General features: G+C 64.0%; 111 protein-coding genes, 4 tRNA genes and 5 pseudogenes (1 of these 120 cut by a window edge). 54 read left to right on the plus strand and 66 right to left on the minus strand.

All coding sequences use genetic code 11. From position 1 onward, the window contains the following. Positions 1-175 precede the first annotated feature (175 nt). A pseudogene (locus AB4Y34_RS28155) lies at positions 176-331 on the plus strand (alpha/beta fold hydrolase); the annotation flags it as partial. On the opposite strand, the pseudogene AB4Y34_RS28160 reads toward AB4Y34_RS28155, so the two are convergent. After that, positions 328-848: pseudogene (locus tag AB4Y34_RS28160) on the minus strand (transposase zinc-binding domain-containing protein); the annotation flags it as partial. The pseudogenes AB4Y34_RS28155 and AB4Y34_RS28160 sit on opposite strands and share 4 nt — an antisense overlap. Before the next feature lie 119 nt (positions 849-967). Here AB4Y34_RS28160 and AB4Y34_RS28165 point away from each other — a divergent pair. Then, a pseudogene (locus AB4Y34_RS28165) lies at positions 968-1,048 on the plus strand (integrase); the annotation flags it as partial. 608 nt (positions 1,049-1,656) lie between these two features. Here AB4Y34_RS28165 and AB4Y34_RS28170 read toward each other — a convergent pair. The 4 genes from AB4Y34_RS28170 to AB4Y34_RS28185 form a co-directional block, all read right to left on the minus strand. Beyond that, the gene (locus AB4Y34_RS28170; RefSeq protein ID WP_368717874.1) at positions 1,657-2,829 is read right to left on the minus strand and encodes an epoxide hydrolase family protein; all 1,173 of its coding nucleotides are present in this window, start codon (positions 2,827-2,829) and stop codon (positions 1,657-1,659) included. Positions 2,830-3,032: 203 nt separating this feature from the next. Next, positions 3,033-3,821, minus strand: a complete 789-nt coding sequence (locus AB4Y34_RS28175; RefSeq protein ID WP_368717875.1) for a 3-ketoacyl-ACP reductase — start codon at positions 3,819-3,821, stop codon at positions 3,033-3,035. A 90-nt stretch (positions 3,822-3,911) separates the two neighbouring features. Beyond that, positions 3,912-5,333 carry an MFS transporter gene (locus tag AB4Y34_RS28180; protein WP_368717876.1) on the minus strand — a complete coding sequence of 474 codons (1,422 nt, stop codon included), beginning with the start codon at positions 5,331-5,333 and terminating at the stop codon, positions 3,912-3,914. A 52-nt stretch (positions 5,334-5,385) separates the two neighbouring features. Beyond that, on the minus strand, positions 5,386-6,261 hold the full coding sequence (locus AB4Y34_RS28185; RefSeq protein ID WP_368717877.1) for an alpha/beta fold hydrolase: 876 nt from the start codon (positions 6,259-6,261) through the stop codon (positions 5,386-5,388). A 220-nt stretch (positions 6,262-6,481) separates the two neighbouring features. Here AB4Y34_RS28185 and AB4Y34_RS28190 point away from each other — a divergent pair, with 220 nt between their 5' ends. Next, complete coding sequence (locus tag AB4Y34_RS28190) at positions 6,482-7,261, plus strand: IclR family transcriptional regulator (protein ID WP_368717878.1); 780 nt, start codon at positions 6,482-6,484, stop codon at positions 7,259-7,261. A 5-nt stretch (positions 7,262-7,266) separates the two neighbouring features. Here the strand turns inward: AB4Y34_RS28190 and AB4Y34_RS28195 are convergent, their stop codons facing one another. The 10 genes and pseudogenes from AB4Y34_RS28195 to AB4Y34_RS28240 form a co-directional block, all read right to left on the minus strand. Continuing rightward, complete coding sequence (locus AB4Y34_RS28195) at positions 7,267-8,064, minus strand: sugar phosphate isomerase/epimerase family protein (protein ID WP_368717879.1); 798 nt, start codon at positions 8,062-8,064, stop codon at positions 7,267-7,269. Between the two features lie 18 nt (positions 8,065-8,082). After that, positions 8,083-8,949 (minus strand): dioxygenase, encoded by an 867-nt coding sequence (locus AB4Y34_RS28200; RefSeq protein WP_368593368.1) that lies wholly within the window; start codon positions 8,947-8,949, stop codon positions 8,083-8,085. Between the two features lie 9 nt (positions 8,950-8,958). Then, entirely contained in the window at positions 8,959-9,120 is a 162-nt protein-coding gene (locus AB4Y34_RS28205) for a hypothetical protein (protein WP_368717880.1), read from the minus strand. Further along, positions 9,117-9,719, minus strand: a complete 603-nt coding sequence (locus tag AB4Y34_RS28210; protein ID WP_368717881.1) for a nuclear transport factor 2 family protein — start codon at positions 9,717-9,719, stop codon at positions 9,117-9,119. Before AB4Y34_RS28210 ends, AB4Y34_RS28205 begins: the two co-directional genes overlap by 4 nt. 286 nt (positions 9,720-10,005) lie before the next feature. Next, the gene (locus AB4Y34_RS28215) at positions 10,006-10,158 is read right to left on the minus strand and encodes a hypothetical protein (protein WP_368717882.1); all 153 of its coding nucleotides are present in this window, start codon (positions 10,156-10,158) and stop codon (positions 10,006-10,008) included. Between the two features lie 33 nt (positions 10,159-10,191). Beyond that, a pseudogene (locus AB4Y34_RS28220) lies at positions 10,192-10,242 on the minus strand (hypothetical protein); the annotation flags it as partial. Beyond that, positions 10,232-10,450 carry a hypothetical protein gene (locus AB4Y34_RS28225; RefSeq protein ID WP_368717883.1) on the minus strand — a complete coding sequence of 73 codons (219 nt, stop codon included), beginning with the start codon at positions 10,448-10,450 and terminating at the stop codon, positions 10,232-10,234. The gene AB4Y34_RS28225 and the pseudogene AB4Y34_RS28220, both read right to left, overlap by 11 nt. Positions 10,451-11,412: 962 nt before the next feature. After that, a complete protein-coding gene (locus AB4Y34_RS28230) occupies positions 11,413-12,639 on the minus strand; it encodes a tyrosine-type recombinase/integrase (RefSeq protein WP_368717884.1) in 1,227 nt (408 codons plus the stop codon). A 155-nt stretch (positions 12,640-12,794) separates the two neighbouring features. After that, positions 12,795-12,881 (minus strand) — tRNA-Leu (locus tag AB4Y34_RS28235). Between the two features lie 227 nt (positions 12,882-13,108). Beyond that, positions 13,109-13,195 (minus strand) — tRNA-Leu (locus tag AB4Y34_RS28240). Positions 13,196-13,617: 422 nt separating this feature from the next. Here AB4Y34_RS28240 and rnr point away from each other — a divergent pair. Next, positions 13,618-16,113: a ribonuclease R gene (gene rnr, locus AB4Y34_RS28245; protein ID WP_368717885.1), complete on the plus strand. Its 2,496-nt coding sequence runs from the start codon at positions 13,618-13,620 to the stop codon at positions 16,111-16,113. 132 nt (positions 16,114-16,245) lie between these two features. Next, positions 16,246-16,989: a 23S rRNA (guanosine(2251)-2'-O)-methyltransferase RlmB gene (gene rlmB / locus AB4Y34_RS28250; protein WP_368717886.1), complete on the plus strand. Its 744-nt coding sequence runs from the start codon at positions 16,246-16,248 to the stop codon at positions 16,987-16,989. A gap of 108 nt (positions 16,990-17,097) precedes the next feature. Here rlmB and AB4Y34_RS28255 read toward each other — a convergent pair whose 3' ends face one another. Together AB4Y34_RS28255 and AB4Y34_RS28260 are read right to left on the minus strand one after the other, a co-directional pair. Next, on the minus strand, positions 17,098-17,391 hold the full coding sequence (locus tag AB4Y34_RS28255) for a contact-dependent growth inhibition system immunity protein (protein ID WP_368717887.1): 294 nt from the start codon (positions 17,389-17,391) through the stop codon (positions 17,098-17,100). Further along, positions 17,388-18,221 (minus strand): RNase A-like domain-containing protein, encoded by an 834-nt coding sequence (locus tag AB4Y34_RS28260; protein WP_368717888.1) that lies wholly within the window; start codon positions 18,219-18,221, stop codon positions 17,388-17,390. Before AB4Y34_RS28260 ends, AB4Y34_RS28255 begins: the two co-directional genes overlap by 4 nt. A gap of 206 nt (positions 18,222-18,427) precedes the next feature. On the opposite strand from AB4Y34_RS28260, the gene rpiA reads away from it, so the two are divergent. From rpiA to AB4Y34_RS28275, 3 genes are all read left to right on the plus strand, one after another. Next, on the plus strand, positions 18,428-19,123 hold the full coding sequence (gene rpiA, locus AB4Y34_RS28265) for a ribose-5-phosphate isomerase RpiA (protein WP_176377933.1): 696 nt from the start codon (positions 18,428-18,430) through the stop codon (positions 19,121-19,123). A gap of 433 nt (positions 19,124-19,556) precedes the next feature. Continuing rightward, the gene (locus AB4Y34_RS28270; RefSeq protein ID WP_368717889.1) at positions 19,557-20,786 is read left to right on the plus strand and encodes a glycosyltransferase family 4 protein; all 1,230 of its coding nucleotides are present in this window, start codon (positions 19,557-19,559) and stop codon (positions 20,784-20,786) included. A 495-nt stretch (positions 20,787-21,281) separates the two neighbouring features. After that, positions 21,282-21,704, plus strand: a complete 423-nt coding sequence (locus AB4Y34_RS28275; protein ID WP_176377931.1) for a type II toxin-antitoxin system HigA family antitoxin — start codon at positions 21,282-21,284, stop codon at positions 21,702-21,704. 173 nt (positions 21,705-21,877) lie between these two features. On the opposite strand, the gene AB4Y34_RS28280 is transcribed toward AB4Y34_RS28275, so the two are convergent. From AB4Y34_RS28280 to AB4Y34_RS28310, 7 genes are all read right to left on the minus strand, one after another. Continuing rightward, positions 21,878-23,263: an undecaprenyl-phosphate glucose phosphotransferase gene (locus AB4Y34_RS28280; protein ID WP_176377930.1), complete on the minus strand. Its 1,386-nt coding sequence runs from the start codon at positions 23,261-23,263 to the stop codon at positions 21,878-21,880. A gap of 36 nt (positions 23,264-23,299) precedes the next feature. Continuing rightward, positions 23,300-24,034 carry a Crp/Fnr family transcriptional regulator gene (locus AB4Y34_RS28285; protein ID WP_006048767.1) on the minus strand — a complete coding sequence of 245 codons (735 nt, stop codon included), beginning with the start codon at positions 24,032-24,034 and terminating at the stop codon, positions 23,300-23,302. A gap of 629 nt (positions 24,035-24,663) precedes the next feature. Beyond that, complete coding sequence (locus AB4Y34_RS28290; protein ID WP_368717890.1) at positions 24,664-27,270, minus strand: glycoside hydrolase family 2 protein; 2,607 nt, start codon at positions 27,268-27,270, stop codon at positions 24,664-24,666. Between the two features lie 56 nt (positions 27,271-27,326). After that, entirely contained in the window at positions 27,327-28,400 is a 1,074-nt protein-coding gene (locus AB4Y34_RS28295; protein ID WP_368717891.1) for a DUF1839 family protein, read from the minus strand. Beyond that, entirely contained in the window at positions 28,397-29,470 is a 1,074-nt protein-coding gene (locus AB4Y34_RS28300) for an amino acid--[acyl-carrier-protein] ligase (RefSeq protein ID WP_368717892.1), read from the minus strand. Before AB4Y34_RS28300 ends, AB4Y34_RS28295 begins: the two co-directional genes overlap by 4 nt. After that, positions 29,471-30,778 carry an acyl-CoA dehydrogenase family protein gene (locus tag AB4Y34_RS28305; protein ID WP_368717893.1) on the minus strand — a complete coding sequence of 436 codons (1,308 nt, stop codon included), beginning with the start codon at positions 30,776-30,778 and terminating at the stop codon, positions 29,471-29,473. Beyond that, positions 30,775-31,026 (minus strand): acyl carrier protein, encoded by a 252-nt coding sequence (locus AB4Y34_RS28310; RefSeq protein WP_176119958.1) that lies wholly within the window; start codon positions 31,024-31,026, stop codon positions 30,775-30,777. Before AB4Y34_RS28310 ends, AB4Y34_RS28305 begins: the two co-directional genes overlap by 4 nt. 358 nt (positions 31,027-31,384) lie before the next feature. Between AB4Y34_RS28310 and AB4Y34_RS28315 the strand changes: the two genes are divergently transcribed. Next, the gene (locus AB4Y34_RS28315) at positions 31,385-31,918 is read left to right on the plus strand and encodes a GNAT family N-acetyltransferase (RefSeq protein WP_176108731.1); all 534 of its coding nucleotides are present in this window, start codon (positions 31,385-31,387) and stop codon (positions 31,916-31,918) included. A gap of 9 nt (positions 31,919-31,927) precedes the next feature. On the opposite strand, the gene AB4Y34_RS28320 is transcribed toward AB4Y34_RS28315, so the two are convergent. Continuing rightward, a complete protein-coding gene (locus AB4Y34_RS28320) occupies positions 31,928-33,397 on the minus strand; it encodes an oligosaccharide flippase family protein (RefSeq protein ID WP_368717894.1) in 1,470 nt (489 codons plus the stop codon). 454 nt (positions 33,398-33,851) lie between these two features. Between AB4Y34_RS28320 and AB4Y34_RS28325 the strand changes: the two genes are divergently transcribed. The 5 genes and pseudogenes from AB4Y34_RS28325 to AB4Y34_RS28345 all read left to right on the plus strand — a co-directional run bounded on the left by AB4Y34_RS28325 (position 33,852) and on the right by AB4Y34_RS28345 (position 39,645). Then, positions 33,852-35,714, plus strand: a complete 1,863-nt coding sequence (locus AB4Y34_RS28325; RefSeq protein WP_368717895.1) for an alpha/beta fold hydrolase — start codon at positions 33,852-33,854, stop codon at positions 35,712-35,714. Between the two features lie 117 nt (positions 35,715-35,831). Beyond that, a pseudogene (locus AB4Y34_RS28330) lies at positions 35,832-36,773 on the plus strand (sugar phosphate nucleotidyltransferase); the annotation flags it as partial. Between the two features lie 15 nt (positions 36,774-36,788). After that, positions 36,789-37,352: a flavin reductase family protein gene (locus tag AB4Y34_RS28335; RefSeq protein ID WP_255208664.1), complete on the plus strand. Its 564-nt coding sequence runs from the start codon at positions 36,789-36,791 to the stop codon at positions 37,350-37,352. Positions 37,353-37,689: 337 nt separating this feature from the next. Continuing rightward, a complete protein-coding gene (locus AB4Y34_RS28340; protein ID WP_368597323.1) occupies positions 37,690-38,409 on the plus strand; it encodes a FadR/GntR family transcriptional regulator in 720 nt (239 codons plus the stop codon). 189 nt (positions 38,410-38,598) lie between these two features. After that, entirely contained in the window at positions 38,599-39,645 is a 1,047-nt protein-coding gene (locus AB4Y34_RS28345; protein WP_368717896.1) for a Gfo/Idh/MocA family protein, read from the plus strand. Between the two features lie 34 nt (positions 39,646-39,679). Here the strand turns inward: AB4Y34_RS28345 and AB4Y34_RS28350 are convergent, their stop codons facing one another. The 7 genes from AB4Y34_RS28350 to AB4Y34_RS28380 form a co-directional block, all read right to left on the minus strand. Further along, entirely contained in the window at positions 39,680-40,339 is a 660-nt protein-coding gene (locus tag AB4Y34_RS28350) for an amino acid ABC transporter permease (RefSeq protein ID WP_176108727.1), read from the minus strand. A 185-nt stretch (positions 40,340-40,524) separates the two neighbouring features. Beyond that, positions 40,525-41,319 (minus strand): cystine ABC transporter substrate-binding protein, encoded by a 795-nt coding sequence (locus AB4Y34_RS28355; protein WP_176377920.1) that lies wholly within the window; start codon positions 41,317-41,319, stop codon positions 40,525-40,527. A 109-nt stretch (positions 41,320-41,428) separates the two neighbouring features. Beyond that, positions 41,429-42,451: a quinone-dependent dihydroorotate dehydrogenase gene (locus AB4Y34_RS28360; protein WP_176108725.1), complete on the minus strand. Its 1,023-nt coding sequence runs from the start codon at positions 42,449-42,451 to the stop codon at positions 41,429-41,431. Positions 42,452-42,577: 126 nt separating this feature from the next. After that, positions 42,578-43,423 carry an arginyltransferase gene (locus AB4Y34_RS28365; protein ID WP_176377919.1) on the minus strand — a complete coding sequence of 282 codons (846 nt, stop codon included), beginning with the start codon at positions 43,421-43,423 and terminating at the stop codon, positions 42,578-42,580. A gap of 102 nt (positions 43,424-43,525) precedes the next feature. Continuing rightward, the gene (aat, locus tag AB4Y34_RS28370; RefSeq protein WP_176119951.1) at positions 43,526-44,263 is read right to left on the minus strand and encodes a leucyl/phenylalanyl-tRNA--protein transferase; all 738 of its coding nucleotides are present in this window, start codon (positions 44,261-44,263) and stop codon (positions 43,526-43,528) included. A 7-nt stretch (positions 44,264-44,270) separates the two neighbouring features. Next, entirely contained in the window at positions 44,271-44,816 is a 546-nt protein-coding gene (locus AB4Y34_RS28375) for an NUDIX hydrolase (RefSeq protein WP_176377918.1), read from the minus strand. A 217-nt stretch (positions 44,817-45,033) separates the two neighbouring features. After that, positions 45,034-45,110: transfer RNA gene (locus tag AB4Y34_RS28380), tRNA-Met, on the minus strand. A 223-nt stretch (positions 45,111-45,333) separates the two neighbouring features. Between AB4Y34_RS28380 and AB4Y34_RS28385 the strand changes: the two genes are divergently transcribed. Further along, entirely contained in the window at positions 45,334-45,831 is a 498-nt protein-coding gene (locus tag AB4Y34_RS28385) for a heme-degrading domain-containing protein (protein WP_368582814.1), read from the plus strand. 4 nt (positions 45,832-45,835) lie between these two features. After that, the gene (locus tag AB4Y34_RS28390; RefSeq protein WP_184068636.1) at positions 45,836-46,174 is read left to right on the plus strand and encodes a multidrug efflux SMR transporter; all 339 of its coding nucleotides are present in this window, start codon (positions 45,836-45,838) and stop codon (positions 46,172-46,174) included. A gap of 47 nt (positions 46,175-46,221) precedes the next feature. Here AB4Y34_RS28390 and AB4Y34_RS28395 read toward each other — a convergent pair whose 3' ends face one another. After that, positions 46,222-46,611, minus strand: a complete 390-nt coding sequence (locus tag AB4Y34_RS28395) for a hypothetical protein (protein WP_176377916.1) — start codon at positions 46,609-46,611, stop codon at positions 46,222-46,224. Positions 46,612-46,693: 82 nt separating this feature from the next. Beyond that, a complete protein-coding gene (locus AB4Y34_RS28400; RefSeq protein ID WP_176377915.1) occupies positions 46,694-46,885 on the minus strand; it encodes a hypothetical protein in 192 nt (63 codons plus the stop codon). 289 nt (positions 46,886-47,174) lie between these two features. Between AB4Y34_RS28400 and AB4Y34_RS28405 the strand changes: the two genes are divergently transcribed. Next, entirely contained in the window at positions 47,175-47,462 is a 288-nt protein-coding gene (locus AB4Y34_RS28405; protein WP_176377914.1) for a hypothetical protein, read from the plus strand. A 162-nt stretch (positions 47,463-47,624) separates the two neighbouring features. After that, positions 47,625-47,909: a DUF1488 domain-containing protein gene (locus AB4Y34_RS28410; RefSeq protein ID WP_013089272.1), complete on the plus strand. Its 285-nt coding sequence runs from the start codon at positions 47,625-47,627 to the stop codon at positions 47,907-47,909. Between the two features lie 42 nt (positions 47,910-47,951). Here AB4Y34_RS28410 and AB4Y34_RS28415 read toward each other — a convergent pair whose 3' ends face one another. After that, complete coding sequence (locus AB4Y34_RS28415) at positions 47,952-48,926, minus strand: NAD-dependent epimerase/dehydratase family protein (RefSeq protein ID WP_368717897.1); 975 nt, start codon at positions 48,924-48,926, stop codon at positions 47,952-47,954. Between the two features lie 146 nt (positions 48,927-49,072). On the opposite strand from AB4Y34_RS28415, the gene AB4Y34_RS28420 reads away from it, so the two are divergent. Then, a complete protein-coding gene (locus AB4Y34_RS28420; protein ID WP_176377912.1) occupies positions 49,073-49,909 on the plus strand; it encodes a TetR/AcrR family transcriptional regulator in 837 nt (278 codons plus the stop codon). A 46-nt stretch (positions 49,910-49,955) separates the two neighbouring features. Continuing rightward, entirely contained in the window at positions 49,956-51,092 is a 1,137-nt protein-coding gene (locus tag AB4Y34_RS28425) for an enoyl-CoA hydratase/isomerase family protein (RefSeq protein WP_368717898.1), read from the plus strand. A gap of 97 nt (positions 51,093-51,189) precedes the next feature. Here the strand turns inward: AB4Y34_RS28425 and AB4Y34_RS28430 are convergent, their stop codons facing one another. After that, positions 51,190-51,615, minus strand: a complete 426-nt coding sequence (locus tag AB4Y34_RS28430) for a hypothetical protein (RefSeq protein ID WP_176108714.1) — start codon at positions 51,613-51,615, stop codon at positions 51,190-51,192. 162 nt (positions 51,616-51,777) lie between these two features. Continuing rightward, the gene (locus AB4Y34_RS28435) at positions 51,778-51,924 is read right to left on the minus strand and encodes a hypothetical protein (RefSeq protein ID WP_176119944.1); all 147 of its coding nucleotides are present in this window, start codon (positions 51,922-51,924) and stop codon (positions 51,778-51,780) included. A 215-nt stretch (positions 51,925-52,139) separates the two neighbouring features. On the opposite strand from AB4Y34_RS28435, the gene ssuD reads away from it, so the two are divergent. The 4 genes from ssuD to AB4Y34_RS28455 all read left to right on the plus strand — a co-directional run bounded on the left by ssuD (position 52,140) and on the right by AB4Y34_RS28455 (position 55,454). Further along, a complete protein-coding gene (gene ssuD / locus AB4Y34_RS28440; RefSeq protein ID WP_176377910.1) occupies positions 52,140-53,300 on the plus strand; it encodes an FMNH2-dependent alkanesulfonate monooxygenase in 1,161 nt (386 codons plus the stop codon). Between the two features lie 25 nt (positions 53,301-53,325). Then, positions 53,326-54,174, plus strand: a complete 849-nt coding sequence (gene ssuC, locus AB4Y34_RS28445; protein ID WP_368717899.1) for an aliphatic sulfonate ABC transporter permease SsuC — start codon at positions 53,326-53,328, stop codon at positions 54,172-54,174. Further along, a complete protein-coding gene (locus AB4Y34_RS28450; RefSeq protein WP_368717900.1) occupies positions 54,171-55,172 on the plus strand; it encodes an ATP-binding cassette domain-containing protein in 1,002 nt (333 codons plus the stop codon). The genes ssuC and AB4Y34_RS28450 overlap by 4 nt, the downstream gene beginning before the upstream one ends. A 66-nt stretch (positions 55,173-55,238) precedes the next feature. Further along, positions 55,239-55,454 (plus strand): molybdopterin-binding protein, encoded by a 216-nt coding sequence (locus AB4Y34_RS28455; RefSeq protein WP_008922916.1) that lies wholly within the window; start codon positions 55,239-55,241, stop codon positions 55,452-55,454. A 35-nt stretch (positions 55,455-55,489) separates the two neighbouring features. On the opposite strand, the gene AB4Y34_RS28460 is transcribed toward AB4Y34_RS28455, so the two are convergent. Beyond that, positions 55,490-55,750 (minus strand): hypothetical protein, encoded by a 261-nt coding sequence (locus AB4Y34_RS28460; RefSeq protein ID WP_176119940.1) that lies wholly within the window; start codon positions 55,748-55,750, stop codon positions 55,490-55,492. A 157-nt stretch (positions 55,751-55,907) separates the two neighbouring features. Between AB4Y34_RS28460 and AB4Y34_RS28465 the strand changes: the two genes are divergently transcribed. Then, entirely contained in the window at positions 55,908-56,105 is a 198-nt protein-coding gene (locus tag AB4Y34_RS28465; RefSeq protein WP_368717901.1) for a hypothetical protein, read from the plus strand. A gap of 110 nt (positions 56,106-56,215) precedes the next feature. Beyond that, the gene (locus AB4Y34_RS28470) at positions 56,216-56,458 is read left to right on the plus strand and encodes a DUF6566 family protein (protein ID WP_368717902.1); all 243 of its coding nucleotides are present in this window, start codon (positions 56,216-56,218) and stop codon (positions 56,456-56,458) included. Positions 56,459-56,612: 154 nt separating this feature from the next. Here the strand turns inward: AB4Y34_RS28470 and AB4Y34_RS28475 are convergent, their stop codons facing one another. The 6 genes from AB4Y34_RS28475 to AB4Y34_RS28500 form a co-directional block, all read right to left on the minus strand. After that, positions 56,613-56,882, minus strand: a complete 270-nt coding sequence (locus tag AB4Y34_RS28475; RefSeq protein WP_176377905.1) for a hypothetical protein — start codon at positions 56,880-56,882, stop codon at positions 56,613-56,615. Between the two features lie 350 nt (positions 56,883-57,232). Further along, positions 57,233-57,308 (minus strand) — tRNA-His (locus AB4Y34_RS28480). Between the two features lie 89 nt (positions 57,309-57,397). Further along, the gene (gene dusA / locus AB4Y34_RS28485) at positions 57,398-58,399 is read right to left on the minus strand and encodes a tRNA dihydrouridine(20/20a) synthase DusA (RefSeq protein WP_176377904.1); all 1,002 of its coding nucleotides are present in this window, start codon (positions 58,397-58,399) and stop codon (positions 57,398-57,400) included. A 141-nt stretch (positions 58,400-58,540) separates the two neighbouring features. Beyond that, on the minus strand, positions 58,541-58,969 hold the full coding sequence (locus AB4Y34_RS28490) for a hypothetical protein (RefSeq protein WP_368717929.1): 429 nt from the start codon (positions 58,967-58,969) through the stop codon (positions 58,541-58,543). A 681-nt stretch (positions 58,970-59,650) separates the two neighbouring features. Further along, positions 59,651-59,896, minus strand: coding sequence for a hypothetical protein (locus AB4Y34_RS28495; protein WP_176367880.1), 246 nt, complete (start codon positions 59,894-59,896; stop codon positions 59,651-59,653). Positions 59,897-60,144: 248 nt separating this feature from the next. Beyond that, the gene (locus AB4Y34_RS28500; RefSeq protein ID WP_176377902.1) at positions 60,145-60,372 is read right to left on the minus strand and encodes a DUF3820 family protein; all 228 of its coding nucleotides are present in this window, start codon (positions 60,370-60,372) and stop codon (positions 60,145-60,147) included. A gap of 167 nt (positions 60,373-60,539) precedes the next feature. Between AB4Y34_RS28500 and AB4Y34_RS28505 the strand changes: the two genes are divergently transcribed. Next, positions 60,540-61,592 carry an NADP(H)-dependent aldo-keto reductase gene (locus AB4Y34_RS28505; RefSeq protein ID WP_176377901.1) on the plus strand — a complete coding sequence of 351 codons (1,053 nt, stop codon included), beginning with the start codon at positions 60,540-60,542 and terminating at the stop codon, positions 61,590-61,592. Between the two features lie 101 nt (positions 61,593-61,693). Here the strand turns inward: AB4Y34_RS28505 and AB4Y34_RS28510 are convergent, their stop codons facing one another. Continuing rightward, the gene (locus tag AB4Y34_RS28510; RefSeq protein WP_368717903.1) at positions 61,694-63,118 is read right to left on the minus strand and encodes a M20 family metallopeptidase; all 1,425 of its coding nucleotides are present in this window, start codon (positions 63,116-63,118) and stop codon (positions 61,694-61,696) included. A gap of 207 nt (positions 63,119-63,325) precedes the next feature. Here AB4Y34_RS28510 and AB4Y34_RS28515 point away from each other — a divergent pair, with 207 nt between their 5' ends. After that, a complete protein-coding gene (locus AB4Y34_RS28515; RefSeq protein WP_368717904.1) occupies positions 63,326-64,309 on the plus strand; it encodes a LysR family transcriptional regulator in 984 nt (327 codons plus the stop codon). Positions 64,310-64,593: 284 nt separating this feature from the next. After that, positions 64,594-65,016 (plus strand): hypothetical protein, encoded by a 423-nt coding sequence (locus AB4Y34_RS28520; protein WP_013089291.1) that lies wholly within the window; start codon positions 64,594-64,596, stop codon positions 65,014-65,016. Between the two features lie 47 nt (positions 65,017-65,063). On the opposite strand, the gene AB4Y34_RS28525 is transcribed toward AB4Y34_RS28520, so the two are convergent. Both AB4Y34_RS28525 and nodI read right to left on the minus strand, forming a co-directional pair. Further along, on the minus strand, positions 65,064-65,891 hold the full coding sequence (locus tag AB4Y34_RS28525) for an ABC transporter permease (RefSeq protein ID WP_368620557.1): 828 nt from the start codon (positions 65,889-65,891) through the stop codon (positions 65,064-65,066). A 19-nt stretch (positions 65,892-65,910) separates the two neighbouring features. Continuing rightward, on the minus strand, positions 65,911-66,825 hold the full coding sequence (gene nodI / locus AB4Y34_RS28530) for a nodulation factor ABC transporter ATP-binding protein NodI (protein ID WP_368717905.1): 915 nt from the start codon (positions 66,823-66,825) through the stop codon (positions 65,911-65,913). A 339-nt stretch (positions 66,826-67,164) separates the two neighbouring features. Here nodI and AB4Y34_RS28535 point away from each other — a divergent pair, with 339 nt between their 5' ends. Next, entirely contained in the window at positions 67,165-67,632 is a 468-nt protein-coding gene (locus tag AB4Y34_RS28535; RefSeq protein ID WP_013089294.1) for a universal stress protein, read from the plus strand. A 72-nt stretch (positions 67,633-67,704) separates the two neighbouring features. Here AB4Y34_RS28535 and AB4Y34_RS28540 read toward each other — a convergent pair whose 3' ends face one another. The 3 genes from AB4Y34_RS28540 to lexA form a co-directional block, all read right to left on the minus strand. Next, on the minus strand, positions 67,705-68,322 hold the full coding sequence (locus AB4Y34_RS28540; protein ID WP_368717906.1) for a DUF2939 domain-containing protein: 618 nt from the start codon (positions 68,320-68,322) through the stop codon (positions 67,705-67,707). Positions 68,323-68,441: 119 nt separating this feature from the next. Continuing rightward, positions 68,442-68,786, minus strand: a complete 345-nt coding sequence (locus AB4Y34_RS28545; RefSeq protein WP_176367783.1) for a hypothetical protein — start codon at positions 68,784-68,786, stop codon at positions 68,442-68,444. A gap of 122 nt (positions 68,787-68,908) precedes the next feature. Continuing rightward, on the minus strand, positions 68,909-69,559 hold the full coding sequence (gene lexA, locus AB4Y34_RS28550; protein ID WP_008922406.1) for a transcriptional repressor LexA: 651 nt from the start codon (positions 69,557-69,559) through the stop codon (positions 68,909-68,911). Between the two features lie 310 nt (positions 69,560-69,869). Here lexA and AB4Y34_RS28555 point away from each other — a divergent pair, with 310 nt between their 5' ends. The 6 genes from AB4Y34_RS28555 to AB4Y34_RS28580 all read left to right on the plus strand — a co-directional run bounded on the left by AB4Y34_RS28555 (position 69,870) and on the right by AB4Y34_RS28580 (position 76,182). Further along, positions 69,870-70,916 carry a sulfate ABC transporter substrate-binding protein gene (locus AB4Y34_RS28555; protein ID WP_176377895.1) on the plus strand — a complete coding sequence of 349 codons (1,047 nt, stop codon included), beginning with the start codon at positions 69,870-69,872 and terminating at the stop codon, positions 70,914-70,916. 161 nt (positions 70,917-71,077) lie between these two features. After that, the gene (gene cysT, locus AB4Y34_RS28560) at positions 71,078-71,974 is read left to right on the plus strand and encodes a sulfate ABC transporter permease subunit CysT (RefSeq protein ID WP_176119925.1); all 897 of its coding nucleotides are present in this window, start codon (positions 71,078-71,080) and stop codon (positions 71,972-71,974) included. Beyond that, the gene (gene cysW / locus AB4Y34_RS28565) at positions 71,971-72,975 is read left to right on the plus strand and encodes a sulfate ABC transporter permease subunit CysW (RefSeq protein WP_368717907.1); all 1,005 of its coding nucleotides are present in this window, start codon (positions 71,971-71,973) and stop codon (positions 72,973-72,975) included. Before cysT ends, cysW begins: the two co-directional genes overlap by 4 nt. Next, positions 72,976-74,034: a sulfate/molybdate ABC transporter ATP-binding protein gene (locus AB4Y34_RS28570; RefSeq protein WP_368717908.1), complete on the plus strand. Its 1,059-nt coding sequence runs from the start codon at positions 72,976-72,978 to the stop codon at positions 74,032-74,034. A 121-nt stretch (positions 74,035-74,155) separates the two neighbouring features. Then, complete coding sequence (locus tag AB4Y34_RS28575; RefSeq protein WP_013089301.1) at positions 74,156-75,082, plus strand: CysB family HTH-type transcriptional regulator; 927 nt, start codon at positions 74,156-74,158, stop codon at positions 75,080-75,082. Between the two features lie 53 nt (positions 75,083-75,135). Beyond that, entirely contained in the window at positions 75,136-76,182 is a 1,047-nt protein-coding gene (locus AB4Y34_RS28580; RefSeq protein WP_368717909.1) for an asparaginase, read from the plus strand. 263 nt (positions 76,183-76,445) lie between these two features. On the opposite strand, the gene AB4Y34_RS28585 is transcribed toward AB4Y34_RS28580, so the two are convergent. The 3 genes from AB4Y34_RS28585 to gcl all read right to left on the minus strand — a co-directional run bounded on the left by AB4Y34_RS28585 (position 76,446) and on the right by gcl (position 80,119). Then, positions 76,446-77,357, minus strand: a complete 912-nt coding sequence (locus tag AB4Y34_RS28585) for a 2-hydroxy-3-oxopropionate reductase (protein WP_368717910.1) — start codon at positions 77,355-77,357, stop codon at positions 76,446-76,448. A 49-nt stretch (positions 77,358-77,406) separates the two neighbouring features. Then, positions 77,407-78,216, minus strand: a complete 810-nt coding sequence (gene hyi / locus AB4Y34_RS28590; RefSeq protein WP_368717911.1) for a hydroxypyruvate isomerase — start codon at positions 78,214-78,216, stop codon at positions 77,407-77,409. Between the two features lie 127 nt (positions 78,217-78,343). Continuing rightward, complete coding sequence (gcl, locus tag AB4Y34_RS28595) at positions 78,344-80,119, minus strand: glyoxylate carboligase (protein WP_368717912.1); 1,776 nt, start codon at positions 80,117-80,119, stop codon at positions 78,344-78,346. 171 nt (positions 80,120-80,290) lie between these two features. Here gcl and AB4Y34_RS28600 point away from each other — a divergent pair, with 171 nt between their 5' ends. The 10 genes from AB4Y34_RS28600 (at position 80,291) to AB4Y34_RS28645 (ending at position 88,206) form a co-directional block, all read left to right on the plus strand. Then, the gene (locus AB4Y34_RS28600) at positions 80,291-81,205 is read left to right on the plus strand and encodes a LysR family transcriptional regulator (RefSeq protein ID WP_176377890.1); all 915 of its coding nucleotides are present in this window, start codon (positions 80,291-80,293) and stop codon (positions 81,203-81,205) included. 183 nt (positions 81,206-81,388) lie between these two features. Beyond that, on the plus strand, positions 81,389-82,279 hold the full coding sequence (locus tag AB4Y34_RS28605; protein ID WP_368717913.1) for an RNA polymerase sigma factor: 891 nt from the start codon (positions 81,389-81,391) through the stop codon (positions 82,277-82,279). Next, entirely contained in the window at positions 82,269-83,216 is a 948-nt protein-coding gene (locus tag AB4Y34_RS28610) for an anti-sigma factor (protein WP_368717914.1), read from the plus strand. Before AB4Y34_RS28605 ends, AB4Y34_RS28610 begins: the two co-directional genes overlap by 11 nt. Positions 83,217-83,398: 182 nt before the next feature. Next, positions 83,399-83,773, plus strand: a complete 375-nt coding sequence (gene rpsF, locus AB4Y34_RS28615) for a 30S ribosomal protein S6 (RefSeq protein ID WP_013089311.1) — start codon at positions 83,399-83,401, stop codon at positions 83,771-83,773. Between the two features lie 68 nt (positions 83,774-83,841). Continuing rightward, complete coding sequence (priB, locus tag AB4Y34_RS28620; RefSeq protein ID WP_176108684.1) at positions 83,842-84,141, plus strand: primosomal replication protein N; 300 nt, start codon at positions 83,842-83,844, stop codon at positions 84,139-84,141. A 2-nt stretch (positions 84,142-84,143) separates the two neighbouring features. Beyond that, the gene (gene rpsR / locus AB4Y34_RS28625) at positions 84,144-84,419 is read left to right on the plus strand and encodes a 30S ribosomal protein S18 (protein WP_008922421.1); all 276 of its coding nucleotides are present in this window, start codon (positions 84,144-84,146) and stop codon (positions 84,417-84,419) included. Between the two features lie 27 nt (positions 84,420-84,446). Continuing rightward, entirely contained in the window at positions 84,447-84,899 is a 453-nt protein-coding gene (rplI, locus tag AB4Y34_RS28630; protein WP_368717915.1) for a 50S ribosomal protein L9, read from the plus strand. Positions 84,900-85,065: 166 nt separating this feature from the next. Further along, entirely contained in the window at positions 85,066-86,454 is a 1,389-nt protein-coding gene (locus AB4Y34_RS28635; RefSeq protein ID WP_176108683.1) for a replicative DNA helicase, read from the plus strand. 115 nt (positions 86,455-86,569) lie between these two features. Continuing rightward, positions 86,570-87,196, plus strand: coding sequence for a DUF47 domain-containing protein (locus tag AB4Y34_RS28640; RefSeq protein ID WP_013089315.1), 627 nt, complete (start codon positions 86,570-86,572; stop codon positions 87,194-87,196). Continuing rightward, positions 87,196-88,206, plus strand: a complete 1,011-nt coding sequence (locus AB4Y34_RS28645; RefSeq protein ID WP_176377886.1) for an inorganic phosphate transporter — start codon at positions 87,196-87,198, stop codon at positions 88,204-88,206. Before AB4Y34_RS28640 ends, AB4Y34_RS28645 begins: the two co-directional genes overlap by 1 nt. A 166-nt stretch (positions 88,207-88,372) precedes the next feature. On the opposite strand, the gene AB4Y34_RS28650 is transcribed toward AB4Y34_RS28645, so the two are convergent. From AB4Y34_RS28650 to AB4Y34_RS28705, 12 genes are all read right to left on the minus strand, one after another. Further along, the gene (locus tag AB4Y34_RS28650) at positions 88,373-89,179 is read right to left on the minus strand and encodes an SDR family NAD(P)-dependent oxidoreductase (RefSeq protein ID WP_176377885.1); all 807 of its coding nucleotides are present in this window, start codon (positions 89,177-89,179) and stop codon (positions 88,373-88,375) included. A gap of 51 nt (positions 89,180-89,230) precedes the next feature. Further along, complete coding sequence (locus tag AB4Y34_RS28655; RefSeq protein WP_368717916.1) at positions 89,231-90,316, minus strand: NlpC/P60 family protein; 1,086 nt, start codon at positions 90,314-90,316, stop codon at positions 89,231-89,233. Between the two features lie 212 nt (positions 90,317-90,528). Beyond that, a complete protein-coding gene (locus AB4Y34_RS28660) occupies positions 90,529-92,367 on the minus strand; it encodes a PhoH family protein (protein ID WP_176377883.1) in 1,839 nt (612 codons plus the stop codon). A gap of 355 nt (positions 92,368-92,722) precedes the next feature. Continuing rightward, on the minus strand, positions 92,723-93,184 hold the full coding sequence (locus AB4Y34_RS28665; RefSeq protein WP_368589002.1) for a peroxiredoxin: 462 nt from the start codon (positions 93,182-93,184) through the stop codon (positions 92,723-92,725). Between the two features lie 205 nt (positions 93,185-93,389). Next, positions 93,390-94,283: a polysaccharide deacetylase family protein gene (locus AB4Y34_RS28670; RefSeq protein WP_176377881.1), complete on the minus strand. Its 894-nt coding sequence runs from the start codon at positions 94,281-94,283 to the stop codon at positions 93,390-93,392. Positions 94,284-94,293: 10 nt separating this feature from the next. Next, a complete protein-coding gene (locus tag AB4Y34_RS28675; protein ID WP_176108676.1) occupies positions 94,294-95,340 on the minus strand; it encodes a bifunctional UDP-4-keto-pentose/UDP-xylose synthase in 1,047 nt (348 codons plus the stop codon). Continuing rightward, positions 95,337-96,266 (minus strand): formyltransferase, encoded by a 930-nt coding sequence (locus AB4Y34_RS28680; RefSeq protein WP_176108675.1) that lies wholly within the window; start codon positions 96,264-96,266, stop codon positions 95,337-95,339. The genes AB4Y34_RS28675 and AB4Y34_RS28680 overlap by 4 nt, the downstream gene beginning before the upstream one ends. Next, entirely contained in the window at positions 96,263-97,306 is a 1,044-nt protein-coding gene (locus AB4Y34_RS28685; RefSeq protein ID WP_176377880.1) for a glycosyltransferase, read from the minus strand. Before AB4Y34_RS28685 ends, AB4Y34_RS28680 begins: the two co-directional genes overlap by 4 nt. 6 nt (positions 97,307-97,312) lie before the next feature. Then, a complete protein-coding gene (locus tag AB4Y34_RS28690; protein WP_368717917.1) occupies positions 97,313-98,464 on the minus strand; it encodes a DegT/DnrJ/EryC1/StrS family aminotransferase in 1,152 nt (383 codons plus the stop codon). Between the two features lie 176 nt (positions 98,465-98,640). Continuing rightward, entirely contained in the window at positions 98,641-99,012 is a 372-nt protein-coding gene (locus AB4Y34_RS28695) for an SMR family transporter (RefSeq protein ID WP_013089326.1), read from the minus strand. A 24-nt stretch (positions 99,013-99,036) separates the two neighbouring features. Then, positions 99,037-100,791, minus strand: a complete 1,755-nt coding sequence (locus tag AB4Y34_RS28700) for a glycosyltransferase family 39 protein (RefSeq protein ID WP_368717918.1) — start codon at positions 100,789-100,791, stop codon at positions 99,037-99,039. 112 nt (positions 100,792-100,903) lie between these two features. Continuing rightward, a complete protein-coding gene (locus AB4Y34_RS28705; RefSeq protein ID WP_368597363.1) occupies positions 100,904-101,278 on the minus strand; it encodes an Mth938-like domain-containing protein in 375 nt (124 codons plus the stop codon). A gap of 457 nt (positions 101,279-101,735) precedes the next feature. Between AB4Y34_RS28705 and AB4Y34_RS28710 the strand changes: the two genes are divergently transcribed. The 6 genes from AB4Y34_RS28710 to AB4Y34_RS28735 all read left to right on the plus strand — a co-directional run bounded on the left by AB4Y34_RS28710 (position 101,736) and on the right by AB4Y34_RS28735 (position 108,174). Continuing rightward, a complete protein-coding gene (locus AB4Y34_RS28710) occupies positions 101,736-102,983 on the plus strand; it encodes a pyridoxal phosphate-dependent aminotransferase (protein ID WP_309235140.1) in 1,248 nt (415 codons plus the stop codon). Positions 102,984-103,085: 102 nt separating this feature from the next. Continuing rightward, a complete protein-coding gene (locus AB4Y34_RS28715; protein ID WP_368717919.1) occupies positions 103,086-104,417 on the plus strand; it encodes a homoserine dehydrogenase in 1,332 nt (443 codons plus the stop codon). Positions 104,418-104,425: 8 nt separating this feature from the next. Further along, positions 104,426-105,877: a threonine synthase gene (gene thrC, locus AB4Y34_RS28720; RefSeq protein ID WP_368717920.1), complete on the plus strand. Its 1,452-nt coding sequence runs from the start codon at positions 104,426-104,428 to the stop codon at positions 105,875-105,877. Between the two features lie 237 nt (positions 105,878-106,114). After that, a complete protein-coding gene (gene glp / locus AB4Y34_RS28725) occupies positions 106,115-107,326 on the plus strand; it encodes a gephyrin-like molybdotransferase Glp (protein WP_176378130.1) in 1,212 nt (403 codons plus the stop codon). Positions 107,327-107,380: 54 nt separating this feature from the next. Further along, positions 107,381-107,638, plus strand: a complete 258-nt coding sequence (gene moaD / locus AB4Y34_RS28730) for a molybdopterin converting factor subunit 1 (RefSeq protein WP_368717921.1) — start codon at positions 107,381-107,383, stop codon at positions 107,636-107,638. 59 nt (positions 107,639-107,697) lie between these two features. After that, the gene (locus tag AB4Y34_RS28735; RefSeq protein WP_176377874.1) at positions 107,698-108,174 is read left to right on the plus strand and encodes a molybdenum cofactor biosynthesis protein MoaE; all 477 of its coding nucleotides are present in this window, start codon (positions 107,698-107,700) and stop codon (positions 108,172-108,174) included. A 74-nt stretch (positions 108,175-108,248) separates the two neighbouring features. On the opposite strand, the gene AB4Y34_RS28740 is transcribed toward AB4Y34_RS28735, so the two are convergent. Continuing rightward, entirely contained in the window at positions 108,249-108,797 is a 549-nt protein-coding gene (locus tag AB4Y34_RS28740) for a group III truncated hemoglobin (protein ID WP_368717922.1), read from the minus strand. 252 nt (positions 108,798-109,049) lie between these two features. Here AB4Y34_RS28740 and AB4Y34_RS28745 point away from each other — a divergent pair, with 252 nt between their 5' ends. Together AB4Y34_RS28745 and clpB are read left to right on the plus strand one after the other, a co-directional pair. Beyond that, complete coding sequence (locus tag AB4Y34_RS28745) at positions 109,050-109,580, plus strand: Rrf2 family transcriptional regulator (protein ID WP_176377872.1); 531 nt, start codon at positions 109,050-109,052, stop codon at positions 109,578-109,580. 170 nt (positions 109,581-109,750) lie between these two features. Continuing rightward, a protein-coding gene (gene clpB, locus AB4Y34_RS28750) for an ATP-dependent chaperone ClpB (RefSeq protein ID WP_018432081.1) crosses the window boundary here: on the plus strand, positions 109,751-110,113 show its 5' end (the start). Its footprint extends 2,235 nt past the window's final position; the window shows 363 of its 2,598 coding nt (coding positions 1-363); the start codon lies at positions 109,751-109,753; its stop codon lies off the right edge, out of view.

Below are 110,113 nucleotides of genomic sequence, written 5' to 3' on the forward strand. Positions count from 1 at the left end.
CCGGGACGAAGTCCTCGAGCTTGACCGTCGTGAACAGGGGTTCCTGCATCTCATCCATTCCGCGCATCGCATCCGCTGCCAAAGATCATGAACACGATATCCATAACGCCCGTCCCTCAAACCCCGTTTACACGGGACCCAAATTCAACAGCCTGCTAGGTGATCTCGCCAGCTCGCGAGCCGCCTGCTAGATGCGCTCGCCATTCAAAAATGCGCCGTCGTTGGCCTGTCTATCGGCGGCATGTGGGGCGCGGGGCTTGCGCTGCGCAATCCGTCGCGAGTCCGTACGCTGGTCATGACGGATACTGACCTCGGGGCAGAGCCTCACGCAATCCACCGCTCGCCGTCGGGCGACAGGCCGCCACCGGGAACGATACCGTGCACATGGGGATGATGCGTGAGCGCCGAGCCCCAGATATGCAGCACGAGCGTGGCGCCGATCCGGGCGCCGAGGTGCCTGGGATCGGCGCCGATGGTCTGCAGTGTATGGGCGGCGATGTCGAACAGCGGTCCGTAGATGACCTGCTTGTTGTACCACGCGATGGTGCTGGCCGGCGCGGGTTGCGTGAAGGCGACGTGGTAGTACCAGACCGGCAGCAGGTCCGTCTGGCGTGCCTCGAGCCAGCGGCGTGCGGCACTGCCCTGGCACCTGAGGCAATGGCGGTTGCGGCACGGTTGAAGGACACCTCTGTCCTTGCGCAGCCTGAACAGCGCAGCACATGTCCGCCCAGCGCCGCCGCGCGGCACCGTTCGATGGCCGACATGACCTTCAGCTGTCCCAGGCTCAGGCGTGTCGTGGCTCGCCAGGCTGGTTCGTGGTCGCGGAAGATGTCCGCGACCGTCAGCATGGGGTACTGCGCCGTGTTACTCGGAGGTCAGACGCTCCAGCGGACTGATGGCCTCGCGCAGGAGATCGGTGGCGACCGGCACGTACAGCGCGGTGGTCTCGAGCCTATTGACTGCAGTCAATAGGCTCGAAAGCACGATCAGGTACCTCGGTATCGAAGTCGATGAGGCGCTTGAGATTTCCGAGCAGACTGAAATCTAGCGCGACCGGCGCCGGCCGCACGAGACGATGCCACGTTAAGGTTCGCGCGGATGCGCTCCGTCGTAGCTCTCTTCGCGCGAGACCGGCCGGACGTTCCCCCATCCTGCAAAGCCGTGAGCCGAATGGCTGGTTCTCTTTCGAGACCTGCCTCGTAGGCTGTGAGCAGAGTTCGGCCGAAGCCGACATTCGGGCTTCGGCCTTCGTGAGACACCTTCATGCTTCTTTCCTGTCGTTCGACGCTTCGCGCCTGCGAACGTCGGGTTCACTGTCAACGGCTGCGTACTCTCGTTAAGGGTTGTCCAGCGCCTGCCCGCATACGTGCTCGTGCACGCATGACGCAGCAGACAAGGGCAGGCGCCGGACGACCCGTAACGAGAAGACTCTATCGACTCTCGCGTGAGCGGTCATTCGTTGCACCTCGATTGGCTTCGATGTCGAACGGACAGATTGACCGACTCTGATATAAGGTTGAACGTGCTGAAGCTAATCCCGGTCCTCTACAGCTGTTTTTGGGAGAAACCATAAAACTTCCGCTTGGAAGCTTTATGGTGGAACAAACTCCGCAAGTTGTAACACGCACGACTGCAATCGATGCGCCCCCGGAATAGTTAGCTATAGTTATCCCGTAGCAATCGATCGAACTTCACGATATCTGCGATGTACCCGGACGGTCCCTCATAGAAAGGGAAATGACCTCCCGTTTGAAATTCAGTCCACTGGACCACGTTGTGGCTCCTTTCGACGAATTCACGTGGTGGGATAGGAGAGATCGGGTCAGGATAGCGCGCTACGGCGACCGGTACCTCGATACGTTGATCCTGACGCAGGAAATCGTCTGAGCGCGCGGTACCGGCATAGATCCATGTGGACGTATCGAACGTGCCAGTCATCTGGTAGATCATGATTTCGGTGAGCAGTTCGTCAAGCGTGAAGACCTGCTCGAAAGGCCTTTCGCGAAGGTCCGACCAACCGTGGAACTTGTCGAGCATCCACGCGGCGGTTCCGACGGGGCTGTCCATCATTCCAAAGGCGAGCGCTTGCGGGCGGGTCCCCTGCTGGAAGGCATACCCGTATTTTTTTGTGAAGGTCGCCTTTTCCTCCGCGACGAAACGACGTACCGCCTCCGTTTCGACGCCACCGGTGTTGCCGCTGCCGCGCAACGCACTTTCGGGCCGCACGCTGATGATGCTGGTGTGTATGCCCTCGACATGCCCGGGATAGTCCAGTCCCATCCATTCTGCAATATGACCACCCCAGTCGCCACCTGCCGCGATGTAGCGCGGATAGCCGAGCACCTTGGTCATCAGCTTGTCCATCAGCGATCCCATCTCTCGACACGGCAGCGGGGCGGGCGGCTTGGCTGAAAATCCAAATCCCGGCAAGGACGGGCACACGACGTTGAAGGCTTGTTCCGGATCGCCGCCGAATTGCTCCGGACGAGCAAGCTGCTCGACGATGGCAAGGAAACTCGCGAAGCTGTATGGCCAACCGTGCATGAGAAGCAACGTCCGTGCATTGGGAACCGATGCCTTCACATGGAGAAAATGGAGCAGATGGCCGTCAACACTGGCGTGGAATTGCTCGAAGCGGTTAATCCGTCGCTCCTGGGCGCGCCAGTCGAAGTCGCTCACCCAATAAGCAACGAGCCGCCGGACAAACGCTTCGTCCGGCCCCAGTTCCCACCTGCTGCTGGTAGCGGCCGACGGCCATCGTGTTTCATTCAGGCGGCGCCTCAGTGCGTCCAATTCCTGCTGAGGGATAGCTACCTCAAATCGCTGCATTTCGTTTCTACCTCCGATGATGCTTCGCGAACTTGCGGACGCCGCGCCATTCGCAGCGGGTGGATTCCGTGCCCGCTGTGGCTCAAGCGCCCAGGAACTCGAGGACTTTGCGGCGATGAGCGCTGCGGAGCCCACCATGACGAACCTTCGACGTGAACTATTGACAGGCATGGGTCGAGTAGCCTCCGCGCTGGCGCAAGGTATCAGTAGTATTGAATATGCATGCCGCCATCGATCTCTATTGATGCGCCAGTCATGAAGGGCAAATCTCCAGAGGCCATCGTTGCCACCGCCCGACCGACGTCGTCCGGCATGCCCCAGCGGTTGAAAGGGGTAAAGCCCGCCGCGAGCAGCTTTTCGAAGCGTTCATGCGCGACCCCGCTCATCGGCGTCTTGATGAGGCCAGGACGCACCTCATACACCGCGATTCCGTGTTCTGCGAGCCTGAGGGCATAGAGCTTGGCCATCATCGCAACGGCTGCTTTGGACATCGCGTACTCACCGCGCTCCGGTGCTGCGATCGCAGCATTCGACGAGGAGACGAAAATGATTGAGCGTGCGCTCTCTACGCCTTTCGGTTCTTCTACAATCATGCGTCGGCACACCGCCTGAGTGAGAAAGAACGCGCCGCGAGTATTGACTCCAAAGTTCAGGTCGTAACTCTCTGGAGAGACGTCCAGCAGATCGCCACGCGAGAGGACCGAAACGCCTGCGTTGTTGACTAGCACATCGATGCGACCGAACGCGTCAAACGCCGCTGCCACGAAGCGAGGATGATCGGCAAGGTCGGAGAGGTCACCTTTGACGAATGCGAGACGCGCCGTAGCGGGTACTTCTGAACGCAGCGCGCTCACACGCGCCTCGTCGATCAGGCGGTCGGCAACGACGATGTCGAAGCCGCGATTCGCGAGCGCAATCGTGATGCCACCGCCGATGCCGCCCATTCCCCCTGTTACAAGCGCCACGCGAGGATGCGAGGTTGATGTGTTCATGAGTCTGATCCTATAAAAACCGTATGGATTTCATGGCTGACAGCCCGCTCGGCGACGTCATACCAAGCACTTCGCCCACCTGGCGTTGCTTCACTCAATTGCTGTGGAATTTATCGCGTCATCAATCGATTTCTGGCGCGCTTGCGAATATTCGTGCCTGTTGATGGGTGTCGCATTGGGGTCGCCTAGCGCATGCATCGGAATACGATACGTTTCTCGTGCGCTCCACGCGGCAAGTGCCGCGATGATGGTCACGCCAAACGTGAGCGCCCCAATGGTAAGTGGGATATTCGTCGCGCCCGGGGGCGCAACGGCGGCGAAGAGCGCGGGAAGCAGCGCCGTGATGGCTACCCCGAGGTTCTGACCGATCGCCATAGCCGATACCCGAAAACGCACCGGGAAGAGTTCTGGCATGAAGCTGGGGAATACAGCGTTGTAGCCTTGATAGACAATTCCCCACATAAGAATAGAGAGGGCAATGGCTACCGGTACGTTCCGGACGCTGATGGCATAGAGATAAGCGAACGACAAGAGGCCGGAACTGAGCGAGCCGAAGACGATCGGCCATCGGCGCCCGATCTTGTCTGACAGATTGCCAACGAATGGAATGACTACTGCCGCCACGCAATTGCCGATTACCGGAATCCAAAGAAAGATGCTCTCGTGCAGACCGATGCCATAGGACGGCTGGACCGCATATGCCGCGCCGAAAATCGTCGTGACTACTGCAATTACATTGGTGAGGGATATGCCGGCAACACGGATCATATCCTTCCATCCAAGCCTTAACGCTTCCACAATCGGCGACATCGGGATTGCCCCGCGGTCCTCTTCCCGGGCGAAAACGGGTGACTCGTCAACCCCTCGTCGAATCAGGTATCCCGCCAGCAGGACGAACGCGCTAAGAAGAAAGGGGATCCGCCACCCCCACGAGATAAGAGAATCTTCGCGCATGAAATACGCAAGCGGCAAAAACACGGCAGCCGCAGAAAGTTGACCAACCTGTACGCCCTGCAGGGCGAAACTCGCATAGAAACCGCGTCGGCCAAATGGCGCATGCTCCAATATCATCGAACTGGAGCCCGATATCTCTCCCGCAACGGCGAAGCCCTGGACGAGACGCAAGACCACCAGAAGTGTTGGGGCTAGCACCCCGACCTGTTGATACGTCGGCAAAAGACCGACGGCCATTGTCGATAGGCCTGTGAAAAACAGGCAAATAAGCAGTACGTTTTTGCGGCCGTGGATGTCGCCCCACCGACCCAGAAAGAAGGCGCCGATCGGCCTCGCTATGTATCCCACCCCATAGGTAGCGAGTGAGGCCACAATCGCGATTTTAGGATTGCCTGCAGGAAAGAACAGCTGCGGAAAGATAAGCGACGCGGCCTGAGCATAAATAAAGAAGTCGTAGTATTCCAGCGCCGAACCGATCCAGCCGCTCGCGGTTGCTTTCTTCGTTTGACGAGCGCCTCCCGATCGTCGAGCTTCGTTGCTTACCAATATGGTATCCATAATGTCGTCTCCGTAGCATCGATTAGCAGGCTTGCTGGATCTGAACACATCGTTACGAGAAGAAGCGCAGCAGTCTCTCCGCGGTTTCAACCGGCGCTTCTTCCGGCAGAAAATGCCCACACCGGATGGCGTAACCCTCGACGACCTTCGCCCAGCGGCGCCATTTTTCCAATGGCGAATTTGCCGCCGGCGTTTCTTGCCCCCAAAGAACGAGGACAGGCGCCTCAATGGTCCGGACGCCAAGGTCAGATTCATCCAGTTCGCGGTCAAAGGTCCATGCCGCCCGATAGTCTTCGCACATGGCATGTATGGCAGCAGGGTCGCCGTTCGTCTTCAGATAGTCGGCGACGTTCGACGGATCGAAGCGAAAGCCTTTGGATGCATGTGCGCGCAACATGGTCTCGATGTAGAGGCTCGGATCGTTGCCGATCATGCGCTCAGGAAACGGCTCGTCGAGTGCCTGGAACGCCCAGTGCCAGAAGCGCAGGGCTGAATGCCGGTCGAATGCCTCCATTGCATCACTCGTCGGTACGATATCCAGCGCGGCAAGACGGTCGATACGGTCTGGATGGTCCAACGCGAGACGATAAGCGACACGCCCTCCGCGATCGTGTCCGGCCACGCTGAAGCACCCGAATCCGAGAGCGTCCATCGTCGCTATCTGGTCTAGCGCCAACTCGCGCTTCGAGTAGGCCGAGTGATCGCCACCGCCGCGGGGTTTGTCACTTCGGCCGTAGCCGCGAAGGTCGGGTACGACCACCGTGAAATGTCCCAGCACCGGCGCAACCGCGCTCCAGCAGACCCGTGTCTGTGGCGCGCCGTGCAATAAGAGAAGTGGCGGGCCTGAACCTCCAACGAGTGAATCGATCGTGACACCGTGACCGGGAACCCGGAGTGATTCGAATCCTTGGATGTGACCTGTTTCCATATAACCTCATCGCTGATCTCATCGAACTGCACGGTTCAAATGCGTCGAGCGGTCGAATGCCCAGCCCATAGATCTCATTGTGAACCAGTTCACCTAACGGAACAAGTATTTTTTTGGCGTTTGCACCCCGGAGAGAGGCGGCACGCGCACCGCCCGCCTTCTTGACATTTACCCGACGCGAGATACCATGTTCCCCTATATGAACAAGGACCCGATAACCATGCGCGCGAACGAAGTCGAGACGGCGAGTACCGTGAAGTCGGCTGACCGTACCCTCGACCTGCTTGAACTGTTGGCCCAGTGGGGCCGTGAGATGTCGCACGCGGAAATAGCTGAGGCGCTCGACATTCCAAAGAGCAGCTTGACGAAGCTGATTCGCAATCTCACGGACCGTGGCTACTTGCGCTTCGTGGCCGAGACCAAGGGCTACCGGCTCGGCGACGCTATTCTCAAGCTCGCACAACAGTCGAACCAGGTGCGCAGCCTGATCGCCTGCGCAGAACCCGTTTTGCGCGATATCACGCAGCAGACCGCGGAATCGTGTGCGCTCAACCAATTGAAGGGCGATCAGGTTGAAGTCGTCGCCACGGTCACCAGCCAGCAGCGCTTGCAATCGCACATGCGGCTCGGCGATCTGGCGCCGCTCTATGCCGTGTCCGGCGGCAAGGTGATACTTGCATATCTTCCTGACGTGATGCGCGAAGAATACATGCGCTCGGTCACCTTCGAGCGCTTCACGAAGAACACGATCTCCACCAGGAAAGCCTTGCTCGCCACGCTTGAAGACGTGCGCAGGAATGGCTTCGCGCGTTCCATGGAAGAGTACACGCCGGGCATCGTGGGTGTCGGTGTACCCATCTTGTCGGCGAGCGGCTTTCCGCTCGGCTCGTTGAATCTCGCGATTCCGGCCGTGCGTTATTCGAAAGAGGTCGACGAACGGGCAATCGCAATTCTTACGACATCGGCGGCACGGATCCAGCGTCAGTACTTTGCGGAGTGACGCGCTCAGGCGAGAAAGCGTTGCATTCTTTCCATGATCGTGCGGGCCTGCTGATTGAATGGCTGGCCGCGCAATTCCCGGGTCGGTGCTTCGACTGCAAGCGTCAGATCCACGGGCAGTTTCGCCAATAGTTCGCGCAAGGGTAGCTCGCCTTCGCCCGGCAGCAGGCGCGCGGTGCGCGCTTCCGTTCGCCGCTCGTCCACCGAAGCAGGCGAAGCGCGCGGACCGTCGCATATCTGAATGTATTCGATGAGGCGCGCTTGAACGTTACCAATATCTTTCACACTGGCGCCGGAGCGAAACACTTGCAGCGTGTCTATCAGGATGCGCGCGTTCGGCTGACGGCTTGCACTGATCAGCGAAAGCGCGTCGTCTAGCGTGCCGACAGGACAATAAGTGATCAGTTCGAGGCCGACGGTCATCTCGAAGCATGCGGCGGCTTCGCACAGTGCGCTGAAGTTGTCGATGAGGCGAGTTCGATCGTCGTCGTATCCCACGGCCAGCACATGCTTCGCGCCAAGGCGATGCCCAGCCTCCAGCGCCGGCAACAAGTCTTCGATACGCGTGCTGGCTTGTAACCAGATCGCCTCGATATCGAGCAGTCGCACACCGGTTGCATCCATTCGCGCTGCGAGTTCCCGCATGAGAACGTCATTGTGTGCCACGTCGACGATGGTATCCGCCACGGTCGGCGCGACGACGCGCAATCCGTAGTAGTCGAATCCGCCGGCATGCGCGGCGTCGACGAGCTGCAGCGGGTGTGCGTCGAGCATGGTCAGGTGATGCAGGGAAAGCTTGTGCATGTGGTTCTTCCGCTAGCTTCAGGGTTTCTCGGGAAGCACAAACCGGTACGTAAGCAGCGAGGTGCCTGGGGCGACTTCGTGTCCGCCGGGGCTCACCTGTCCGTCTATCGTTAAGAGCTTCGTGATCAGCGCATCCTTCACACCGAAGACGACATCCGAGTCCAGATACGGATCGCCATCTATGAACACATGCGTGACAACGGTCTCGAAACCCGGTGCGCCCAGTTTGAAATGTACATGTGCGGGACGAAACGGGTGACGCCCTTGAGCGTCCAGCATCTTTCCCACGGGGCCATCGTTCGGGATGGGGTAGGCAGCGGGCACGACGGATCGATACCAGAAGCGTCCCTTCTCATCCGTGTGAAAGCGTGCGCGCATGTCGAGCGCCGACTTGCCGGTGTCGCGCTGAACATCGTAGAAACCGCGATCGTCGGCGTGCCAGGTCTCGATCAACGCGCCTGCTATCGGCTTGCCGCGCGTATCTTCAATCGTACCTTCGACGATCAACGCCGGCCCATCGGACTCGCGGGAGATCTGCGCACCGAGCGGAAAGTCGCGCGCTTGCTCCACATAGAACGGGCCGAGCACCGTGGTTTGAGTGACGTCTTCATCGAAGCGATGATTGATCGCATCCACGAGCATGGAGACGCCCAGGGTGTCCGAGAGCAGGATGAACTCCTGCCGCGTATCCGAGCACATCTGACCGGTGCTGGTGAGAAATGCTATGGCACTCGCCCATTCCGCTTCGCTGGGTTCTATCTCTTTCACGAATGCATGCAGATGACGCACGAGCGCCTCGCTGATCTCGCGCGTGCGCGGGGTCGCGCAGCCACTCAGCCTGTCCAGCACGGCCTGCGTGATGTTGTCTTCGTCGAAGTTTCGCATGAGGCATCCTCATTCCATCGGCTCGGGCGGCAGACCTTTCCACGCCTGCTGGAGCATGTGGCCAAGCGCGCGAACGTCGGGCACACGCGGGTTCGAGTAAGAGTTCTGCCTGACCAGGTCCACTGCACGATCGATGCCCGCCTTCGGCATGCGCCGCGCTTCGACTCTCATGACAGCGTTCCCGTATCGAGCCACGCGCGGCCGCGCGCGTAGAGCGCCTCGACGGCGGGCCCGGTGAGTCCGGGCATATCGCGTTTGACGTCGTAGCCGATCTTCGTCTGAATATAGGCGAGGTGACGATAGCCCTCGGGGAAGCGGCGGAGCATCGCGGCATCGAGATCCACCTTCACGCCGATTTCGATGGGGTCCAGACGGTCCTTCTCATAGATCGGTTGACGCAGGCGCAGCAGCCATTCGCCATCCATCTTTTCATAGAAGTCGTAGAAGCGCCCGGTACACACAACGTCGCAGATATGACCCTCCACGTCACCGCGTTGGGAGATCGTCATTTTGGTCTGCGCGATCGCACGCGGACCCGTGAGTTCGATGGACGTGCCACCGAGGAAATGCAGGATGCTGACGCCGCGTGCCCAACCTTCTCGCGTCACGCGAATGAACTCAGGTCCGCTGCCCTGAAACCAGGTGGCCATCATCACCCCCTCGGGATGCCACAGTTCCGCGAAGCGTTTCCAGTCTCCGGCATCCCGCCAGACGACCCAGTTTTCGATTGCTTCGCGAATCGCCAGACGGTCAAGCAGTTCTGTGTTCATAGATGTTCGGTTGTTCTCATATGGAAATATGTTTACATGGTGAGTTTAAGAACCAGTGAAGTCAAGCGAATTTTTGACGACTTCGGGAGAAAGCCTTGTTTGTTCACATCACATAGAGGAACGTGAGAGGAAAATCGATCGTTGACATCCCGTTTGTCGAATATGGCGCCGGAGCGCCCGCGTTTTTTGGCGGATTCATGTTGCGTCCTTTAACGAGGTTAACTGCCGGCCGTTCTCAGGCCGACGGCGTTTATCTGACATGTCAGATATATGGGTAAAAAATGACTCATTCATCCAGCAGCGTGCCGAGCAGACGGCACAACGTCGCGAACTCGCCCGGGGTGAAGCGGGACAAGCGTCGGTTCATCACTGCCGGCACGATCGCCTCGATCCGCGCGGCGGCATCCTGTCCCACTTCAGTCAGCGTCAGATCGACCACCCGCCGGTCCTGGCAGTTGCGAGCCCGGTGCAGGAGACCCTGCCGTTCCAGCCGGTCGACGACCCGTGTGATGTTAGCCCGGATCGGCGGCGAGCCGCTTGGATAGTTCCACCGGCGAGTGCGCGATCCCCCGCGACAGCAACAACAGCGTGCCGACCTGAGAACTGGTGACGCCCGTGCCTGTGCCCGCGAGCGCCAGGTCCATATCCGCGGTGAGCTGGCTGCGTGCCCTGCTCAGCGCACAGCCGATGTTCTGGCCCGGTAAGAGACTGTCTTCGAAGTGGTGACACATAGCTGATATATCCGTTACTGATGCAGAATCTCTCTGACATTGCAGATATATGCAAAGATTTTTTCGAAGTCAGCACTACCCAGTTGCCGCGTGCCGTTCATATGTAGAACGGTTAAAGGCAAAAGGTAACGACGCTCAACTGACAGAGTACCCAGGGGCCAATCATGTCTTCGACTCGGCGGTTCTCAAGCAGCCGATTCCGCTTCCGTAGGCGCAAACGACTTGAAATTGCAGGACCATCGAGCAGGAGAACGGGTTGCTGGTCAACGCTCGGACAAGGGAACGATTTACGTACGATAACCCTTGTGTCGAGCGCAGAGCGACGACGGCATACGACGAACAGGCCGCAAGGGAGGCAAAGCAAGCTGTTCGCGAGATAGTGATGACGGTGTTAAAGCCCACCGTTGCGGCATCAACAACCCACCCGAGATCATCGGGCCGCCCCGGCGGGAGGATGCAGCGACCGATGCTGATAACGAGATGACTGTTGTACAGCTGAAAGCGGTCGCACAGATAGCGCAGGGTTCTACGTACGTAGAGGGTCGATTTCACCCATTCGTCTGCATGGTCGCTGCCGTTCGATTCGGGCTTTTGACAGATGACCGGTTTGGATCGTTGACCGGCCGTCTGAGCGGCGTTCGTTCAACGTCAGCATTGGCCGAGCAGCTGCCGGCCGTCTCAGTTAGGCAGTTGTGACCCGACGGTATCAACTTCCGAAGTCATCTCGAGATGCATCGCTTAGACGATTTTTCTTAAGCAGGCGGCGCTGATTTTCCGATGCGGCCCACCAAAGGCCGTTGAGTGCCGGGCGGGAATGCCGGTATCGCTGACGGTATCTGCGGGCGCTATGGGACCCGAGTCAGGCCCAGCATTGAGATTGCGGCAGGTGGTTGTCAATTGAGTGGGGATTCGCGGCCATCGGTGTGCGGATTCGTGAGCGACATAGCGTGCGAACCGCGGTGTCAATCGACTGCGCCACCTGCCGGCGTTGTTCTGCATAGCCCGTCGATATAGTCCGCCCACTCTTGCATCACGCGGCGACGATCATCATCGAAAGTTGTTCTGTCATAGGCCTTCTGTACGTCGCCTCGTTTTGCATGTGCGAGTTGCGCTTCGAGGACGTCGATGTCGATGCCGAGTCGCTCCCGGCCAACGGTCCGCAGCATACCCCGGAATCCGTGCGTAGCGTGCTTTCCTTTGAATCCCATCTCGCGCAGAGCCTTGCTTAACGCGTCTCGATGCAAATGCGGCGTTTTCTGGCGAGCCGGAGATGGAAACACATAGTGTCCGCGGCCCGTGAGCGACTGCAACTCGCCGAGCAACGTAACCGCTTGCTTAGGTAAGGGCACAATATGGTCGTGGCGCATCTTCATCCGCACGGCCAGAACATGCCATTCGCCCGCTTTCAGGTCAATTTCGTCCCACGGTGCGGCTGCGATCACTCCGGGGCGTAAGCCCGTGAGCATGGTCAGTTTCAGTGCGGCCCTGGTGATCGGTGACTTATAGGTATTGATGGCTTGCACCAGCGGGACGATATCCGTGGGTTTCGTAATCGCCGGGATGTGGCCTTTCTCGTGTCGCGGGATGACGCCGCGCAGCGACAATGGAACACCGTCCTCCCGCAGGCTATGGTGGATCGCGTATGTCACGATGCCACCCACGTATTGGCGTGCCTTGGTTGCGAGGTTGGGGGCATGCTCCGCTATTGCTTCCAACACCGGTTTGACTTCCGATGTCGCGAGCGTCGAAATGGACTTGTTGCGTAGTGGCGGGATCAGGTATTGCCGAACTACGAACTCCGCTTTGCGGTAAGTCTCGTCGGCCCACTCCTTGCGCTTGAACGCGAGCCAGTTCTCTGCGACGAGATGGAACGCTCCTTCAGCGGCGCGTTTGCGTGCAGCGGCTTCGGCTCTGCGGTGCTCAACCGGATCAGTACCATCACGCACGAGACTCCGCGTGACCGCAGCGGACTTGCGCGCGTCGACGAGTGCAACTTCGGGATAGGGACCAAGACTGAGAAAGTTCTCCTTCCCGGTACTTGGGCGGCGATAACGGAGCAGCCACGTTTTGCTTCCGTCCGGCCAGATGCGTAAGGCAAGCCCGTTCCCATCTGAGAGCAGGTAAGGGCGCTCGCGCGGTTTGGCGACGCGAAATCCGACTTCGGACTTCGCTTCGGCGCGTTTGGGCATCGCTCGGCACTTGGATTCCGTGTATACGCAAGAGTATACGCAAAAATCGCTGATGCCACCGGTATATGACGGCTGCCCGCGAAAACAAAAAACCCCGTAAGACTTTGATCTTACGGGGTTTCTCGGACTTCACCGGCTTTCGCCGGAACAACTGTTGGTGCCCAGGAGAGGACTCGAACCTCCACGGTGTTGCCACCGCTAGGACCTGAACCTAGTGCGTCTACCAATTCCGCCACCTGGGCACGTCTTCAAGCTAGACCGCTATTTTAGCAAGATGATTAAGTTTGTCAATCTCTGCTTCAAACAAACTTGCTTTTCTCATCCGCCCGGTTGAACGCGCAGCGAAGTGATGCAACCGCTACCGAACCACCGTCCTGCTGATCCGGCAATCGAAACAGGAACAGCGATTTCGACTACCAGGCCTTACACAAAAAAGAGAGCCGCCAGAAGGCGGCTCTACTTTCGAATCTGGTGCCCAAGAGAGGACTCGAACCTCCACAGTGTTGCCACCGCTAGGACCTGAACCTAGTGCGTCTACCAATTTCGCCACCTGGGCAGGTGATGAACTGCAAAGACCGCAATTATAGCGACCGATTCCGACCTGTCAAGCGATTTGCCGAACGCGTTTGAACCTCGCGGCGAGCCGGCGCACGACGCGTCCGAACCACCGGCGCAGGCCCGCGTAGCGCCCGACACGGGTGTTAGAATGCCTCGCAGTAGTTCGTTGGCACGATGCACATCCGGTGTCGCGACGCGAGTGTCGACATGCGATCAGCCGGACGCGCGTCGGCCTCGCGTTGAACGAGCCGAACCCAGGCAGTTTCCTGTGCTAATCGCAGTAGAGCAGTCGAGCAGAAGAGCAGCAAGCAGCAGGTGTAATGACCGAGGCAGCGCAGCCGCCTTACAGATGCAGCCGAGCGCAACTGCGCGCATTAAGCAAACGCCTTCCAGGCCGGACCACATCGCCGACCGACGTCCATGCAACGAGAAAAAATCATCGACAAGCCCTTGAGCAAATTTCCGTATCCGATTCCAAGCCGCGAAGAAATCCTCGGCGTGCTGCGCACGAGTGAAACGCCGCTTGCCGCGAACGACATCGCCGAAGCCCTGTCGATCAAGCGCCAGGAGCGCGAAGGATTTTTCAAGCGTCTCGGCGCGATGGAGCGCGACGGCCAGATCCGGCTCGATCAGCGCAATCTCTATCAACTGACTCATCCGTCGAACTTCGTCGCGGGCCGCGTGCAGGGCCATCGCGACGGCTACGGTTTCCTGATTCGCGACGACGGCCAGGACGACCTGTTCCTGCCCAACGGCGAGATGCAGAAGGTCATGCACAACGACCGCGTGCTCGCGCGCATCGTCGGCTATGATCGGCGTGGGCGGCCCGAAGGGCACATCGTCGAGGTCACGGACCGCGCGAACAAGCGCGTGATCGGGCGTCTGCTCAACGAGAACGGCGCGCTGATCGTCGCGCCCGAAGACAAGCGCATCGGCCACGACATCCTGATCACGCAGAACACCCGCAAGGCGAAGGTCGGCCAGGTCGTGGTGGTCGAGCTGACCGATTTCCCGAGCCGTCATTCGCAGCCGCTCGGCCGCGTGGTCGAAGTGCTTGGCGATATCGACGACCCCGGCATGGAAATCGAAATCGCGGTGCGCAAGTACGGCGTGCCGCACGAATTCAGCGAGGCCGCGCTCGGCGAAGCGGCCAAGCTGCCCGACGAAGTGCGCCCGGCCGACATCCGCCATCGCGTCGATCTGCGCGACGTGCCGCTCGTCACGATCGACGGCGAGGACGCGCGCGACTTCGACGACGCCGTCTATTGCGAGCCGGTCAAGGTGGGCCGCGGCGACGGCTTCCGCCTGATCGTCGCGATCGCGGACGTGTCGCATTACGTGCTGCCGCAAAGCGGGCTCGACACCGACGCAATCGAGCGCAGCACGTCGGTGTATTTCCCGCGCCGCGTGATCCCGATGCTGCCTGAGAAGCTGTCGAACGGACTGTGCTCTCTGAATCCGCAAGTCGACCGCTGCGTGCTCGTGTGCGACATGATCGTCACCGCGCGTGGCGACGTGAAGGCGTATCAGTTCTATCCGGGCGTCATGCATTCGGCCGCGCGGCTCACGTACACCGAAGTCGCCGCGGTGCTGACAAACACCAAGGGTCCGGAAGCGACCCGCCGCGCCGCATTGCTGCCGCAACTGCAGAATCTGTATGGCGTCTACAAGGCGCTGTTCACGGCGCGCCAGAAGCGCGGCGCGATCGACTTCGATACGACGGAGACGTACATCGTCTGCAACGCGCAGGGCAAGATCGAGCAGATCGTGCCGCGCACGCGCAACGACGCGCACAAGCTGATCGAGGAATGCATGCTGGCCGCGAACGTGTGCGCGGCGGATTTCCTGAAGCGCAACAAACACCCGGGCCTGTTCCGCGTGCATGCGGGCCCGAGCGCGGAAAAGCTCGAGAACCTGCGCACGTTCCTGCGCGGCATGGGCCTGACGCTCGGCGGCGGCGACACGCCGCACGCGAGCGACTACGCCGCACTGATGGCGCAGATCCGCGACCGGCCCGACGCGTCGATGCTGCAGACGATGCTGCTGCGCTCGATGCAGCAGGCGGTCTATAGCCCCGACAACATCGGCCACTTCGGTCTCGCCTACGAAGCCTACGCTCACTTCACGAGCCCGATTCGTCGCTATCCGGACCTGCTCACGCATCGCGCGATCTACGCGATCCTGCAAGGCCGCAAGTATCAGCCGCAGCCGCCGCACGGCGTCGAGCTCAATACCGCGCTGTCGCCGCGCGCCCGCGCAATGCAGCAGGCCGACGAGGAAAAGCGCGGTGCCCGCGCTCGCACGAACAACGTGGCGATCTGGGAAGAGCTCGGGCTGCACTGCTCGGCCAACGAGCGCCGCGCGGACGAAGCATCGCGCGACGTCGAAGCGTGGCTCAAGTGCTATTTCATGCGCGACAAGCTCGGCGAAGAGTATGGCGGCATGGTCAACGGCGTCACGTCGTTTGGCATTTTCGTGCAGCTCGATTCGCTGTTCATCGAAGGTCTCGTGCATGTGACCGAACTCGGCTCGGACTACTTCCAGTACGACGAGATCAGGAACGAGCTGCGCGGCGAGCGCACCGGCATTCGCTATCGGCTGTCGGATCGTGTGCGCGTGCAGGTGAGCCGCGTCGATCTCGACGCGCGCAAGATCGACTTCCGTCTCGTGCGCGATACGCCGATCAAGCCGCCTGCGGCGCGCGGTATGGCGGCGGACAAGGGTGAAGGCGCTGGCCCGCGAGTGCGCGTGTTGCCGTCGGCGGAAAGCGCCGCGTCGGTGCCGGGGCCGCGGCGCAAGAAAGCCGCGCCCGCGCAGAGCGTGGCGGTCAAGGAAGCGCGCGCCGCGCGCGGCGCGGCGAGGAAGCATGGCGTCGCGAGCAAGGCGGCGTCGAAGCAGGCACGCAAGAAGCGCTGAGGCTTTCACAGCGCCGGGACCGCGCGCAGCGGGCACGCGAACGCGTGCCGGTTGCGCGCGGTCTGCCTTTTGGTTTCATCTTCATCACAGTGGCGCGCGTTGAATGCGCGTCCAATCAAAGGTTGTTCAGTCATGGCACGTCATAAGGTTTTATACGGTTTCCACGCAGTGACCGCGCGTATCCGGCACGATGCGTCGACGGTCGAGGATGTCTATTACGACGCGACGCGCAAGGACCGTCGTATGACCGAATTCCTGCAGGCCGCGAAGGACGCGGGCGTGCGTCTGATCGCCGCCGACGAAACCCGTCTGTGGGGTCTCGCGCGCACCGAGCGCCATCAAGGCGTGGTCGCGCGCGCGGGCGATCTGCCGCTCGCGCAGAACCTCGCCGAACTGCTCGACGGCATCAGTGGCGCTCCGCTGATTCTCGTGCTCGACGGCGTGACCGATCCGCACAATCTCGGCGCCTGCCTGCGCGTCGCCGACGCGGCCGGCGCGCATGCGGTGATCGCGCCGCGCGATCGCGCGGTGGGACTGAACGCGACTGCCGCGAAGGTCGCGAGCGGCGCGGCCGACACGGTGCCGTACATCACGGTCACGAATCTGGCGCGCGCGCTGCGCGAACTGAAGGACGCGGGCGTCTGGGTGGTCGGCACGGCCGGCGACGCGGAGAAGAGCGTCTACGAAACGGAACTCGACGGGCCGGTGGCGCTCGTGATGGGCGCGGAAGGCGAGGGCATGCGGCGTCTGACGCGTGAAACCTGCGACGTCGTCATGCAAATTCCGATGGCGGGGACGGTGGAGAGTTTGAATGTGTCCGTGGCCAGCGGGGTGTGTCTGTTTGAAGCGGTGCGGCAGCGGGCGGTGAAGAAGTAGTTTTTCTGTCGTCTTGCTTGTTGCTGGTCGATTGATGGCGCCCGGAACGCGGTGGTGGTTTCGGGCGCTTTGTTTTGCGTGCAAGGGATTGGCTATTCACGCAACAGGTTACGTAGTGAGAATTCTCGCTAATTCATCAAAGAAGGTGCTGGTTGTATATCCCCATAAAACGGGATCGAAATCATATCCACACGCCTCATCGAATTTTTCATCCAGTTTTTCACCTGCCTCCTGCCTGAATTTCTCTATTTCGGCCAACGTATCCCGGATCTCTTCGGGCGAACTGTCTCTCTTGAAGCAAGAGACTATCTCCTCCAGAGTCTCTCCCCAAAGGTCCGAGTCCTGATTGAGATAGCCGCCAAACAATGCATAGAACTGTGGGTACGATGTTTCGTCGATCATTTCAGTAAGTACGATGTGAGAATGTAATAGGGCATTCCGTTGTATTCTTCAAATTTAATAGAAACTCGAACAGTACTCATTTCTTTAAGTTCCCCCGTTGCCCGGACGACTCCATAGCCCACCTTGCTCCCTACGTCCTGATAGAGAATCAAAAGACGCCTTGGGTTTGACTGAGCCCAATTCGTGATCTTCGACGTGTTGGACTCCATCACCTTCGAGATAGCCCATTCCGCGGCCGCCAAGTCCCGAAACGACGATACTACTCTTCTCTCCGATTCCAATCGCAGCCGCTCCCGCAACTGCGCCTCAGTCCTCCCCACATGCTTCAGTATCGTATGCCCGCCGATCCGGCTACCGGCTTTGGCCACATGCGCATCCAGACTAATCCGCCCCATCGTAATCCGCGCAACGCGCGCGGCTCTGATCGAGCCGATGAGTCCGAACGGCACCGCGATATCGAGCGACACGCCAATCTGATTAGCCAGGTCCGGGCGGGCTTTCAGCGTCTCGGCGAGCTTCGTTGCGCTTTGCTGTGTCAGCGTAGCCGTGTCCTCGCCCGTCAGCATCTGACGCAGACCAGCCGCCGCCGTGTCCGAGCCGTGTACGCCGAACATCACGCAACCAGCCTTGCTTGCCATCGTCGGTTCAGGCAGCACGCATAGTGCTGCCGCTCCGACCATCTCCGCTACCCCTGCGGCGACCTGCAGGCCGCCCCAGAGCCGGTTGCTCAGCATCTCCGTCTGGCTGATCGATCCACGCGTCAATATGGCGGCCAGCTGCGGCGCGCTGAGCACGAAGCGCACGCCATCTCCATCGTATTCCTGCGACATTCCAAAATCCTCTGTGGTCTTGCGGGCCTAAAAACTAGCAAGCACCACAGCGGTTTGATATGGGCGATGGATGATCCTTATGACTCAATGTGTGAAAAGCTGTCCGGCAAATCAGCGGGCTGCACGGCACAAAGCGCGCCCAAACCGAACCCTCCCCCCGCCACTCCGGTAAACTATCGGTTTTTCACGCTTTTCCCGCCTCTCCCATGACTCAAGACGAACTCAAGCAACTGGTCGGCCAGGCCGCCGCCGATTACGTGAACGCCAGCGTGCCACAAGGCTCGGTGATCGGCGTCGGCACGGGCTCCACCGCGAACTGCTTCATCGACGCGCTGGCCGCCACCAAATCCCGCTATCTCGGCGCGGTGTCGAGTTCGCTCGCCACCACCGCGCGTCTGCAATCGCACGGCTTCAAGGTGCTCGACCTGAACGAGATCGACTCGCTGCCGGTGTACGTCGACGGCGCCGACGAAATCGATCGCAGCGGTGCAATGATCAAGGGCGGCGGCGGCGCGCTGACGCGCGAGAAGATCGTCGCGTCGGTGTCGGAAGTATTCGTCTGCATCGCGGATGCGAGCAAGGTCGTCGAGACGCTCGGCAAGTTCCCGCTGCCGATCGAAGTCGTGCCGATGGCGCGTACCGCGATAGGCCGTCGCGTGACAGCGCTCGGCGGCGTGCCCGTCGTGCGCGTGACGAAAGAGGGCGCGCCGTTCATCACCGACAACGGCAACGAGATCATCGACGTGAAGGGCTTGAGCATCAGCGACCCCCGCACGCTCGAGGCGCATATCAACGCATGGCCCGGCGTCGTCACGGTCGGCCTGTTCGCGGGCCGCGGCGCGAATCTGTGCCTGCTCGGCACCGACACCGGCGTGCAAACGATCACGTACGGCCAGAATTAAGCGGCTGCATTTCTGTTCGCTCTGACGCGTGTGAACCGCTCCAGCGGTTCACACGCGTTTTTTATTGCGCTCGCCCGCCGCAGCGGCAATCGCGCGCACCTGGCGGAAAATGCCTGAACCCGCGCGCAGACCATTCGCCGTCGATGCTAGCCGCGCGCGATGCCCGCCACGTCAGGTGCCATTCGCCCGCGCAGCGCCCCGATCGCAACGCGTGGCCAGGACTAGCGAGAAGAGGTGACGACGAAAACGTCAGCCGTGGTGCACGGACGAAACCTCAGCAATCAAGCCGTGATTTTGCAGACGCAAACGGACTCTGCGAATTACTCGCGAACTGTCGCACGTCGAATGTGTGCACGCGCACGCACAGTCAGAAACGTGGCACATACACTCTTCTTTAAGGCCAGGTGGCGTTTCGTGACAGATAGGGCGGAATATGAAAGTGGCGATCGTGCACGATTGGCTGGTCGCTCCCGGCGGCGCCGAGAAAGTGCTCGAGCAGATCATCGAGTGCTTTCCCGACGCCGATGTTTTCAGCGTCGTCGATTTTCTCGAAGATCGCACGCCGCTAGCCGGTAAGCCGGTCACCACGTCATTCATACAACGCCTGCCGTTTGCGCGCACCCGGTATCGCGCCTATTTGCCGTTGATGCCGCTTGCCGTCGAACGGTTCGATCTGTCGAACTATGACCTGATCATAAGCAGTTCTTGCGCGGTCGCCAAGGGCGTACTGGTCGGCCCACATCAGACGCACATCAGCTACGTGCATTCGTTGATGCGTTATGCGTGGGATCTGCAGCATCAGTATCTGCGCGACGCGAATCTGCTGCGCGGACCGAAGTCGTGGGCCGCGCGGATGTTGCTGCATTATCTGCGCGGCTGGGACGCGCAGTCGACGAATGGTGTCGATCGTCTGATCGCGAATTCACAATCGGTCGCGCGGCGCATGCTGAAAACCTATCGGCGCGATGCCGCAGTGATTCCGCCGCCGGTCGACGTGAACGAATTCGAACTGCGCGCCGAGAAAGACGATTTCTATCTGAGCGTGTCGCGGATGGTGCCGCATCAACGCATCGATCTGATCGTCGAGACGTTCAACGCGACGCCGCAGCGCAAGCTAATCGTGATCGGCGATGGGCCGCAGATGGCGTCGATTCGCACGAAAGCCGGACCGAACGTGACGGTCCTCGGTTATCAGCCATTTGGCGTACTGAAGGATTATCTGGCGCGCGCGCGAGCCTTCGTGTTCGCCGCCGAGGAAGATTTCGGCATCGTGCCGCTCGAAGCGCAGGCCTGCGGCACGCCGGTCATTGCGTTCGCCAAGGGCGGGGCGCTCGAAACGGTCGTGCCGGTCGGCGACCCGCATCCGACCGGCGTTTTCTTCGCGCGTCAAACAGCGGTGTCGGTGCTCGACGCGGTCAACCGCTTCGAGCGGCTGAGCGCGTACATCACGCCGGCGGCCTGTCGCGCGAATGCCGAACGGTTTTCGGCCCAGGTGTTCCGGCGGGCGTTCATGGCCGAGGTTACGCGCACGATTGCGGCGGTCGCTCAGGGTCTGCCGGCGGCGGAACTGGGGGAGCAGGTGACGTGGGCAGAGTCCGATCTCGCGACCCGGGAACTCGGCATCGCCAGCGACACGGCGCCGAAAAGCAGATGGAGGCAATGAGGTGAGGGTCTTTCGCTGTTCTTGCCTCGTGGAGTTTTCGATAGGAGAGGGAAGGGTTTTTGTCGTCATGCAGTGATTTCGCAACAGGCAGTAACGAGCCGTTCTGACCAACGCGTCCGGGCGGCTATTGGTGTGGGCGCGTCCGCTTCGCGCTTTGTGTCGGCAGTGCGTATCGCGTATCGCGCGAAACGCACCGCGCGTGCAAGGCGAGCCGCGGCCGGCCATTGTCAAGCAGGCAGGACTGGACTTCAAAAAAACGACATCGGGGTGCGCGCCACGCGCTACGGGCGAGATATTCGCTGGCGCGGCATGCCTCGCGTGGCCATAACGACCTGAAGCAGACGTTCGCTATCGTGACCGCTGAATGACCTCACTGCGAAGTTCGCAGTGCTGGCAATTCGGCGTGCCACGGCGATTCACTACAACAGGCAGTCGTCATTCGCGCGTCATCGATTAACGCGCCGACGGCTTTTGGACGAGGACGAATTTAAACTCATGAATGCCGATCGCCTTCCGGGACCTTTTCCCGACATTGCCGCAACCTGGGCTGCGCTTAAGAGCCAGTTGCCGATCACGCCGATTCGCACCGAAGAGGATTATCACCAGATGGTGCGCATCGCAAACTCGCTGTCCGATCATCTAAGTGGTGACGAAAACGATCCGCTCGCGGATCTGCACGCGATCGTGAAGGAACTGGTCGGTCATTGGCAAGCGCGCAACCTGGCGATTCCAAAAGCGGAGCCGCGCGAGGTCCTGCGCCATTTGCTGACCACGCATGGTCTCAAGCAGAAGGATCTGGCCGGCATCGCGTCGCCGACCGTGGTCAGCGATATTCTCGCGGGGCGCCGCGCGATCAGCAAGAAAGTCGCCAAGGCGCTCGCGGTACGGTTTCAGACCGACGTCAGCCAGTTCCTGTAGCGGCGGTGTCGCGCGGCGGGTCCGTCAATGACGGAGTCCGTCGCGGCTCTTTGTCTTGCGTCAACGATGGCGGCTGTCGATCGGGCCGCCGGAGTTGGCGTTTCCATTTGCAGCGCGCCGCGGCGCCGGCACGATGGCCGCCACCGTCGGAAGCGATCCGCTCGATCGCATGATCAGAACGCGTTGCGGCCGACGAAGCCCTTGAAAATCGTGATGAAGACGATCTTCATGTCGAACCAGAACGACCAGTTCTGAATATAGAAGAGATCGAATTTGACGCGCGCTTCCATCTTCTCGACCTTGGCGGTCGCGCCGCGATAGCCGTTGACCTGGGCCCACCCGGTGATGCCGGGCTTGATGCGGTAGCGGTGCATGTAGCCGTGCACCTGGTCTTTGTACAGATCATCGTGTTCGATCGCATGCGGGCGCGGACCCACCACCGACATCTGACCGAGCAGCACGTTCAGAAACTGCGGCAGCTCGTCGAGACTCGTGCGGCGCATGAAGCTGCCGAGCTTCGTCACGCGCGAGTCATTGCGGGTCGCCTGCGTGATCTGGCCTTGCTCTTCCCGGTGCACGGTCATCGAGCGGAACTTGTAGATGCAGAACGGCTGACCATCGACGCCCTTGCGGATCTGCCGGAAAAACACGGGTCCCGGCGACGTGAGCTTGATGCCGATCGCGAGCACGACGAACATCGGCGCGAGTGCGAACAGCGCTAGCGCGGCGAACAGGCGGTCGAACATCAGCTTGGGCCACATCTGCGGCGGCGAGAACGGCGTCGCGCTCAGATTCAGCGTCGGCAAACCGATGACATCGACGATCGCATGATTGAACAGCGACAGACCGCGCACGTCGGGAATGAAGCGCAGATTGACGAAGTCGTGTCTGAAGGTGCGCGTGAAGCGGTAGATCGTGTGTTCCTCGCGAAGTGGCAACGCGAGCCACACTTCGTGGACGCGTTCGTCGCGCACCTTCGTCGCGAACGCTTCCAGATCGGTCAGCACGGGCAGGCGGGCCAGACGCGCGCCAGAGGCGTCGCGGCCTTCTAGGCTAGTGTCGAACACGCACACCGGTTTGAAGCCCGCTTGCGGCGCATGCTCGAGATGCGCGAGCAGCGTGCGCGCAAAGCCCGGTGCGCCGACTATCGCGACGGTGCGCGCGTTCATCCCGCGGCGGCGCACGAAGCGCAGCACCACGTGCATGATGCAGCGGGTCGCAATGATCAGCGCGCCGGAGATCAGCGTCGAATATCCGAACCATAGGCGCGACACCGCATCCATCCGATGCAGCGTGAACGCGAGCACGAGCGAGGTCGCGACGACCACGACCCACGCGGCGGCGATTCTCGCGAGCACTGGCGCGATCGCCTTGCCGCGCCACGTCTCATAGGTGCCGAAGCCCGGAAACAGCAGCAGAACCAGCACACAGTTGAACGCAATCAGAAGGCGCTCGGTATCGCCTAACGCGATTGGCGCGGGAAAGCGGATCCAGTGGGCTAGCAGACCACCTGCAATCACGAAGAGCACGTCGAGACATCGAGAAGTAGCCCTAAACATAGGCAAAGCGACCCCGGTCATCGAACGGCGTCCCGCTCATTCGACGGTCTCCGCCTGGCGCAGGCGCGGCAGCAGACGATCGAATTCGCGTTTCACGAGGCCGTAGCATTCGCACGCGCGGGCTTCGAGGCCCTTGCGGTCGAGCACCTTGATATGACCGCGGCTATGATGGATCAGGCCTTCGTCGTGCAGCTTGCCGGCCGCTTCGGTGATCCCTTCGCGGCGCACGCCCAGCATGTCGGCGATCAGCTGCTGCGTGACGGTCAGATCGTTCGACGCGACGCGATCCACTTCGATCAGCAGCCAGCGGCACAGTTGCTTGTTGAGCGCGTGATGGCGGTTGCACGCGGCGGTCTGCGCGACCTGGGTCAGAAGCGCGTGCATATACAGCAGCATCAGGCGGCGCAGAAAGTCGGACCGCGCGAACTGCTGCTTGAGCGCCTGCGCGCTCATCCGGTAGGCGAAGCCCGCGCATTGCACCTGCACGCGGTTGGGCATGGTTTCGCCGCCCGTCAGGACCGGCACGCCGGTCATGCCTTCGCGGCCGACCGCGGCGATCTCGACGGAGCTGCCGTCTTCCATCGTCGAGAGCATCGAGATGATCGCGGTGGTGGGGAAGTAAACATGATGGATCCGTTGACCCGAGTCGCACAGCAGTTGCTCGGTGCGCAGATGAACCAATTCCAGGTGGGGGGCCAGCGCTTGCCATTCGTGCGAAGGCAATGCGCCCAGCAGATGGTTACCGTGCAAATCGGATTGCAGTGTCAACATGATCGGTCCTCGCATGAAAGCCGCGCCGCGCGCGACTCTCTCCGTTTATTTGATCCGATGCCCGCATCCTCGGGACAGGGCTGCCCGGCGGGCAGCTAGGATGACCAGCACCGGCCCCGTTATAGGCCTGTCTGCCGCCGCCTCTGTTGTTGCGCTCGTGTGCGGTGGCACTCTGTTGCGTGAAGGTAATAGCGAGGACCGTGCCAACATCAGGGAAAACGTGTGCTGATGCGGCGCAGCGAACAAAACTGCAGTGCGACGGGAGGGGAAAAGCGGCTTTTTGTTTCAGTTCTGCACACCCCCTCCGGATGGGGAATGCATCGTATGAAAGCTTGGGGTTTCGGGGAATCCCTTGATATCAAAGGCTTCACGGCCAAAAACAGCAGGGCTGTCGAAGCTGTCTCAGATTTGAACCTGGCGCCGCATGCACGTTTTGAAGCGCTCGACCTAAAGTGTCGGAAATGATTCAGAAGTGTTAAATGAAGTGCGTACGCTGTCGCACGCGAAGCCTTTCAGAGCCGCTAACAGTCGCGTTCGAGCCAACAGTGGCTGCGCGGAGCAGACAGTTCGAGAGGTGCGAAGCGGGCTTTGGCGCGCCTCGCGGGCCTGCGACTAGTTCGGAACCACCACTAACCGTAAAAGATGGCGGAAAGCGCATTGATCGCGCGGACTTCCCCTTGTGGCGCCGCGCTTGTTTCATCCACTTTAAAGGCCGCGTTTGATGCAGGAGCAACGACTTCTTGCGGCGACGCGGCGAACGCGGTCGGCAACAGCGGTTCGAGCGGAAGCAGCGGCACGATACAGCGCCGGTTCGGCGCGAGATGGAACCAGTCGCGCGTCGCGCGATAGTGCGGATCAGTGATATGAACGAAGCGCGCAAAGCGCTTCGTTTCGATCGCGAGCTGCCAGCCGTTGCCGTCGCCACGACGTTCGACCTGAACGGTCATACCGAGGTCATCTCGCGCGTGCACGCTACGCTCGGGCAGATGAAACGCCTCGGACACGATCTCGCCGGTCGCGGCATCGTATAGCGTTGCAATCGTGACATCGTGCGCACGCGGGCCGAAGCGGTACGCATGCGTCAGATCGAAGAACTGGCCGAGCAGCGCGGCCGCGCTGATGCGTTGCAGGCTGCGCGGCGCAAGCGTCAGCGCGCTGCGCGCGGACGTGACCTTCACGCTGCCGTCGCGCAGACAGACCAGTTCGATTTCGCCGCTAAACGTTTGCGCGCGCTCGTTGATCAGATGGATATCGAGGCCGTTCAGGCCTTCGTCGGTCAGCGTGACCTGCAACGGCTGCAGTGTCTGCGCGAAGCCGTGCAGCGCGCTTTTCGGCCGTCCCGTCGCGTCGATCACGCCCCAGCCCGCGCCCGCGCGCAGATCCTGCAACTGCCACACGAGGCCGCCGCCGCACGGTGAGCCCGCGCGCCGCCACTCGGCGAACACGTCGCTGATCAGATCGGCAACCACCGCGCGCGACAGATCCAGATAGCGCGCCGTGTCTTCATAGCGCAAGCGCGCCGGCTCGACGCCGTAAAGCGCCTGCAGATAGTGATCGCGCACGTCGTCGAAATCCCAGCCCGCGCCAGCATCGCGCGGCACGGCGGCTTTCCAGCGCGGGTCGTGCGTGTGGATCGTGCCGAGCGCGCCGCGCAGCGTCGCGTCGTCGGGGACGTTGGCGAATGCCAGGCATTCGGCGGCGAAGCGCACCTGTGCGCGCCGCACGTCGGCGAGCGGCCGCTGATACGCGCCGACGCCGTAGTAGTGCGTGACGCCCTCGTTAGTCGAAAACGGCCACGCGCCACCCGATGGCGAATTGCTGACATAGGGCACGTCCGCGCGTTCGCGCGCGACGAGTGCGGGCAGCAGCTCGGTAAACAACGGTTGCGCGCGCCGCGCCGCGGGCAGTCCGAACATCGCCGCCTGCTGGTCGACCTCGCTGCCCCCGCACAGCACCGCGAGCGACGCGAAGCGACGCGTGCGGATCAGGAACTGGCTCGCTTCGCGCTCGATCAGTGCGCTGAATGCGGCATCGTTCGGGTAGTCGAAATTCGCCAGCGCGAAGTCCTGCCAGATCAGCAGGCCGTACTCATCGGCGAGCGCATAAAACAGATCTGATTCATAGAGCATCGTGCCGCCGACGCGCAGCATGTTCATGCCGGCGGCGCGCGCGAGCTCGAAGGTATGGCGCAACTGCGCTTCGGTGCCTGCTAGCGTGACGAGATCGGCGCTGGTCCAGCACGCGCCGCGACAGAACACGGGCACCTCATTCACGCGCAAGGTAAAGCCCGCAGCATCGGCGCCGCGATCCACTTCGATAAGACGAAAGCCGATCGAGCCTAGAGACTGGCTGATCACGTTGCCGTCGGCGAGTTGCAACGTCAGAGGATATAAAGCAGGCTGTCCGTGCGTGTGCGGCCACCAGCGTTTCGCATCGGGCACGCGCACGTCGCCGGTGAGTGTATATGCATCGTGCCATTGCAAACACGAAACATGGTTGCCGCACGCAAGTGTCGCGCGGCAGGCGGCGTCGTGGGGGTGTACGAAACGTAACGTCAACGAAACGACCCCATCGTCGTGCTCGAGCCGGCTGGTCAGATCAATCGTGTCGAATGCGTGCGGCGCGTCGCCGAGCATCTCGACTGGACGCCACGGCCCGACCGCCTGGATCGACGGACACCAGCCGGGCATGTGGCCGAGCAGCGTGGTGCGCACGTTGCGAAGCGTCGGCGGCGACACGAGGCGTGGCCGCCAGCGCGCACGCGAGCGTTTGGCCGCCAGCGCCGGCGTCAGTGAGCGAAAGCACAGCACGAGCGTCGCACGGCCATTCAGTTCGATATCCACATCATGGGCGATGAACATCGATGCGCAATCGAGCCGCTTCACATCGTCGAGCCACACTTGCGCGAGCGTCGCGAGTCCATGAAAGCGGAGGCGGCGCCGACCGGTGCCGATCAGCGTGACGCGATACCAGTGATCGTCGAACGCGAGCGGTGGCGGGTGATCGACATCGAGCAGACCGGCGGCGCGCCGCGCGCTCGCGACGGTGCCGGGCACGGGCGCGGCGAGCCAGCCTTGCGCGGGCAGATCGGCCGGTGACGCATAGGCGTTGGGTGGGGTGCTCAGACAAGCCCAGCCGGTGTCGAGCCGTTGCGGCCATAGGGAGAGCGCGCCGTCCGCGCGCGGACGGCCGGCGCCGCTCTCGTCAGCCGCCGGATCGAGTGTCGATACATCCACGGTCAATTCCCGGAAAACCGCGCGGCGGGAGGCACGCGCATCAACGCATCAACGCATTAGCGCACCAGAGCGGCTAGCGGCGGCAGCGTTTGTTCATAGGCGCTTTCAAGCACGTCGAAGCAGTCTTCGCAGCTATCGCGGCGACCCCGCGCGAGCGCGCGAATCAGCCGGAACTGCATCACCATCGATTCCGACGCGATGCGCTGCGCGGCGGCCGGTATCGTCGGCGGCATCTCGAAGCCCTGCGCGCACAGCCACTGCAGATACTTCGACAGAAACTCGAAGTTCGCACCGAGCTGCCGCATCAGATAGAACGAGTACAAATGGAAGTACGCCTCGTCGCGCCCGAACAGCGTATCGAGATGCGCGGGAAACGCGGCACGCCATTGCGAAATCGGATTGCTCAATGGACGCCGCTCCAGATGCGCGCACAGCAGTTCCGCCGACGCCTCCGCGAGCGCGGTGCCTTCGAGCGCGGGCCGCGCCTGCTTGGCGAACTCAACGTACGGAAACAGCAGATCGGGCTGGCCGGTGAAATGCGGCAGCTTGCGAAACACGCCGTCGTAGTCGTCGCCTTCGAGCTGGTGGTAGCCGGTGTTGTGGAAATAGCCGAGGCGGCGCGCGGCGGTATCGACGAAGTCGATGCCGATCGTGGTCTTCGGATGCTCGCTGCGATACGAGGTCGCGCGCGTATCGGGCAGGTAGTAGCCGTCGACTTCGACCAGCACGGTGTGGCCGCGCAATGTCTGCGTGAGCACGCGTTCTTCGAGCGAATCGTAGATCGCGAGCTCCTGCACCTGGGTGCCATACAGCCGTTCGAGATCATCCAGCGGAAACTTGAAGAACGTGAACTGATCGCCTTCGAAATCCTGCGTGACCGTGAACGCGAGCGCCGCGCGCGGATCGAGCCCGAAGCCGTGCAGCAGTTCTATCCACAGATCGACGTAGCAGTTGGTCTCCTGCCACACGCGTTCGCCCTGATGCAATGCGTGCGCTACGTGCTCGCGCGGCCGCGTGCCGGCACGGGGCGCCGCGTGGGTCTCCTGATGCGTCGGCGGATCGCCTGCGCGTCGCGGCAGCGACGAGTCGGCGAGCGAGCCGGCAAGCGCCCAAGTCGGCGATGAGTTCATGCGCGCTCTCCGGCGACGGCTGCGGTTTGCATAGATTGCGCCGCCTGCAGCGCATCCGCGACGCGGCTCCCGGTATCGCCCCACAGCAGCGCGCGCACGTCGTCGGGCCACGCGTCGACGTCGAGCCCATGATGACGGAACAGCGCGAGCGTGATGCGTTCCATGCCGAAGCCGACACAACCAGTATGCGCGGTCGTGCCGTTGTCGCAGGCGATCTTCCAGATCGCGCCGAAGTGGTCCATGTGATAGTTGAACGACAGGCAGGCCGTCTTGCCGCGCGGATCGGCGACCGCGATCAGCAACTCGAACTTGAGCGCCTGCGCGCGCTGGCTATCGGCGACGATCTTGCCGCCGCGGCCGAAGAACGGATCGTTCGCAAGATCGACTTCGACGGGCAAGCGCAGCAGCTTCACGAGCAACGAGCCGCGCTCGATCCACATCTGCCGGAACGCCATCACCTGCTCGGGGCTGCCGAGACGCACGTATTCGCGTTGACGGAACATTTGCATCCGGCCCGGATCGAGCGACGGCTCATGGCGAAAGCAGTACGACAGCACGTCGATCGTGCGGCCGCCGGCGGGCAGGGGGCCGCGCCGCGCCATCACCGGATAGATCGGATAGCAGGCGGCCGGCGTCAGCACGACGCGCGTCGGTTTCTGTTGCGCTAGCCACGCGTCGCCGCGGTCGTCGTCGCCGTCGGCCATCGCCTCGTCGAGCGCGCGCAGCAGACGGTGATGGCCCATGTCGTCGCCGCAGAACGCATGGATGGTGCCCGCGAGATTCGGAAAGCTCTTCAGGTACTCGCTGTCCTCGAAGTCGGTGCGGCGCATCGCGGGCGGAAAACGCAGCACTTCGGCTTGCTGATCTTTGCCGAGATGCGTAATCGCCACGTTCAATCGATCGATCACGTCCTCGAAAATCTGGCTGCGGCCATACAGTCCGTTTTCGCCGGTGTCGATCAGCAGGCCGGCTGCCAGCATCTCGTCGCGCAGCGTGAGCGAAGGCCCCACGTCGGTGGCGGGGGCCGCCGCGGCAGTGGCAGCAGCGGCGGTATCGGTCATCAGCTTCATTCAGGGTCTCCCCGGCGCGGCAGGACGTTGCGCGAGCAGCAGACTCGCGGTGTTCTGCGCGATACGGTCGTTATTGATCATCAAGGGCGCCGAGTGCAGGTCGCGCAGATGGCGGCCGACGCTATAGGGCGTGCCGTTCTTGTAGCCCGCCATGCCGCAGATCATCAGCACTTCCTGTACCACCTGCAGCGCGGTGCTCGAAATGCTGGTCTTCAGCGTGTTCATGTCCGACGCGAAACCGAGCATCGCCGCGAGCGGGGCGTCCGCCTCGATCGCGCCCTCGCGCGCCTGATGCGCGGCGCGCGCGGCCTCCAGTGCAACCGACAGACGCGCCTGCATCATCTGCAGCAGCCCGACGGCTTCGGCAAGCCGCAGGCCCGCCGGCGGCATGGTGCCGGGCTTCGCGCGCGCCTGCGCGCGGAAGAACGCTTTTGCGCGATTGACCGCATCGATCGCGATGCCGGTCCACACCGACGCCCACAGCGTGTGCGACACGGGCAGCATGGTCTGATCGGCGATGTCGGCGAACGGCGTCGCAAGAATCTGTTCGGCGAGTCCCGTCGCGACGAGCCGGAAGCCCTCGCTGCAGGTGCCGCGCATGCCCATCGCGTCCCAGCCGCCGCGTCGCTCGAGCTGCGTTTCGGCGCGCAGCGCGACGATCAGCACCTGGTCGGACGCGGACGCTTCGGCGGTGCGCCGCGCGGTCACGAGGATGCCGTCGGCGTGCGCGCCGTACGAGATCGTCGGTGCTAGCTTCTCGATCCGGAAACGCGCGCCATCGAGCTCGACCGAGCACGCGCTGGTACGCATGTTGCCGCCGATCGTCTCTTCAGATGTCGCCGACGCGAGCAGCCATTGCTGCTCGGCCAGTTGCGCGAGCAGGCTCGCTTGCCAGGCCGAATTGCCGCGATGAGAGTCGATGCACGCGACCTGAATCTGATGCATCGCATAGATCATCGCCGTCGATGCACAGCCCTGGGCGAGCGTTTCGCAGATCGCGCCGATATCGGCAAGCGACAGGCCCGCGCCACCGTAGGCGGTCGGCACCATGGCCGATAGCAAACGCTCGGCCTTCAGCGCGTCGAACGCCTCGACCGGAAAGCGCGCGTCACGGTCGACAGCGTCCGCGTATTGCGCGGCGATCGCCGCGCACCGATGCGCTGCAGCACGCCATTCGGGACCGCTGTCGAGCGCGGTCAGCGCCCCGGTTGCGGGGCTCTCGCCAGCACCGGTCCGTGCGTCGGTAGTCGAGTTCCCGGCCGCCCCGCAGGCCGCCGCGGCGGCCTGATCCAGCAGCGGCGCGCTCATGCTGCCGCCTTGGCCTGCAGCAACTCCGTCATCGCGGCGGCCATCGAGTCGATGCTCGAGAACAGGCGGCGTGTCAGCATACGGTCAGGAATTTCGACGTTGAATTCGTCTTCCATGGCAAGCATCAGATGCACGGTCGCGAGCGATGAGAGTCCGGCAGCATAGAGGTCGGCGTCGTCGGCGAGGTTTTCCACCGGGACATCCAGGCGTGCGGATTCTGAAAGGATGCGTCTCAATGCTGTTTTCATGCAGTTCTCCCCCTTATGGTCAAAGGTCGGGTGCCGGGATCGAATGATCGTGGGCGCCTGATTTTCGTAGGTAGGTTCGTGCGGTGCGAAGACCGCAGTGTGTGTGCGCGATGGTGCGGTGCGGTGATGCAGGCGGGCTGTGTGAAGCCATCTGCGATACCGGGCACGTGGTGAGACTGCGCTTCATTGGCTCGTATTTAAGAATCGGCAACCCCGAGCGTCAGTGCGATGGCGCACGGAAGCACGTCTTTCGCGCAGGCTACCGTGTAGTCGATGATGAGGGACCGTCATGGATCGGCCGGCCGTCGCACGGCAGGCATCGCCGGTTTCGCCAGGTATTTTGACCGCCGGGGGCGTGATGAACTGGAAAACGCTGGAGTTCGATCAGCTATCTGCACGTGAGTTGTATGTCGTGCTGCGTGCGCGCAGTGCGGTATTCGTCGTCGAGCAGTCACATGTGTGCCTCGACGCGGACGGTCGCGACGAGCACGCTTTGCATGTGTTCGCGGTCGACGACATGGCACGTCCAATGCCGGTGCTCGCCTATGCGCGGGTGCAGCCCGGCGATTCGGAAGATCCGGAAGTGACGATCGACAAGGTGCTGACGAGTCCGCTGCGGCGCGGCGACGGTACCGCCGAGATGCTGATCGAGCGCGTGCTCGAAGCGGTCGCCGAACGCTGGCCGGGCCGCGCCACGCGCGTGAGTGCGCCGCTTGGCTTGCGCGGGTTCTACGAGCAGTTCGGCTTTCGCAAAACGGAGGGGCCGTACCTCGAACACGGAATGCCCTACATCGGTCTCACGCGTCAGGTGCGCGGCGCTCAGGCGCGCTTCGGGCAGCGGCGGCGCGAGCGCGCCGGCGCATCGTTCGCCAACACGTTCGAACTGTTGTGATGCCGGGGCTCAGCCTCGTGCCCGTCCGGACGACGGCACGAGACGCAGCCAGAGCCGGTAAAGCGCGGCGCGCAATTCGCTGGACCCGCGCAGCGATATGCCGAAGTTCGCTGCGCTCAACGCGAGCGCAGCGACGATCGCCAGCAGCAGCGTGTTGATCGAATCCGCGAGCGCGAGCGCGACTAGCAGAAACGCCAGATGCGCGAGCATGTTGCGCACGATCGTCCACGCATGCAGCCGTGAGAAGGCGAGCAACACCGAGTAATCGAACAGCGCCTTCAGCACGACGACGACCGCCGCGCCCATGATGCCGAACCAGTGGATGCCGCACCACAACGCGCCGGTGAAGAACGGCAACTGAAGCCAGCTGACGCTTGCTACCGCCGCGGGATGGGTCTGCGCCTGCAACAGGCTGCCGAGGATGCTCGACTGGCCGCTCAGCCACACGCCGACGATCAGCACGCTCGCGACCGGCGCCGAGGCGGCAAGCTGGGGACCGAGCCACAGCAGCAGGAACGGCTTCAAGGCGAACAGCGCGACGATCACGCACGGCGTAAAAGCGCCATTGAGAAACGCGAGCGCATGGTGCGCGAGCGCGTCCGCATCCTCGCGCGACGCGGCCGACAGACGCGGAAAGAGCGTGCGCACCATCGCGAGCGGCAGCAGGTTCAATCGATTGATCAGGTTTTGCGGCGTCGCGTAGTAGGTGACGAAGCGCGCGCCAAGCAGTCCGCCGACGAACACGCGGTCGAGGGTCGAGGCAATCATGTTGGCGCCGGAAAACATCAGCAGCCAACGGCCGTAGCGGAACAGCCCGATCATCACGCGCCATTGCGGCAGCCGCATCCGGCGAATGCCGAGCGCGCGAATGGCGGCCACGCCGAGCATCAGGCCGGCGATGAAGCGCGCGATCACCGCGGCCGGAATCACGAACGCCAGCGACGGCGAAAAGCAGAAGATCGCCGCGATCGGCAGCAACTGGAACAGCGCGGTGCCGAGCATCTGGTTGATGTTGTAGCTCGCGAAGCATTCGACGCCGGTAATCGCGCCCGCGAATACCCACGTGACGTTCGTGATCGGCACCGCGACCGCGATCCACGGCAGGCTCGCCATCACTTCATGCTGGAACGCCGGCTCGATTTTTACGCCGTAGGTGATGTAGACGATGGTGCCGCCATAAATCAGCGCCCCGCCGATGATGCCGGTGCCGAGATTCATGAACCACGCACTCCAGAAAATCGGTTCGATCGAATCGTCGTTGGTCGCGCGCGCCTTGGCGATCTGGTTTTCCGTCGCGAGGCTGGTGCCCAGATCGAGGACGCTGAAGTAGCCGATCAGCGCCCACACCAGATTGATCACCCCATAGCGCTCGGCGCCCAGCAGATGAATGTAGGCCGGCACGGTCACGAGGGACACGAAGGTCGGCGCGACGGCTCCGGCGAAGTTGATGAAGATGTTCCTGACGATGCTTCGTTCCATGGTCCCTTGTCCGGCCGGTGACGGGCGAGCCTATCGTATGAGTTTCCCGTCGGCGCCGTCGCAGGTCTTGCATCTTGCCCCCAGGCGCCGCGTGGCTGTGTGGGTGGCCGTACAGATGGCCGCGATCGGAGGGAGTTAAATGGCAATGGTCATAGGGTCGCGTGGTGGTTGGCCACGAGCCTTGGCGTCGCGCACGGGCGCGCCCGCACCTTCTCCTTCACCTGATGCTCGGGGCACGCGCACCGCAGCCGCCGGCATTCAATACAGCTCATGAACGACGCGATCAGCCGCGTTTCGGTCCATGCGCGGGGCATGCTGCACTGCACAGCATGCTCATCGACACACGCGAGCCCAGCTCGATTCGGAGCCCAAACCAATGTGGAGGGACGCACATATGGGCGACAGCGCCTTTGTTGTAATCACATGAAAAGGAAGAAAACGTAAGGAGCGGACAGTGAGACCCATCGTCTTCGACGGCAACTTCGGCTGGTTGCATGCAGCCCACGGCCCGGATGGCGTTGTGATGTGTTCCCCGTTTGGCTATGACACGCTGTGCACGTATCGCGGCATGCGCCGGCTCGCCGAGCGCCTCGCCGCCCGCGGCATACCGGTGCTGCGCTTCGACTACCCGGCGAGCGGCGATTCGGCCGGCGATCCGACCGACGCCGGCCTGTGGCGCGCGTGGATCGACAGCGTCAAACAGGCGGTCGCGCAGCTGCGCGCGGCGACCGGTGTCGAGCGGGTCAGCTTGTGCGGTCTGCGTCTTGGCGGCATGCTGGCCGCGCTTGCCGCGCAGGAACTCGGCGATGTGCACGGTCTCGTGCTGATGTCGCCGGTGCTGTCGGGCAAGACTTATCAGCGCGAATTGCGCGCGCATTACCGGCAGTGGCTGAACGATCCGGCCGCGATGGATTGCGTGGTCGAACCCGATACCGACGAGTTCGTCGAAGCGTACGGCTTCCGCATGTATCGCGACACGCTGGAGAGCCTCTACACGGCGGATCTGTATCGCGCGACGAGCCGGCCGGCCGCGCGCGTGCTGCTGCTCGATTCACTGAACCCTGTGCGCACCGGTGCGCTCGCCGCGCATTACAGTGAACATGGCGTCGAGCTCGAGCGTCACCCGTTCGACGAATACAGCAGCTTCATGATGGAGCCGCTCGAAAGCGAAATACCGCACGCCGCGTTCGAGACCATCGAGAACTGGCTGCTCGCGGGCAGCACGCGAACCGGCCACGCGGTAGCGCGCGTGCCCGAGCGAGGCGAAGAGCCGGCGGGCGGCCATTATGTCGCGCCGACGCTGCACGAGACGCCGGTATGGCTGAACGACGGCAAGGTGTTCGGCATCTACTGCCGGCCCGACGGCGCCGCGGCGGCGCACGCGCCGGCGGTGCTGCTGCTCAATACCGGCGCGGTGTCGCGGGTCGGCAACGGGCGTTTCGGCGTACATTTCGCGCGGCGTCTTGCCCGCCAGGGGATTGCTTCGCTGCGCATCGACGTCGGCGGTGTCGGCGACAGCATGCCGTCGTGCGACACGCTGAGCCTCGACGCGCTGTACTCGCAATCGAGCGCCGCCGACGCCGCATGCGCATCGCGCTGGCTCGTCGCGCGCGGTCATGCGGGCGCGGTGCCGGTCGGCATCTGCTCGGGCGCCTATACCGGCCTGCATGCCGCGATGCGCGAACCCGCGGTGGTGGGCGCGGTGATCGTCAACGTACAGAAGTTCAGATGGCACAACGTCTGCGACGAACACGGCAAGCCGATGATCCCGGTGTCCGCGTTCGGGTCGACGCGCAACTACATGCGCTCGATGAAGCAGCCGGGCAAATGGCTGCGCGTGCTCAAGGGCAAGACGGGCGGCTGGGGCCTCGTGCGCGAGCTGGTGGTACGGCAGCTCGCGAAGACCGGCGAAACGCTGGCCGACCGGATCGAGCGGTTGTGCGGCCTCGAACTCGGCGCGCGGGATGAGCGGCATCTGTTCGCCAACCTCGATGCGCGGGGCGTCGACACGCACCTGGTGTTCGGTGTGCTCGACGAAGGCGTCGAGGAGCTCGAGCGCTACTTCGGTGCGCGCGGCACGCGGCTCGCGCGCTTCACGCGCATTCACGTGGCCTTTTGCAAGCACACCGATCACGCGGTCCTGTCGTCGGTGGCGCAGGAAAACATCATGTCTTACGTCGAGAACGTCTATCGCGGCGGCTTCACGAAGCTGCGTCAGCCCGACAGCGCCGCGCTCGACGGCGAACTGCACAGGCAGCACCCGGAACACGGTGAGCATCGCGGCCCGGGGGCGTTGCGTCCGTTCGGAGAAGCATAGGGGAACACGCGGCGGACAGAGGGGCACGCGCGTACGACCAGAAACGATTGCGACCACGAGGCACCTGCTGGCGTCATGCCGGCCGGTGAACAGGAGTTGGATTCGAGAGGATCGCAAATGAACCGAATAGTAGAGCCAGGTAATCCGCTGGCGCCGGGGGCTCGAGCCGCAGCCGCGCTTCACGAACTGACCGTGCAACCGGTGATTCTCGTGGGCGACTCCGGTACGAGGCCGTGGCCGCTGTCGCGCGAACGCAATTCGAAGCGGCTGGCCGGTCCGATGGACGACCGCTCGCTGCTCGAAGCGACGCTGCGTTGGGCCGACGATGCATTCGACTCGGCCGCGCACGACGCGGCCCGTACCAGGCCGTCCGCCGCGCCGCTGGTGGTCTGCCGCGACGAGCCGCGGCTGCCTGCGCTAGAGCGAGTCGAGCGGCGGTACCGCAAGCCTGCGCGCTTGCTGCTCGAACCGATGGCGCGCAACACCGCGCCGGCGCTGAGCGTCGCGGCGCTCGCCGCGCGCGCGTCGGCTGTGGCTGGCGACGATCCGATCCTGGTCGTGCTGCCCACCGATCATCCGAGCGCCGATCACACTGCATTCGGTGCGGCGCTCAACGAGGCGCTCGCGCATGCGTCGCGCGGCGCGATCGTCGCGTTTGGGGTGCCACCGCAGCGCGCGGCGATCGGCTACAGCTATATCCGCACCGACGCGCCCTTGGGCAACCGGGGCGCGCGGACGATCGGACGCTTTGTCGAGAAGCCCGATGTCGAGCTTGCCGAGCGCTACTTCGCCGCGGGCGAGTACTGGTGGAACTGCGGTATGTTCGTGGTGCGCGCGTCGGTATGGCTCGACGCGATCGGCTTGTGCCGTCCGCTGATCGCGTCGGCCTGCAAGGACGCATTCGCGGGCGCGAGCATCGACGATGCCGGCGCGGTGCATCTCGCGCGCGACGCGTTCGCCGCCTGTCCGTCCGACTCGGTCGGCCATGCGGTGATGGAGCGCATCGGTACCGACGCGCGTCTTCTCGGCGTGACGGTACCGCTCGGCGCGGGCTGGCCGGACGTCGGCGCGCCCATGCGCGTCAATGCAGGTCAAGCCGATAAGCCAGCCGATGACGCGCGGTCGCCGTCATTCGACGAGCGGCGCTTTCGTCATGCGCTCGGGCGCTTCGCAACCGGCGTGGTGGTGATCTCGACCGGCAGCGGCGACAGCCTTCACGCGATGACCGCCAACGCGTTCATGTCGGGGTCGCTGAAGCCGCCGCTGATCGTCGTGTCGGTCGGACATCGTGCGCGCATGCATGCGCGGCTGATGGATGCCGAGCTATTTGGCGTCAGTGTGCTGTCGGAGGCGCAGGAGTCCCACAGCCGCCATTTCGCGGGCGAGGCGCAAAGCCGCCTCACGCCGACTTGCGCACCGCGCTTCGCGGCGGTCGACGGCCTTGCCGGCGTCGTGCTGCTCGAGCACGCGGCCGCGCGCTTCGCCGCGCGCGTGGTGGACCGCCATCCGTGCGGCGACCATACGCTGTTCGTCGGCGAAGTGCTGGTGTTCTCGCTCGACGAGCACGCGCCGCTGCTGTTTTTCGGCGGCCGCTATGCGTCGGTGGCGGCGAGCGCGTCGAACGAGGATTCGGCGTGATGCGATTGCTATCGCATGTTTGTTCGCCCGAGCACGCAATCGCCGGACCACGTCCGTGCAAATCAGACAATTTCGTCACGCCAACGTGCGAATGCGCACTAATTAAACCGGGTAACGCAGGCACGCTTTGACGGGCGAGCTTTGAGCCTGGCGGAACAGATTGCGTTACACGAACGAAACAAATCTTCAGAGGGATAACCCTGTCAGGAAGTGTCCCAACTGGCGCATCCGTTTCGAAGCTAGCAACGTATCGAAAACGATCCCATTTGCATAACAGATACGTACGGGCCCTTCATCAACAGGCCACGCGGGGTCAACACCGCTTCGGGGATATGTCATGGAACACGCAAACAAGGATCGCTCGCTGGTGAGCAAAGTGATGGACGGGCTCGTCAGCGGCATCGTCGAGGAAAAGTACGGCGCGATTCTGCCGCCGCAGGATGTGCTGTCGAAGGAATTCGACGTGAGCCGCACCGTGATGCGCGAGGCGCTATCGATGCTGCTCGCGCGCGACATGCTCGACGTGCGCCCGAAGATCGGCACGCGCATCCGGCCGATGAGCGACTGGCGCATGATCGACGAGGACGTCGTCAACTGGCGTTTTCGCGCGAAGCCCGATCCGATGTTTCTGCGTGACGTGATCGAGTTTCGCATCCTGATCGAACCGCGCGCTGCGGCGCAGGCGGCCGCACGCGGCAGTGCCGCGGATGTCGCGGCAATTCGCGAGGCGTTCGAGGCGTTTCGCGTGATCCGTCCGGGCGAGCCCGCCTATCAGGAAGCCGACGAGCTGTTTCACACGCGTATCGTGATCGCGAGCGGCAACCAGTTCTTCAAGCAGATGGCCGCGATCATTCGCGGCGCGCTGTCGACCGTCGCCCCGATCGTGCATGACCGGACCGGGGTGTGGGAGAGCGCGATCGCGTCGCATCAGCGCGTCGTCGAAGCGATCGAGCGGCGCGATCCGAAGGAGGCCGAGATCGCCTCGCTGGCGATGATCGATTATGCGGCCGAGGAGATCGGCGGCCGGTTTTCCGCGGAGCCGCCGGCGCGGGTTTGAGACTCGGTGTGAGCGTCGGTTTGAGCCTGGTTGCTTGAGTGCCTGGCCGCGACAGCGGCGGCGCGGGTGTCGAAGGTCGGTGCGCGGCTGCGATGTCGCATGGTTCGGATTGGCCGGGTTCGCCGCATTCTCAAACGGCATCGGCGACAATAGCGGCTGTTCCGAACCGCATGGACCCTCGCACACACGATGACAGACACGACAGCGGCACCGCAGGCAGCCACCGCCCAACCGACCAATCGGGCAACGCAGGACACCACTTCATCGCGTGAAATCCGTTGGGGGATCGTCGGCACTGGCCGGATTGCGCGCCGCTTTGCGCAAGGTCTCGCCTTCGTGCCGCGGGCGCGGCTCGCCGCGCTGTGGTCGCGTCGCGTGGAACCGGCTCAGGCGTTCGCCGATGAATTCGGCGGTACCGTTTGCGACAGTTTCGATACGCTGCTCGCGAGCGGCATCGACGCGCTCTATATCGCGACGCTGCAGGACAGCCACGCCGACTATGCGATCGCCGCGTTGCAAGCCGGGCTGCACGTGCTGTGCGAGAAACCCGCGTGTATCAATCGTGCGCAGCTCGAGCGCGTGCTCGAGACCGCGCGCGCTTCGCAACGGCTCTTCATGGAAGCGATGAAGCCGCCGTTCTATCCGCTTTACAGAAGGTTGCGCGAGCACCTCGCGGCCGATCCGATCGGCGAGGTCGGCCTCGTGCGCGCGGGCTGCTCGGTGCCGGGCGTGCCGGCCGATCATCCGTCGCTGTCGTTCGAGCATGCGGGCGGCGCGTTGCTCGATATCGGCATCTACGAAATGTTTCTTGCGGTGGATTGGCTCGGCGCGCCACGCGACGTGCAGACCTTCGGCCGGCTCGGCGCGACCGGCGTCGACACGTTCGCGAGTCTGAACAGCCAGCACGAGCGCGGCGGCATCGCGCAGCTATTCTGCGGGCTCGATCTGCATGGCAAGGGCGATGCGCTGCTGATGGCCAAAGGCGGTCACGTGACGCTGCACGAGCCGTGGTGGAACCCGTCGCGCGCGAGCATCCGTTACGCGGACGGCCGCGTCGTCGAACTCGACGAACCGTTCGAAGGCGGTGGTTTGAACTACGAGACCGCGCATTTTTGCGAGCTGATTCGCGCGGATGTGCTGGAGAGTCCGCTGATGCCGCACGACACGTCGCGACAGATGATCGCGATGGCCGACGCTGCGCGCGCGGCGTTGGGGCTGAAGTTCGCTGGCGAATGAGCCACAGCGGCAAAGGAAAAGCAGTGGGCGCCGCTCAGTGCCGCGTCGGCAGCGACAGCCGCCGCTCGTACCAGCGCTGCGCCCACTCGAGCACCTGGCACAGCACCCAGTACACTGCCGCGGCGGCCAGATAAAGCGGCAGCGGCTGATAGGTCGACGCGATCATTTCCTGCGCGCTGCGCAGCAACTCGGTCACCGTGATCACGGACACGAGCGAGGTGTCCTTGACCAGGCTGATCAGGCTGTTCGACAGACTCGGCACCGCGATGCGCAGCGCCTGCGGCGCGATCACGTAGCGCAGCGTCTGGCGCCGTGACAGCCCAAGGCTGTACGACGCGAGCCACTGGCCCTGGTGAATGCCCAGAATCGCGCCGCGCATGCTCTCGGACAGATAGGCGGCGACGTTCGCCGACAGCGCGATCACGCCGGCCGGCGTCGGTTCGAGCGAGATGCCGAAGCTCGGCAGACCGTAGTAAATCACGAAGATCTGCACCAGCAGCGGCGTGCCGCGCATCACGCTCACATAAACGCGTGCGATCCAGTTCAGCGGCCGGCTGTGGCTGATCCCCATCAGTGCGAGCACGGCGCCGCCGATCAAGCCGAAGATCATCGACAGGATCGCGAACTTGATCGTCAGCAAGGCGCCTTGTGCGAGTACCGGCAGCGATTGGAGCAGCAGGGATGTGATGGACATGGGTAGTGTTCTTATTGACGCACAAAGCGCACATCATAAACTTTGGCGCGCGTTCAGGCGCGGGTCGCGCAATGCGGCTCGGGGTATACGTGACGCGCGGTTCGGGTCCAAGGCCCCGCGCGGGCCGCATAAACGCGAAGGGCGGCATCGTGATCGATGCCGCCCTTCGTTTGACTAGACGGGTGTTACTTGATCGGCTTGCTGACGTCGATGCCGAACCATTTGTCCGAGATCTTTGTGAAGGTGCCGTCCGCTTCGAGCTGGGTCATCGCATCGTCGATCGCCTTTGCGAACTGCGGGTTGCCCTTCCGGAACGGAATGCCCGATGGGTTGCCCGGGCCGACGTTCGCGCCGGTGCGCAGCGGCAGGTTCGAGTTCTTCAGCAGGTACGCGAGCATCAGACGGTCGTTCAACGCCGCGTCGAGCCGGCCGGCGGCCAGGTCGCGCAGGTATTCGGGCGCGCCCGGATAGGTCTTCACGTCGATGCCGGGCACCGACTTCGCCATATCCATGTAGTTCGTGCCGAGACCGACGCCGAGCTTCTTGCCCTTCAGGTCTTCGAGCGACGTGAACTGGCGCGTGTCGTCCTTGCGCTGGATCAGTTGCGCGGCCGAGTACGTGTACGCCGGCGAGAAGTCGAGGGTCTGCTTGCGCGCGTCGGTGATGCCGACCTGGTTGACGATCACATCGAACTTGCCCGCCTGCAGACCGGCGATGATCCCGCTCCATTCGGTCGTGACGAACACCGGCTTCACGCCGAGCTTGGCCGCGACGGCCTTGGCGATGTCGACGTCATAGCCGACCAGCTCGCCCGACGGCGCTTTCGAGTTGAACGGCGGGAAGGTGCCTTCTAGACCGACGCGCAGCGTGCCGCGCTGCTTGACCTGGTCGAGCAGGTCTTCCGCGTGCGCGGCGACGGCGGTCAACGACGCGCCGATCAGCGCGGTGGCGAGGATTTTCTTCAGCAGGCCAAATCTCATCGTGTTCCTTTGTACGTCTGACGTTTTGACGGTCGAGAGCATAGCAAACGAGACTATCGCAATCTAAATACCGTTTGTTTATGTCTATATGCACCGCCGGTGCGGATGCTTAGCGCAGCGCCTGCGCGCATTCGGCGACGAGCGCCGGACCGCGGTAGATGAACCCAGTATAAAGCTGCACCAGTGACGCGCCGGCCGCGAGCTTCGCTCGTGCGTCTTCCCCCGAGAAGATCCCGCCGACGCCGATGATCGGTACCGCCTCGCCGACTTCGGCGCGCAGCTTGCGGATCACTTCGTTCGACGCGTCGAACACCGGCTTGCCCGACAGGCCGCCGGCTTCGTCCGCATGCGGCATGCCGGTGACGGCAGCGCGCGACAGCGTCGTGTTGGTCGCGATTACGCCTTCGAATTGGTGGCGCAGCAAGGTGTCGGCGATCGACTTGATCTGCTCGTCGTCGAGGTCCGGAGCGATCTTCAGGGCGAGCGGCACGAGCTTGCCGTGCATGTCGGCGAGCCGTTGCTGCTTGTCCTTCAGCGCGGCGAGCAGCGCGTCGAGTTCGTCGGCTCCTTGCAGCTGGCGCAGGTTCTTCGTATTCGGCGACGAGATGTTGACCGTCACGTAGCTCGCGAACGGGTACACGCGCTCGAGGCAGTACAGGTAGTCTTCAGCGGCGCGCTCGATCGGCGTGTCGGCGTTCTTGCCGATGTTCAGACCGAGGATGCCGCGATAGCGCGCGGCCTGGACGTTCTTCACGAACTGGTCGACGCCGGCGTTGTTGAAGCCCATCCGGTTGATCACCGCGTTCGCTTGCGGTAGCCGGAACATGCGCGGGCGCGGATTGCCCGGCTGCGCGCGCGGCGTCACGGTGCCCACTTCGATGAAGCCGAAGCCGAGCGCCGCCAGACCGTCGATGCACGCGCCGTCCTTGTCGAGGCCGGCCGCGAGTCCGACCGGGTTGCGGAACGTGAGGCCCATCACGGTGCGCGGCGAATCCGGCACGCGCGCGGCGAGCGCGCCGGCGATGCCGGTGCGGCCGGCGGCGCCGAGCATGCGCAAAGTCAGATGGTGAGCGTCTTCCGCGTCCATGCGAAAGAGTTGGGCGCGAACGAGCGGATAAAGGGAGCTGAACACGGGATGAAGCCGGACGGCCGGAAAATGGGAACCCGCTATTTTACCGGCTTTGGGCTTTAATGAGACTGGTAGGGCGTTGCTGGCGGCGAGCAGGGCCCGGCGACGACTCGGCGGACGGCGCTTCGGCTACGGCCTGAGCGGACCGCGTCGTCCATGCATCGGCAGATCGACCGGCGGAAAGTCGATGCTGGCCGGATCGAGCACGCGCCACTCGCCGTCGATCAAGCCTTCGAGCGGCCGGAAATTCGCCTTGTACGCCATTTTCGGGCTTTCGCGAATCCAGTAGCCGAGATACACGTACGGCAGGTTCAGGCTGCGCGCCTGCTCGATCTGCCAGTAGATGTTGTAGGTGCCGAAGCTCGCGTGCGGCAGGTTCGGCTCGAAGAACGTGTAGACCGACGACAACCCGTCGCCGAGGATATCGATCATGCTGATCATGCGCAGCGCGCCCTGTGCATCGGGGCGCGGATCGGGCCGTCCATCGGGACGCAGCCGCGCTGGCTCGCGAAACTCGACGAGCCGCGAGTTGATCCGGCTTTGCAGCAGGAACTGCTCGTACTGGTCGCGGCTGTCGCGATCCATGCCGCCGCCTGCGTGGCGCGCCGACTGATAGCGCATATACAGCGCGTAATGCTCCTCGTCGTAATGCAGCGGCGCGACGGTCGCGATCAGCTCGCCGTGTTTTCTCCACACACGCCGCTGCGTGCGGTTCGGCTGAAAACGCTCGACCGGCACGCGCACCGGCACGCATGCGCGGCAGCCGTCGCAATACGGACGGTAGGTGAATACGCCCGAGCGCCGGAAGCCGGCCTTGACGAGATCCGTGTAGACGTCCGAATTGATCAGGTGACTGGGTGTGGCGACCTGCGAGCGCGCGATGCGGCCGTCCAGGTAACTGCAGGGATAGGGCGCCGTTGCATAAAATTGCAGCGCGGAAAGCGGCGAAAGAGGCAGCTCGTTGGGATGAGTCACGTTGGCAGCTCTCGAAGCGTCTCTGGTAATGCAAACCCGGCGCGCCTGGCGGTTGATGCCGCGATTCGATGGGCGGCGGACCCGGATTCGGCCTGATTTTTCCTACGCCGCGCGCACGAGGATTTCGAGCAGGGCGGTCTTGTCGAAGCGCCAAGGAATGGCCGGTGCGCCGACAGACGCGCGAACATGCGCGACGAACGCCTTGCGCGCTATCTCGCGGCCGCCGAGCGACGCCAGATGCGACGTGTTCTGCTGGCAGTCTATCATTTCTATTTCGTGACGTCGCAAGTGCCCGACCAGCGCGGCCAGCGCCATTTTCGAGCCGTCGGTGACGTCGGTATACATCGATTCGCCGAAGAACATCCGGCCGAGCGACACGCCATACAAGCCTGCTACACGCTTGCCCTCGAACCAGGTTTCGATGCTGTGCGCGTCGCCGAGGCGATGCAGCGACGAATAGGCTTCGACGACGTCGGCGGTGATCCACGTGCCGCGCTGGCCGCGGCGCGGCGCCTGCGCGCAGGCGCGCATCACGGCGGCGAAATCCTGATCGACGCGGATTTCCCACGCGTCGTCGCGCAACATCCGCTTGAGCGTCTTGCGCAGCGACGGCGACAGCTTGAATTCGGCAGGGCGCAGGATCATGCGCGGATCGGGGCTCCACCACAACACCGGCTGGCCGTCCGAATACCACGGGAAAATGCCGCGCCGATAAGCGTCGATCAGGCGCGACGGCAGCAGATCGCCGCTTGCCGCGAGCAGACCGGGCGCGCCGCTCGCGGCGCCGAGCGCGCGCTCGACGGGCGGAAACGGATCGTCAGCTCCGAGCCAGGGAACCATGCGCCGCTCAACCTTCGCGCAGGGAGCGGAAGATGTCGCCGGTATGCAGGCCGAAACTGCCGGCCGCGCGGTCGGCGAAAAAAAAGCGCAGCGTCTGGCCGACGGTTGGAAACGCGATCTCGCCCCACGGAATCTCGTGCTCCTCGAACAGCTTCACTTCGAGGCTTTCTTCGCCGGCGGCAATGTCGAGATCGAGCAGCCGCGCCATGTAGAACAGATGCACCTGATGCACGTGCGGCACGTTCAGCAGCGAAAACAGGTTCTGCACCTCGACGCGCGCGCCGGCTTCCTCGAGCGTTTCGCGCGAGGCCGCTTCGGCAGTCGTTTCTCCCATTTCCATGAAGCCGGCGGGCAGCGTCCAGTAACCGTAGCGCGGCTCGATCGCGCGGCGGCACAGCAGCACTTTGTCGTCCCACACGGGAACGGTGCCGACCACGTTACGCGGATTCTGATAATGCACGGTGCCGCAACTGCTGCATACGAAGCGCTCGCGATTGTCGCCCGGCGGAATGCTCAGACTGACGCCGTGGCCGCAGACAGAACAGAATTTCATTGGAAAGGGGACGAGAAAGGGTGATAGGAGTTTATCACCCGGGCGGGCGATTACTGAGGCGCCGGCGGGGACTGCGCGATGGGAGGTTCGATGCGGCGAGCGCCGCCGCGTCTGACACGCTTGACAGTCGATTTTCGGATGCGCTCGTCAGTTCGTGGCCACAAAAACAAAAAAGGGTTACACGCCAATGCGTTGTAACCCTTCAATGATTTCGTTGTGGTTGCGGGGGTAGGATTTGAACCTACGACCTTCGGGTTATGAGCCCGACGAGCTGCCAGACTGCTCCACCCCGCGTCCGTCGAAGAAAAGATTATAGACCAGCCATCCAAACAGCGCAATAGCCATGTAAGGATTAGCTTCATTGTGCTTTGCGCCGCGACCGCTACGACACCTGTCGGAAAGGCTCCGGAAAGCCGCGCGCGGACGCTGCGCTAGAATTCAGATTCTCCACGCGGCTCGCCGGATCTTCACGACGGCGGCCTCTTCGACTCTGATCCTCCGACCCGTTCTAAACCCCATGGATATCGCTCACGATCTGCAGGTCATCGCTCTTCAGGAAAAGACCCTCGTGTTTCCCCGTTTCGATGCCGACCGTGCGTGGCAAGTCGGCGCGTATCTGCACGAGGTCGCGAAAGCGCGCGGCATTGGCGCCGCGATCGACGTGCGCACATTTGGCCAGCCGCTGTTCTTCAGCCTGCTCGACGGCGCGACGCCCGACAACGTCGACTGGGTGCGCCGCAAGGGCAACACTGTCGCGCAATTTCGCCGTAGCTCGTACGCGATCGGTTTGAAAATGCAGCTCGCGGGTGCGACGCTCGCCGACAAGCACGGTCTGCCGGCCACCGAGTACGCATCGCACGGCGGCGCGTTTCCGCTGACGGTGGAAGGCGCGGGCGTGATCGGTTCGATCACGGTGTCCGGTCTGCCGCAGCGCGCCGATCATGAACTCGTGGTCGAAGCGCTGTGCGCGCATCTGGGTCACGATTACGGCAAGCTCGCGCTCGCGAAAAGCTGACGCGATGCGCGTACCCCCGTATGCGCTGCTCGCGATCGCGATCGTCGCCGAGGTCATTGCGACTTCCGCGATGCGGGCCTCGGATGGTTTCTCGCGGCTGCTGCCGTCGATGGTCGTCGTGCTCGGCTACGGCATCGCGTTCTATTGCCTGTCGCTGACGCTCAGGAGCATTCCGGTCGGCATCGTCTATGCGATCTGGTCCGGTGCCGGGATCGTGCTGATCACGCTGGTCGCGCTGGTGCTGTACCGGCAGGTACCCGACGTGCCGGCGATCATCGGGCTGGGATTGATCGTCGCTGGCGTCGCCGTGTTGAATCTCTTCTCGAAGATGCAGGCGCATTGAGCGCCCGCGCATGCCGCCTCGGTTGCCGCACCGGAACATAAGTCGGCTTATTTGCAGCGCACGATCATCGAGCGGCCTTTCACATTCGCCGACGCCACGTTCGTGACGCTGCCGCCAGCGGTGCCACCCTCGTCGTTATCTTTCGACACGATGTCGTAGCCGGTCGCGCCGCAAGCCTTACCCGCTTGCACGTAGCACGAGGCCCAGCTCGAGCCGGCGTTGGCGCCGCTGCAGTTGACCGCGAAGCCGGTCTGGCCGTTCGGCAGATTGATCAGCGTGGTCGTGTTCGACGACGCGCAGCCGCCGAGCCCCGCGGCGAGCAGCAGCGCGGCGGGCAATGCGGCAGTCAGCGACGCGCGACGCACGAAGGCAAGCGCGGCGCTGGATCGGAGGCGGTGGAATCGGCCGGCGCGCCGCGGTTGCGTCGTGAAATGCATCGTGTTGTGTCCTTTCATTCAGATGGAGGTTGCTGCCGGGCTGGAGCCGGTCGGTGTGGGACGCGAGGGCGCGCGCCAAGGCTCAGGTCGCTTCGACGGTGATGCCCGCCGCGCTGACGAGCCGCCGGGCTTCCTCGCCTTCTTCGGTGGCCGCGTCTTCCCAGATGCTGATCGCTTTTGGGATGTCGATCCCATGACTTTCGGCGTACTCGAACCAGCGGTTCGCCGCATCCGGCTCGGGCAGTTCGTGATTCTGCAGAAAATATTTTCCCATATTGCGCTCGCTGGCCTCGAAATGGTGTCGTCATAGTACCTTTTGACAGCATGGAGCATGCCGATGTGAACCGTTCGACCAGCGCGTGTGGCTGACGTGCGGCGCGGCCGCGGTGTGGGGCAAAAGTGCGGCTCGCGAGCGCGCAGAACTTATCGCGCTGTAACGCGCCTTATCGTAATGGGGCGGGCCGCCCGCACACCTCCGGTGCAGCGGCGCGCCGCATGCTAAAGCATCAAGGCGGCGCAGTCGCGACTGGCGCCAGCTCCGCAACCGCAACAGGAGGACGAAGATGGCTGAACGGGTCAGTGGCCCTTATCGCGGCTATTACATCAGCGCCACCGCGCGCCTCGTGCCGGGGGGCAGCACGTCGGGCGCGTCGGGCGAAGCGCACGCCAAAGCGGATGGTACTTACGTCGGCTCGGTCAGCCTCGCCGAAGCCGGCCCGGACGATCCGCATCGGATGGAAACGTTGCTCGAACTCGGCGACCGGCAACGCTTCACTAGCGAAGAAGAGGCGCTCGCGTTCGTCGAACGGGCGGCGCGCGAATATGTCGACCGCTTGCTGGATGGGCAGTGAGCGTGTCGGCGATTCCCGCGCGATGCCCTGAATCAGGCGCCCGCGCACGCTGGACCGTGATCCGGCGGCGCGGGTACCATAGCGGGACCCGCGCGGATCGGCGGCGCATAGCGGCTTTCCACGCGTGTTACGTTCCCGCCGCCACCTTTTGATGAGGCGACCATGGAAATCCGTTTTCCCGAAGACGCGCCTGCTTACCGTGACTCCAATCTGACCGTCGTGTTTTCAGCGCTGGTGGACGGTGAGCCGGTGCCGTGCGCGATCTCGGTGGAAGCGCTCGAGGATCATTTCGGCGCTTACAGCGAGGACCTCGACGGCTGGCTGCGTGCGTTCGATGCGGGCCGGCCGCGCATCGAGGCCGTTGCGCGTGAGCATTTACAGATCAGCAACGGCACACCCGTGCTACTCAAGAGTGGCCACTTTCCGCCAGGGCAGATGGCAGGCTGAGCGGAACTGTCGTTCCACCAGCGCATCGCCAACGCGTTGCCGCTAATTCACGCCATGCGCCGGCACTGCCTCGCGCGCCGCTTCGAAGCACCGCCTGATCCCTTCCTGATACGAAGTCTTGCTGAACGGCCCGATCAACGTTCCCAGCGCGGAATCGTCGAGCACGACCGGCTCGGTCAACAGATAGTTCATCTCGACCAGTTCGCGCATCAGCGGATTGAACAGCCCGAGCACGCGCAGCATGCCCTTGCCGGCCACCATCAGCTTCGGCTCGCGGCCCGCGAGCGCGTAGGCCTCGTGCGCCACTTCGCGCTGCGTGATCGTGCCGGCGCCGGCGAGATGCCACCAGCGGCCGTAAGCCTCGGGTGTGCACGTGAGTCGTTCGACCACGGGGCCGACATCCGGCAGAAAGATGAATTCGTGCGGCACGTCGATGGGACCGAGCAGCTGTGCGCGCTTACCGGTAGCGGCGCCAACGAAGACACCATGCAACAGGCTGCGCTCAACCCCCGGTCCGTAGAAATCGGGCAGCCGCAATACCAGCGTTTCGAGACCTTTCCGGCCATGCGCGGCCAGCACGAGCTTTTCCTGTTCGAGCCGCATGCGACCCTTGAACGTGTGCGGCTCGCGCGGATGATCTTCGCAAATCGGATTGCCATGCGCGCGGCCATACGGATACACGGTGCCGATCAGAATGAAGCGCTCGACGCCGGCGGCCGTCACGCCAGCCAGCGTTTTCTCCATCAACGGCGGGTGCTGCGCGAACTGGTCGTAGGGCACGCCGACGAGATAGATCACGGTTTGCAGACCGGCGGCCGCGGCGCGAATCGAGGCGTGGTCGTCGGGGTTCCAGGTGACGATCTCAGCGTGCGGGTCGTCACCGAAGCTGCGTTGCAATGCCTCGCGCGAGCGGCCGACCACCCGATAATCGCGGCCCGCCGCACCAAGCGCCGCGGCAATGCTTTGACCCGCTGCGCCCGCGGCACCGAATAAACCGACCTTTCCCGTGGCTTGCATGACGACTCCTTCAGATGGCGGCGCGACCTCGTCGCGTGTGCACGTGGCGACTCAGTTCGACCGATGAAAATGTACTGAACAGTGTTCAGTAAACAGCGTTCAGTTTAATTTGACTTTTCAGTTTGTCAACCTGAAAATTGCGAGTCATGGGAATCGCTGAACGAAAACACCGCCAGAAACAGGCGCTGCGCGAACGCATCCTCGATGCCGCGCGGCGCATCGTCGTGCGCGAGGGCTTTGCCGCGCTGTCGATGCGCAAGATCGCCGACGCGATCGAATATTCGCCCGCCACGTTGTATCTGCATTTCGCGAGTCGCGACGACATCGCGCGGGCCTTGTGCGAGGAGGGCTACGCGCAGTTGCTCGCGACCTTCGTGCCGCTCGTGCAGATCGCAGATCCCGCCGAACGGCTGAAGGCGCTCGGGCGCGCGTACGTCGCGTTTGGCGTCCAGCATCCGGAAACGTACCGGCTGATTTTCATGGAGGATCCGAGCTATACGGGCGCGGCGCTCGGTGGCGCGGCGGCGGGCGCAGGCAAAGACGGCGGCAACGGGGACGATGCAAGCGCGAACGCCGGGACCGGTGGTTCAACCGCGTCCCGAAGCAACGCCGACGACGACCCCGGCGACGCCGCGCTGCACATCATGATCGACGCGCTCGACGAGTTGCGGGCAGCGGGGCGTCTGTCGGCGTCGGTCGCATCGATGGAGTCGGCCGTGTGGGCCGAGGCGTTGTGGGCGAGTCTGCATGGCATCGTCGCGCTGAATCTCACGTGTCCGGTGTTTCCGAGCGCGCCGCTCGAGACGCTCGTCGGCGTAACGCTCGACGCTTGGCTCGGCGCGCCGCAGCCCGTGGCAGCGGGCGCATCGAAGAGCGCCGCAGTGCGCGGCAAGAAAACCGTCGCGCGGCGCCACTCCGAGCCTGCCGAATCCACGGACCCGGCTCCCGAGCCCGCCACCAAACGCAAAGCGGCAGGCCCGTGATAACGTTCAGTTCCACGTCAACCCGCGCCGCCGCGCCCAGCTTTCCATGCCCACGTCCGCCTCGCCCGCCACTAGCGACGAAATCGCGACCCACGTAACCAACCGCATCGGTTTCATCGAACTGGAGAGGCCGAAAGCGCTGAATGCGCTGTCGACGAGCATGATTCGCGCGATCCACATGGCGCTCGACCAGTGGCGCGACGACCCCGAGGTGCTGGCCGTCGTCGTGCGCAGCCGGCATGAGCGCGCGTTCTGCGCGGGCGGCGACATCCGCTTCATGTACGAGGCGGCGCAACGCGGCGACCAGCAGGCCCGCGATACATTCTTCAGCGAGGAATACCGGCTCAATCACGCGATCTTCGTGTATCCGAAACCGTATATCGCGTTGATGAACGGCATCGTGATGGGCGGCGGCATGGGCATTTCGCAGGGCGCGCATCGCACCGGCGGCCTGCGCGTCGTCACGCAATCGACGAAGATGGCGATGCCCGAAACCCGTATCGGCCTCTTTCCGGACGTCGGTGCGAGCTGGTTTCTCGCGCGCACGCCCGGCGCTCTCGGCCGCTATCTGGCGGTGACGGGCGAGACGATCGGCGCGGCCGACGCGTTGTACGCGGGCCTCGCCGATGTCTACATCGACGACGCGGCGTTGCCCGCGCTCGTCGCTACGTTGAGCCGCGAACCGTTCGAGCGCGGCGCGGATGTGGTTGCGTGCGTCGAGCGCGAAACGCTCGCTTATCAGGTCGCGCCGCGGCCCGAGGAGAGCGCGCTCGCGAAGGCGCGCACGTTGATCGACCGGCATTTCGCGCAGCCCGACGTCGCGCGGATACTCGCGTCGCTCGAACAGGAGCGCAAGCGCGGCGGCGACGCGGCGGAGTGGGCCGAGCGGACGATCGCGGTGCTGCGCGAGCGCTCGCCGCTGTCGATGGCGGTCTCGCTCGAAGTGGTCACGCGCGCGGAGGGGTCGATGGCCGACGTGCTGCGTGTCGATCTCGATCTGACACGTTCGAGCTTGCTGCTCGGAGACACGGTGGAAGGCATTCGCGCGCGCATCATCGACAAGGACAACGCGCCGCGCTGGCGTTTCGCGCGCATCGAGGACGTCAACCAGGCCGATGTGGAGAAGATGTTCGACAGTCCGTGGCCGGCGGACGAGCATCCGCTAGTCGCTCTGCGCGGGTGAACGTGCACTGAACGTGCACTGAGCGCGCACTGAACGCGCCGCCTCGCGAACCCGCCCGCGAAAATCTACGCGTTGCGCGTATTCACGCGCGACGCGCTCATTCCTCGGCCTCGCTCGCCATGAACGCGCGCATGAACACGAGCGCGCCCCAGCCCCACATCGCATTCGCCGCGAAGCCCACCGCGAGGCGCGGCAGCATGTTGCCGCTCGGCCAGATGCCGCGCAGCGGATCGACGACGAACACGCTCGCCGCCGTCAGCACGATGCCGCCGAACACGAACGCCGGTACCCAAGGCGCGTGCCGATGCGGCGCGACGCGCAGCAGCCAGGCCATCAGCACGGCCCAGCACGCGCTCCAGATTGCGTTCGCGATGAATTCAGGCAGGCCGAGCGGCAAAAACGGCGCGGTCGAAAAACCGGTGGGGTCGATCATGCCGGCGGCGTGCATCAGCGCAAGCGTCGATTCGCGGAAGAACAAAGAAGCCAGAAAACCGGCGACGAACGGCAGAATTATTTTGTGCATGCATTGCACCGGCAACGTACTGGCGACGCGAATCGCAACGCCTGTACCGGGTGATTGGAAACGAGCGCCATTATATCGATCGGGGTGCGGGGGCCGCGGCCGCGTGTGTAAAGCGCAACAACCGTATGCGGTAGCGCCGGGCTAATCACGAAAGCGGAATTCCTAAGCTAAAAAAAATCGTTCAAAAGCCGCGGACCGCTCCATAGACTGTTTCCTCATGCAGACGGCGCGGGTGTCGCCGTCATCCGTTAAATCGAGCGCACCACGCGCACGTTGGTCGAGGAAAACCGTCGCAATGTCGAGCCTCATGCCGAATCTCCGTTGCCGCAGGGTCCGCGCACGGTCGTGTTCGCGGTGTCGTCCGCCCGGCGCATAGGCTTTCAGCGCTTTTGCCGGTGGCCTGAGCCCACCGTCCGTTTCGCAATCCTTCAACACCTCGCAGCGCCTTGCCGGTTGCCGGCCCGATGCGCGCGGCCGGCGCTCGCGCCCACCGTTTTCTTTCAAGAGCAGGCAGGAGCAACAACATGAATGTGTTCTGGTTCATTCCGACTCACGGCGACAGCCGCTATCTCGGTACGTCCCAAGGCGCACGCGCAGCCGATTACGACTACTTCCGGCAGATCGCCGTCGCCGCCGATACGCTCGGCTACGAGGGCGTGCTGCTGCCGACCGGCCGCTCGTGCGAGGACGCCTGGGTCGTCGCGTCGAGCCTGATTCCCGCGACCCAGCGGCTCAAGTTCCTCGTCGCGATTCGCCCGGGACTGTCGTCGCCGGGGCTCGCCGCACGCATGGCGGCGACGTTCGACCGGCTGTCGAACGGGCGGCTGCTGATCAATGTGGTGACGGGCGGCGACGCGGCCGAACTGGCCGGCGACGGCGTATTCGTCGATCACGACACGCGCTACGAAATCACCGACGAATTCCTGCATATCTGGCGCAAGCTGCTTACGGCCTCGCACAGCAACGAAGCGATCGATTTCGACGGCGAGCATCTGCAATCGAAAGGCGGCAAGGCGCTGTATCCGCCGGTGCAGAACCCGCATCCACCGCTGTGGTTCGGCGGCTCGTCGGCGGCCGCGCACGATATCGCGGCCGAGCACATCGACACCTATCTGACGTGGGGCGAGCCGCCCGAAGCGGTCGCAAAGAAGATCGCCGACATTCGCGCACGCGCCGCGGCACGCGGCCGGCAGATCCGCTTCGGCATCCGTCTGCACGTGATCGTGCGCGAGACCGAGGAAGAAGCGTGGGCCGCCGCCGACAAGCTGATCAGCAAGCTCGACGACGACACGGTCGCGCGTGCGCAGGCGTCGTTCGCGAGGATGGATTCGGAAGGCCAGCGCCGCATGGCCGCGTTGCACGGTGGCAAGCGCGGCGGACGCGAACAGCTCGAGGTCTATCCGAATCTGTGGGCGGGCGTCGGGCTCGTGCGCGGCGGCGCGGGCACCGCGCTGGTCGGCAGTCCGGAGCAGGTGGCCGCGCTTATGAAGGAGTACGCGGCGCTCGGCATCGAGACGTTCATCCTGTCCGGCTATCCGCATCTCGAGGAATCCTACCGCTTCGCCGAACTCGTGTTTCCGCTGCTGCCGCAACGCTTCAGCAAGGTCGCCAACGGGCCGCTGTCGGGGCCGTTCGGCGAAATCGTCGGCACCAGCGATCTGCCGAAGGCGGCGAGCGCGAGCTGATCGACCGGCAAGGAGAAAAGCCAACATGAGTGACACTGCTTTGAAGGCGGCTACGGGGGCAACCCCGCAGCCCGCGTCCACCACGCGCGCTGACGCGTTGCGCCGCTTCGGCGCGCACCTGGTGCCGTGGCTCGCGCCCATCGCGATCCTGCTCGCGTGGGAAATCGCCGCGCGCAGCGGCGCGCTGTCGACACGCGTGCTGCCCGAGCCGCTCGCGGTCGTGAAGGCCGCCTGGTCGCTGATCCAGTCAGGCGAAATGTGGGCGGACGTGAAGGTCAGCACGTGGCGCGCGGTCTCGGGCTTCGCGATCGGCGGCGGCATCGGTCTCGTGCTCGGACTGGCGACGGGTTTGTTCAAGCCCGCGGAAATCGTGCTCGATTCGACGGTGCAGATGATCCGCAACATCCCCGCGCTCGCGATGATTCCGCTCGTGATCCTGTGGTTCGGCATCGAGGAACAGGCGAAGGTGTTCCTCGTGGCGCTCGGCGTGTTCTTTCCGGTCTATGTGAACACGTTCCACGGCATCCGTTCGGTCGATGCGAACCTGATCGAGATGGCGCGCAGTTATGGCGTCAAAGGTTTCGCGCTGTACCGCCACGTAGTCCTGCCGGGCGCGCTGCCGTCGATTCTGGTCGGCGTGCGCTTCGCGTTCGGCCTGATGTGGGTCACGCTGATCGTCGCCGAGACGATTTCCGCGCAATCGGGCATCGGCTACATGACGATGAATGCGCGCGAATTCCTGCAAACCGATGTGGTGGTGGTCGGCATTCTGCTGTACGCGGCGCTCGGCAAGCTCGCGGACATGCTCGCGAAGAGCCTCGAGCGCGTGTCGCTGCGCTGGCATCCAGCATATCAGCGAGGAGCAAAAGCATGAGCGCAACGACACTATCGGCGACCTTCGGCGGCATCGCGGGCAGAGACCTCGAGACCGAGCTCGCGCAGCCGCGGCTCGCGGATCACGACGCGAACGAGGCCGCGGAGATCGAGCGGGACGGGGCGGCCGGCTTGCAACCCGCCACTGCACTGGCCCGCAGCGACGCGCGCCCCGCAAGCGACTACGCGGTGCAATTGCGCGGCGTCGGCAAACGCTATGGCGAGCGCGAGGTGCTGTCGGGCTTCGATCTGTCGATCGAGCGCGGCAGCTTCGTCGCGATCGTCGGCCGCAGCGGCTGCGGCAAGTCGACGTTGCTGCGACTCGTCGCCGGTCTCGAAGAAGCCAGCTCGGGCGTGCTCGAAAAACGCGCCGGCAGTGGCGGTCCGCTCGACACACGCATCATGTTCCAGGATGCGCGTCTTCTGCCGTGGAAAAGCGTGCTGCAGAACGTGATGCTCGGCCTCGGTCGCGGCCGAAGCGCGCGCGACGATGCGCGCGCGGTGCTCGCCGAAGTCGGCCTGCTCGAACGCGCGAACGACTGGCCCGCGCAACTCTCGGGCGGTCAGCGGCAGCGCGTCGCGCTAGCGCGGGCGCTCGTGCATCGTCCGCAATTGCTGTTGCTCGACGAGCCGCTCGGCGCGCTCGATGCGTTGACGCGCATCGAAATGCACACGCTGATCGAACGGCTGTGGCGCGAGCATCGCTTCACCGCGCTGCTCGTCACGCACGACGTGCACGAAGCCGTCGCGCTCGGCGACCGGATTTTGCTGATCGAGAAGGGCCGCATCGCGCTCGATCAGCCGGTCGCGCTTGCGCGGCCGCGGGCGCGGGCGTCGGCGGGCTTCGCCGCGCTCGAAGATCACGTGTTGCAACGCGTACTCAAAAACGCGCCGAACGACGACACGCTCGCGCATCGCGCGTACGAGCCCTATGACCCGTACGGCTTGCCGGAACCGGGTCGTCTGACGCGGCCGACCGAGGTGCGCTGGGCCGTCTGAGCTGTCCAGCAAATCGATCCCATCTGATCCATTCCGTTATCAACCGCTTCTCTGGAGTTATCTGAAATGAGCATTTCCGCCATCAACGTGCGCAATCAATTCAAAGGCAAGGTCAAGGAAATCATTCGCGGCTCGGTGGTGTCCGAAGTCGACGTGGAGACGCCGTTCGGCATCGTCACGTCGGTGATCACGACGCGCTCGGTCGACGAACTCGAACTGAAAGTCGGCTCGGAGGTGGTCGCGCTCGTGAAGTCGACCGAGGTGTCGATTGCGCGGCTTTGACGACGTTGCGCTAGCGCGAGCGTCGTGCGCAGCGGCTACTTCGCGTTTGCGCCGCTTGCTGGCGGCTCGTGCGACATGTGGTCGTTGGTTGGCTTCGTCGGTCGCTTGATCGGCATGTTGTCCGGGTTGCTCGAACCTCCGGCGCCCGATGCCGCCTCGGGCGGTTTGGCCATCGGCGCATGGCTGTCCGGCGGCGCGCTGGACGCCGTCTGCGCGACGGCGTTCGCGCCGCTCGCGAGCAGCGCCGCCAGCGCTGCAGCAGTGGCCGTTAGGGTGGCCCAATTGCCTCGCTTCATGTCGTTCTCCTTCGATGTCGCGCGTCGTCCGTAGACACGCGGCTGTGTGCACGATTCACTAGTAGCAGACTGTGTTCCGGGGCCGCTGCGGGCGCGCACGCCTGCATCCGCCGATGAAACTTGCTACGATGAATTGAGCATTCCGACGGAGACGGCCATGTCGAAGTCCTTGAGTCCCGAAGCGGTCGAAGCGTTGCGGCGTCTGAACGACGTCGGCGTCGGACAGACGGCGCCCGAAGTCGAGCAGTCCGTCGCGGCGGAGTTGCTGGCGTGCGACCTCGTCGCCGAAGCGGGCAGCGGTGGGGTCGAAATCAACTGCAACGGCCGGCAGTATCTTTCCGGCGACTGCAATTGATCCGCTGATCGGCGGCCGGCCGCGCGGCCGGGGTGAAGAGCGAGGCGGCGCGTCGCGGGTGAGTCGCGCGCGTTCGTTTGCCCGCGATCAGCGAAACCACGGAGACGAACATGGAGCCGAAGGGCGTCGACATGGGCGACTATCAGGCGCGTTATGGCGACTATGACATCGAGGTGGCGGTCGAACAGGTGCTGACCGGCGTCAAGGCGCATTTCCGGGTGCTGCGCGACGATTCAACGGTGGTCGACTGGCAGCTCGTGCATATCGATAGCTTGTGGTCCACCGAGCATGCGGCCGCCGAGGCGGCTTTCAGTGCGGCGCGCGAGTTGATCGATGCGGGGCTGGCAAGCTAATGGCGGATAGCCGCGTCGCGACGCAACGGTGCCGGGCGCACTACAGCCGGCGTAAACGCAACTGGGCGCCGGCATCGATACTGCATGCGCGGCGCCCAGTTTGATCGCTGCCTGCAGAGGCAGTGGATCCGACGGTACTGCTACTGCTGGCGGCTTAGTGGCCGAAGTACACCGATTGCGGGCCCGACTTGGACTCGCTGCGCGAGCCCGATTGGGTCGACACGCTATTCACGCCACCGTACGCATTCGATTGCGCGTTGGCGCTTTCAGCAGCGACGGTCTGCGCGTTCTGGCCTTGTTGCGAGGCCGGCGCGCCAACCGACGGACGATAGTACGGCGCCGGCCCATAGCCGCTTGCGAAAGCGGGAGCGGCGATCGAGGCGGAAGCGGCAACCAGCAGGGCGGCGATAAACTTGGTCTTCATGGTAGGACTCCGATAACGTTTCGACTGCATTTCAGGAAGATGTTGCAGGAGCCAGTGAACCAGGTGTCTGCAACGTCGATGGAAGGCAGTGTATACCCCTACTATCGAGAATTTGTGCCGATAATCTGAAATTACTATTCCCGACGAAGAAACAATCGTTCAGACGTAAGCGCGACAAGGCAGAGCGGTGATCCGGCCCTGCTGGCCAAGCGGTTTTCGAGGATAGGGAGGAGGCGGGAAGGGGTGATGCGGGCCGGAAGACCGCACGTTCATCATGGAAAACGCAGCAGGCTGCCAGCAAAACGAAAACGGCGTTGTGATTGCTCACAACGCCGTTTGCTTGAATTCTTTGGGGTGGCTGATGGGACTCGAACCCACGACGACAGGAATCACAATCCTGGACTCTACCAACTGAGCTACAGCCACCACTAACATCCGCTTGACTTGCTTTAAAAACCTGTCTCGCCGACGAAGAAACGAGATTATAGGGACTAGATCTGGCTTTGCCTAGTCCTTTATTCAAAAATTTCGAGGGGCTCGCGCAGATGCTGTCTCGCTTCGTCGAAGATGGTCAGATCGCGGGCTGCAAGCCGCTTGCTGTCGGACAAAACTCGCCGCCAACCGCGCGCGCCGGCTTCGCCGCGATACAGCCCGAGCGCATGGCGTGTGATCGCGCCGAGATAGGTGCCGCGCGCCATTTCGGTCGCGCAATACTCGATCAGTTTCGCTTCGACCTCATCGCGCGTCAGCGGCGCCTGCGTTGCCCCATAGAAGCGCGCGTCGACATCGGCGAGCACGTACGGGTTGTGATACGCCTCGCGCCCGAGCATCACGCCGTCGACGTGCTGAAGATGCGTGTCGACTTCGTCGAGCGTCTTGATGCCGCCGTTGATGATGATCTCCAACTGCGGAAAATCGCGCTTCAGCTGATACGCGTAGTCGTACTTGAGCGGCGGAATCTCGCGGTTTTCCTTCGGGCTCAAGCCCTTCAGGATCGCGTTGCGCGCATGAACGATGAACACGTCGCAGCCGGCTTGCGCGATCGTGCCGACGAAATCGCGGACGAAGCCGTATTCCTCGACCGTATCGACACCGATGCGGTGCTTGACCGTGACCGGCACCGATACGACGTCGCGCATCGCCTTCACGCAATCGGCGACGAGTTGCGGCTCGTTCATCAGGCATGCGCCGAACGCGCCGCGTTGCACGCGCTCGGACGGGCAGCCGCAATTCAGGTTGATTTCGTCATAGCCCCATTGCTCGCCGAGCTTTGCCGAACGCGCGAGATCGTCGGGCTCGCTGCCGCCGAGTTGCAGCGCGACCGGCGCTTCGTCGGGCGTGAACGCGAGATGACGCGGCACGTCGCCGTGCAGCAGCGCACCGGTCGTCACCATTTCCGTGTAAAGCCACGTATGGCGCGAAATCATTCGATGCAGCGAGCGGCAATGACGATCCGTCCAGTCCATCATCGGGGCAACGGACACGCGGCGGGGGCTGGGAGTGCGGGGTAAAGACATGGAACGGCCGAGCGGGCTTGAATCAAAACGATAATTTTACCGCAAGGCCAGAAAGCGCCGGGCGCGCTGGTGCCGTGTCACTGTCGCGACGGAGGCGGGCACCGGTTCGTCGATGCATCAAGGCCTCAATGCCTGAATGCCTCAGTGTCCATGTCCCCCCATCCCGCCACCACCGGTCCACGCGCTGCCGCCGCCGTGCATGCCGCCGAATCCGCCGCCGTGCCATCCGCCGGCCCCCCCATGCCATCCGCCGTGCCCGCCGTGCCATCCGCCGGCCCCCCCATGCCATCCGCCGTGCCCGCCGTGCCATCCGCCGGCCCCCCCATGCCATCCGCCGTGCCCGCCGTGCCAACCACCGCCATGCCATCCGCCGCGACCGTGCCAATAGCCATGGCCGTAATAGCAGCACGGCCCGCCAAAACCGCCGTAGAAACCAATCGAGCCGTACACCGGCCCGTAGTAAGGCGGTCCGTACGCGTAGGGATAATAGGGTTGCGCATAGCCGTAGTCCGCTGGCGGCGCGACGGCGCATCCGGTGATGCTCGCTGCCACGGCCGCTAGCAGCGTCATCGATGCAATGAGCCTGGTCACGATTTTCTCCTTCACGTAAACCTCAGAAAAACCGCGCGCAATGGAGTTCGGCCGCGTTTGTGTCCGAGCGTTACCGGCGTCGGCGGTGCCGCTGTGCGCTTGGGGCTTCGACCATGCGAGCCGTTGCCGCGACGCTCAACCTTTCCGCCAATCTTCCCGCGTCTGACCGAACGGCGCTGCGGTAACACTTCGTTAACCATTCGAAACGCTACTCAAGGGCATCGCTGCTAACTTCCGTCGGACGATTTGTCTTTTGAGTCGCAAGCGATGCGACGCAGACGATCCGCTGCGGATCGACGTCGAGACGTTGAACAAAGCGGGCGCGGCGCAGTGGAGTGCTCTCGGCGCGGACTATCTGTCACCGCGCCTACGATGAGTTGATGGCCCACTAACGGCGCGTTCTTCCCCCGGGACGTGAGGCTCGAGATCGAATACGAGGAACTGGCCGACGATCTCGAGCCGAACGTGCGTCGCCTGCTCGCGCATCGCGGACTCGAGTGGGACGAACGTTGCCTCCTATTTCACGAGACGACGCGGCCTGTGAGCGCCGCGAGTTCGGCGCAGGTGCGCCGGCACGTCGATGCGGCGCTGGCAGCCGCGACGCGGATTGCTCGAACCGCTATGGGAAGGCTTCGGCCCCGAGCTGGCGGCGGCCGGCGCTCAATGCGCGATCACCGACACGTGATGCAGCCACGGGTACACGCCGGCAATGAACGCCGCATAGATCGCCGCCATCGTCACGCCGGCAGCCGTGCCCCACACGTCACGCGAGGCCGCGCCCTGGCGGAAATGCACGGGTAGTCCGACCACGACGTAGCCGATCACGAAGAACAGGATGACCGCACGCACCGGCGACAGATCGTGACCGATGAAGTCGAGCAACGCGGACAGGTTGAATTGCGACATGGACATGCAGGCAGTCACGAAGGCGGGGGGTCGCACGGTGCCGGAACACAAGGAAACAGTGGAGTGAACGATGACTGAACCCCTTCACTATCGACGTTCCACAGCGCGACGACCTAAGCCGATTAAAGGCCATGCAATCGCGATCCGCAAGGAAAAAACCTGTCTGAATTCGGACTGCCCGACATTGCTTGCAGCCTGCCTGCGCCGCGACGTTCAGCGGGCTTGGCAACGCTTTCACGGAGACGGTTTCAACGCTCGTTGGGCTTCGGTTTGCGCACTGGATCGAGCAGCGGTTTCAAACCGTTGTGATCGATCTCGTGCATCAACGCGAGCAGCCGGCCGATCTCACCGGGCGGAAAGCCTTGGCTCGCGAACCAGTTCAAATAGTGGCCGGGCAGGTCGGCGATCACGCGGCCTTTATATTTCCCGTAGGGCATCACGCGCGTGACCAGCAATTCGAGGTGTTCGTGATTCATGGCAACGAAGTCATGATGAAGCGCGCGTCATGAGCGCAAAGCGTGTACTACGCAAATCGCCAGGCGGCGCAGCAACGCATGGCCCCGCATTCTAGCCTTGCTGCAGGTAATGCGCCGGCGTGGTAACGTCTGCGCTTTCCGTTCACCTCTTCAACAGGACAAGTTAGATGGAATACCGCAGACTCGGCGACTCGGACGTGCAGGTCAGCCTGATTGGTCTCGGCACGATGACGTGGGGCGAGCAGAACACCGAGCAGGAAGCACATGCGCAGATCGACTACGCGCTCGATCACGGCGTGAACCTGATCGACACCGCCGAAATGTATCCGGTGCCGCCGCGCGCCGAAACGCAAGGTTCGACGGAGCGCTACATCGGCACGTGGCTCGCGCAGCACAAGAGCGCGCGCGAGAAGATCGTGCTCGCCACCAAGATCGCGGGTCCCGCGCGTCAGCCGCACAATCCGCGCCATATTCGCGGCGAAGGCAACCAGTTCGACCGCAAGAACCTGACCGAGGCGCTCAACGACAGCCTCAAACGTCTGCAGACGGATTACGTCGATCTGTATCAGCTGCATTGGCCCGATCGCAGCACGATGACCTTCGGCCGTGCGTCGTATCCGTGGGTCGACGACGCGTACACGGTGCCGATCGAGGAAACGCTGACTGTGCTCGCCGAATTCGTGAAGGCTGGCAAGGTGCGCCATGTCGGCGTGTCGAACGAAACGCCGTGGGGCGTCGCGCAGTTTCTGCGCGCGGCCGAAAAGCTCGGCTTGCCACGCATCGTCAGCATCCAGAATCCGTACAGCCTGTTGAACCGCACGTACGAAGCGGGTCTGTCCGAGTACGCGCATCGCGACAACATCGGTCTGCTCGCGTACTCGCCGCTCGCGTTCGGCTGGCTGTCGGGCAAGTACGAAGGCGGCGCACGTCCGGCCGGCGCACGCATCACGCTGTTCGAGCGCTTCGCGCGCTACAGCAAGCCGCAAGCCGTGCAGGCGACCACCCGTTATGTCGAGCTCGCGAAGCGCCACGGCATGTCGCCCGCGCAATTCGCGCTCGCGTTCGTCAATAGCCGGCCGTTCGTGACCAGCAATCTGATCGGCGCGACGTCGCTCGAGCAGTTGAAGGAAAACATCGCGAGCGCGGACGTCAAGCTGTCGCCGGAAGTGCTTGCGGAAATCGACAAGCTGCACGAGCTGCAGCCGAATCCGGCGCCTTGATGTCGGTGCCGAGGTAAGCGCGACGCGCTTGCCGCGGTGGCCCCGGTAGAATGCCGGGGCGGCCGCGGCAGGCACAGCGAATCAATCGGCGCGAGCCGAACTCAAGTCGCGGCCTTTGCCGCATCCACTTCCTCGCGCTTTGCTGCAAGCGGCGAATTCTCGCCGAGATCCCAGAACAGTCCCGCCATCATCTGCAGGCCCTCGCGCACCACCGGGCCGAGAAGGTGCTCGTTCGGCGCATGCTGCGAGCAGGCCGGATAAGAATGCGGCACCCAGATCGTCGGCAGACCGAGCGTGTCGGCGAATACCTCGTTCGGCAGCGTGCCGCCGAGGTTCGGCAGCAGCGCGGTCTTCTTCCCCGTGGTCGCTTCGAGCGACGCTAGCGCCCATGTGACCCACGGATCGTCGGGATTGAGCCGTGTGGCCGGTGCGCCGCGTTCGACGTCGATTTCCACCAGCTGAAAGCCGTGCGCATCGAGATGCGCGCGCAGATGCTTGCCGAGATTTTCCCAATCCGTGCCGACCACGAAACGCAACTGGCAGACCGCGAACGCCGACGGCGGAATCGCGTTGACCGGGTTCTCCGGATTGCCCGCCTTGAAGGCCAGCACTTCGAGGCTGTTCCAGCCGAACACGCGTTCGGGCGCGGAAAGACCCGGCTCGCCCCAGTTGTCGTCGACGGTGGGGTCGCCAGGACCGTCGCCCACCGTGATGTCGGCAAGCGCGCGGCGCACGGCCTCCGGGATCGGCGGCGGACGCAGGCCGTCGACTGCGATCACGCCGCGCGCATCGACGAGACTCGCGAGCGCGTTGGCGAGCACCGTCGCCGGATTGCGCAACAGGCCGCCCCAGTTGCCCGAGTGATGCGCGCCGTCGCGCAGGTTCAGCGACAGCTTGAAATTGACCGCGCCGCGCGAGCCGAGAAACACGGTCGGACGACGCGCGGCGAGACGCGGGCCGTCGGAGGCGATCAGCACGTCGGCGGCGAGTTCGTCGCGGTGCGCGCGGCAGATCGCATCGAGCCCCGGCGAGCCGGTTTCCTCGCCCATTTCGATCAGCAGCTTCGTGTTGAAGCCGAGTTTGCCGTCGCGCGCGGCGAGCGTGCACGCGAGCGCGGCGAGATTGATCGAGTGCTGGCCTTTGTTGTCGGCAGTGCCGCGACCGAACCAGCGCTCGCCAACGACCGTCACCGCCCACGGCGTCAGCGGCGCGCGCCACTGGCTGTCGTAGCCGCGCACGACGTCGCCGTGGCCGTAGATCAGCACGGTCGGCAGATGATCGCCTTCGTGACGGTTCGCGATCAGGAACGGACCGAAACCGTCGACCGGGTTATCGACGATGCGCGTGCTGAAGCCGATGCGCTCCGCTGCGGGCTGGATTTCGTTGGTCAGATAAGACCGCAGCAGCGCGCCGCGACCGCTTTCCCGGCTTTCGGTGCGAATACCGACGCGGCGGTTCAGGTCGGCGAGAAAAGCGCCGGATTCGAAGTGCCGGGTGGCAAGCTCGATGGCCTGGTGGCGGCTCATGTCAGTGTCTCCAATGCGGGGGATGGGCGAGGCGGCAGAGGGCCGCGGTCCGATGGCAGGGTCTTCGGGCGATTTGTCCGCGATCTCATTGCGATCGATTCTAGAAGCGCGTCATTTTTGTCACAATGATCATGTTTCGAAGCTAGCATTGCCGGAAAGGCAAAGCGTCGTCGCACCGTTGCAACCGATTCGATCGAGGCGTCCCGGATGGCACGTTCACTGCATGGCATCGCGTTGCGTTATTTCGTCGAAGTCGCGCGCAGCGGCTCGCTGAGCGATGCGTCCGAACGGCTGCATGTCGCGGTATCGGCGCTCAGCCGTCAGATCGCGCGGCTCGAGAGCGAACTCGGCGTCACGCTATTCGAGCGGCGTCCGCGCGGCATGGCGCTGTCCGAGGCGGGCGAGCGGCTGCTCGCGTACGCGCAACGCAGCCTGCTGGAAGCCGAGCACGTGATGAAGGAGCTCAGCGGTCTCGCTAGCCTGCACGGCAGCCGGATCAAGATCGCCACCGCCGAGGGCTTCGCGGTCGACTTCCTGCCCGCCGCGATCGCGGATTTCCGCGCCGAGCATCCCGGCATCGATTTCACGTTGACTGTGATGTCGCCGGCCGACGCGACCCGGCATGTGCGCGACGGTGATGTCGACATCGCGTTGTCGTTCAGCCTCGCGCCGGAGAAGGGCGTCAAGGTCGAGCACACCGAGCGCGCGCCGGTGTTCGTGCTGCTGCGCGCCGATCATCCGCTCGCGGCGCGCGCCAAGCTGTCGCTCGCCGAGGTGAGCCGTTATCCGCTGGTGTTGTCGGAGACCGGCACCACGCTTCGCCAGTTGATCGACATCACCTGCGCGCTCGAAGGCATCCTGCTCGAGCCGGATCTGATCTGCAACAACAGTGGCGCGAGTTATCGCTATGCGCAGAAGTCCGGCGCGATCATGTTCACGGGGCTGCTGTCGGTGCGCGACCGCTATGCGGCCGACGGCTTCGTCGTGATTCCGCTGACCGACCCGCAGATGCGCCAGCGCAGTATCCAGGTGCAGACGATGGCGGGGCGCGAGTTGCCGCCGTCGGTGCGGGCGTTTCGCGACCATCTGATCGCACGGATCGCGGATCCGAATCCTGCCGGGGCTCAGGCCTCGAAGGCGGACCGAGGGCGCGGCAAGCACACGCCGCGTCGCCGGCGAGCCGATGCATGAAATGCGACACATGCCACGCACTAAGCGGCAAATGTTCTCCCTGAATCCGCATCACGACCTAAACTGTGGTGGACGGCAAAGGACGGCCCTGAGAAAACGGCCCTGATGGTGCGCGCCACGATCGGGGGAAACGGCAGAACAACGGCAGTCGAAGCGCGGACCGGCCGCGCAGCCCGCGATGCTGCAATGCACACAAGCGGCAATAGATGCACCCCCAAAAAGAAACGCGGCGCGTCGTCCCGATGGCGCGTTGCCCACAACAGAGCGATAGGACCAACACATCCATGGCGCAACAGAAAACCAATCCGAAACTCGAGCAGGCGCTCACGCGCGGTGATCTCGCGATCCGCCAGGCAAATTCGGCGAGAGCGACCGCGCTGTTGCGTGCGCTCGCCAAGATGATCGTCGATGCGTCGGCGACCATCGGCGTGGAAGCCTTCACGTTGATTCACGACGGCGACAAGATCTACGATCCCGCAGATGGTTTATGGCCGCAGGCGCTGCTGATCTCGCTCGACGGTCCGGTCGAGGATGCCGATCCCGATGAATTACGCACGGTGCGGCTGATCGCGGACGATCCGGCCACCGTGTTCCGGGTCGAATGGCAGCGCGCCGATGGCAAGATCGGGCGTCACGAGGGCGGCCCGTTCGCGACGGTCGCGTTCATCTCCGACGTCGACATTCCGTGGACCGATGACGAGGACTGAGCGCGCGACGATAGCAAACGCGCAGAGCGACGACCGGCGCGCTCGGCTTACTTCATCATGCGGCGCCGAAACAGGATCGCCGACACGATAAAGCCGCCGACTGCATAAGCGGCCAGTACGCTCACATGCAGCGCCGCGTGCTCCATCGGCCGGCCGAGCATCGCCGGGCGCATCAGATCGACCGCATTGGCGAGCGGCAGCGCGGCGGTCACCGCTTGAGCGGGGCCGGGCAGCTGCGAGATCGGAAAGAACACGCCGGAGAGCAGCAGCATCGGCGTGAGCACGAGCGTCTGATAGAACATGAAAAAGTCGTACGACGGCGCGAGCGCCGTCACGATCATCGCGAGGCTCGCGAACGCGAGACCGGCCAGCACGATGACCGGCAGCGCGAGCAGCATCGACGGAAAACTCGCATAGCCGAGCGCGCCCGCCACCAGCATGATCGCCACTCCCGACAACACCGATTTGCTGGCGGCCCACACTACCTCGCCGAGCACGATATCGCCGAGCGTGAGCGGCGTATGCATGATCGCCTCCCACGTTCGCTGCACGTGCATGCGCGAAAAGCCCGAATACATCGACTCGAAGCTAGCCGACATCATCACGCTCGACGCCACCGTGCCCGCCGCGAGGAACGAGATATACGACACGCCGTCGACGTGCCCGACCATCAGCCCGAGCCCCAAGCCGAGACCGAACAGATAGATCATCGGATCGGCGAGGTTGCCGAACATCGACGCAATCGCGAGCTTCTTCCACACCAGATAGTTGCGGCGCCATACCGCGATCCAGTTCGTGGCATTGGCAGGGAAGGCGCCGAACGGCTCTTGCGCCGATGGCGTGCCTTCTTGGGTTTCGTAAGTGCGTGCGTCCATCAAGTTTCTCGCTGCGGGTTCAGTCCTGCATTTCGCGGCCGGTGAGCCGCAGAAACACATCTTCGAGATTCGCCGGCCGATGCAGATAGCGCAAATCCGCGCGCTGCTTCAGGCGCATATGCACGGGCTGCGCGTCGTTCACGTAACAGAACAGTGTCTCGCCGCTGATCTCGGTGCGCTCGGCGAGCGGCGCGAGTTCGTCGCGCAATGCAAACGGATCGGGACCGTAGATCTCGATCACGTCGCAGCCGATCTCGGACTCGATCAGCTCGCGCGGCGCGCCTTCTGCGATCTTGCGTCCTTCCTCGATTACGCACAGTCGATGACAGAGCCGTTCGGCTTCTTCCATGAAGTGCGTGGTCAGCAGGATGGTCTTGCCGCGCACGAGCAGCGATCTCAGTCGCTCCCAGATCAGATGGCGCGCTTGCGGGTCGAGACCGGTGGTCGGCTCGTCCATGATCAGCACGTCGGGATCGTTGATCAGCGCGCGCGCCAGCGTGAGGCGCCGCTTCATGCCGCCCGACAGTTCGCTCACGCGTGCGTCCGCCTTGTGCTCGAGGCGGGCGAATTCGAGCAGACCCGGCACCGCCGCGCGACACTGCGCGGCGCTCAGACCGAAGTAGCGGCCGAACACGAGCAGATTTTCACGCACGGTGAAATCGGGATCGAGGTTGTCGAACTGCGGCACCACGCCCACGCGCGAGCGCGCGAGGCGCGCGCGGCCAGGGATCGGTTCGCCGCATAGGCGGATCGCGCCGGCGTCGGGCGCCGCGATGCCGAGCAGCATGCGCAGCGTCGTGGTCTTGCCGGCGCCGTTGGGGCCGAGCAGCCCGAAGCATTCGCCGGTGTTCACATGAAACGACAATCCGTCGACGACCGTTTTTTCGCCATAGTTTTTCCTGACCTGATGGAATTCGATGGGGGCTGCGGGCATGACTCGAGCGAGGCTCCGGAAGAAGACATAACGTACGCGCAAGACACACAACATACCTGCGACGCACGCATTGCGCACAGGCCGCCTATTCTAGGGTATCGGCCACTGACGCGAGCGGGTGTCCGGGAACGCGTAATGCATGGGATGCGATGCGTTCGCATACGAAGTTTTGCGGTGCCGCAAACGTGTGCGAACACTGCTCCAGGTGGCCCAACGCTTGTGCAGACGGCTTCAGCACGCACCGACTATGCACTTAGCGTTTTCCATCCCTTGCAAGCTGAATTGCGGCGCACCATGATTGATTCAGACCGCGCTTTCCGCGCGAATGGGAGAAGACAGATGGCGAGCTACCAGAAAATCCTGTTGTGCTACGACGGCTCGCGCGAAGGCCGCAAAGCCCTGCGTTGCGGCGCCGATCTGGCGTTGGACCTGAAGGCGGAAACGCATCTGCTGTCGGTAGTAGACATGCGTTCCAGCATCGCGCAAAGCGCGGGCTTATTGACCGATGTGGCCTGCGGAAGCTTCGAAAAAACGGCCCGCGAAATTCTGCAGGAGGGCGTGAACTGGCTGACCGAGCGAGGCGTGAACGCGCAGGGGCATTTCGCATTCGGTCATCCGATCGACGAGATCGCCAATCTTGCCAACGAGTTGCACGTCGACCTCGTGGTGGTGGGACATCGCTGCCGGACCGGTTTGTCGAGGTGGTGGATGGGGGCGGGCAACACGCCGCTGCTCGACCGCGTGTCGTGCAGCATTCTGGTGGCATGCTCGTCCGCGCAGGAGCAGCAGCAGGCGGCCGCGGCGTAATAGGAACAAACCTGACACGCGGCTGGCTCCAATGGCCAGCCCGCGCATCTCCGCAGTTCACGGCTTGAACCCTCACTCGTTCAGATTGATCGCCGCGAGCTTCCACGTGACCAGACCTTCGCGACGAAAGATGGCCGAATAGTTCGCGTTGCCTTCGCCGCGCCGGTACGTGACCACAAACTCGTTGAGACTCCGATAGCCGGCCGTGCTTTGACGCCCGGGCGGCGGCGCGCTTGCGTGCATGGTGGTGTCGCCCGCGGCCGATGCGGCCGGCGCTTCGCCGCCTGCGGCTGGCGGTGCTGCCGGTTGCTCGCCCGGTGTGCCGCGCGGCGGCATGCCGTTGAGCAGTGCCGCGACGCCGTCGGGTGTCGCATAGGCATCGACGAGCGGGCCGATCAGTGTCACGCCGATCACCGCGCCGATCGTGGCCATCTTGTTGCCGGCATCCGCTTCGAGGCGGCGCGTCAGCATCGCGCCCACCTGCTGCTTCAGGCTATCGCGCAGCGCAGGGAAGTCGACGTACTGATTGACGGTTTGCACATCACGCGCGTCTGCCGCGCGTTTCAGATTGTTCACCGCGAGATACGGTGACGCGTAAATAAACCCCAGCGCGGCAATCACGATCACCACGATCAGCGTGATCAGCAGCGGCCGGGTGGCGCTGCCCTGTGTGCGTTTCGGAATGGTCATCGAATGGGACTCCACGTCAGTGATGATCTAACGTCGACCACGGCGAGGTCGAAACGATCCCATCCCACGCGAATCTCTGAACATCCGAAGTGCTTATTGCATGCGTGCTCAGAATTCGCTCAGGCTTCGAACACCGCGCCGTGCACGTTGGCTTCGTCGGCTATGCAACGATCGATCATACGGCATACGGCGTCGACCGTGCCGACCATGATCAGTCGCGACGGTCCATGATAGACCCGCACCGGAGCGCGGCGCGCGGGCTCCGCGATATTCAGCGCCGAATTCAGCGATACGCGCGCAAACGCCGGCAACGACGACGGCAGACCGCAAGCTTCGGCAGGCACGTCGAACAGCGACGGCGTGCGCGCCGCGGGCGCCTCGATCGGCGCGCAAGGCGTGAGCTTGCGCAGATGGCGCAGACGGCCGAACTGGCGAAAAGGCAGCAGGCGGGCAAGGCGTTCCATGAGTCTCTCCAGACGATGCGGCTTGAATGCGCGGCGTAATGCGGGCGTTAATGCGGGCGTTAATGCGGGCGTTAATGCGGCTTGGTTCGGACAAACCGGCGCGAGCGTTCCGGCAATAAAGATCAGAACTCGCTGGGGCGAATCAGCCCGACCGCGATCCCTTCGAGCGCGAAATCCGCGCTGCCGGTTTCCACGAAGATGTTGTCGTAGTCGGGGTTTTCGGCGATCAGTTCGATGCCGTTCGGCCGGCGCTTCAGACGCTTGACCGTCACGTCGTCGCCAAGCCGCGCAATGATGATCTGGCCGTCTTTCGCTTCGCTGCGCTTTTGCACCGCGAGCAGGTCGCCGTCGAGAATGCCGGCGTCGCGCATCGACAGGCCGCGCACCTTCAGCAGGTAGTCGGGCTTGCTCGAGAACAGCGCCGGGTCGCACGCGTAGTGCTGCGAGATATGTTCCTGCGCGAGGATCGGGCTACCCGCCGCGACCCGGCCGATCAGCGGCAATGACAACTGCATCAGGCCCGCATGCGGCAGCGTGAACTGGTGCGGCGCATCCTCCTGCCCGGACAGCAGGCGGATGCCGCGCGACGCGCCGGCCGCGAGTTCGATCACGCCCTTGCGCGCCAGCGCGCGCAGATGCTCTTCCGCGGAATTGGCCGAGCTGAAACCGAGTTCGGCGGCAATTTCCGCGCGAGTGGGCGGGAAGCCGGTGCGTTCGATCGCGCGGCGGATCAGATCGAAAACCTGCTGCTGTCGTGCGGTGAGTTTGGTCATGGCCACTGTATGTATGAACAGGTGACTGTATTTTTATACAGTATTCGGCGCATTTCAAGCTTTACTTTAAGTTCGACGCAAGGGGCGCGCTGGGGCGTCGTTTATCGGCGACATGACGACGATTTCCACGTCTGAACAGCCGGCGCGTCTGCCGTTACCACTTTTGAGCATTAAAAAATGAAGAAACATTATTTTTAATGATGAAAGCCCTTCGATAGACTGGCTTCCGGTTAGCGCTCATGTGCACGTGACCGCGACGCAAAACAACACCAGACGCTCAGCAGCGGACATCACGCGGAGAAATATTGAAATGGACCATCGGCATACGGGGCTCGCGGCTCGAACCAGAAAAGTGATCACGGCGCTTGCCGTCGGCGCGGCGGGTACGCTCGGCATGTTTGGCGCAAGCGGCGTCGCGCACGCCGACACCACGCTGCTGAACGTGTCCTACGATCCGACGCGCGAGCTGTATCAGGACATCAATCAGGCATTCGGCAAAGAATGGAAGGCCAAGACCGGCGAAGCCGTCACCTTCAAGCAGTCGCACGGCGGCTCGGGCGCGCAGGCTCGCTCGGTGGTCGACGGTCTGCAGGCCGACGTCGTGACGCTCGCGCTCGCATATGACATCGACGCCATCGCGAACAAGGGGCTCGTCGACAAGAACTGGCAGAAGCGTCTGCCGGACAACGCATCGCCGTACACGTCGACGATCGTGTTTCTGGTGCGTAAGGGCAACCCGAAGCACATCAAGGATTGGGACGATCTGGTGAAGCCGGGCGTGTCGATCGTGACGCCGAATCCGAAGACCTCGGGCGGCGCGCGCTGGAACTACCTGGCCGCGTGGGCGTACGCCGAGCATCAGCCGGGCGGCAACGACCAGAAGGCCAAGGAGTTCGTCAGCAAGCTGTACAAGAACGCCGGCGTGCTCGATTCGGGCGCGCGCGGCGCGACCACCAGCTTCGTGCAGCGCGGTATCGGCGATGTGCTGATCGCGTGGGAAAACGAGGCGTTTCTGTCGGTGAAGGAGTTCGGTCCGGACAAGTTCGAGATCGTGGTGCCGACGGTGAGCATCCTGGCCGAGCCGCCGGTCGCGGTGGTCGACAAGGTCGTCGACAAACACGGCACGCGCAAGCTGGCCGACGCGTATCTGAACTTCCTGTATAGCGAGGAAGGGCAGGAGATCGCCGCGCGCAATTTCTATCGTCCGCGTTCGAACAAGGTGCCGGCCGATCTGACCGCGAAGTTTCCGAAGCTGAAGCTGTACACGATCGACGATTCGTTCGGCGGCTGGACCAACGCGCAGAAGACCCATTTCGCGGACGGCGGCGTGTTCGATTCGATTTATCAGCCGCAGTAACAACCATCGCCTGGAGCACGGGCACAGGCAACAAGGGCGCGCCCAATGGGCGCGCTTTCGGCTAACCTGGACCCGGTGGCCAGCAGGGCGGTAGTACCGCAGTACCGCAACACCGCAAGACGAACAACCGCGCGAGCATCAACCATGAACGAGTATCCAGCATGACCACGTTGACCTTCCGCAAGCCGAGCGCATTGCCCGGCTTTGGCCTGACACTCGGCATCACGGTGGCTTATTTGAGCCTCGTGGTGCTGATTCCATTGGCGGCGACCTTTCTGAAAACCGCGACGCTCGACTGGGACCAGTTCGTGCGCGCGGTGGCGTCGCCGCGCGTGCTCGCGTCGTATCGGCTGACGTTCTTCTCGGCGCTCGGCGGCGCGCTGATCAACGCGGTGTTCGGCTTTCTCGTCGCGTGGGTGCTGGTGCGCTACACGTTTCCGTTCAAGCGCATCGTCGATGCGGTCGTCGATCTGCCGTTCGCGCTGCCCACCTCGGTCGCGGGCATTTCGCTCGCGGCCGTGTATGCGGGTAACGGCTGGATCGGCCAGTTCCTCGCGCCGCTCGGCATCAAGATCGCGTTCACGCCGGTCGGCGTGCTGGTCGCGCTGACGTTCATCGGCCTGCCGTTCGTCGTGCGCACGGTGCAGCCGGTGCTCGAGGAGTTCGAGCGCGAGCAGGAAGAGGCGGCCGCGTGCCTCGGCGCGTCGCGCTGGCTCACGTTTCGCCGCGTCGTGCTGCCGGCCGTGTTCCCGGCGCTCTTGACCGGCTTCGCGCTCGCCTTCGCGCGCGCGCTCGGCGAATACGGCTCGGTGATCTTCATCGCCGGCAATGTGCCGATGAAGTCGGAGATCACGTCGCTCCTGATCATCACGAAGCTCGAGCAATACGACTATGCGGGCGCGACGGCGCTCGCGGTCGTGATGCTGGTCGTGTCGTTCCTGATGCTGCTGCTGATCAACACGCTGCAGTGGTGGCTGCAGCGGCGCACGAGCCGCGGCAATGCGGGGCCGGCGCCCGTGGCCACGAGCGTCGCGGCAATCGGTGGGGGTGTGCAATGAGCCGTCTTCCGACCAACCCGGCGAGCGGTGCGCGTCGCCCCGATCCGGTCAGCGAACCGCCCGTCGTGCGCTGGCTGCTGATCGGCGTCGCACTGCTGTTTCTCGCGCTGTTTCTGGTCGTGCCGCTCGCCGCGGTGTTCTATCAGGCGCTGAATAAGGGGTTGCGCTTTTACTTCGAAGCGCTCGCCGATCCGGATGCGCTGTCGGCGATCAAGCTCACGTTGCTCACCGCGTCGATCGCTGTGCCGCTGAACCTCGTGTTCGGCCTCGCGGCGTCGTGGTGTATCGCGAAGTTCGACTTCCGCGGCAAGGCACTGCTGACCACGCTGATCGATCTGCCGTTTTCGGTGTCGCCGGTGATCTCCGGTCTGATCTACGTGCTGATGTTCGGCGCGCAGGGCTGGTTCGGCCCGTGGCTCGAAGATCACAACGTGCAGATCATCTTCGCGGTGCCGGGCATCGTGCTCGCGACGATCTTCGTCACGTTCCCGTTCGTCGCGCGCGAACTGATTCCGTTGATGCAGGCGCAGGGCAACGACGAGGAAGAAGCCGCGCACGTGCTCGGCGCATCGGGCTGGCAGACGTTCCGTCGTGTGACGCTGCCGAACGTCAAGTGGGGCCTGCTGTACGGCGTGATTCTGTGCAATGCGCGCGCGATGGGCGAGTTCGGTGCGGTGTCGGTGGTGTCCGGCCATATTCGCGGGCAGACCGACACGATGCCGCTGCACGTCGAAATCCTCTACAACGAGTACAACTTCTCGGCCGCGTTCGCCGTGGCCTCGCTGCTTGCGCTGCTGGCACTGGTCACGTTGGGGCTCAAGCTGCTGGCCGAGCGTCATATGTCGGCGGAACTGTCGGCGGCGCGTGAGGTGCCCGCGCATGCGGGACCGGCGCCGGCCGGTGCGTCACAGGCCAATAGCGCGCAGTCCGCTTCTCATTCGTTTTTCGTCAACGCCACGCCTGCGTCGCAGCGACATCCGCTCAAGCAAGGAGAGCTGTAAATGGGTATCACCGTTCGTAACCTGCAAAAGCGCTTCGGCGATTTCGTCGCGCTCGACAACGTGTCGCTCGACTTTCCGCCGGGCGAACTCGTCGCGCTGCTCGGGCCGTCGGGTTGCGGCAAAACGACCCTGCTGCGCGTGATCGCCGGCCTCGAATACGCGGACGGCGGCCAGGTCGAGCTGCAAGGTCAGAACGTCGCGGCGGTCGGCGCGCGCGAGCGCGAGGTCGGCTTCGTGTTTCAGCATTACGCGCTGTTCCGTCATATGACGGTATTCGAGAACGTCGCGTTCGGCCTGCGTGTGAAGCCTCGCAAGGAACGTCCGTCGGAGAAGGTGATTCGCGAGAAGGTGCATGAACTGCTGAAGCTCGTGCAACTCGATTGGCTCGCGCAACGCTATCCGTCGGAGCTGTCCGGTGGTCAGCGGCAACGCATCGCGCTTGCGCGCGCGTTGGCCGTCGAGCCGAAGGTGCTGCTGCTCGACGAGCCGTTCGGCGCGCTCGACGCGAAGGTGCGCAAGGAACTGCGCAGCTGGCTGCGCCGCCTGCACGACGATCTGCATATCTCGACGATCTTCGTCACGCACGATCAGGAAGAGGCGCTCGAAGTGGCCGATCGCATCGTCGTGCTCAATCGCGGCCATGTCGAGCAGGTGGGCAGCCCGCAGGACGTGTACGACCATCCGCAGACGCCGTTCGTCTACGAGTTTCTCGGCGCGGCGAACCGTCTGCACGGCAACGTCGATGGGCAAGGCTTCGTCGTCGATGGCGCCGCGCTGCCGGTCGCGATCACGGCGGGTTTCAGCGGTCCGGCGTTCGCCTATGTGCGGCCGCATGACCTGCAGCTGTATCCGCAGGCGGCCGGGCATCGCGACGGCATCGTCGTCGACGTGCGGCGCGTGGTGACGCTCGGCGGCTCGGTGCGCGTCGAGCTCGCCGGTCGCGCGGGCAATCTGCTCGAAGCCGAACTCGATCGCGAAACGTGGCGTGATCTGCAACTCTCGGTCGGCGACGGCGTGACCGCGGTGCCGCGCGCGCTGCGGGTGTTTCCGGCGCAGTGAGATGGCAGCGCCGCCGTGCGGCGCTCGAAGCAGGAGAGAAACGTATCGGCCGTACCGAGTGGTTCCATTTGGCATTTGGCGGCTCTAATAACTCAACTCTGGCAGAACCGGAGACATATCGATGAATTTCCAGCAATTGCGCTTCGTGCGCGAGGCCGTGCGGCAGAACATGAATCTGACCGAAGTGGCGAACGTGCTGTACACGTCGCAGTCGGGCGTGTCCAAGCAGATCAAGGATCTCGAGGACGAACTCGGCGTCGACATTTTCATTCGCCGCGGCAAGCGGCTGACGGGCCTCACCGAACCGGGCAAGGCCGTGCATCAGCTGATCGAGCGGATGCTGCTCGATGCGGAGAATCTGCGCCGCGTCGCGCGTCAGTACGCGGACCAGGACAGCGGCCACCTCGTCGTCGCGACCACCCACACGCAGGCACGCTACGCGCTGCCGAAGGTGGTTCGACAGTTCACGTCGGTGTTCCCGAAAGTGCATCTGGCGCTGCGTCAGGGCAGCCCGCAGCAGATCGCGCAGATGATCATCAACGGCGAGGCCGATATCGGCATCTCGACCGAGGCGCTCGACCGCTTCCCCGACATCGTCACGTTCCCGTGCTATTCGTGGCATCACGTGGTGGTGGTGCCGAAGGATCATCCGCTGGTCGGCCGTGAAAACCTGACGCTCGATGAGATCGCCGAATTCCCGATCGTCACGTACGACCAGGACTTCACGGGCCGTTCGCATATCGACCAGGCATTCGCGAAAGCAGGCGCATTGCCCGACGTCGTGCTGACCGCGATCGACGCCGACGTGATCAAGACCTACGTGGAGCTCGGCATGGGCATCGGCGTGGTCGCGGCGATGGCCTACGACCCGAAGCGCGACACCGAACTCGTCGCGCTCGATACGCAGCATCTGTTCGAGGCGAGCACGACGCGCGTCGGTTTGCGCAAGGGCGCGTTCCTGCGCGCGTACGCGTATCGGCTGATCGAGATGTTCGCACCACAATTGAGCGAGACCGATATCGCGGCGCAGTTGCGCGAGGCCGCTTAAGCTTCGCGCTTTCACGCATGGCGGCGCGCGGCGCATCGCTTACAATCGCCGCCATGAATACCTCGACTTCCTCTCTCCCGGCTCCTCCCAGCACACCGGGCTCCACTTCCTCGTTGCCATGCATCGCCGTGCTCGCGACCGGCGGCACGATCGCCGGCGCGGCAGCGGACGCCGCCAACACGTCCGGCTATCAGGCGGGCGTCGTCGGCGTCGATCAGTTGCTCGCGGCGGTGCCGGCGCTGTCGACGGTCGCGCGGATCGCGCCGGAGCAGATCGCCAGCGTCGACAGCAAGGACATGGCGCTGCCGCTGTGGACCACACTCGCGCACCGTATCAACACGCTGCTCGCGAGCGACGACGTCGACGGCGTGGTCGTCACGCACGGCACCGACACGCTCGAAGAAACCGCCTACCTGCTGCATCTGACCGTCAAGTCGGACAAGCCAGTCGTGCTGACTGCGGCGATGCGGCCGGCGTCGGCGCTATCGGCCGATGGTCCGTTGAATCTGCTGAACGCGGTGACGGTCGCGGCGCATGCGGCTTCGCGCGGGCAGGGCGTGCTGGTCGCGTTCAACAACCGCATTCACAGCGCGCGCGACGTCGTGAAGACGAGCACCTATGCGGTCGACGCGTTCCAGTCGCCGGAAATCGGTGCGCTCGGTTGGGTGCAGGATGGCCGCGTCGAGTTTCAGCGCGGCGTGGTGCGCGCGCATACGCTTGCGAGCGAGTTCGCGATCGATACGGCGTGGCCGCACGTGGAGATCGTCGTGAGCTATGCGGGTGTATCGCGCACTGCCGTCGATGCGCTCGTCGCCGCGGGCGTACGCGGCATCGTCGTCGCGGGCACGGGCAATGGCTCGTTCCATCAGGCGTTGCAGCAGGCGCTCGCCGAGGCGGTGTCGCGCGGTATCGCGGTGGTGCGCTCGTCGCGTGTCGGCTCGGGGCATGTGATGCGCAACGGCGCCGCCGCCGACGACGCGCTCGGCTTCGTCAGCGCGGGTACGCTGAATCCGTACAAGGCGCGCGTGCTGTTGATGCTGGCGCTGGCAGCGGGCCATACGGCGCCGGCTGCGTTGCAGAAGGTGTTCGATACATACTGATCGACGAATCCGACAGCCGGACACCCGACGACGACGTCTGACCGACCAAGGCTTCCTCGGCGTCGCCGGGTGCCGCTGCGGACCCCACTTGCCGCTCTCAGCCCAGAGCGGCGCGATTTGCCCGTTCCACCGCGCCAGCAGCCGAAGCCGCCGGGCGACGAACGGGCGCCCCACCTGTGCTCATCATTACCGCGCGGATGCCGGAGCGGCCATCAGCGCAATCGACGACGAGCTCAATCACACAGGAACCGCGAAGGGAGACCTCAGGCCGCCTTCGCCTCCTTGCTATCCGGCGTTTGCGCGACCTCATGATTCGCCATGATCTCGAGCGCGCGCACCATCGCCGAGTGATCCCATGCCTTGCCGCCGTTTGCCGCGCACACGCTGAACAACTGCTGCGCGCTCGCGGTATGCGGCAGCGCGATGCCAAGCTTGCGCGCGCCATCGAGCGCGAGATTCAGGTCCTTCTGATGCAGCTCGATCCGAAAACCCGGATTGAAGGTGCGCTTCGTCATGCGCTCGCCATGCACTTCGAGAATCCGCGATGACGCGAAACCGCCCATCAACGCGCGGCGCACGCGCTCCGGATCGGCGCCCGAGCGCGACGCGAACAGCAGCGCTTCCGCGACCGCTTCGATGTTCAGCGCGACGATGATCTGGTTCGCGACCTTGCAGGTCTGACCCGCGCCGTTCTCGCCGATCAGCGAGATGTTCCTGCCCATCAGCTCGAACAGCGGCTTGGCTAAAGCAAAGGCTTTCTCGGGACCGCCGACCATGATCGTCAGCGACGCGTCGCGTGCGCCGATTTCGCCACCGGACACCGGCGCATCGAGATAGTCGACGCCGAGCGCGTTGATCTTCTTCGCGAACGCCTGGGTGTCGAGCGGCGAGATCGAGCTCATGTCGATCACGAGCTTGCCTTTGCTGAGGCCGGCGGCGACGCCGTCGTCGGCAAACAGCACGTTGGCGACGTCAGGCGTGTCCGGCACCATGATGATGACGATGTCGGCGGCCTGCGCGACCGCGGTCGAACTGGCGACCACGCTCGCGCTCTTCACGATGTCGTCCGGCACTGGATAAGCGCCGTTCACGAACAACGAGTGACCGCCCTTGATGAGGTTGCGCGCCATGTGCGCGCCCATGATGCCGAGCCCGATGAAGCCGATCTTTGCCATGTGTATGAATCTCCAGGGTTATAGGGGGGTGCGTTGAGCGTGACGCGTCTCAAGCCGCCGCATGTGCCGCGCCGCGTGCCTGACCAGCAACGCTTTGCACCCAGCCGAGGCCGGCCTCGGTCGTCGTGCGCGGCTTGTATTCGCAACCGACGTAGCCGTCGTAGCCAAGCGAGTCGAGCAGCGCGAACAGATACGGATAGTTGATCTCGCCGGTGCCCGGTTCATGCCGTCCGGGGTTGTCCGCAAGCTGGATATGCGCGATCTGCGCGAGGTTCTTTTCGATCGTCGCCGCGAGTTCGCCTTCCATCCGCTGCATGTGATAGATGTCGTATTGCAGGAACAGATTGTCCGAGCCGACTTCGCGAATCACGTCGAGTCCATCGCGCGAGCGGTTCAGCGCGAAGCCTGGAATGTCATACGAGTTGCACGGCTCGACGAGCAGCCGGATGCCGGCCTTCTTCAGCTCGCGCGCGGCAAAGCGCAGGTTCTCGACGATCGTCGCGCGGGCGGTGTCGGCGGAGACGTTCGCGCCCGGAATACCGACGAGGCAATTCAGTTGCGGCACCTTCAACGCGCTTGCGTATTCGATCGCGCGGCCGACGCCTTCCTGGAACTCGGCGATCCGATCGGGCAGACACGCAATGCCGCGTTCGCCGGCTTCCCAGTTGCCCGCCGGCAGGTTGTGCAGCACCAGCTTCAGGCGGTTCTGCTGCAGACGTTCGCTCAACTCGGCGATCGAATACGGATACGGAAACAGGAATTCGACCGCGTGAAAGCCGGCATTGGCTGCTGCCGCGAAACGGTCGAGGAACGGCACTTCGTTGAACAGCATCGTCAGGTTCGCTGCGAATTTCGGCATGGTGCTTTTGTCTCTCAGGTCGGTCAGTGAATGGCGGTGGGCGTGACGAGGCGAGGGCGCGGAGCGTGAGCCAGGCCCTCGCGCATCGTGCGCGCTGAATGCCGCGGGTACCGCGAACGCGTGACGCTCAATCGAGCAGGCTGATCGCGGTCGGCGCGTCCTCGCGCTTTTCAGCGAGTTCCTCGAACTCGTTGATCGCGTCGATCTCGGTGCCCATCGAGATGTTGGTCACGCGTTCGAGAATCACTTCGACGATCACCGGCACGTTGAACTCGGCGAGCATCGACTGCGCTTTTTGCAGCGCCGGCTTCAGCTCTTCCGGCTTGAACACGCGAATCGCCTTGCAGCCGAGACCTTCGGCGACCGCGACGTGATCGACGCCATAGCCGTTGGTCTCCGGCGAGTTGATGTTCTCGAAGCCGAGCTGCACGCAGTAGTCCATTTCGAACGCGCGCTGCGCCTGGCGGATCAGCCCGAGATACGAGTTGTTCACGACGATGTGCACGTACGGCAGCTTGAATTGCGCGCCCGCCGCGAGCTCTTCGATCATGAACTGGAAGTCGTAGTCGCCGGACAGCGCAACGATCGGCCGTTGCGGATCGGCCGCGCGCACGCCGAGCGCCGCCGGAATCGTCCAGCCGAGCGGACCGGCCTGGCCGCAGTTGATCCAGTTGCGTGCCTTGTACACGTGCAGGAATTGCGCGGCGGCAATCTGCGACAAGCCGATCGTGCTCACGTAGCAGGTGTCGCGGCCGAACACCTGATTCATCTCTTCATAGACGCGCTGCGGCTTCATCGGCACGTTGTCGAAGTGCGTCTTGCGCAGCATCGTGCGCTTGCGTTGCTGGCAATCGGCAACCCACGCGCTGCGATCCTTGAGCTTGCCAGCGGCCTTCCATTCGCCGGCAACTTCGACGAACAGTTCGAGCGCGGCCTTCGCGTCCGACACGATGCCGAGATCCGGGCCGAACACGCGGCCGATCTGCGTCGGTTCGATATCGACGTGCACGAACTTGCGGCCCTTCGTATACACATCGACGCTGCCGGTGTGACGATTGGCCCAGCGGTTGCCGATGCCGAGCACGAAGTCCGATGCGAGCATCGTCGCGTTGCCATAGCGATGCGAGGTCTGCAGACCGACCATGCCGGCCATCAGCGGATGGTCGTCGGGAATCGCGCCCCAGGACATCAGCGTCGGGATCACCGGCACGCCGACCGTTTCGGCGAACTTCACGAGCAGGTCTTCGGCCACCGCGTTCAACACGCCGCCGCCCGATACGATCAACGGCTTGTCGGCATCGTTGAGCAGCGTCAGCGCGGCTTCGATCTGCTTGCGGGTCGCCTTCGGCTTGTAGACCGGCAGCGGTTCGTACGTGTCGATATCGAATTCGATTTCGGCGAGCTGCACGTCGATCGGCAGATCGACCAGCACAGGACCCGGGCGGCCCGAGCGCATCAGATGGAACGCCTGCTGGAACACGCGCGGCACCAGCGCGGGCTCGCGCACGGTCACGGCCCACTTCGTGACGGGCTTCGCAATCGCTTCGATATCGACGGCCTGGAAGTCTTCCTTGTACAGACGCGCGCGCGGCGCCTGGCCTGTGATAGCCAGAATAGGAATCGAGTCGGCCTGGGCGGAGTACAAACCGGTGATCATGTCGGTGCCGGCGGGGCCCGACGTGCCGATGCACACGCCGATGTTGCCCGGCTGGGCACGCGTATAGCCCTCGGCCATGTGCGACGCGCCCTCGACGTGACGCGCGAGCACGTGGCTGATGCCGCCGGCTTTGCGCATCGCCGAGTAGAACGGGTTGATCGCGGCGCCCGGCACGCCGAACGCGGTATCGATGCCTTCTTTTTCGAGCACCAGAACGGCGGCGTCGACGGCTCTCATTTTGGCCATGGATGTCTCCTCAATGTCGGTAATTACGTCGGTTGAGGGACACTGTAGGCCTGCGCCAAAGGTTTGATAAGATCAGTCCGGGTCGCTTATTCCGAAACAAAAAGTATGGAATGGCGTGACGCCCGGCGCACGGCCGGCATCAGCCCGGCAAGAGACAGGTGGGAGACGAGCATGGACCGCTTCAAACAGATCGAAACCTTCGTGCGGGTCGCCGATGCGGGCAGTCTCGCGGCGGCGGCGCTGGAGGAGGGCGTGTCGCCGGTGATTCTCGGGCGGCGCATCGACGCGCTGGAGAAGCGCCTCGGCGTGAAGCTGATGTATCGCACGACGCGGCGGCTGGTGGTCAGCGAGGACGGCGCGGCGTTTCTCGAGCGCTGCCGCGGGCTCCTCAGCGAGTGGGATCAGGCGGAAAACGAACTGAGCGCGGGGCGCCGCGCGGTGAATGGCCATCTGATCGTGTCGGCGCCGGCCGCGTTCGGCCGCAAGCATGTCGCGCCGCTCGCGCCCGCATTTCTGCGCGACAAACCCGGGTTGCAGATGTCGTTCAATCTGACCGACCGGGTCGTCGATCTGGTGCGCGAGGGGTACGACCTGTCGATTCGCATCGGCGGCACGGTCGATCCGAACTTCGTCGCGGTGAAGCTCGCGTCGAACCGGCGCGTGGTATGCGGTACGCCCGGGTATTTCCGTCGTCACGGCAAGCCGAAGACGCTCGAGGATCTGCCGGCCCACAACTGCCTCGCGTTCAATCTGCAAGGCGGCCAGAACCGCGGCTGGTATTTTCGCCGCAACGGCAAGCTCGCGACGGTGCGGGTGGGGGGCTCGCTCGACTGCAACGATGGCGAACTGCTGCATCGCTGGGTTTCGGAAGGGCTCGGACTCGGCTGGCGCTCGACATGGGAAATCCAGCAGCAGCTTGCGCGCGGTGAGCTGGAAACCGTCCTCGACGAGTATGCGCTGCCCGATTACGACATCCTCGCGGTCTATCCGCAGCAGCGCTACGTGCCTGCGCGGGTGCGCTATTTCATCGACTATCTGAAAGACGTGTACGCAAGCGACGACTACTGGAACCGGCCGTCGTACTAGCGGGCGTGTTAGTTGGCGAGAGGCGCGCGGGCGAGCCCGAACTTTTGGCGATTGCTGGCGGAAGTCGGGAATAAACTGAGGCTATGGTCAGTTCTGCTGTGAAAGACACGTCAGCCCACCACGCGGGGCGCTCGACAGCAGCGACCCGCACGACGCAGCCGCCATGCCCTTGGAGGGACCCACGTGGTCCAGACCGACTCAGACGCCGCCCGCGCGCGGGGCGAGCCTAGTGCCCGCCCCGCCGCCGATGCCGATTCCGATGCCGCGAAAAGCCGCCGCTTCCAGCAGCTGGCGTTGCCGCATCTGGACGCCGCATACAACCTCGCGCGCTGGCTGTGCGGCAATCCGAACGATGCCGAGGACGTCGTGCAGGAAGCGTTCATGCGCGCGTTCCGCTTCTTCGATACGTTTCGTGGCGACTCCGCACGGCCGTGGCTGCTCGCGATCGTGCGCCGGACCTGGTACACGGAATGGCGGCGGCGCGCGCCGGCGCACGACATGCTCGAATTCGACGAAACGATGGACGACGCGACTCTCGACGGCTGGAGCGCAGGCGGTGACGATCCGCAGACACTGCTGATCCGCGACGAGGATGTGCGACTGGTGCACGATGCGCTGGCGCGTTTGCCGGTCGAGTATCGCGAGGTGCTGATCTTGCGTGAGCTCGAAGAGATGGGATATCGGGAGATCGCGGTGGTGGCCGATGTGCCGATCGGTACGGTGATGTCGCGGCTCGCGCGCGGGCGGCGCAAGCTGGCGGAGGTGTTGATGGCGCAGCAGCGAGGCGGAGGGGAGCCGGTAGGCAACGGGCGTAAAGGCGGGCAGGGTGGCCGGCAGGAGGCGCCGTCGGATCGGGACGCGCAGTCCGGGCGACTCGCGAGGTCGGCGGCCACCGCGCCCCCCGCCCCCTGCGCCCAGCCGGCAAACAGTTCCGGCGACGGTCGCCCGGCATCGTCGGCGGGCATGCCCGCCACCGCAACAGTGACACAGCTCCGGGCGTTTGCCGACGGCCGGCCCCTCAACATTCCCGGCGCTGCCGCCGACCCCGCTCAGGAGACGCCGGATGGACTGTAACGAAGCACGGCCGCTCCTCGATGCGAATGCCGATCACGAATTGCCGGCGCCCGATGCGCGCCGGGTCCAGCAGCATATCGAGAACTGCGACGATTGCCGGCGCGCGAGCGACAACGTGCGCGCGCTGAGCGGCGCGCTGCGCGCGGCGCCGTATCATCGGGCGCCGCAGTCGTTGCGGACGCGGATCGTGGCGGGCATGCCCGGCGTCGTCGACGAAGGGGCCGCGGTGTCGGCCGCGACGGCGGCGCCCGACGATCTACCGAAGAAGTCCGCCGCCGGGATGACGCAGCCGGTGACGCAGCAACCTCGGCGTCAGCGTCGCGGGGCGTGGTGGCCCGCGTGGCTCGACGGATGGCTCGGGGGCTTCGGCGGCCCGCTCGGCGCGGGCGGTGCAAACCGCGCGGCCGCGCACGGCGGTCTTGCGGCACTGGTGATCGCGTTGTGCGCCGCCGCCGCGGTCCTGACGCTGACGCTGCATCCTCCGGCCGACTCCTCGCCGTTCACCGACGAACTCGTCGAAAGCCATGTGCGCGCGCAGGTCTCCGGCCGCGACATCGACGTGATTTCGACGGACCGTCACACCGTGAAGCCGTGGTTCAACGGCAGGCTCGACTATTCGCCGCCGGTCGAGGACCTCGCGGCGGCCGGCTTCGCGCTTCAGGGCGGCCGGCTCGACTACCTGGCGCATCAGCGGGTCGCGGTGCTCGTGTACCGCTACGGCAAGCACGTGATCGACGTGTACGTGTTTCCGCAGTCCACGGCGGAGGGCGCGGCGCCGGCGGCGCTCGGTCACGACGGCTACTCGATCGCGCACTGGGACGCGGCGGGCATGACCTGGTGGGCGATCACGGACGCCGCGCCCAATGCGCTCACGGGCTTCGAAGCGGCGCTCCGGGCGCGGTTGCAGAGCGGTAGCCAACGCACGGAAGCGGGTTGAGCGGCCGCCGCGGCCCGATTTCCCCGGATCTGTGACCCTAAGCTCTTGAAAACACGTCCGATTCCACGGCCGAATCGGCGGAATGCCTTGCAACCCGTCCCCAATCGGGTTACACTTTTGGGCTTCTCACTTGCCGCACCGGTTCCGACGCCCGGGCGGCTTTAATCCACAAGGAGTGTGTAATGCGTCATTACGAAATCGTCTTTATCGTGCATCCCGATCAAAGCGAGCAAGTGCCCGCCATGATCGAGCGTTACAAGAGCACGATCACGTCGCACGGTGGTCAGATCCACCGCGTCGAAGACTGGGGCCGTCGCCAACTGGCCTACATGATCGAGAAACTCGCGAAGGCTCACTACGTCTGCATGAACATCGAATGCGACCAGACCACGCTCGACGAGCTGGAACACGCGTTCAAGTTCAACGACGCCGTTCTGCGTCACCTGATCGTCAAGATGAAGAAGGCCGAAACCGGCCCGTCGCCGATGATGAAGGAAGTGCAGCGCGAAGAAGCCAAGAAGTCGGCAGCCGCTCAGCCGACCGAAGCGCAGGCTTAAGACACACTATTTAAGCTACCAGACACGCAGCGTCGCTCCGCTCACGTACACGAAGGCATCTCAAGTACATGAACCGGCTGCAACTCACGGCGAGCGTCGTCGAACGCGAAGCGGTGCGGTACACGCCCGCCGGCGTTCCGATTGCAAGCTGCACGTTGCACCACCGCACGGAAGTCGTCGAGGCGGGCATTGCCCGTCAGGTCGAACTGACCATGCAGGCGGTCGCCGCGGGCGAAGCGAGCGGCAAGCTCGAAAACTGTCAGATGGGCGTCGAAACGCTCTTCACAGGTTTTCTGGCTAAAAAGCACCGAAACGCGCGAACTCTGGTATTTCACATCACAGCATTGCAGGACATTGGAAAGGACTAATCATGCCCCGCCCGACTGGTAAGAAATTCGACAAGCGTCGTCAGCAACAGAACCCGCTCTTCAAGCGCAAGAAGTTCTGCCGTTTCACGGCCGCTGGCGTCGAGTACATCGACTACAAAGACATCGAAACGCTGAAGGACTTCATCGGCGAGAACGGCAAGATCACGCCGGCACGTCTCACGGGTACCAAGGCGCACTATCAACGCCAGCTGGACACGGCTATCAAGCGCGCGCGTTTCCTCGCGCTGATGCCGTACACCGACCAGCACAAGGCCTAACCCGACGACGCGATAAGGAGCATCCGAATGCAAATCATTCTTCTGGAAAAAGTCGTCAATCTGGGTAACCTGGGCGACATCGTCAAGGTCAAGGACGGTTACGCACGTAACTTCCTGATCCCGAACAAGCAAGCTCGCCGTGCAACGAAAGAAGCCCTGGCTGAATTCGAAGTGCGCCGCGCAGAACTCGAAAAGGTCGCCGCTGAAAAGCTGGCAGCCGCTCAGGCTCAAGGCGAAAAGCTGGCAGGCCAGACGGTTCAGATCCATCAGAAGGCTGGCGTCGACGGCCGTCTGTTCGGTTCGGTGACGAATGCCGACATCGCTGAAGCACTGGGCAAGCAAGGCTTCGCGGTGGAAAAGGCGCAGGTGCGTCTGCCGGAAGGCCCGCTGAAGATGGTTGGCGAGCACCCGGTTCAAGTTTCGCTGCACACCGACGTTCTCGTCGATGTGACGGTGGCGGTGATCGGCGAGCACGTCTAAGTCGACCGCTGAGCATTACGCAGGATCAGCCAGCACTTAGCTGGTGAAGGGCAGGGGCCGGGTAACCGGCCCCTGCTTTTTTTGTGCCCGACTATCCGACGAGTATCCCCGAGTTGGCGTTTTTTCCGCTCGCAGCCGTCGTCGGATTGCCCGATAATTCCTCCCCATGAACGCACCGTCCAAAGATCCCCAACTCGAGTCGCTGAAAGTCCCCCCGCATTCGATCGAAGCCGAGCAATCGGTGCTGGGCGGCCTGCTGCTCGACAACGCGGCATGGGACCGCATTGCCGACTTCCTCGCGCAGAGCGACTTCTACCGTTACGACCACCGCATCATCTTCGAGCACATCGGCAAGCTGATCGCGGCCACGCGTCCGGCCGACGTGGTCACCGTCTACGAAGCGCTCGGCACTTCGGGCAAGGCGGAAGAGGTCGGCGGCCTCGCTTACCTGAACGCGCTCGCGCAGAACACGCCGAGCGCGGCCAATATCCGCCGCTACGCGGAAATCGTGCGCGACCGCGCGGTGCTGCGCCGGCTTGTGTCGGTCGCCGATGAAATCTCCGCCGACGCGTTCAACCCTCAAGGCAAGGAAGTCCGGCAATTGCTGGACGAAGCGGAATCGAAGGTGTTTTCGATTGCCGAAGACGGCGCGCGCGGCACCCAGGGCTTTCTCGAGATCGGGCCGCTGCTGACCCAGGTGGTCGAACGGATCGATACGCTCTATCACACCGCCAATCCGAGCGACGTGACCGGCACGCCAACCGGCTTCGTCGATCTGGACCGCATGACCTCGGGCATGCACGGCGGCGAGTTGATCATCGTCGCGGGCCGTCCGTCGATGGGTAAGACGGCGTTTTCGATGAACATCGGCGAGTACGTCGCGGTCGAGTACGGACTGCCCGTCGCGGTGTTCTCGATGGAAATGCCGGGCACGCAGCTCACGATGCGTATGCTGGGCTCGGTCGGCCGGCTCGATCAGCATCGCATGCGTACCGGGCGTCTGACCGACGAGGATTGGCCGAAGCTCACGCACGCGGTGCAGAAGATGAGCGAGGCGCAGATCTTCATCGACGAAACCGGCGGTCTGAACCCGATGGAACTGCGCTCGCGCGCGCGCCGGCTGTCGCGCCAGTGCGGCAAGCTCGGGCTGATCATCATCGACTATCTGCAACTGATGAGCGGCTCGTCGGCGGGCGAAAACCGCGCGACCGAAATCTCGGAAATCTCGCGTTCGCTGAAGGGCCTCGCGAAAGAGCTCGACGTACCGGTGATCGCATTGTCGCAGCTGAATCGCGGCCTCGAGCAGCGGCCGAACAAACGGCCGATCATGTCGGACCTGCGCGAATCGGGCGCTATCGAACAGGACGCCGACGTGATCCTGTTCATCTACCGCGACGAAGTGTACAACCCGGACAGCCCCGACAAGGGCACCGCGGAGATCATCATCGGCAAGCAGCGGAATGGTCCGATCGGCCCGGTTCGCCTCACGTTCCACGGTCAATACACGAAATTCGACAATTTTGCGGGTGCGCAGAACTTTTACGGCGGCGAGTGACACGACGCGCCGGGGCCTGTTGTAACGGCGCTGTAGCGAGTGCGGCAATGATGGCGGAACGGTACAATATGGCGGTTTTATGTCAGCCATTACGTGACCCATTTCCAGGATCCCAATGTTCGGTCGATTCATGCCCACCGAGGGCAAGTTCTTTGAAATCTTCAATTCGCACGCAACGTGCATCATCTCGGCAAGCCGCGAACTCGAGCTCCTGATCGACAATCTGCAGGACGCCGAAATCCACAAGCAAAACGTGCAAAAGGCCGAGAAAGCGGCCGACAAGCTCACGCACGAAGCCATCGACCTGCTGCACAAGACTTTCATCACGCCGCTCGACCGTGACGAGATCCACAAGCTGATCACGACGATGGACGACATCCTCGACCTGATGGAGGACGTCGCCACCGCGATCTCGCTGTACGACGTGCAAGCGGTCACGTCGGAGGCGAGCCAGCTCGCGCATATCTGCACGGCGACCTGCGAGCGCGTGCAATTCGCGGTCAGCCTGCTGTCGGACATGAAGCAGGCGCGCCAGATCCTCAAGGCCTGCGAGGAAATCGACCGGCTCGAATCGGAAGCCGACCGCGTGCTGCGCGCGGCGATGTCGAAGCTGTTCCGCGAGGAAGACGACGTCAAGGTCCTGATCAAGCTGAAGGCGATCTACGAGCTGCTCGAAACGATCACGGACAAGTGTGAGGATGTGGCGAACATCATCGAAGGCATCGTGCTGGAAAACGCATAATGCAATCGATACAACTCGCTATCTGGGTCGTAACCGGCCTGGTTGCCATTGCGCTGGTGTTCGACTTCATGAACGGCTTTCACGATGCGGCGAATTCGATCGCCACGGTCGTATCGACCGGCGTGCTGAAGCCGCAGCAGGCGGTGGCGTTCGCGGCGGCATTCAACGTCATCGCGTATTTCGTGTTTCACCTGAAGGTGGCCGCAACCGTCGGCAAGGGCACGATCGATCCGGACATCGTCGATCACTACGTGATCTTCGGCGCGCTGGCCGGCGCGATCGCGTGGAACGTGATCACCTGGGTCTACGGCATTCCGTCCAGTTCGTCGCACGCGCTGATCGGCGGGCTCGTGGGCGCGGCGCTCGCCAAGTCGGGCTGGGGGGCGCTGAACTGGGACGGTCTGATGAAGACCGTCGCGTTCATCTTCGTTTCGCCGCTGCTGGGCTTCGTGCTCGGCTCGTTCTTCATGCTGCTGGTGTCGTGGCTGTACTTCCGCACGCCGCCGAGCAAGGTCGACCGGCGCTTCCGCCGTCTACAACTGCTTTCCGCTGGGCTGTACAGCCTTGGTCACGGTGGCAACGACGCGCAGAAGACCATCGGCATCATCTGGATGCTGCTGATCGCAACCGGCTTTGCGTCGATGAAGGCGAATGCGCCGCCGCTGTGGGTGATCGGCGGCTGCTATCTGTCAATGGGTCTCGGCACGCTGTTCGGCGGCTGGCGAATCGTGCGCACGATGGGGCAGAAAATCACGAAGCTGAAGCCGGTCGGCGGCTTCTGTGCGGAGGCGGGCGGAGCGCTCACGCTGTTCACCGCGTCGGCGCTCGGCATCCCCGTCTCCACCACGCATACGATCACCGGCGCGATCGTCGGGGTCGGCGCGACACAGAAGTTGAGCGCGGTGCGCTGGGGCGTCGCCGGTAACATCGTGTGGGCGTGGATTCTGACCATCCCGGCGTCCGCGCTGCTGTCCGGCGGAGCATGGTGGCTGGGTCACCACTTCCTGTAATCACCTTGCGATGCAGGCCTGCGCTGCTCGATTTGGCTGAGTCTGGCTAAACAGCACGCGCGGGCTTCGGCTCGATGCCGCCCGTTGCATCGCATCGGTTTCCCTACGCAGTTCGATTGAAAGCGCGCTTGCGTCGTCCTGAGGACCGGCGCGTCGCTCGATCCGTTCAGATCAGCGGTGCGTTTGCGCCGTCCATCGGGATGATCGCGCCCGTCACATAGCTTGCACGGCGGCTCGCGAGGAACAGCGCCACGTCGGCAATTTCCTCAGGCTTTGCGTAGCGGCCGAGCGGCATCCGGGCCTGGCCGCGCGCGAGCGCCTCGTCGTTGCCGATGCCTTGCTGCGCCGCCTCCAGCTGGACCGCTTCCTCGACCCGCTCGGTCAGCGTCGCACCCGGATTGATCGCGTTGATGCGGATGCCATAGCGCGCGTAGTAGTGCGCGAGGCCGACGGTTGCAAGCATCAGCGCCGCGTTGGCCGCGCCGCCCGCGATATGGATGTCGCTCGCGACCTTGCCGCCCATGCCGATGATATTGACGATCGTGCCCGGCTCGGCGCCGCCGTTGGCCTTCGCGCGCTGGGCCATACGGCGCAGCACTTCCTGCTGCGGATAGATATACGGGAAATACTTCGCCTCCATCGTCGCGCGAAATGCGTCGGCATCGAGCGTCTCAGGGTCGTACCGGCGCGCGGCGCCGGCGCTATTGATCAGCACGTCGATCGGTCCTACCGCGGCGCTGACTTCCTCGACGATATCGGCGGCACTGTGCGGTTCGTGCAGGTCGGCACGCGTGCGATGCACGTGGAATCCTTCCTGTTTCAGCTGTTCGTAGGCGCGCGCGAGGTTGGCGGGGTCGCGCGACACGATCGCGACCTTCGCGCCTTCCTGTGCGAAGGCCCGCGCGCAGGCGAAACCGATGCCCTTGCTGCCGCCGGTAATGAGCACCACCTTATTTTTGAGCCCGAGTTCCATGGTCGTTACCCGCCGTCGAAAGAATATCGATGACGATAGCAGATCACGGCCTCAGAAGTTGCCGTTCGCGAAACGGGCGATCGGGTCGTCGCTGCTTTGCGTGGGTGTGGGCGCGCCATGGGAAGCAGTCGACGCGCGCATCAGCTGCACGGCGCCAGTGCCGTCGGTCTGCTGTGCCTGACGGGCCTGGCGTTCCGCGATGGAAGCGGGCGGCGGCGGTTCGAATGCATCGGCGGCGGCATCGATCGCGTCGGGTGCGGTTGGCGGGAGGACGCGGGCGGTCGTGGCGGGCTGCATCGGTTGAGCGGGTGAAGGAGCACCGCTTTCGTACATGCGTGTCTGAGCCGCCGGGACCAGCGGCGGTGCCACGGCGCCCGCCGAGCGCGCCTGCAGTTGCGCGTCGCTGAGGCCCGACGGCGGCGGCTCGAATTGATCGGTTTGCGCGACGGGCGTGCCGCCACCTGCACCGGTCGCGGGGAGCGCGCCGGTAGAGGTCGATGCTGGCCGAACCGCCACCGTCGCGGCGGCGCCCGCGGCAGCGCGCTCCGTTTGCGGCGCCGCCGCCTGATAGCTCGGCGTATCGAATGGCGCGGGCGTCGCCGCCGGTCCCGCCATCCGGCGGATGCCGTCGAAACGCTTCGCCCAGTAGGGATTGGTCAGATAGTCCAGCCGCACCGTGCCGCCGGTCGATGGCGCGTTGACGAAGCGCAGCTTGCCTACGTAGATGCCGACGTGTGAATGCGCGCGCCCCGTCGTATTGAAAAAGATCAGATCGCCGGGCGCGATTTCCTCGGGCTCGACGGATTCGCCGCGCCCGCTCATCTCGGCCGTCGTGCGCGGCAGGTTCACCGAAGCCGCGCGCAGCACCACGTAGCGCACGAGACCGCTGCAGTCGAAGCCGCTGTCGGGCGTGTTGCCGCCCCAGCGGTAGGGCACGCCGACGAGGCTCATTGCCTGAATCGAGATTTCCTCGCGGCCGATGCTGTGATCGACGAAATGGGGCAAGCCGGGCGGCGGCGCGTGATAGGCGCCGTTCGCGACGACGGTGCCGCCAGACCCGCGCGAGCTCTTCTGCGGCGCGCCGGCGCAGGCGGCGAGCAGCAGGACGGGCAGCAGCGATAGGGCGAGTCGGCGCATGAAGACGGCACGGGCGGTAAGCGCCCATTTACTCACTGGCGATGTCGGGATGGTAGCCGCCCAACAAGGCTGCCGCAAGAATTGTTGATAAATTACTTGAAGTTTGTGCGCTAAGTGTTGCCTGCGAAGAACGCCGGCGCAATAAAAAAGCCGCGCCCGGAACGAACCGGACGCGGCTTGCGATGAAAAGCCGGAAAAGGACCTCCGAACGCCTAGAGAATCTCCGACGCGTAGTCAGCGAGGCGCGAGCGCTCGCCGCGCGCGAGCGTCACGTGCCCGCTGTGCGCCCAGCCCTTGAAGCGGTCGACCACATAGGTCAGGCCCGAACTGCCCTCGGTCAGGTAAGGCGTGTCGATCTGCGCGATGTTGCCGAGGCAGATGATCTTCGTGCCCGGACCCGCGCGCGTGACGAGCGTCTTCATCTGTTTCGGCGTCAGGTTCTGCGCCTCGTCGATGATCAGATACTTGTCGACGAACGTCCGGCCGCGCATGAAGTTCATGCTCTTGATCTTCAGGCGCGAACGGATCAGCTCCTGGGTCGCGGCGCGGCCCCATTCGCCGGCGGCGTCGTCGGTTTTTTGCAGCACTTCGAGGTTGTCGTCGAACGCGCCCATCCACGGCTGCATCTTTTCCTCTTCAGTGCCCGGCAGGAAGCCGATGTCTTCACCGACCGGCACCGTCGCGCGCGTCACGATGATCTCGTTGTAGCGCTTGTCGTCGAGCACCTGCGCGAGGCCCGCCGCGAGCGCGACCAGCGTCTTGCCGGTGCCGGCCTGGCCGAGCAGCGTGACGAAGTCGATTTCCGGATTCATCAGCAGGTTCAGCGCGAAATTCTGCTCGCGATTGCGCGCCGTGATGCCCCACACGTTGTTCTTGTGGTGGCCATAGTCACGCAGCGTTTGCAGCAGCGCGGTCTTGCCGTTCAGCTCGCGCACCAGCGCATGAAACGCGGGCTCGCCGTTCTGCGGCTCCAGATAAACGAACTCGTTGACCAGCATCGAAGCGCACAGCGGACCCGTCACACGGTAGTACGTGGTGCCGGTTTTGGTGTCCTGCCAGCTTTCCATGCCCTTCGCGTGCCGGGTCCAGAAGTCTTGCGGCAGCGCGCGGATGCCCGTGTACAGCAGGTCGCTGTCCTCGAGCACCTGGTCGTTGAAGTAATCTTCGGCGGGCAGGCCGAGCGCATGCGCCTTGATGCGCATGTTGATGTCTTTCGACACCAGCACGACCTGGCGATCCGCGCGATCGCGCTGCAGCGCGCGCACGACGCCGAGGATCTGGTTGTCGGCCTTGCCTTCGGGCAGCCCTTCGACGGGCTCGATCGCGGTCAGCCGGGTCTGGAAGAACAGGCGTCCGGATGCCTCGCGGCTGCCCAGCCGCGCGAGCGAAATGCCGCCGGTGATGTCGCCCGCGTTCGCGACGAGCGCGTCGAGCGTGCGGCTCACCTGACGCGCGTTGCGCGCGACTTCCGACATTCCCTTCTTGTGGTTGTCGAGCTCTTCCAACGTCATCATCGGCAGATAGACGTCGTGCTCCTCGAAGCGGAACAGGCAGCTCGGATCGTGCATCAGCACGTTGGTGTCGAGCACGAAAAGCTTCTGCACCTCGACTGGCGCGGCGCTGGCGCCGCGTTTCTTGCGCGTGGCGGCCGGGGTCGCCGCGGCGGGTGCAGCGGCTGTTTCGGCCGTGGGGTGCTTCGCGCGTGCGACGACCGGTTGCGCTGCGGTCTCGTCGTCCCCGAGCTGCGAGCGCCCGGATGGAACCGGCTGCAACAGGGCGGCGGTCTGTTTGGTCTTGCGGCCACGCGCCGGCGCGGGTTGCGCGGCGGGCGGCGATTCGACGGCGGGCACGGGCCACAACGTGGTGGCGGCATTGGCGGCGTGCGCCATCGGGGTGGCAACATTGGCGCGGCCGTAATCGGCCGACTCTGCGGATTCCCCTTCACGCGCCTGTTTTTTCGCAGTGGAGCGCGCGGGCGTGACGGCTTTGGCCTTGTATTCGTCAGGCGACAAAAGATTGCCGAGCTTGCTGGGGGGAGTAGGCAAAGGCATGGTTTCCCTCGAAATGATCGGGTCGCATATCGTGCGCCGCCCGTCGCATTCTGACGATGCCTTCATGGGGCACCCAGTCTGCGCGAGGAGGCGCGCATTCGGTCTAGAGATGCCGGTTCGCCTGGTCTTCGATAGGCTCCTTGACGGAAGCGCGCGAACCAGTGAACGAGCGGTCGCGCGCAATTAAAAAAGCCGCCGCCCCGGCATTCGGGGCTAGCGGCTCGACGATGATGCTCGCATTGCGCCTCACGCTCGGAACGGCACCGGTGGACCCGGTCAAGCGGCCGTCAGAGCTGGCGCAGCGGAGAAAAATATGGGGTGGGCAGGCACTCATTGCGGCCCAATATAACGCGCATCAAAGCGCTTGTACAGCCTCCAGAATTTCGTCGACGTGACCCGGCACCTTGACGCCGCGCCACTCCTGGCGCAGCACGCCAGCGGCGTCGATGAGGAACGTGGAGCGCTCGATTCCCCGTACCTCTTTGCCATACATTTTCTTCATTTTGATGACGGCGAAGAGGGTGCACAGCGTTTCTTCCGGATCGGAAATCAGCGGGAAGGGTAGTTCGAGCTTGGCCTTGAAGTTGTCATGCGAACGCAAGCTGTCGCGCGACACGCCGATCACTTCCGCGCCGGCCTTCTTGAACTTCGGATACAGATCGCGGAACTGCAGACCTTCGGTCGTGCAGCCCGGCGTGTTGTCCTTCGGATAGAAATACAGCACCACCTTCTTGCCCCGCAGCTTTGACAGCGTGATTTCGCCGCCCGTCGCGGCGGCGGTGAAGTCGGGGATGGGTTGGTCGACTGCGATGGACACGAGGTTCTCCGGTGGTTGGGGCCGGCGTCGCTAGGTGCCGCGGCGTCGGCCGGTCTGTCGTCGAGGTTGTTGTTGTTCGAGGATTCGGTCGGCGTGCGGCCTTGCGGTTGCCTTGCGGCTGCCAGATCGGCAGGCCACGCGGCGAACGGGCAGGCAGCAAGCGGCGTGCTTACCGACGACGACTTTCGCACCGCGCCGCGGCCCTTCAGGGCTGGACGATCAGTTCGCCGGAGCGCCCCGGGATCTCACCCCACGTAACAGGGTACGATGGCAGCGTGTCGCGGTCTAGCGTGGCGTAGTAATCGCCCATCGTGGCGAACGTGTGGCCCTGCGCGCGCCAGCCTTCGAGCAACTGTTCGAATACCGGCGCGAGCTTCTGTCCTTCGAGTTCCGCGTGCAGCGTGAACACCTGGTCGTGCGGATTTTTTTCGGTTTGTTTCAGCATCCACGCGGCGACGTTGTGCGTGTCGACACCATCGACACCCAGCACTTCGTCGAGCGTCGGCAGCGTGGTCGGCATCTGCACGTGCTTGAGCGTCCTGCCGTCGACCACCGGCAGATACGGCGAGTGGCCGCGACCATCAGACGCGTAGTGCATGCCCCACGCGTCGATCTGCTCGAACGCGTGGCCGTTCATCTGCCAGCCCGCCGCGCCGTGCGTGACCGGCGGCGTGCCGAATACCTCGATGAAGCGCGCGTGGCTCTGCTGCATTTGCGCGACGGTCCACGCGCGATCTTTGGCGCGCACGTTGTCCTGCCAGTACACGTGATCCCAGGTATGGATGCCGCACTCGAAGCCGGCTTCGTGGATCGCGCGCATCTCGGCCGCGGCCTTCGCGCCGATGTCCGGACCGGGCAGCAGCACGCCGTACATCAGCTGTTTGACGCCGTAATGCTCGACCACCGACGTGCGCGACACCTTCTTCAGAAAACCCGGCCGCAGCACGCGTCGCATCGCCCAACCGGTGTGGTCGGGCCCGAGGCTGAACAGGAAGGTGGCGCGCGCCTTGAAACGGTCGAAGATGCGCGCGAGATTCGGCACGCCTTCGCGGGTGCCGCGCAGCGTGTCGACGTCGATCTTCAGGACGATGCGAGCCAAGGAGGCGCCCTTATTGCTGTTCGACGAGTGCGCGGGCGTCCGCGACGTGGCCGCGATACGCTTCGAAAATCTTGCGCAGCGCTTCGTCGAAAGTCGACGTGGGTGCCCAGCCGAGTTCCTGCTTCGTGTTGTCGATCTTCGGCACGCGGTTCTGCACGTCCTGATAGCCGTTGCCGTAGTACGCGCCCGACGACGTTTCGACCAGTTGCACTTTCTTGGCCGAGTCCGCGTATTCGGGGAATTCGGCCGCAAGTGCCAGCATCTTGTGCGCGAGCTCGCGCACCGAGAAGTTGTTGGTCGGATTGCCGATGTTGTAGATCTTGCCGGTGGCGACGCCGTTCTTGTTCTCGATGATCTTCATCAGCGCGCTGATGCCGTCGTCGATATCCGTGAATGCGCGCTTTTGCGCGCCGCCGTCGACGAGGCTGATGTTCTCGCCACGTACGATGTGGCCGAGGAACTGCGTGACCACGCGCGAGCTACCTTCCTTCGGCGTGTAGATCGAGTCGAGGCCCGGGCCGATCCAGTTGAACGGACGGAACAGCGTGAAGTTCAGGCCTTCCATGCCGTAGCCCCAGATCACGCGGTCCATCAGCTGCTTCGAGCACGCGTAGATCCAGCGCGGCTTGTTGATCGGGCCGTACGACAGCTGCGATTCTTCCGGATCGAACTGCTCGTCCGTGCACATGCCGTAGACCTCGGAGGTCGACGGAAACACGAGGTGCTTGCCGTACTTGACGGCCGAACGCACGATCGGCAGGTTCGCCTCGAAGTCGAGTTCGAACACGCGCAGCGGCTGCTTCACATAGGTTGCGGGCGTGGCGATCGCGACGAGCGGCAGGATCACATCGCACTTCTTGATGTGATATTCGACCCATTCCTTGTTGATCGTGATATCGCCTTCGAAGAAGTGCATCCGCTCATGATTGACGAGGTCGCCGAGACGTTCGGTCTGCATGTCCATCCCGAACACTTCCCAGTCGGTCGTTTCGAGAATGCGTTTGGACAGGTGATGGCCGATAAAGCCATTCACACCCAGAATCAGGACTTTTTTCATGAATGAGATTGGATGAGCTGGGCGAATTTCGCCGGACTGACGGCAGTCTCGCCGCCATCGTGCTGGTGCCGCAATTCGCGGATGTTGATTGCGCGGCCGTCGCCGCAAATTGCGAAAACGGCATTATCGCTTACGTGCAGGCCCGGGGGCAAATCCGAGCGGAGCGCGCCGGGCACGGCCAGACGCGCGCGTGCAACGATGAAACGATGGCCGTTCAGATCCGTGAAAGCGCCCGGATACGGCGGTGCGACCGCGCGGATCAGGTTGTAGACCTGCTGCGCGGACTGGCTCCAGTCGATGCGGCCGTCTTCCGGTTTGCGGCCGCCGTAGTAGCTGCCGTGCGCGAGATCGTTCGGCAGATGCGGCGCCTCGCCCGCGAGCAGCGCCGGCAGCACGCGCCAGAGCGTTTGCTCCGCGGCGACCGTGACCTTATCGAAGACCTGCGCGGCGGTGTCGTCGGGGAGGATCGGCACCGGTGTTTGCGCAATGATCGCGCCGGCGTCGGGTTTTGCGGCCATTTCGTGCAGCGTCGCGCCGGTTTCGCTCTCGCCGTTGAGCACCGCCCAGTTGGTCGGCACGCGGCCGCGATACTTCGGCAGCAGCGAGCCGTGCATGTTGTAAGCGCCCCGTGCGGCGATCGCGAGCAGATCGGGCGGCAGCATGTGGCGGTAGTAGAACGAGAAGATGAAGTCCGGGCGCGCGGCGCTCACCGCGGCGCGCAGTTCCGGGCTCTTCGGATCGGCCGGCGTGACGACGGCGATGCCGTGCTCGGCCGCCACCGATGCCACGCTGCCGAACCAGATGTTCTCGCTCGGGTTGTCTTCGTGCGTGACGACGAGCGCGACGTCGACGCCACGCGCGAGCAGCACCTGCAGACAGCGCACGCCGACGTTGTGATACGCGAATACGACGGCGCGCGGCTTCATGGCTGATGTCCCTGATCGGCGACCGGCACCGGCTGCACGCCTGGCACGACGGTCTGACGCGGCGCTTCGGCGACGGCGCCGCCGTCGCGTTCTTCGAGAATGGTCTGCACCAGATAACGCGGCCGCGCACGCACCTGCTGATAGATCCGGCCGATGTATTCACCGAGCAGGCCGAGCGCGAAGATGATCACGCCGAGCAGGAAGAAGGTGATAGCGAACAGCGTGAACACACCTTGAACTTCCGCGCCGATGATGAAACGCCGAATCAGCAGCAGGACGAACAGCGCCGCGGAGCCTAGCGACAGGATCACGCCGATGAACGACAGCCATTGCAACGGCACCACCGAGAAGCCGGTAACGAGGTCGAAATTCAGGCGGATCAGCGAGTACAGCGAATACTTCGACTCACCGGCGAAGCGTTCTTCGTGCGCGACCTCGACTTCCACCGGATTCTGCGCGAACGTGTACGCGAGCGCGGGGATGAACGTGTTGATTTCGCCGCAGCGGTTGATCGTATCGATGATGTGACGGCTGTACGCGCGCAGCATGCAGCCCTGGTCGGTCATCTTGATGCGCGTGATGCGCTCGCGCAGATGATTCATCGCGCGCGACGCCTTGCGGCGCCACAGGCTGTCCTGGCGCTGCCGGCGGATCGTGCCCACGTAGTCGAAGCCCTCGCGCATCTTCGCGACGAGCTTGCCGATTTCCTCGGGCGGATTCTGCAGGTCGGCGTCGAGCGTGATTACGATGTCGCCGCGCGACTGCTCGAAGCCCGCGAGAATTGCCATGTGCTGGCCGTAGTTGCCGTTCAGCAGGATCACGCGCGTCGTGTCGGGCCGCGCGCGGAACTGCCCGGCGAGCAGCGCCGCGGATTTGTCGCGGCTGCCGTCGTTGATGAAGATCACTTCATAACCGGTGCCGAGTGCATCGAGCGCCGGATAGAGGCGCGCGAACAGCGCGGCCAGTCCGGCTTCCTCGTTGTACACCGGAATGATGATCGACACTTCCGGTGCGACGGCGCGATGTTCCGAATAAGTCATGTCCGCTTACTTTCCGTAGTGTTCGCAAATTTGGTTGACCGCGCGGCACACGCGCTCGACGTCGCCTTCGTTCATCAGGGTGAAGAGCGGCAGCGTGACGGTGGTGGCGCCGAAGCGTTCGGCGTGCGGGAACATGCCTTCCTTGAAGCCGCGCGCGCGGTACAGGGAAAACAGGTGCAGCGCAGGGTAGTGCACGCCCGAGCCGATGCCGCGCTCCTTCAGTTCGCCCATGAAGCCGGCGCGGTCGATCGACAGTTTTTCGAGCGGCAGCGTGATCTGGAACATGTGCCAGTTGCTGTTTTGGAAGTCCGCGACGGGCAGGCCGACGCCGAGCTTCACGGCCGCGCCGCCTTCGAGCTGCGCGAAGTACGCGCGCACGAGCTTCTTGCGCTGTGCGATGAAGCGCTCCAGATGCGGCAGCTGGCCGAGGCCGACGCGCGCGGCGACGTCGGTCAGGTTGTACTTGCCGCCGAGCACGTCACAGTCCATGCCGTCGAAGCCGGTGCGCGTGATGCCCTGCAGCCGGTATTTTTGAGCGAGCACCGCTTCTTCCTCGTTGTTCAGCACGAGCGCGCCGCCTTCGACCGAGGTCAGGTTCTTGTTCGCGTGGAAGCTGAACGACACGATGTCGCCGAGCTTGCCGATGCGCTCGCCGTTCCAGGTCGAGCCGAACGCCTGCGCGGCGTCTTCGATCACGCGCAGCTTGTGCTCGCGGGCGATCGCGTACAGACGGTCCATGTCAACCGGCAAACCGGACAGGTACACCGGCAGCAGCGCCTTGGTGCGGGGTGTGATGGCTTTTTCGAGCAGATCGAGATCGATGTTGCGCGTGACCGGGTCGATGTCGGCGAACACCGGCGTCGCGCCGGTTTCGAGGATCACGTTGGAGGTCGACACCCAGGTGGCCGGCGTCGTGATGACTTCGTCGCCGGGACCGACGCCGGCGATGCGCAGGCCGATTTCGAGCGTCGCCGTGCCGGAATTGAACGTGCGCACCGGGCGGCCGCCGCAGAACTCGGACAGCGCTGCCTCGAACTTCTGGTTCTGCGGGCCGGTGGTGATCCAGCCGGAACGCAGCACGTCGGCGACGCCCTGGATCGTTTCCTCGTCGATCTCGGGTTTGACAAACGGCAAAAACGGGACTTGTGACTGGCTCATGAATGCATCGCTCGATTGAAAGGGGCGCGGCCCGACGGGCGCGAAGTAAACCACAAACTACGCGCAAACCCAAGGCCGCGGCGGAAAAAACGCAACCGTGCAGCTTACCGCGCCCTACCTTACGTCAGGCTTAGGCGGCTCGTGTGCCGCGCGGGTTCCTGCGCGAGGCGCGGCGCCTAGCTGCGCGCGAGCACGACCACGCCGACCAGAATGATGCCGATGCCGACCAGCTTCTGCACCGACATCACTTCGCCGAACAGATACCACGCGGCGATCGCGTTGACCACGTAGCCAAGCGACAGCATCGGATACGCGATCGACACGTCCACACGCGAGAGCCCGATGATCCATACCGCCACGCTGATCACGTAGCAGGCGAGCCCGCCGATGATCGGCGGCTGCGTTGCCAGCTTGAAGCCGATGGGCAGGATGTTCGCACGGGTGAATTCGAAGTGTCCAACGGCATTCGTGCCGGCCTTGAGCAGCAGCTGCGCGCCGGCGTTCAGCGTGACGCCGGCGAGGATGCAGAAGAGGGAAATCGGGTTCATCGAACGGTCTGGTTCTCGAGAGGATTAGGGCTTTGCCGCGGGCGTAGAGGCGGGGGCAGCGGCGGCGGGAGCCCCGTCGGCGAGCGGCTTCATCACCACCACGCGACGCGGATCGCGCGCGATCACCTGCATCGGCACGCCTTGCTTGACGAGGCGCTCGTAGGTCGGCGGCGGGATCAGTGCGAGCGCGTAGCGATCGGCCTTCCAGCGCTCGATCCACGCTTGTTCCGTCGGCACCCATTTTTGCGGCTCGACGGACACGCCGAACGCGAGCTCGTCCGGGTGCGCGACCATGATCATCGTGTGGCCGATGTAGAACGGCAGCGTGTGGTCGAGCACGCCGACCGAGTAGAACGGCGTGTCGGGCGGCAGCTGCGCGAGTTTTGCCTTGATCGCGGGAGCGAGCGGCGCGCCGGAGCTCAGGCGTCCGAACACGTCGTGGCCGGTGCCCGCGATCGTGGCGAGCAGCAGCCAGCCCGCGCCGAACGCGGCGAGGCTGCCGAGGCCGACCCGCGCGTTGGCGCCCGCGCCATCCTCGCCGCGGCGGTTCAGCCACAACGCGACCAGCGTGAGCACGAAAGCCCCGGCCAGCCCGGCGAGCACCCACACGCGGAATTCGGCGTACAGCGCGGCCGGATTACGCTGGGAGCCGAGGCGCGGCAGGAACAGCGCCGCAAAGGCGGCGACCACGAAAAACAGCGCGTAGCCCGCCAGATGCCGGCGCAGCTGCTCGCGCGTGACGAGCGGCAAGTACATGCCGATCAGCATCGCGATCGGCGGCGCGATCGGCAGCGTGTAGGACAGCAGCTTCGAGTGCGACGCGCTGAAGAACAGAAAGATGAAGACGATCCACGTGAGCATCAGCGTGACCGGCGCGAAGCCGTTCGGCTGGCGCGGCTGACGCCGCGCGTGGCGCACGCTTTGCACGGTTACCGACAGCCACGGCAGGAAGCCCACCAGCAGCACCGGCACGAAGTAGTAGAACGCGCCGGGGCGATTCTGCTCGGGCGTCAGATAGCGCTTGAACTGCTGGACGACGAAGAAGAAGTTCAGGAATTCCGGATTGCGCTGCTGCACGAGGACGAACCACGGCGCGACGATCGCGAAAAAGACGATCAGGCCGCTCACCAGGTGAAGCCGCTTCCACAGCGCCCAGTCGCGCGCGATCAGCGTGTAGAGCACCAGCACCGCGCCCGGCAGGATCAGCCCGACGAGGCCCTTGGACAGCACCGCCAGCGCCATCGACGCCCAGCACACCCACATCCAGCCGCGCACGCACGGGAGGCGCAGGTTCGGGCGCTGCGCGAGCAGCAGCGCGCACAGCGTGAGGGTCATCCAGAACGACAGGCCCATGTCGAGCGTGTTGAAGTGGCCCATCAGGTTCCAGTACGGCGCGCACGCGAGCACGAGCGCCGCGAACACGCCGGTCGCCGCGTTGAACACGCGCGCGCCGGTGAAGCCGATCAGCAGCACGCCGACGAAGCCCGTCAGCGCGGTATAGAGGCGCGCCTGCCATTCGCCGATGCCGAACCACGCGAACGTCAGCGCGTTCGCCCAGGTTTGCAGCGGCGGCTTCTCGAAGTACTTGTAGGCGTTGTAGCGCGGCGTGATCCAGTCGCCGGTCAGGAACATTTCGCGCGCCATTTCGGCGTAGCGGCCTTCGTCGCTCGGCAGCAGATGGCGCCAGCCGAGCGGCACAAACCAGATCACGGCGAGAACCAGCACCAGCAACAGGATTGCGGTGCGGTTGAGCGGTAGCCTCGACGGCGTATCGTTCATGAAGTATCAACCCTTCTTGTTATCGACGACGCGCGCACGGGCGCGGCGCGGGGGCCAGAACGGGGCCGGCGCCGGCGCGGGCTCGCGCGGGATGCGCCGGCGCCGGGCCCGCTCAGGCTTCGATCAGCAACGCGGCCGCGACCTTGCGGCCCTCGGCCATCAGAATGTTGTAGGTGCGGCAGGCGGCCTTGAAGTCCATCGTTTCGACGCCGATGCGTTTCGCGGTGAGCGCGGCGGTCAGCCGCGGGTGCGGAAAGCGCAGCCGCTCGCCGCTGCCGAACACGACCACTTCGGGCGCGGCGTCGACCAGCATCGCGAAATGCTCGGCGCTCAGTTGCTCGAACGACGAGACGGGCCAGGGAATGACCGGCGCGCCCGGCAGCACGAGAATACTGCCCGCGTGACGCACCAGATTGATTTCGACGTAGTCGGCGCCGTAGCCGGTAACGGTATTCAGCGCGCCGCTGGAATCCTGATGTAATTTCAAATTCGTTTTCCGAAGTCGTCGTGAGACGTCATGCGTATTACCGGCCTGGATGCACGTCGCACAGGCCGTGCGGTTCGACGCGTGTGACACACGAGAAGGCCGAAAAGGCTTGCCGTTGCGGGTGGTGCATTGCGGAAGTCGGCCAAAATCCGCTAAATTATAACTTTTTAGCCGCCTTGCGGCGCCCCTCGCTCAAGTGCCGCCACAAGCCGCGCTGGGCGCATCCGCGTGGCCCACCGGCTACCTGTGCTGGCATCGCCCGCTTTCGCTGCGTTTTTTTCCCCGCGCCGGAACCCGGAAAGCCGCGGCCGCTCGACAGTTCGACCCCATTTCGCAGTTGGCCGCCTTCGGTGGCGCCGCCGCGTCCGAATTCCCGTATCGGTGAATCCGAGCGGCCCGGTGACGTCAGCCGGGCCCCGTTTGCCCAAGGTTTGCCCCAGCCATCGACCAGGATGAAGTGCCCGCCGTGAAACCGATTCTCAAATCCAACAAATTGTTGAATGTCTGCTACGACATTCGCGGGCCCGTCCTCGAACATGCGAAGCGGCTCGAAGAAGAGGGCCACCGCATCATCAAGCTGAACATCGGCAATCTGGCGCCGTTCGGTTTCGAGGCACCCGATGAAATCATTCAGGACATGATCCTGAACCTGCCCAGCTCGTCGGGCTACTCGGATTCGAAAGGCGTGTTCGCCGCGCGCAAGGCGATCATGCACTACACGCAGCAAAAGGGCGTGCACGGCGTCGAGCTCGACGACATCTACATCGGCAACGGCGCGTCCGAGCTGATCGTGATGGCGCTGCAGGGCCTCGTCAACGACGGCGACGAAGTGCTGCTGCCCGCGCCCGACTACCCGCTGTGGACCGCCGGCGTGAGCCTCGCGGGCGGCACGCCGGTGCACTACATCTGCGACGAGTCGAATAGCTGGATGCCCGATCTCGACGACATCCGCGCGAAAATCACGCCGAACACGCGCGCGCTCGTCGTGATCAACCCGAACAACCCGACCGGCGCGCTGTATTCGGACGAACTGCTGCTCGGCCTGATCGAGATCGCGCGCCAGCACGGCCTCGTGATCTTCGCCGACGAGGTGTACGACAAGATCATCTACGACGGCAAGAAGCACACGTCGATGGCGTCGCTGTCCGAAGACGTGTTGACCGTTACGTTCAACAGCCTGTCGAAGAGCTACCGCTCGTGCGGCTACCGCGCCGGCTGGATGGCCATTTCGGGCCTGACCGGCGAGAACCGCCGGCTCGCGAAAGACTATCTGGAAGGGCTCGGCATCCTCGCATCGATGCGGCTGTGTCCGAACGTGCCCGGCCAGTATGCGATCCAGACCGCGCTCGGCGGCTATCAGAGCATCAACGACCTGATCGTGCCGAGCGGGCGCCTGTACAAGCAGCGCGAGCTCGCGTATGAGATGCTGACGGCGATCCCCGGTGTAAGCTGCGTGAAACCGGAAGCGGCGCTGTACATGTTCCCGCGCCTCGACCCGAAGGTGTATCCGATCCAGAACGACCAGCAGTTCATCCTCGACCTGCTGCTCGAAGAGCGCGTGCTGCTCGTGCAGGGCACCGGCTTCAACTGGAAGACGCCGGATCACTTCCGCGTCGTGTTCCTGCCGAACGTCGACGACCTCGCGGATTCGATCAACCGGATCGCGCGCTTCCTCGATGGCTACCGCAAGCGTCACACAGCCTGAGCCGGCCTCGCGTACGATGTGGCGCGTGACGCGGCGCATCAGGCGCGCCGCTCGTGCCACCCCAGACACCCTTTTCAAACCTCTATTAGAAACACACGCTGCATGGAACCGATCAAAGTTGGACTGCTGGGCTTCGGCACGGTAGGCAGCGGCACCTTCACGGTACTGCGCCGCAATCAGGAAGAAATCAAACGTCGCGCGGGTCGCGGTATCGAGATTGCGCGTATCGCCGTGCGCAACCCGGCCAAGGCGACCGCGGCGCTCGGCGGCGAAGCCGGCAGCGTGGCGCTGACCGATGACTTCAACGCGGTCGTCGACGATCCGTCGATCGCGATCGTCGCGGAAATGATCGGCGGCACCGGCATTGCGCGCGACCTCGTGCTGCGCGCGATCAACAACGGCAAGCACGTGGTCACCGCCAACAAGGCGCTGCTCGCCGTACATGGCACGGAGATTTTCGAGGCGGCGCGCGCGAACGGCGTGATGGTCGCGTTCGAAGCAGCGGTGGCGGGCGGCATTCCGATCATCAAGGCGCTGCGCGAAGGCCTGACGGCGAACCGTATCCAGTACATCGCCGGCATCATCAACGGTACGACGAACTACATCCTGTCGGAGATGCGCGACCGCGGGCTCGATTTCGCCACCGCGCTGAAGGCCGCGCAGGAACTCGGCTACGCGGAAGCGGACCCGACCTTCGACATCGAAGGCGTCGACGCCGCGCACAAGGCGACGATCATGAGCGCGATCGCGTTCGGCGTGCCGGTGCAGTTCGACCGCGCGTACGTCGAGGGCATCAGCAAGCTCGCCGCGATCGACATCAAATACGCCGAGGAACTCGGCTATCGCATCAAGCTGCTCGGCATCACGCGGCGCACCGATAAAGGCATCGAACTGCGCGTGCATCCCACCCTGATTCCGGAAAAACGCCTGCTCGCGAACGTGGAAGGCGCGATGAACGCGGTCGTCGTGCATGGCGACGCGGTGGGCACGACGCTGTACTACGGCAAGGGCGCGGGCGCCGAGCCGACGGCGTCGGCGGTGGTCGCCGATCTGGTCGACGTGACGCGTCTGCACACGGCCGACCCCGAGCACCGCGTGCCGCATCTGGCGTTCCAGCCGGACAGCCTGTCGAACACGCCGATCCTGCCGATCGAAGAAGTCACGAGCGGCTACTACCTGCGCCTGCGCGTCGCCGACGTGACCGGCGTGCTCGCCGACATCACGCGCATTCTGGCGGACACCGGCATTTCGATCGACGCGCTGCTGCAGAAGGAATCGGAACTCGTCGACGCGAACGGCAAGGGCGAAACCGACATCCTGCTGATCACGCACGAGACGATCGAAAAGCAGGTCAACGTCGCGATCAAGTCGATCGAGGCGCTGCAGACCGTCGTCTCGCAAGTCACGAAGCTGCGCATGGAAGCGCTGAACTAGGCCGAACTATGAACTACCTCTCCACGCGCGGCGCCGGAGCCGGCGAGCGCCATACCTTCTCCGACATCCTGCTCGGCGGTCTCGCGAAAGACGGCGGCCTGTATCTGCCGGCCGAATATCCGCGCGTCACCGCTGATGAACTCACGCGCTGGCGCACACTGCCGTATGCGGATCTCGCGTTCGAGATCCTGTCGAAGTTCTGCGACGACATCCCCGCCGACGATCTGCGCGCGCTGACGCGCAAGACCTACACGGCCGCGACCTACTGCAACGTGCGCGACGACGAAAGCGCCGCGCAGATCACGCCGCTGAAGACGCTCGGCGTCGAAGACGGCGCGCCGCTGTCGCTGCTCGAACTGTCGAACGGGCCGACGCTCGCGTTCAAGGACATGGCGATGCAGCTGATCGGCAACCTGTTCGAGTACGCGCTCGCGAAGCACGGCGAAACGCTGAACATTCTCGGCGCGACGTCGGGCGATACCGGCAGCGCCGCCGAGTATGCGATGCGCGGCAAGCAGGGCATCCGCGTGTTCATGCTGTCGCCGCACAAAAAGATGAGCGCGTTCCAGACCGCCCAGATGTACAGCCTGCAAGACCCGAACATCTTCAACCTCGCGGTGGAAGGCGTGTTCGACGACGCGCAGGACATCGTGAAGGCGGTGTCGAACGATCACGCGTTCAAGGCGAAGTACAAGATCGGGACGGTCAATTCGATCAACTGGGCGCGGGTCGTCGCGCAGGTCGTCTATTACTTCAAGGGCTACTTTGCCGCGACGAAGTCGAATGACGAACGCGTGTCGTTCACGGTGCCGTCGGGCAACTTCGGCAACGTCTGCGCGGGTCACATCGCGCGCATGATGGGTCTGCCGATCGAAAAGCTCGTCGTCGCGACCAACGAAAACGACGTGCTCGACGAGTTCTTCCGCACCGGCATCTACCGCGTGCGCAAGGCGGCCGAGACGTATCACACGAGCAGCCCGAGCATGGACATCTCGAAGGCGTCGAACTTCGAGCGTTTCGTGTACGACCTGCTCGGCCGCGATCCGGCGCGCGTGCTGCAACTGTTCCGCGACGTCGAGGAGAAGGGCGGTTTCGACCTCGCGGCGAGCGGCGACTTCACGCGCGTGATGGAGTTCGGTTTCGTGTCCGGCAGCAGCAACCACGACACCCGCGTCGAGACGATCCGCGACGTGTTCCAGCGCTACGACACGATGATCGACACGCACACGGCCGACGGCGTGAAGGTCGCGCGCGAGCATCTGCAACCGGGCATTCCGATGATCGTGCTCGAGACCGCGCAGCCGATCAAGTTCGGCGAGACGATCCGCGAAGCGCTGCTGCGCGAACCGGAGCGGCCGGCGGCGTTCGCGGGGCTCGAATCGCTGCCGCAGCGCTTCGAGGTCGTACCCGCGGATGCGCAGCGGGTGAAGGACTTCATCGTCGCGAATACCGGCGAATAAGGGCGACCGGCGAGGGCAAGCGGGCCGTGTGGGCTGTTTTCGGCTCACGCGGCATCCCGACGCCCGCGCCCACTCTACGAAAAAACGCTGGCCGCACCCTCGGCGGCCACGCAGCGAAAATCACAAAAAACTCTCCATGACGCCCGGCCGCCCAGGCTAACGGCATCGGCCGCTACAATGTTCTTTTAACCTGCGGCTTCGACACTCCAGATGTCCACACCCACGCCCCGCGCTCCGATGCTCGCCACTGCCGATGCGTTGGCGATCCTGCTCGACGCCGCGCGCGCGATCGACGGTATCGAAACGCTGCCGACGCTCGACGCGCTGAATCGCGTGCTCGCCACCGACGTCACGTCGCCGCTCGACGTGCCGCCGATGCACACGAGCGCGATGGACGGCTACGCAGTCCGTATCGCCGATCTCGCGCACGGCAGCCGCCTGCCGGTCTCGCAACGGATTCCGGCCGGCCGTGCGCCGGCGCCGCTCGCGCCCAATAGCGCGGCACGCATCTTCACCGGCGCGACGGTGCCCGCTGGCGCGGACGCGGTCGTGATGCAGGAGCAGACCGAGGTGGCCGGCGACGAGGTGACGATCGTGCATCGTCCGCAGGCGGGCGAGTGGATCACCGCGCAGGGCGCCGATATTCGCGCGGGCTCGGTGATCCTGCCGGCCGGCACGCGGCTCACGCCGCAGGCGTTGGGGCTTGCCGCGTCGGTCGGATGCGCGCAGCTCGAGGTGCGCCGGCGCGTGAAGGTCGCCGTGTTTTTCACCGGCGACGAATTGACGATGCCGGGCGAGCCGCTGAAGCCCGGCGCGATCTACAACTCGAATCGCTTCACGCTGCGCGGACTGCTCGAAAAGCTCGGCTGTGACGTGACCGACTACGGCATCGTCGCCGATCAGCTCGACGCGACCCGTGCAACGCTGCGCGAGGCCGCTGAGGCGCACGATCTGATTCTCACCTGCGGCGGCGTGTCGGTCGGCGAGGAGGATCACGTGAAGCCGGCGGTCGAGGCCGAAGGGCGTCTGTCGATGTGGCAGATCGCGATGAAGCCGGGCAAGCCGCTCGCATTCGGCGCGGTGCGCCGTGGCGCGGCGGGCACGGCCGAAACGTTTTTCATCGGCCTGCCGGGCAATCCGGTGTCGAGCTTCGTCACGTTCCTTCTGTTCGTGCGTCCGTTCGTGCTGCGGCTGGCCGGCGTGCAGGCGGTCGCGCCGCGCGCGCTGTCGCTGCGGGCGGACTTCACGCAGGGCAAGGCCGATCGCCGCAACGAATTCCTGCGCGCGCGCGTCAACGCGGCCGGCGGGCTCGAACTGTTTGCCAATCAGAGCTCGGCCGTGTTGACGTCGACCGTGTGGGGCGACGGCCTGATCGACAATCCGCCGAACCACGCGATCAGCGCCGGCGAAACCGTGCGCTTCATTCCGTTTTCCGAACTGCTGAACTGAGGCCGGCTATCCGAGGCATGCGCGGCATGCGCGGCACAAACCGGCGGTATCCCGATGAAGATTGAACTTCGATACTTTGCGAGCGTACGTGAAGCGCTCAATACCTCCGACGAAACCGTCGAGGTGCCCGACGGCATCGCGACCGTCGGCGACGTGCGCGCGTGGCTGCGCGTGCGTGGCGACATCTGGGCCGAGACGCTCGCCGAAGGCCGCGCGCTGCGCATGGCCTGCAACCACGTGATGACCGACGCCAGCACGCGTATCACTGAGGGCTGCGAGGTCGCGTTCTTTCCGCCCGTCACCGGCGGCTGAGCCGCGCTCACGTCCATCATCACGTTCACGCCAGCGACAAAAGCCCTCAGGAGTCACCCATGCCCGTTCGCGTCCAGACCGAAGACTTCGACCTCAGCGCCGAGGTGGCCGCGCTGCGCGCGCGCAATCCGAGAATCGGCGCGGTCGCGTGCTTCGTCGGCACCGTGCGCGACCTGAACGAGGGCAGCGCGGTCGAGACGATGGAGCTCGAACACTATCCGGGCATGACGGAGAAGTCGCTCGAGGCGATCGTCGAGCGTGCGCGCGAACGCTGGCCGGGCATCGAGGTGCTGATCGTGCATCGTGTCGGCAAGCTGTATCCGCTCGATCAGATCGTGCTCGTGGTGACGACGGCCGCGCATCGCGGTGACGCGTTTGCGTCGTGCGAATTCGTGATGGACTATCTGAAGACCGAAGCGCCGTTCTGGAAGAAAGAGAAAACCGACGCGGGCGAGCGCTGGGTCGATGCGCGCGTGACCGACGATGCCGCGCTCGCGCGCTGGGGCATCGCATCGGGAAACCAGACGGCGGAGTAGCCGAACCGCGGGCCACGGCGCTGCGGTGGCGCACGCGGCGCGTTTGTGTCAGGCGGGTCGGCGCCGACCGACGTTCACTGGTCCCGTGAGCGTCCGATGATCGGCACCGGAAACGGCTCCCCAACCGGACGCGACGGCTGCTCGCCATCGTCGTCAGGATCGCGGGGCCGACGCTTCGGCGCCACCCGGTCGAGCAGCGCCTGCTGCTCCGCCGGAATCTCGTAATCCCAGCCGTAACGGCTCAGCTGCAGACTCTGTGCAATCCGTAGCGCCGGCTCCATGAAACGGACCGCCGCGGCCGGTTGATAGCGCGATTCGACCGTATCCAGGAACAGGTATAGCCAGCGGCTGAAGTGCTGCGGCTCGATGCCTTCGAGCGGCTGATGCACCTGCTGCACGTTGCCGCGATACTGCTTCGCGCCGAGCACGAGGCTGTTCCAGAACGTGCACATCTTCGGCAGATGGTCGTCCCAGCGGCCCTCGAGCTTCGCGTCGAAGACCGGACCGAGCAGCGGATCGGCGCGCACACGATCGTAAAAGCCGTAGACGAGCTCGCGGATATTGGCCTCGGTGGGTTCGGCCGCGCGCTCGACCGGCGGCGCGGCGGGGAAAGACGGATTCATGCGGATTCCAGAAAAATACGTTTGCCGATGGTGGTTGACTGAACTTCGAACCCCCCGTTTTTCTGACAAACGGTTGATGCGGAAAAAGCTACTATTGCTATCCAACACAGTTTTGCAACGCGATTCGAGGAACGACGCCGCCAGCCAATGATGTTAGGGCGCGGCGCAGGTCGACCGCAACCCTTGCGTCGACGCGGTTATCGGGCTCGTTCAATGCGCGTGCTCGCAGCTTTTCAAAGCTATATCGGGACTATGAGACTTACCGACTATACGGATTACGCACTGCGCGTGCTGCTGTACCTCGCGGTGCGGGGCGACGGATTATCGACGATTCAGGACATTTCGGAAGCTTACGGCATCTCGAAGAACCATCTGATGAAGGTCGTGCAGCAACTGGGCGAACTGGGCTGGGTCGAAACCGTGCGCGGCCGCAACGGCGGGTTGCGGCTCGCCGCACAATCGCTGTCGCTGACCGTCGGCGACGTGGTGCGGGTCACGGAAAGCGACTTTGCGCTGGTCGGCTGTCTGCCGGACCGGCAAGGCCAACAGCGGCCTTGCGTCATCACGCCGCACTGCCGGCTGCGCGGCGCGCTGCAGGCGGCGAACCTCGCTTTTCTCGCCGAACTCGATCGCTTTACCATCGGCGAAGTCGCAGAACCGAAAAGTGCGCTCGCGGCATTGCTCGGGTTAGGACCCAACGTTCAGAGGGCGCCGCTGCCGATTCCGGTGGCATCGGATGGCACGCGTGGCGGCAGTTCGGCGACGTTGGGCCACAAGAGCTAGGACATCGAGTCGGCTCCAGGGTGCGCAAATCCGTCCGGCCGCCTCACCGGGGAAGGATCGCGGCAGTTCTTGCGCTCAAATGTTAAATAGTTGCGACCGAGGCCAAAAAAGCGCTTGAAACCCTAATAAATCGCCTCATTTTGGTGGTAATCGAAATTGGAGGTCTCTTGATGAGAATCGACAAACTCACCACTAAATTCCAGGAAGCACTCGCGGACGCCCAGAGTCTGGCGGTTGGCCACGACAATCAGTACATCGAACCCGTTCACGTGCTGGCGGCACTCGTCGCGCAGCAGGACGGCTCCGCTCGCTCGCTGCTATCGCGCGCCGGCGTGCATGTACAACCTCTACAGACCGCACTGAACGACGCGATCACGCGGCTGCCCCAGGTGCAAGGCACTGACGGCAACGTGCAGATCGGCCGTGAACTGACCGGTCTGTTGAACCAGGCCGACAAAGAAGCGCAGAAGCTCAACGACACGTTCATCGCGAGCGAAATGTTCCTGCTCGCGGTCGCCGACGACAAGGGCGAC

This window comes from Paraburkholderia sp. BR10954 (assembly GCF_040965775.1).
GTDB classification, from domain to species: Bacteria; Pseudomonadota; Gammaproteobacteria; order Burkholderiales; family Burkholderiaceae; genus Paraburkholderia; species Paraburkholderia youngii.

Bases quoted from the DNA above. Each gene is read 5' to 3' on its own strand.
- AB4Y34_RS28170 (WP_368717874.1), bottom strand. From the start codon at position 2,829: ATGCAGCGATTTGAGGTAGCTATCCCTCAGCAGGAATTGGACGCACTG.
- AB4Y34_RS28175 (WP_368717875.1), bottom strand. From the start codon at position 3,821: ATGAACACATCAACCTCGCATCCTCGCGTGGCGCTTGTAACAGGGGGA.
- AB4Y34_RS28180 (WP_368717876.1), bottom strand. From the start codon at position 5,333: ATGGATACCATATTGGTAAGCAACGAAGCTCGACGATCGGGAGGCGCT.
- AB4Y34_RS28185 (WP_368717877.1), bottom strand. From the start codon at position 6,261: ATGGAAACAGGTCACATCCAAGGATTCGAATCACTCCGGGTTCCCGGT.
- AB4Y34_RS28190 (WP_368717878.1), top strand. From the start codon at position 6,482: ATGCGCGCGAACGAAGTCGAGACGGCGAGTACCGTGAAGTCGGCTGAC.
- AB4Y34_RS28195 (WP_368717879.1), bottom strand. From the start codon at position 8,064: ATGCACAAGCTTTCCCTGCATCACCTGACCATGCTCGACGCACACCCG.
- AB4Y34_RS28200 (WP_368593368.1), bottom strand. From the start codon at position 8,949: ATGCGAAACTTCGACGAAGACAACATCACGCAGGCCGTGCTGGACAGG.
- AB4Y34_RS28205 (WP_368717880.1), bottom strand. From the start codon at position 9,120: ATGAGAGTCGAAGCGCGGCGCATGCCGAAGGCGGGCATCGATCGTGCA.
- AB4Y34_RS28210 (WP_368717881.1), bottom strand. From the start codon at position 9,719: ATGAACACAGAACTGCTTGACCGTCTGGCGATTCGCGAAGCAATCGAA.
- AB4Y34_RS28225 (WP_368717883.1), bottom strand. From the start codon at position 10,450: ATGTGTCACCACTTCGAAGACAGTCTCTTACCGGGCCAGAACATCGGC.
- AB4Y34_RS28230 (WP_368717884.1), bottom strand. From the start codon at position 12,639: ATGCCCAAACGCGCCGAAGCGAAGTCCGAAGTCGGATTTCGCGTCGCC.
- rnr (WP_368717885.1), top strand. From the start codon at position 13,618: ATGCAACGAGAAAAAATCATCGACAAGCCCTTGAGCAAATTTCCGTAT.
- rlmB (WP_368717886.1), top strand. From the start codon at position 16,246: ATGGCACGTCATAAGGTTTTATACGGTTTCCACGCAGTGACCGCGCGT.
- AB4Y34_RS28255 (WP_368717887.1), bottom strand. From the start codon at position 17,391: ATGATCGACGAAACATCGTACCCACAGTTCTATGCATTGTTTGGCGGC.
- AB4Y34_RS28260 (WP_368717888.1), bottom strand. From the start codon at position 18,221: ATGTCGCAGGAATACGATGGAGATGGCGTGCGCTTCGTGCTCAGCGCG.
- rpiA (WP_176377933.1), top strand. From the start codon at position 18,428: ATGACTCAAGACGAACTCAAGCAACTGGTCGGCCAGGCCGCCGCCGAT.
- AB4Y34_RS28270 (WP_368717889.1), top strand. From the start codon at position 19,557: ATGAAAGTGGCGATCGTGCACGATTGGCTGGTCGCTCCCGGCGGCGCC.
- AB4Y34_RS28275 (WP_176377931.1), top strand. From the start codon at position 21,282: ATGAATGCCGATCGCCTTCCGGGACCTTTTCCCGACATTGCCGCAACC.
- AB4Y34_RS28280 (WP_176377930.1), bottom strand. From the start codon at position 23,263: ATGTTTAGGGCTACTTCTCGATGTCTCGACGTGCTCTTCGTGATTGCA.
- AB4Y34_RS28285 (WP_006048767.1), bottom strand. From the start codon at position 24,034: ATGTTGACACTGCAATCCGATTTGCACGGTAACCATCTGCTGGGCGCA.
- AB4Y34_RS28295 (WP_368717891.1), bottom strand. From the start codon at position 28,400: ATGAACTCATCGCCGACTTGGGCGCTTGCCGGCTCGCTCGCCGACTCG.
- AB4Y34_RS28300 (WP_368717892.1), bottom strand. From the start codon at position 29,470: ATGAAGCTGATGACCGATACCGCCGCTGCTGCCACTGCCGCGGCGGCC.
- AB4Y34_RS28305 (WP_368717893.1), bottom strand. From the start codon at position 30,778: ATGAGCGCGCCGCTGCTGGATCAGGCCGCCGCGGCGGCCTGCGGGGCG.
- AB4Y34_RS28310 (WP_176119958.1), bottom strand. From the start codon at position 31,026: ATGAAAACAGCATTGAGACGCATCCTTTCAGAATCCGCACGCCTGGAT.
- AB4Y34_RS28315 (WP_176108731.1), top strand. From the start codon at position 31,385: ATGAACTGGAAAACGCTGGAGTTCGATCAGCTATCTGCACGTGAGTTG.
- AB4Y34_RS28320 (WP_368717894.1), bottom strand. From the start codon at position 33,397: ATGGAACGAAGCATCGTCAGGAACATCTTCATCAACTTCGCCGGAGCC.
- AB4Y34_RS28335 (WP_255208664.1), top strand. From the start codon at position 36,789: ATGCGCGTCAATGCAGGTCAAGCCGATAAGCCAGCCGATGACGCGCGG.
- AB4Y34_RS28340 (WP_368597323.1), top strand. From the start codon at position 37,690: ATGGAACACGCAAACAAGGATCGCTCGCTGGTGAGCAAAGTGATGGAC.
- AB4Y34_RS28345 (WP_368717896.1), top strand. From the start codon at position 38,599: ATGACAGACACGACAGCGGCACCGCAGGCAGCCACCGCCCAACCGACC.
- AB4Y34_RS28350 (WP_176108727.1), bottom strand. From the start codon at position 40,339: ATGTCCATCACATCCCTGCTGCTCCAATCGCTGCCGGTACTCGCACAA.
- AB4Y34_RS28355 (WP_176377920.1), bottom strand. From the start codon at position 41,319: ATGAGATTTGGCCTGCTGAAGAAAATCCTCGCCACCGCGCTGATCGGC.
- aat (WP_176119951.1), bottom strand. From the start codon at position 44,263: ATGGTTCCCTGGCTCGGAGCTGACGATCCGTTTCCGCCCGTCGAGCGC.
- AB4Y34_RS28375 (WP_176377918.1), bottom strand. From the start codon at position 44,816: ATGAAATTCTGTTCTGTCTGCGGCCACGGCGTCAGTCTGAGCATTCCG.
- AB4Y34_RS28385 (WP_368582814.1), top strand. From the start codon at position 45,334: ATGGATATCGCTCACGATCTGCAGGTCATCGCTCTTCAGGAAAAGACC.
- AB4Y34_RS28390 (WP_184068636.1), top strand. From the start codon at position 45,836: ATGCGCGTACCCCCGTATGCGCTGCTCGCGATCGCGATCGTCGCCGAG.
- AB4Y34_RS28395 (WP_176377916.1), bottom strand. From the start codon at position 46,611: ATGCATTTCACGACGCAACCGCGGCGCGCCGGCCGATTCCACCGCCTC.
- AB4Y34_RS28400 (WP_176377915.1), bottom strand. From the start codon at position 46,885: ATGGGAAAATATTTTCTGCAGAATCACGAACTGCCCGAGCCGGATGCG.
- AB4Y34_RS28405 (WP_176377914.1), top strand. From the start codon at position 47,175: ATGGCTGAACGGGTCAGTGGCCCTTATCGCGGCTATTACATCAGCGCC.
- AB4Y34_RS28410 (WP_013089272.1), top strand. From the start codon at position 47,625: ATGGAAATCCGTTTTCCCGAAGACGCGCCTGCTTACCGTGACTCCAAT.
- AB4Y34_RS28415 (WP_368717897.1), bottom strand. From the start codon at position 48,926: ATGCAAGCCACGGGAAAGGTCGGTTTATTCGGTGCCGCGGGCGCAGCG.
- AB4Y34_RS28420 (WP_176377912.1), top strand. From the start codon at position 49,073: ATGGGAATCGCTGAACGAAAACACCGCCAGAAACAGGCGCTGCGCGAA.
- AB4Y34_RS28425 (WP_368717898.1), top strand. From the start codon at position 49,956: ATGCCCACGTCCGCCTCGCCCGCCACTAGCGACGAAATCGCGACCCAC.
- AB4Y34_RS28430 (WP_176108714.1), bottom strand. From the start codon at position 51,615: ATGCACAAAATAATTCTGCCGTTCGTCGCCGGTTTTCTGGCTTCTTTG.
- AB4Y34_RS28435 (WP_176119944.1), bottom strand. From the start codon at position 51,924: ATGAGGCTCGACATTGCGACGGTTTTCCTCGACCAACGTGCGCGTGGT.
- ssuD (WP_176377910.1), top strand. From the start codon at position 52,140: ATGAATGTGTTCTGGTTCATTCCGACTCACGGCGACAGCCGCTATCTC.
- ssuC (WP_368717899.1), top strand. From the start codon at position 53,326: ATGAGTGACACTGCTTTGAAGGCGGCTACGGGGGCAACCCCGCAGCCC.
- AB4Y34_RS28450 (WP_368717900.1), top strand. From the start codon at position 54,171: ATGAGCGCAACGACACTATCGGCGACCTTCGGCGGCATCGCGGGCAGA.
- AB4Y34_RS28455 (WP_008922916.1), top strand. From the start codon at position 55,239: ATGAGCATTTCCGCCATCAACGTGCGCAATCAATTCAAAGGCAAGGTC.
- AB4Y34_RS28460 (WP_176119940.1), bottom strand. From the start codon at position 55,750: ATGAAGCGAGGCAATTGGGCCACCCTAACGGCCACTGCTGCAGCGCTG.
- AB4Y34_RS28465 (WP_368717901.1), top strand. From the start codon at position 55,908: ATGTCGAAGTCCTTGAGTCCCGAAGCGGTCGAAGCGTTGCGGCGTCTG.
- AB4Y34_RS28470 (WP_368717902.1), top strand. From the start codon at position 56,216: ATGGAGCCGAAGGGCGTCGACATGGGCGACTATCAGGCGCGTTATGGC.
- AB4Y34_RS28475 (WP_176377905.1), bottom strand. From the start codon at position 56,882: ATGAAGACCAAGTTTATCGCCGCCCTGCTGGTTGCCGCTTCCGCCTCG.
- dusA (WP_176377904.1), bottom strand. From the start codon at position 58,399: ATGTCTTTACCCCGCACTCCCAGCCCCCGCCGCGTGTCCGTTGCCCCG.
- AB4Y34_RS28490 (WP_368717929.1), bottom strand. From the start codon at position 58,969: ATGACGCTGCTAGCGGCCGTGGCAGCGAGCATCACCGGATGCGCCGTC.
- AB4Y34_RS28495 (WP_176367880.1), bottom strand. From the start codon at position 59,896: ATGTCGCAATTCAACCTGTCCGCGTTGCTCGACTTCATCGGTCACGAT.
- AB4Y34_RS28500 (WP_176377902.1), bottom strand. From the start codon at position 60,372: ATGAATCACGAACACCTCGAATTGCTGGTCACGCGCGTGATGCCCTAC.
- AB4Y34_RS28505 (WP_176377901.1), top strand. From the start codon at position 60,540: ATGGAATACCGCAGACTCGGCGACTCGGACGTGCAGGTCAGCCTGATT.
- AB4Y34_RS28510 (WP_368717903.1), bottom strand. From the start codon at position 63,118: ATGAGCCGCCACCAGGCCATCGAGCTTGCCACCCGGCACTTCGAATCC.
- AB4Y34_RS28515 (WP_368717904.1), top strand. From the start codon at position 63,326: ATGGCACGTTCACTGCATGGCATCGCGTTGCGTTATTTCGTCGAAGTC.
- AB4Y34_RS28520 (WP_013089291.1), top strand. From the start codon at position 64,594: ATGGCGCAACAGAAAACCAATCCGAAACTCGAGCAGGCGCTCACGCGC.
- AB4Y34_RS28525 (WP_368620557.1), bottom strand. From the start codon at position 65,891: ATGGACGCACGCACTTACGAAACCCAAGAAGGCACGCCATCGGCGCAA.
- nodI (WP_368717905.1), bottom strand. From the start codon at position 66,825: ATGCCCGCAGCCCCCATCGAATTCCATCAGGTCAGGAAAAACTATGGC.
- AB4Y34_RS28535 (WP_013089294.1), top strand. From the start codon at position 67,165: ATGGCGAGCTACCAGAAAATCCTGTTGTGCTACGACGGCTCGCGCGAA.
- AB4Y34_RS28540 (WP_368717906.1), bottom strand. From the start codon at position 68,322: ATGACCATTCCGAAACGCACACAGGGCAGCGCCACCCGGCCGCTGCTG.
- AB4Y34_RS28545 (WP_176367783.1), bottom strand. From the start codon at position 68,786: ATGGAACGCCTTGCCCGCCTGCTGCCTTTTCGCCAGTTCGGCCGTCTG.
- lexA (WP_008922406.1), bottom strand. From the start codon at position 69,559: ATGACCAAACTCACCGCACGACAGCAGCAGGTTTTCGATCTGATCCGC.
- AB4Y34_RS28555 (WP_176377895.1), top strand. From the start codon at position 69,870: ATGGACCATCGGCATACGGGGCTCGCGGCTCGAACCAGAAAAGTGATC.
- cysT (WP_176119925.1), top strand. From the start codon at position 71,078: ATGACCACGTTGACCTTCCGCAAGCCGAGCGCATTGCCCGGCTTTGGC.
- cysW (WP_368717907.1), top strand. From the start codon at position 71,971: ATGAGCCGTCTTCCGACCAACCCGGCGAGCGGTGCGCGTCGCCCCGAT.
- AB4Y34_RS28570 (WP_368717908.1), top strand. From the start codon at position 72,976: ATGGGTATCACCGTTCGTAACCTGCAAAAGCGCTTCGGCGATTTCGTC.
- AB4Y34_RS28575 (WP_013089301.1), top strand. From the start codon at position 74,156: ATGAATTTCCAGCAATTGCGCTTCGTGCGCGAGGCCGTGCGGCAGAAC.
- AB4Y34_RS28580 (WP_368717909.1), top strand. From the start codon at position 75,136: ATGAATACCTCGACTTCCTCTCTCCCGGCTCCTCCCAGCACACCGGGC.
- AB4Y34_RS28585 (WP_368717910.1), bottom strand. From the start codon at position 77,357: ATGGCAAAGATCGGCTTCATCGGGCTCGGCATCATGGGCGCGCACATG.
- hyi (WP_368717911.1), bottom strand. From the start codon at position 78,216: ATGCCGAAATTCGCAGCGAACCTGACGATGCTGTTCAACGAAGTGCCG.
- gcl (WP_368717912.1), bottom strand. From the start codon at position 80,119: ATGGCCAAAATGAGAGCCGTCGACGCCGCCGTTCTGGTGCTCGAAAAA.
- AB4Y34_RS28600 (WP_176377890.1), top strand. From the start codon at position 80,291: ATGGACCGCTTCAAACAGATCGAAACCTTCGTGCGGGTCGCCGATGCG.
- AB4Y34_RS28610 (WP_368717914.1), top strand. From the start codon at position 82,269: ATGGACTGTAACGAAGCACGGCCGCTCCTCGATGCGAATGCCGATCAC.
- rpsF (WP_013089311.1), top strand. From the start codon at position 83,399: ATGCGTCATTACGAAATCGTCTTTATCGTGCATCCCGATCAAAGCGAG.
- priB (WP_176108684.1), top strand. From the start codon at position 83,842: ATGAACCGGCTGCAACTCACGGCGAGCGTCGTCGAACGCGAAGCGGTG.
- rpsR (WP_008922421.1), top strand. From the start codon at position 84,144: ATGCCCCGCCCGACTGGTAAGAAATTCGACAAGCGTCGTCAGCAACAG.
- rplI (WP_368717915.1), top strand. From the start codon at position 84,447: ATGCAAATCATTCTTCTGGAAAAAGTCGTCAATCTGGGTAACCTGGGC.
- AB4Y34_RS28635 (WP_176108683.1), top strand. From the start codon at position 85,066: ATGAACGCACCGTCCAAAGATCCCCAACTCGAGTCGCTGAAAGTCCCC.
- AB4Y34_RS28640 (WP_013089315.1), top strand. From the start codon at position 86,570: ATGTTCGGTCGATTCATGCCCACCGAGGGCAAGTTCTTTGAAATCTTC.
- AB4Y34_RS28645 (WP_176377886.1), top strand. From the start codon at position 87,196: ATGCAATCGATACAACTCGCTATCTGGGTCGTAACCGGCCTGGTTGCC.
- AB4Y34_RS28650 (WP_176377885.1), bottom strand. From the start codon at position 89,179: ATGGAACTCGGGCTCAAAAATAAGGTGGTGCTCATTACCGGCGGCAGC.
- AB4Y34_RS28655 (WP_368717916.1), bottom strand. From the start codon at position 90,316: ATGCGCCGACTCGCCCTATCGCTGCTGCCCGTCCTGCTGCTCGCCGCC.
- AB4Y34_RS28660 (WP_176377883.1), bottom strand. From the start codon at position 92,367: ATGCCTTTGCCTACTCCCCCCAGCAAGCTCGGCAATCTTTTGTCGCCT.
- AB4Y34_RS28675 (WP_176108676.1), bottom strand. From the start codon at position 95,340: ATGAAAAAAGTCCTGATTCTGGGTGTGAATGGCTTTATCGGCCATCAC.
- AB4Y34_RS28680 (WP_176108675.1), bottom strand. From the start codon at position 96,266: ATGAAGCCGCGCGCCGTCGTATTCGCGTATCACAACGTCGGCGTGCGC.
- AB4Y34_RS28685 (WP_176377880.1), bottom strand. From the start codon at position 97,306: ATGACTTATTCGGAACATCGCGCCGTCGCACCGGAAGTGTCGATCATC.
- AB4Y34_RS28690 (WP_368717917.1), bottom strand. From the start codon at position 98,464: ATGAGCCAGTCACAAGTCCCGTTTTTGCCGTTTGTCAAACCCGAGATC.
- AB4Y34_RS28695 (WP_013089326.1), bottom strand. From the start codon at position 99,012: ATGAACCCGATTTCCCTCTTCTGCATCCTCGCCGGCGTCACGCTGAAC.
- AB4Y34_RS28700 (WP_368717918.1), bottom strand. From the start codon at position 100,791: ATGAACGATACGCCGTCGAGGCTACCGCTCAACCGCACCGCAATCCTG.
- AB4Y34_RS28715 (WP_368717919.1), top strand. From the start codon at position 103,086: ATGGAACCGATCAAAGTTGGACTGCTGGGCTTCGGCACGGTAGGCAGC.
- thrC (WP_368717920.1), top strand. From the start codon at position 104,426: ATGAACTACCTCTCCACGCGCGGCGCCGGAGCCGGCGAGCGCCATACC.
- glp (WP_176378130.1), top strand. From the start codon at position 106,115: ATGCTCGCCACTGCCGATGCGTTGGCGATCCTGCTCGACGCCGCGCGC.
- moaD (WP_368717921.1), top strand. From the start codon at position 107,381: ATGAAGATTGAACTTCGATACTTTGCGAGCGTACGTGAAGCGCTCAAT.
- AB4Y34_RS28735 (WP_176377874.1), top strand. From the start codon at position 107,698: ATGCCCGTTCGCGTCCAGACCGAAGACTTCGACCTCAGCGCCGAGGTG.
- AB4Y34_RS28740 (WP_368717922.1), bottom strand. From the start codon at position 108,797: ATGAATCCGTCTTTCCCCGCCGCGCCGCCGGTCGAGCGCGCGGCCGAA.
- AB4Y34_RS28745 (WP_176377872.1), top strand. From the start codon at position 109,050: ATGAGACTTACCGACTATACGGATTACGCACTGCGCGTGCTGCTGTAC.